Source organism: Fimbriimonadaceae bacterium (assembly GCA_019638795.1).
In the GTDB taxonomy this organism is placed as follows: Bacteria; Armatimonadota; Fimbriimonadia; order Fimbriimonadales; family Fimbriimonadaceae; genus JAHBTB01.
Genome location: JAHBTB010000005.1, coordinates 1 through 115,343 on the forward strand (window position 1 = coordinate 1; position 115,343 = coordinate 115,343).

98 protein-coding genes, 1 tRNA gene and 1 other RNA gene (1 of these 100 running past the window's edge) are annotated in these 115,343 nt (G+C 65.3%); 27 read left to right on the plus strand and 73 right to left on the minus strand.

Features of this window, described 5'->3' with window-relative positions; all coding sequences use genetic code 11:
• Positions 1-312 (plus strand): hypothetical protein (locus tag KF857_07325; GenBank protein ID MBX3111805.1); only part of this gene is annotated, 312 nt, incomplete at its 5' end.
• Here KF857_07325 and KF857_07330 read toward each other — a convergent pair.
• The 4 genes from KF857_07330 to KF857_07345 form a co-directional block, all read right to left on the minus strand.
• Positions 309-1,388, minus strand: a complete 1,080-nt coding sequence (locus tag KF857_07330; protein MBX3111806.1) for a lactonase family protein — start codon at positions 1,386-1,388, stop codon at positions 309-311. The genes KF857_07325 and KF857_07330 overlap by 4 nt on opposite strands.
• Positions 1,389-1,409: 21 nt before the next feature.
• Positions 1,410-4,031 (minus strand): hypothetical protein, encoded by a 2,622-nt coding sequence (locus KF857_07335; protein ID MBX3111807.1) that lies wholly within the window; start codon positions 4,029-4,031, stop codon positions 1,410-1,412.
• 5 nt (positions 4,032-4,036) lie between these two features.
• Positions 4,037-4,891, minus strand: a complete 855-nt coding sequence (locus tag KF857_07340; GenBank protein MBX3111808.1) for a glucose 1-dehydrogenase — start codon at positions 4,889-4,891, stop codon at positions 4,037-4,039.
• Between the two features lie 129 nt (positions 4,892-5,020).
• Positions 5,021-5,096 (minus strand) — tRNA-Ala (locus tag KF857_07345).
• Positions 5,097-5,432: 336 nt separating this feature from the next.
• Between KF857_07345 and KF857_07350 the strand changes: the two genes are divergently transcribed.
• Positions 5,433-6,494 carry a hypothetical protein gene (locus KF857_07350; protein MBX3111809.1) on the plus strand — a complete coding sequence of 354 codons (1,062 nt, stop codon included), beginning with the start codon at positions 5,433-5,435 and terminating at the stop codon, positions 6,492-6,494.
• On the opposite strand, the gene KF857_07355 is transcribed toward KF857_07350, so the two are convergent.
• Positions 6,481-7,218: a DUF72 domain-containing protein gene (locus tag KF857_07355; GenBank protein ID MBX3111810.1), complete on the minus strand. Its 738-nt coding sequence runs from the start codon at positions 7,216-7,218 to the stop codon at positions 6,481-6,483. The genes KF857_07350 and KF857_07355 overlap by 14 nt on opposite strands.
• 6 nt (positions 7,219-7,224) lie before the next feature.
• Positions 7,225-9,666: a glycoside hydrolase family 3 C-terminal domain-containing protein gene (locus tag KF857_07360; protein MBX3111811.1), complete on the minus strand. Its 2,442-nt coding sequence runs from the start codon at positions 9,664-9,666 to the stop codon at positions 7,225-7,227.
• A 221-nt stretch (positions 9,667-9,887) separates the two neighbouring features.
• Between KF857_07360 and KF857_07365 the strand changes: the two genes are divergently transcribed.
• The 9 genes from KF857_07365 (at position 9,888) to KF857_07405 (ending at position 16,968) form a co-directional block, all read left to right on the plus strand.
• A complete protein-coding gene (locus KF857_07365) occupies positions 9,888-10,430 on the plus strand; it encodes a PEP-CTERM sorting domain-containing protein (GenBank protein MBX3111812.1) in 543 nt (180 codons plus the stop codon).
• 192 nt (positions 10,431-10,622) lie between these two features.
• Positions 10,623-11,165: a PEP-CTERM sorting domain-containing protein gene (locus KF857_07370; protein MBX3111813.1), complete on the plus strand. Its 543-nt coding sequence runs from the start codon at positions 10,623-10,625 to the stop codon at positions 11,163-11,165.
• A 196-nt stretch (positions 11,166-11,361) separates the two neighbouring features.
• Positions 11,362-11,916: a PEP-CTERM sorting domain-containing protein gene (locus KF857_07375; GenBank protein MBX3111814.1), complete on the plus strand. Its 555-nt coding sequence runs from the start codon at positions 11,362-11,364 to the stop codon at positions 11,914-11,916.
• 96 nt (positions 11,917-12,012) lie between these two features.
• Positions 12,013-12,762, plus strand: coding sequence for a hypothetical protein (locus KF857_07380; protein ID MBX3111815.1), 750 nt, complete (start codon positions 12,013-12,015; stop codon positions 12,760-12,762).
• Positions 12,759-13,175, plus strand: coding sequence for a Holliday junction resolvase RuvX (gene ruvX / locus KF857_07385; GenBank protein MBX3111816.1), 417 nt, complete (start codon positions 12,759-12,761; stop codon positions 13,173-13,175). The genes KF857_07380 and ruvX overlap by 4 nt, the downstream gene beginning before the upstream one ends.
• A gap of 49 nt (positions 13,176-13,224) precedes the next feature.
• Positions 13,225-14,190 (plus strand): endolytic transglycosylase MltG, encoded by a 966-nt coding sequence (gene mltG, locus KF857_07390; GenBank protein ID MBX3111817.1) that lies wholly within the window; start codon positions 13,225-13,227, stop codon positions 14,188-14,190.
• Between the two features lie 35 nt (positions 14,191-14,225).
• A complete protein-coding gene (locus KF857_07395) occupies positions 14,226-15,266 on the plus strand; it encodes a YqeG family HAD IIIA-type phosphatase (protein ID MBX3111818.1) in 1,041 nt (346 codons plus the stop codon).
• The gene (locus KF857_07400; protein MBX3111819.1) at positions 15,263-16,048 is read left to right on the plus strand and encodes a shikimate dehydrogenase; all 786 of its coding nucleotides are present in this window, start codon (positions 15,263-15,265) and stop codon (positions 16,046-16,048) included. The genes KF857_07395 and KF857_07400 overlap by 4 nt, the downstream gene beginning before the upstream one ends.
• Positions 16,045-16,968 carry a threonylcarbamoyl-AMP synthase gene (locus KF857_07405; protein MBX3111820.1) on the plus strand — a complete coding sequence of 308 codons (924 nt, stop codon included), beginning with the start codon at positions 16,045-16,047 and terminating at the stop codon, positions 16,966-16,968. The genes KF857_07400 and KF857_07405 overlap by 4 nt, the downstream gene beginning before the upstream one ends.
• A 25-nt stretch (positions 16,969-16,993) precedes the next feature.
• Here KF857_07405 and KF857_07410 read toward each other — a convergent pair whose 3' ends face one another.
• From KF857_07410 to ssrA, 3 genes are all read right to left on the minus strand, one after another.
• Positions 16,994-17,614: a hypothetical protein gene (locus KF857_07410; protein MBX3111821.1), complete on the minus strand. Its 621-nt coding sequence runs from the start codon at positions 17,612-17,614 to the stop codon at positions 16,994-16,996.
• 89 nt (positions 17,615-17,703) lie between these two features.
• The gene (locus tag KF857_07415) at positions 17,704-18,348 is read right to left on the minus strand and encodes a type II secretion system protein (protein ID MBX3111822.1); all 645 of its coding nucleotides are present in this window, start codon (positions 18,346-18,348) and stop codon (positions 17,704-17,706) included.
• A 220-nt stretch (positions 18,349-18,568) separates the two neighbouring features.
• Positions 18,569-18,920: a transfer-messenger RNA gene (gene ssrA, locus KF857_07420) on the minus strand.
• A 121-nt stretch (positions 18,921-19,041) separates the two neighbouring features.
• On the opposite strand from ssrA, the gene KF857_07425 reads away from it, so the two are divergent.
• Entirely contained in the window at positions 19,042-19,557 is a 516-nt protein-coding gene (locus KF857_07425) for an SRPBCC family protein (GenBank protein MBX3111823.1), read from the plus strand.
• Here the strand turns inward: KF857_07425 and dapB are convergent.
• From dapB to KF857_07445, 4 genes are read right to left on the minus strand one after another with little or no spacing between them, the layout of a single operon-like run.
• Positions 19,550-20,359: a 4-hydroxy-tetrahydrodipicolinate reductase gene (gene dapB, locus KF857_07430; GenBank protein MBX3111824.1), complete on the minus strand. Its 810-nt coding sequence runs from the start codon at positions 20,357-20,359 to the stop codon at positions 19,550-19,552. The genes KF857_07425 and dapB overlap by 8 nt on opposite strands.
• A 20-nt stretch (positions 20,360-20,379) precedes the next feature.
• Positions 20,380-20,994, minus strand: a complete 615-nt coding sequence (locus tag KF857_07435) for a hypothetical protein (GenBank protein ID MBX3111825.1) — start codon at positions 20,992-20,994, stop codon at positions 20,380-20,382.
• A complete protein-coding gene (locus KF857_07440) occupies positions 20,991-21,971 on the minus strand; it encodes an FAD-dependent oxidoreductase (GenBank protein ID MBX3111826.1) in 981 nt (326 codons plus the stop codon). Before KF857_07440 ends, KF857_07435 begins: the two co-directional genes overlap by 4 nt.
• Positions 21,968-23,185: an FAD-dependent oxidoreductase gene (locus tag KF857_07445; GenBank protein ID MBX3111827.1), complete on the minus strand. Its 1,218-nt coding sequence runs from the start codon at positions 23,183-23,185 to the stop codon at positions 21,968-21,970. Before KF857_07445 ends, KF857_07440 begins: the two co-directional genes overlap by 4 nt.
• A gap of 135 nt (positions 23,186-23,320) precedes the next feature.
• Between KF857_07445 and KF857_07450 the strand changes: the two genes are divergently transcribed.
• The gene (locus KF857_07450) at positions 23,321-23,839 is read left to right on the plus strand and encodes a 2TM domain-containing protein (GenBank protein MBX3111828.1); all 519 of its coding nucleotides are present in this window, start codon (positions 23,321-23,323) and stop codon (positions 23,837-23,839) included.
• Here the strand turns inward: KF857_07450 and crcB are convergent.
• The 12 genes from crcB to KF857_07510 form a co-directional block, all read right to left on the minus strand.
• Positions 23,836-24,240 (minus strand): fluoride efflux transporter CrcB, encoded by a 405-nt coding sequence (crcB, locus tag KF857_07455; protein MBX3111829.1) that lies wholly within the window; start codon positions 24,238-24,240, stop codon positions 23,836-23,838. The genes KF857_07450 and crcB overlap by 4 nt on opposite strands.
• A gap of 6 nt (positions 24,241-24,246) precedes the next feature.
• On the minus strand, positions 24,247-24,825 hold the full coding sequence (locus KF857_07460; protein MBX3111830.1) for a hypothetical protein: 579 nt from the start codon (positions 24,823-24,825) through the stop codon (positions 24,247-24,249).
• A gap of 60 nt (positions 24,826-24,885) precedes the next feature.
• Complete coding sequence (coaD, locus tag KF857_07465; protein MBX3111831.1) at positions 24,886-25,365, minus strand: pantetheine-phosphate adenylyltransferase; 480 nt, start codon at positions 25,363-25,365, stop codon at positions 24,886-24,888.
• Between the two features lie 25 nt (positions 25,366-25,390).
• On the minus strand, positions 25,391-25,729 hold the full coding sequence (locus KF857_07470) for a helix-turn-helix transcriptional regulator (protein ID MBX3111832.1): 339 nt from the start codon (positions 25,727-25,729) through the stop codon (positions 25,391-25,393).
• 118 nt (positions 25,730-25,847) lie between these two features.
• Positions 25,848-26,156, minus strand: coding sequence for a hypothetical protein (locus KF857_07475; protein ID MBX3111833.1), 309 nt, complete (start codon positions 26,154-26,156; stop codon positions 25,848-25,850).
• A 234-nt stretch (positions 26,157-26,390) separates the two neighbouring features.
• The gene (locus tag KF857_07480; protein ID MBX3111834.1) at positions 26,391-29,021 is read right to left on the minus strand and encodes a hypothetical protein; all 2,631 of its coding nucleotides are present in this window, start codon (positions 29,019-29,021) and stop codon (positions 26,391-26,393) included.
• Positions 29,022-29,024: 3 nt separating this feature from the next.
• Positions 29,025-29,657, minus strand: a complete 633-nt coding sequence (locus KF857_07485) for a hypothetical protein (protein ID MBX3111835.1) — start codon at positions 29,655-29,657, stop codon at positions 29,025-29,027.
• A complete protein-coding gene (gene pilO, locus KF857_07490) occupies positions 29,657-30,295 on the minus strand; it encodes a type 4a pilus biogenesis protein PilO (GenBank protein MBX3111836.1) in 639 nt (212 codons plus the stop codon). The genes KF857_07485 and pilO overlap by 1 nt, the downstream gene beginning before the upstream one ends.
• Positions 30,292-30,888 (minus strand): PilN domain-containing protein, encoded by a 597-nt coding sequence (locus KF857_07495; GenBank protein MBX3111837.1) that lies wholly within the window; start codon positions 30,886-30,888, stop codon positions 30,292-30,294. The genes pilO and KF857_07495 overlap by 4 nt, the downstream gene beginning before the upstream one ends.
• Before the next feature lie 17 nt (positions 30,889-30,905).
• The gene (gene pilM / locus KF857_07500; GenBank protein ID MBX3111838.1) at positions 30,906-31,994 is read right to left on the minus strand and encodes a type IV pilus assembly protein PilM; all 1,089 of its coding nucleotides are present in this window, start codon (positions 31,992-31,994) and stop codon (positions 30,906-30,908) included.
• Positions 31,984-32,421 carry a helix-turn-helix domain-containing protein gene (locus KF857_07505; GenBank protein MBX3111839.1) on the minus strand — a complete coding sequence of 146 codons (438 nt, stop codon included), beginning with the start codon at positions 32,419-32,421 and terminating at the stop codon, positions 31,984-31,986. Before KF857_07505 ends, pilM (KF857_07500) begins: the two co-directional genes overlap by 11 nt.
• Complete coding sequence (locus KF857_07510) at positions 32,418-33,164, minus strand: AAA family ATPase (protein MBX3111840.1); 747 nt, start codon at positions 33,162-33,164, stop codon at positions 32,418-32,420. The genes KF857_07505 and KF857_07510 overlap by 4 nt, the downstream gene beginning before the upstream one ends.
• Positions 33,165-33,377: 213 nt before the next feature.
• Here KF857_07510 and KF857_07515 point away from each other — a divergent pair, with 213 nt between their 5' ends.
• The gene (locus tag KF857_07515) at positions 33,378-34,661 is read left to right on the plus strand and encodes an MFS transporter (GenBank protein ID MBX3111841.1); all 1,284 of its coding nucleotides are present in this window, start codon (positions 33,378-33,380) and stop codon (positions 34,659-34,661) included.
• Here the strand turns inward: KF857_07515 and KF857_07520 are convergent.
• Complete coding sequence (locus KF857_07520; GenBank protein MBX3111842.1) at positions 34,620-35,141, minus strand: hypothetical protein; 522 nt, start codon at positions 35,139-35,141, stop codon at positions 34,620-34,622. The two genes, KF857_07515 and KF857_07520, sit on opposite strands and share 42 nt — an antisense overlap.
• A gap of 188 nt (positions 35,142-35,329) precedes the next feature.
• Here KF857_07520 and KF857_07525 point away from each other — a divergent pair, with 188 nt between their 5' ends.
• Positions 35,330-36,142, plus strand: a complete 813-nt coding sequence (locus KF857_07525) for a hypothetical protein (protein ID MBX3111843.1) — start codon at positions 35,330-35,332, stop codon at positions 36,140-36,142.
• 11 nt (positions 36,143-36,153) lie between these two features.
• Here the strand turns inward: KF857_07525 and KF857_07530 are convergent, their stop codons facing one another.
• Genes KF857_07530 through KF857_07550 form a run of 5 tightly spaced genes read right to left on the minus strand, consistent with a single transcriptional unit; the run spans position 36,154 to position 44,588 of the window.
• A complete protein-coding gene (locus KF857_07530) occupies positions 36,154-38,103 on the minus strand; it encodes a cation-translocating P-type ATPase (protein ID MBX3111844.1) in 1,950 nt (649 codons plus the stop codon).
• Positions 38,104-38,133: 30 nt separating this feature from the next.
• A complete protein-coding gene (locus KF857_07535) occupies positions 38,134-41,538 on the minus strand; it encodes an efflux RND transporter permease subunit (protein MBX3111845.1) in 3,405 nt (1,134 codons plus the stop codon).
• Between the two features lie 4 nt (positions 41,539-41,542).
• Entirely contained in the window at positions 41,543-42,994 is a 1,452-nt protein-coding gene (locus KF857_07540; protein ID MBX3111846.1) for an efflux RND transporter periplasmic adaptor subunit, read from the minus strand.
• Positions 42,991-44,295, minus strand: a complete 1,305-nt coding sequence (locus KF857_07545; GenBank protein ID MBX3111847.1) for a TolC family protein — start codon at positions 44,293-44,295, stop codon at positions 42,991-42,993. The genes KF857_07540 and KF857_07545 overlap by 4 nt, the downstream gene beginning before the upstream one ends.
• Positions 44,296-44,300: 5 nt before the next feature.
• Entirely contained in the window at positions 44,301-44,588 is a 288-nt protein-coding gene (locus tag KF857_07550) for an AbrB/MazE/SpoVT family DNA-binding domain-containing protein (GenBank protein ID MBX3111848.1), read from the minus strand.
• 125 nt (positions 44,589-44,713) lie between these two features.
• Between KF857_07550 and KF857_07555 the strand changes: the two genes are divergently transcribed.
• Positions 44,714-45,634 carry a DUF3187 family protein gene (locus tag KF857_07555; GenBank protein MBX3111849.1) on the plus strand — a complete coding sequence of 307 codons (921 nt, stop codon included), beginning with the start codon at positions 44,714-44,716 and terminating at the stop codon, positions 45,632-45,634.
• A gap of 51 nt (positions 45,635-45,685) precedes the next feature.
• Here the strand turns inward: KF857_07555 and rpsR are convergent, their stop codons facing one another.
• Positions 45,686-45,964, minus strand: coding sequence for a 30S ribosomal protein S18 (rpsR, locus tag KF857_07560; protein ID MBX3111850.1), 279 nt, complete (start codon positions 45,962-45,964; stop codon positions 45,686-45,688).
• Positions 45,965-46,367: 403 nt separating this feature from the next.
• Positions 46,368-48,188, minus strand: a complete 1,821-nt coding sequence (locus KF857_07565) for a hypothetical protein (GenBank protein ID MBX3111851.1) — start codon at positions 48,186-48,188, stop codon at positions 46,368-46,370.
• Between the two features lie 97 nt (positions 48,189-48,285).
• Here KF857_07565 and KF857_07570 point away from each other — a divergent pair, with 97 nt between their 5' ends.
• The 4 genes from KF857_07570 to KF857_07585 all read left to right on the plus strand — a co-directional run bounded on the left by KF857_07570 (position 48,286) and on the right by KF857_07585 (position 50,960).
• Positions 48,286-49,656, plus strand: a complete 1,371-nt coding sequence (locus KF857_07570) for a sensor domain-containing diguanylate cyclase (GenBank protein ID MBX3111852.1) — start codon at positions 48,286-48,288, stop codon at positions 49,654-49,656.
• 158 nt (positions 49,657-49,814) lie between these two features.
• On the plus strand, positions 49,815-50,132 hold the full coding sequence (gene rplU / locus KF857_07575) for a 50S ribosomal protein L21 (GenBank protein ID MBX3111853.1): 318 nt from the start codon (positions 49,815-49,817) through the stop codon (positions 50,130-50,132).
• Positions 50,133-50,136: 4 nt separating this feature from the next.
• Positions 50,137-50,394 carry a 50S ribosomal protein L27 gene (gene rpmA, locus KF857_07580; GenBank protein ID MBX3111854.1) on the plus strand — a complete coding sequence of 86 codons (258 nt, stop codon included), beginning with the start codon at positions 50,137-50,139 and terminating at the stop codon, positions 50,392-50,394.
• A gap of 110 nt (positions 50,395-50,504) precedes the next feature.
• Complete coding sequence (locus KF857_07585; GenBank protein ID MBX3111855.1) at positions 50,505-50,960, plus strand: hypothetical protein; 456 nt, start codon at positions 50,505-50,507, stop codon at positions 50,958-50,960.
• A 6-nt stretch (positions 50,961-50,966) separates the two neighbouring features.
• Here KF857_07585 and KF857_07590 read toward each other — a convergent pair whose 3' ends face one another.
• Positions 50,967-51,935, minus strand: coding sequence for a KpsF/GutQ family sugar-phosphate isomerase (locus tag KF857_07590; protein MBX3111856.1), 969 nt, complete (start codon positions 51,933-51,935; stop codon positions 50,967-50,969).
• Entirely contained in the window at positions 51,932-52,912 is a 981-nt protein-coding gene (locus tag KF857_07595) for an arginase (protein ID MBX3111857.1), read from the minus strand. The genes KF857_07590 and KF857_07595 overlap by 4 nt, the downstream gene beginning before the upstream one ends.
• 69 nt (positions 52,913-52,981) lie before the next feature.
• On the opposite strand from KF857_07595, the gene pdxT reads away from it, so the two are divergent.
• Positions 52,982-53,551 (plus strand): pyridoxal 5'-phosphate synthase glutaminase subunit PdxT, encoded by a 570-nt coding sequence (gene pdxT, locus KF857_07600; protein ID MBX3111858.1) that lies wholly within the window; start codon positions 52,982-52,984, stop codon positions 53,549-53,551.
• 135 nt (positions 53,552-53,686) lie between these two features.
• Here the strand turns inward: pdxT and ribD are convergent, their stop codons facing one another.
• The 23 genes from ribD to tadA all read right to left on the minus strand — a co-directional run bounded on the left by ribD (position 53,687) and on the right by tadA (position 91,715).
• Positions 53,687-54,718, minus strand: coding sequence for a bifunctional diaminohydroxyphosphoribosylaminopyrimidine deaminase/5-amino-6-(5-phosphoribosylamino)uracil reductase RibD (gene ribD, locus KF857_07605; GenBank protein MBX3111859.1), 1,032 nt, complete (start codon positions 54,716-54,718; stop codon positions 53,687-53,689).
• Complete coding sequence (locus tag KF857_07610; GenBank protein ID MBX3111860.1) at positions 54,715-55,005, minus strand: hypothetical protein; 291 nt, start codon at positions 55,003-55,005, stop codon at positions 54,715-54,717. Before KF857_07610 ends, ribD begins: the two co-directional genes overlap by 4 nt.
• Positions 54,996-55,634, minus strand: a complete 639-nt coding sequence (gene rpe, locus KF857_07615) for a ribulose-phosphate 3-epimerase (GenBank protein MBX3111861.1) — start codon at positions 55,632-55,634, stop codon at positions 54,996-54,998. Before rpe ends, KF857_07610 begins: the two co-directional genes overlap by 10 nt.
• A 4-nt stretch (positions 55,635-55,638) precedes the next feature.
• On the minus strand, positions 55,639-57,414 hold the full coding sequence (locus KF857_07620) for a protein kinase (GenBank protein ID MBX3111862.1): 1,776 nt from the start codon (positions 57,412-57,414) through the stop codon (positions 55,639-55,641).
• On the minus strand, positions 57,411-57,632 hold the full coding sequence (locus KF857_07625) for a hypothetical protein (protein MBX3111863.1): 222 nt from the start codon (positions 57,630-57,632) through the stop codon (positions 57,411-57,413). The genes KF857_07620 and KF857_07625 overlap by 4 nt, the downstream gene beginning before the upstream one ends.
• Entirely contained in the window at positions 57,629-58,657 is a 1,029-nt protein-coding gene (gene aroB / locus KF857_07630; protein ID MBX3111864.1) for a 3-dehydroquinate synthase, read from the minus strand. Before aroB ends, KF857_07625 begins: the two co-directional genes overlap by 4 nt.
• On the minus strand, positions 58,654-59,157 hold the full coding sequence (locus tag KF857_07635) for a shikimate kinase (protein ID MBX3111865.1): 504 nt from the start codon (positions 59,155-59,157) through the stop codon (positions 58,654-58,656). Before KF857_07635 ends, aroB begins: the two co-directional genes overlap by 4 nt.
• Before the next feature lie 91 nt (positions 59,158-59,248).
• Positions 59,249-59,779: a type II and III secretion system protein gene (locus KF857_07640; protein MBX3111866.1), complete on the minus strand. Its 531-nt coding sequence runs from the start codon at positions 59,777-59,779 to the stop codon at positions 59,249-59,251.
• A 1,158-nt stretch (positions 59,780-60,937) separates the two neighbouring features.
• Complete coding sequence (locus tag KF857_07645; protein MBX3111867.1) at positions 60,938-61,624, minus strand: hypothetical protein; 687 nt, start codon at positions 61,622-61,624, stop codon at positions 60,938-60,940.
• 76 nt (positions 61,625-61,700) lie between these two features.
• Positions 61,701-62,429 (minus strand): hypothetical protein, encoded by a 729-nt coding sequence (locus KF857_07650; protein ID MBX3111868.1) that lies wholly within the window; start codon positions 62,427-62,429, stop codon positions 61,701-61,703.
• Positions 62,430-62,452: 23 nt separating this feature from the next.
• Positions 62,453-63,250: a hypothetical protein gene (locus KF857_07655; GenBank protein MBX3111869.1), complete on the minus strand. Its 798-nt coding sequence runs from the start codon at positions 63,248-63,250 to the stop codon at positions 62,453-62,455.
• A 19-nt stretch (positions 63,251-63,269) separates the two neighbouring features.
• Positions 63,270-64,208, minus strand: coding sequence for a hypothetical protein (locus KF857_07660; GenBank protein ID MBX3111870.1), 939 nt, complete (start codon positions 64,206-64,208; stop codon positions 63,270-63,272).
• Positions 64,209-64,221: 13 nt separating this feature from the next.
• The gene (gene pilM / locus KF857_07665) at positions 64,222-65,430 is read right to left on the minus strand and encodes a type IV pilus assembly protein PilM (protein ID MBX3111871.1); all 1,209 of its coding nucleotides are present in this window, start codon (positions 65,428-65,430) and stop codon (positions 64,222-64,224) included.
• 228 nt (positions 65,431-65,658) lie between these two features.
• Entirely contained in the window at positions 65,659-72,792 is a 7,134-nt protein-coding gene (locus KF857_07670) for a PQQ-binding-like beta-propeller repeat protein (GenBank protein MBX3111872.1), read from the minus strand.
• A 7-nt stretch (positions 72,793-72,799) separates the two neighbouring features.
• Positions 72,800-77,548, minus strand: a complete 4,749-nt coding sequence (locus tag KF857_07675) for a hypothetical protein (GenBank protein MBX3111873.1) — start codon at positions 77,546-77,548, stop codon at positions 72,800-72,802.
• Positions 77,545-80,883 (minus strand): hypothetical protein, encoded by a 3,339-nt coding sequence (locus KF857_07680; GenBank protein MBX3111874.1) that lies wholly within the window; start codon positions 80,881-80,883, stop codon positions 77,545-77,547. Before KF857_07680 ends, KF857_07675 begins: the two co-directional genes overlap by 4 nt.
• Before the next feature lie 15 nt (positions 80,884-80,898).
• Positions 80,899-83,079 (minus strand): prepilin-type N-terminal cleavage/methylation domain-containing protein, encoded by a 2,181-nt coding sequence (locus KF857_07685; GenBank protein ID MBX3111875.1) that lies wholly within the window; start codon positions 83,077-83,079, stop codon positions 80,899-80,901.
• 5 nt (positions 83,080-83,084) lie between these two features.
• The gene (locus KF857_07690; GenBank protein ID MBX3111876.1) at positions 83,085-85,193 is read right to left on the minus strand and encodes a prepilin-type N-terminal cleavage/methylation domain-containing protein; all 2,109 of its coding nucleotides are present in this window, start codon (positions 85,191-85,193) and stop codon (positions 83,085-83,087) included.
• A gap of 49 nt (positions 85,194-85,242) precedes the next feature.
• Positions 85,243-86,136, minus strand: a complete 894-nt coding sequence (locus tag KF857_07695) for a prepilin-type N-terminal cleavage/methylation domain-containing protein (GenBank protein MBX3111877.1) — start codon at positions 86,134-86,136, stop codon at positions 85,243-85,245.
• A gap of 58 nt (positions 86,137-86,194) precedes the next feature.
• Entirely contained in the window at positions 86,195-87,262 is a 1,068-nt protein-coding gene (locus KF857_07700; protein ID MBX3111878.1) for a prepilin peptidase, read from the minus strand.
• Between the two features lie 119 nt (positions 87,263-87,381).
• The gene (locus tag KF857_07705; protein ID MBX3111879.1) at positions 87,382-88,614 is read right to left on the minus strand and encodes a type II secretion system F family protein; all 1,233 of its coding nucleotides are present in this window, start codon (positions 88,612-88,614) and stop codon (positions 87,382-87,384) included.
• An 8-nt stretch (positions 88,615-88,622) separates the two neighbouring features.
• Positions 88,623-89,807: a type IV pilus twitching motility protein PilT gene (locus KF857_07710; GenBank protein MBX3111880.1), complete on the minus strand. Its 1,185-nt coding sequence runs from the start codon at positions 89,805-89,807 to the stop codon at positions 88,623-88,625.
• A gap of 126 nt (positions 89,808-89,933) precedes the next feature.
• Positions 89,934-91,715 carry a Flp pilus assembly complex ATPase component TadA gene (tadA, locus tag KF857_07715; protein MBX3111881.1) on the minus strand — a complete coding sequence of 594 codons (1,782 nt, stop codon included), beginning with the start codon at positions 91,713-91,715 and terminating at the stop codon, positions 89,934-89,936.
• A gap of 204 nt (positions 91,716-91,919) precedes the next feature.
• Between tadA and KF857_07720 the strand changes: the two genes are divergently transcribed.
• A complete protein-coding gene (locus tag KF857_07720; GenBank protein ID MBX3111882.1) occupies positions 91,920-93,947 on the plus strand; it encodes an arginine--tRNA ligase in 2,028 nt (675 codons plus the stop codon).
• Here the strand turns inward: KF857_07720 and KF857_07725 are convergent, their stop codons facing one another.
• Positions 93,948-94,934: an NAD(P)/FAD-dependent oxidoreductase gene (locus KF857_07725; GenBank protein ID MBX3111883.1), complete on the minus strand. Its 987-nt coding sequence runs from the start codon at positions 94,932-94,934 to the stop codon at positions 93,948-93,950.
• A gap of 65 nt (positions 94,935-94,999) precedes the next feature.
• On the opposite strand from KF857_07725, the gene mnmG reads away from it, so the two are divergent.
• Complete coding sequence (gene mnmG / locus KF857_07730; protein MBX3111884.1) at positions 95,000-96,946, plus strand: tRNA uridine-5-carboxymethylaminomethyl(34) synthesis enzyme MnmG; 1,947 nt, start codon at positions 95,000-95,002, stop codon at positions 96,944-96,946.
• Here the strand turns inward: mnmG and KF857_07735 are convergent.
• The 6 genes from KF857_07735 to KF857_07760 are packed head-to-tail and all read right to left on the minus strand — an operon-like array spanning position 96,870 to position 101,738.
• The gene (locus tag KF857_07735) at positions 96,870-98,090 is read right to left on the minus strand and encodes a phytase (GenBank protein MBX3111885.1); all 1,221 of its coding nucleotides are present in this window, start codon (positions 98,088-98,090) and stop codon (positions 96,870-96,872) included. The two genes, mnmG and KF857_07735, sit on opposite strands and share 77 nt — an antisense overlap.
• A 53-nt stretch (positions 98,091-98,143) precedes the next feature.
• The gene (locus KF857_07740) at positions 98,144-98,968 is read right to left on the minus strand and encodes an ATP-binding cassette domain-containing protein (protein MBX3111886.1); all 825 of its coding nucleotides are present in this window, start codon (positions 98,966-98,968) and stop codon (positions 98,144-98,146) included.
• Positions 98,969-98,972: 4 nt separating this feature from the next.
• Entirely contained in the window at positions 98,973-100,037 is a 1,065-nt protein-coding gene (locus tag KF857_07745) for an aminopeptidase P family protein (protein MBX3111887.1), read from the minus strand.
• A complete protein-coding gene (aroQ, locus tag KF857_07750; GenBank protein MBX3111888.1) occupies positions 100,034-100,486 on the minus strand; it encodes a type II 3-dehydroquinate dehydratase in 453 nt (150 codons plus the stop codon). Before aroQ ends, KF857_07745 begins: the two co-directional genes overlap by 4 nt.
• Entirely contained in the window at positions 100,486-100,665 is a 180-nt protein-coding gene (locus tag KF857_07755) for a Trm112 family protein (protein MBX3111889.1), read from the minus strand. Before KF857_07755 ends, aroQ begins: the two co-directional genes overlap by 1 nt.
• Positions 100,662-101,738, minus strand: coding sequence for a glycosyltransferase family 4 protein (locus KF857_07760; protein MBX3111890.1), 1,077 nt, complete (start codon positions 101,736-101,738; stop codon positions 100,662-100,664). Before KF857_07760 ends, KF857_07755 begins: the two co-directional genes overlap by 4 nt.
• Positions 101,739-101,827: 89 nt before the next feature.
• Here KF857_07760 and KF857_07765 point away from each other — a divergent pair, with 89 nt between their 5' ends.
• The gene (locus KF857_07765; protein ID MBX3111891.1) at positions 101,828-102,214 is read left to right on the plus strand and encodes a hypothetical protein; all 387 of its coding nucleotides are present in this window, start codon (positions 101,828-101,830) and stop codon (positions 102,212-102,214) included.
• Between the two features lies 1 nt (position 102,215).
• Here KF857_07765 and KF857_07770 read toward each other — a convergent pair whose 3' ends face one another.
• From KF857_07770 to asnS, 3 genes are read right to left on the minus strand one after another with little or no spacing between them, the layout of a single operon-like run.
• Entirely contained in the window at positions 102,216-102,986 is a 771-nt protein-coding gene (locus KF857_07770) for an ABC transporter ATP-binding protein (GenBank protein ID MBX3111892.1), read from the minus strand.
• A complete protein-coding gene (locus tag KF857_07775) occupies positions 102,979-104,736 on the minus strand; it encodes an ABC transporter ATP-binding protein (protein MBX3111893.1) in 1,758 nt (585 codons plus the stop codon). Before KF857_07775 ends, KF857_07770 begins: the two co-directional genes overlap by 8 nt.
• A complete protein-coding gene (gene asnS, locus KF857_07780) occupies positions 104,736-106,124 on the minus strand; it encodes an asparagine--tRNA ligase (protein ID MBX3111894.1) in 1,389 nt (462 codons plus the stop codon). Before asnS ends, KF857_07775 begins: the two co-directional genes overlap by 1 nt.
• Before the next feature lie 80 nt (positions 106,125-106,204).
• Here asnS and KF857_07785 point away from each other — a divergent pair, with 80 nt between their 5' ends.
• Complete coding sequence (locus KF857_07785) at positions 106,205-106,897, plus strand: hypothetical protein (protein MBX3111895.1); 693 nt, start codon at positions 106,205-106,207, stop codon at positions 106,895-106,897.
• Here KF857_07785 and KF857_07790 read toward each other — a convergent pair.
• Positions 106,874-107,653, minus strand: coding sequence for a SelB C-terminal domain-containing protein (locus KF857_07790; GenBank protein MBX3111896.1), 780 nt, complete (start codon positions 107,651-107,653; stop codon positions 106,874-106,876). The two genes, KF857_07785 and KF857_07790, sit on opposite strands and share 24 nt — an antisense overlap.
• A complete protein-coding gene (locus tag KF857_07795; protein ID MBX3111897.1) occupies positions 107,650-108,549 on the minus strand; it encodes an isoaspartyl peptidase/L-asparaginase in 900 nt (299 codons plus the stop codon). Before KF857_07795 ends, KF857_07790 begins: the two co-directional genes overlap by 4 nt.
• A 306-nt stretch (positions 108,550-108,855) precedes the next feature.
• Here KF857_07795 and KF857_07800 point away from each other — a divergent pair, with 306 nt between their 5' ends.
• Complete coding sequence (locus tag KF857_07800; protein MBX3111898.1) at positions 108,856-110,244, plus strand: hypothetical protein; 1,389 nt, start codon at positions 108,856-108,858, stop codon at positions 110,242-110,244.
• 60 nt (positions 110,245-110,304) lie between these two features.
• Here the strand turns inward: KF857_07800 and KF857_07805 are convergent, their stop codons facing one another.
• Positions 110,305-112,485, minus strand: a complete 2,181-nt coding sequence (locus tag KF857_07805; GenBank protein ID MBX3111899.1) for a tetratricopeptide repeat protein — start codon at positions 112,483-112,485, stop codon at positions 110,305-110,307.
• A gap of 46 nt (positions 112,486-112,531) precedes the next feature.
• Positions 112,532-114,256, minus strand: a complete 1,725-nt coding sequence (locus tag KF857_07810; GenBank protein ID MBX3111900.1) for a hypothetical protein — start codon at positions 114,254-114,256, stop codon at positions 112,532-112,534.
• Between the two features lie 67 nt (positions 114,257-114,323).
• Here KF857_07810 and KF857_07815 point away from each other — a divergent pair, with 67 nt between their 5' ends.
• Positions 114,324-115,085 carry a DUF1698 domain-containing protein gene (locus KF857_07815; protein ID MBX3111901.1) on the plus strand — a complete coding sequence of 254 codons (762 nt, stop codon included), beginning with the start codon at positions 114,324-114,326 and terminating at the stop codon, positions 115,083-115,085.
• On the opposite strand, the gene KF857_07820 is transcribed toward KF857_07815, so the two are convergent.
• On the minus strand, positions 115,063-115,343 hold the 3' portion of the coding sequence (locus tag KF857_07820; protein ID MBX3111902.1) for a hypothetical protein. Its footprint extends 316 nt past the window's final position; only the last 281 of its 597 coding nucleotides appear in the window; its start codon lies beyond the right edge, outside the window — the gene reads right to left on this strand; it ends in the stop codon at positions 115,063-115,065. The two genes, KF857_07815 and KF857_07820, sit on opposite strands and share 23 nt — an antisense overlap.

Consider the following 115,343-nt stretch of genomic DNA (forward strand, 5'->3'; position numbering starts at 1 on the left):
TCGCCGGAGGAGCAGAGCAAGAGGTTCCTCGCCCGGCTCGACGACCCTGCCAAGAACTGGAAGTTCAGTAGCGCCGACCTGGCGGAAAGGGCGGTCTGGGACGACTACCAGGCCGCTTATGGGGACTGCTTGTCGGCCACTTCGACGAAGGAGGCGCCATGGTACGTCGTCCCTGCCGACGACAAAAGGAACACGCGGCTGATCGTCTCCCAGATCATCGTCGACGCTTTGGAAGACCTTGAGATGTCGTATCCCGCGCCGACCTGCACTCCGCAGGAAATCGCGGAGATCCGCCGGCAACTCGGCGGTTAGCGGCGGAACGTGATGCAGACGGCCCGGCTGGCCGGCATCCGGCCCTTGGGTGCGCCCAGGCCATGGCTCACCGGGTCACACGGCAGGCTGACGATGTCCCCGCTGTTCTGGCCCGCCACGACCATCCAGCGCCCGGTCGGGTCAATGTCCATGCCCCGCGGCTCCTTCACGCCGGCCGGATAGATCCCCAGCAGGCTCACCTTGTCGCCGGCGTCGAGGGTGAACGCGGCGACCGATTCGTGGCCCCGGTTGCTCACGTACACCGTCCGACCGTCTGGGTGCATGACGATCTCCGAAGTCTTGGTGTACTCGGCGAAGTCCTTGGGGATGGTCGACAGACTCAGCACTTCGCGCATGGCACCTGTCGCGGGGTCGCGCCTGAACACCATCAGGGTGTTGTCCAACTCGCCGTTGACGTAGACGCGGTCCCCAGCCTTGTTGAACACCAAGTGGCGTGGACCGGCCCCGGCGTGCGTCTTCGTCCGGACGGGGTCGCCCAGCTTGCCACCTTGGACCGGAAAGCTAAGCACCTCGTCGGTACCGAGGTCGCACGCCAAGACGAACTTGTCGTCGGGCGAGAACGCGGCGAAGTGCATGTGCGGCCCTTCTTGGCGGTCGGCGACAGGCCCCGAGCCACTGTTCCTGAAGCTGGCAAGGGCAGGGGTCAGCCTGCCGTCGGGTTCAAGGCCGAAGAACCCCAGGGTGCCGTCACCATATCCCGCCCCAGCGACAAACCGTCCGTCATGACTCAATGCCAAATGGCATGGACCGTTGCCATCCCACTTTGACGACCCTAGGTCGGCCCAAGTCTTTCCATCGGTCAGCTTGAAACCCCGCACGTGGGCTCCTTGGGCTTCCTCGATCACATAGACCGTCTTGCCGTCCTTCCCCCAGACGGCAAAGCTCGGGTTTGACGACCGGCCCACGAGCCGGGCCGGGCCAAACTCTCCCGTCTCCGGGTCGAGGGTGCACGTGTAGGCGCCCTCGCTGCCCCCGGCCGAGGTGTAGGCCCCGATCAGAAACGACTCTAGGCGAGGCGGCTGGGTCATGGCGGTGTCGATGGTGAAGAAGAACATCAGCCCATGCCAGTTTAGCTTTTACGCCCAAAGGGCGGTCTGGTCGATCAGTTTGGCGACCAGAGCGGTCCATCCCGTCTGGTGGCTCGCCCCAATACCACGCCCGGTGTCACCGTGGAAGTATTCGTAGAAGAGCACCAAGTCCTTCCATTTGGGGTCGGTCGCATACAAAGGGTTTTCGTGGACCGGACGCCGACCCGACTCGTCAGGCAGGAACAAAGAGGTTAAGCGCGCGCCGAGCTCCAGAGACACTTGCCACAAGTTCAGTTGCCTTCCTGATCCGGTGGGAAACTCGACTTTCCAATCGTCGCCCAAATACCAGTGGTGGCGTTGCAGGGCCTCGATCAGCAGGTAGTTGATCGGGAACCAGACCGGCCCGCGCCAGTTGGAGTTTCCCCCGAACAGGCCGGTCGTCGACTCGCCAGGCTCGTAGTCGATCCAGTGCCTCTGACCCCCGACGTCAACCCCGTAGGGGTGGGTCGCATACACCTTGGACAGCGACCTCAACCCATAAGGGGACAGGAACTCACCCTCGTCGAGCATCCGGGCCAATATCCGCCGCAGTCGTTGGGGGTGGACCAAGGAAAGGACATGGCGCTCCCCCGACCCCGTCTCCTCGACAGACGCCAGGTTGGCCAGCAGGTCGGGCCGGTGGCGGCCGAACCATTCAAGACGGGTGCGGAAGCCGCTCAACCGCACAAGATCGTCCGCGTCGATGGTCGTGACGGCGAGCAAGGGGATCAGCCCGACCGCCGAACGCGCCTTGATGGGGAGTTGGTTCCCGTCGGGACCACGCACGACATCGTAGAAGAACCCGTCGGCATCGTCCCACAGCCCCAAGTCGTGGGCCGCCTTCGCGATGTAGACAAAGTGCTCGAAGAACTTGGACGCGACGTCGTCGTAGGCCGGATCGACTTTGGCGAGTTCAAGGGCGATGGAAAGCATGTTCAGGCAATACATCGCCATCCAACTCGTGGTGTCGGACTGCTCGAGAATGAACCCCTCGCCGACCGGCCGGTTTCGGTCGAAGACACCGATGTTGTCCAGGCCCATGAACCCACCCTCGAAGAGGTTGTTCCCTTCGACGTCCTTGCGGTTCACCCACCACGTGAAGTTGAGCAAGAGCTTGTGGAAGCAACGCTTGAGGAAGTCCACGTCCCCCGGGCCACCCCGTAGGCGCCGGTCGATCGTGAAGACCCGGTGGGCCGCCCAGGCGTGGACCGGCGGGTTGACGTCGCCAAACGCCCATTCGTAGGCGGGCACCTGGCCGTTCGGGTGCATGTACCATTCCCGCAGAAGGGTGATCAACTGCTCCTTCGCGAACTTGGCGTCGACCAAGGTCATGGGCACGGTGTGGAACGCCAGGTCCCAGGCGGCGAACCAGGGGTATTCCCACTTGTCAGGCATCGACAGCACCTCGGCGGTGTCCATATGCCCCCAACCCCGGTTTCGCACGTCGTGGCCTGGTGGCGGCGGGGGCTGGTGGGGGTCGCCCTCCAGCCAACGTCGGACGTCGTAGCGATAAAACTGCTTGCTCCAGAGGAGACCGGCGAACGCGGCCCTCTGGAGGCTCCGCTTGGCCGGGTCACGGGTGACGGTCACCGCGTCATAGAAGGCGTCGGCGTCCGCTTTGCGCTGGCTGACCACCTCGGTGAAGCCGTCGCCAAACGGTACGTCGATCTGCACCGGGGACAACCGGGCCCGGACAGCGCGGATTTCGCCAGGGGCAAGATCCAGGCGGAAGACCCCGCAAGCCTTGGTGCCCGACTTGGCCGGGTTCACCCGTTCGGTGTCACCACCGACGATGTACTCGTGGAACGCGTCCTTGATAAACGGCTGTGGGTTCGGCTCGCCATAGAGCTTCTGCCGGTTGGTCTCGTTCTCGGTGAAAAGGACCTCGTCTGGCCGCTCGATTTCGAACCACAGTGTCCCGTGCCGGCTGCTGACGCACTTGACGGTCTGGGGGTGGACAAGAGAGAAGTGGTCGGCGAACACCTCCCCGCCCCACGACCACCGGTTGCGCGACCACACGTGGGGCAGCACCCACAGGCTGGCGGGGTCGGGGCCCTGGTTGGTCACCGTCCACTGGAACAAGATGTCGTCCGGAGCCGCCTTGGCGACTTCGATTTCGACATCGAAGTACCGGTCGCCGTCAAGGACGCCGGTGTCCAGCAATTCGAACTCCGGCTGCGTCATGTCGGCCTTACGGGCCCGGTTCTCGTCCACCAAGCGGCGGTAGGGGAACTCAGCCTGCGGGTACCGGTAGAGCATCCGCTGGTACGAGTGGGTCGGGGTCGCGTCTAGGTGGAAGTACAGTTCCTTGACGTCTTCGCCGTGGTTGCCTTCTCCGTTGGTGAGGCCAAACAGTCGCTCCTTCAGGATCGGGTCATGGCCGTTCCAGAGCGCCACCGCGACATTGACGGTGCCTTGCCGGTCGCAGAACCCACCGATGCCGTCCTCGCCCCATCGATACGCCCGCGACCGGGCATGGTCATGGGGGAAGTAGTCCCAGGCGTCGCCGTCGGCGGAATAGTCTTCGCGAACCGTGCCCCATTGGCGGTCGCTGACATAGGGCCCCCATTCGTGCCACGGGGCCTCGGGGGCGTCGTTTTCGCGCAGGCGGGCGTGTTCTGGCGTCGGCATGGTGTTCAGCCTCCCGTCGCGAATCCCTCCATCAGGCACATGCCGCCGTCAACCGTCAGGGTGGTGCCGACGACATAGTCGCTGGCGTCGGAGGCCAGCCAGACGCAGGCCTGGCCGATGTCGTCGGGGACGCCGACGCGGTCGTAGGGGATCAGTCCAAGCAGCTTTGCCTCGGCTTCGGTGGTCTCCCAAGCGGGGCGGTTGATCGGGGTCGCGATCGCCCCCGGGGCGATCGAATTGACCCTGATGCGCCGGCCACTGACCTCCTGCGCGACGGACTGCATCATCAGCTTGATCCCACCTTTTGAGGCCGCGTAGTTGACGTGTCCGGCCCACGGGATGAACTCGTGGACGCTGCTCATGCAGACGATCTTGCCCAGGGCCTTTGACACCGGTCGCATCCCCCGCCGGTCGAACTCCTTCACCGCCTCGCGGACGCACAGGAACTGGCCCTTGAAGTTGACGTCCATGACCTTGTCCCACTGGGCGACCGTCATCTCGGTGAGCTTTGCGTCACGCTGAAGCCCGGCGTTCGCGACCAGGATGTCCAGAGTCCCGTAGGTGCGGACGACCTCTTGGACCATGGCGACGACCTCGGCCTCCTGGCTGACGTCGGCGGCGACGGACGAGGCGCGTCCGCCGGCACCGACGATGTCGTCCACGACGGCCTGGGCCGCCTCAGGGTTGACGACGTAGTTGACGACCACGTCCGCACCGGCGGCGGCGAGGTGGCGGGCGCACCCTTCACCGATGCCCGAGTTTGCCCCCGTGACCAGGGCGACCTGCCCGGCCAAGGGTCGGTGCGGGTAGCTCGCGACCAGCTCTTTCTGACGGTCCAGGTTGTACGCGGGAAGGAGCATGTCCCTCATTCAACCCGGTTTGTGCGGGCCGACCGGCGGCAGGGCAGGCATCTTTGCCATTCCTTAACGGGACGCATAAGGGCCAAAAAGCTGCGCAGGACTGGGCGCCCGGCCAAAGGGACAGTTCCGTGGTGGAGGCTAGGGGACTCGAACCCCTGACATCCTGCTTGCAAAGCAGGCGCTCTACCAACTGAGCTAAGCCCCCACGTGGCCGGCAGTGAGGATACCTCTCGCCTGACCAGACCAGAGGACGCCCGACACGACCTGCTGTACCTCGCGGAGGCCATGAGACGAGACGGGCACCGCCCACCCGCTGCCCCAGTGGACGATGAACTTCTGCCTGATCGAGGTCGGCGTCAACTCACCGGAGTACCGGCCCCGGGCCCTGGCCATTGGAGAGCGGCTAGGCGTCTACCGCGGCTAACCGACGTCGAAGGGCTGCACGTCGCCTTTCGCCCCGGTCGCCATCGGCGTGCTGGCCAGCCGCAAGAGCTGAGATTTTTGCCCGGAACCGGCCCCGGCGATGACAAGATAAGACACGATGCTCGCCACCCTTGCCCTGTTCGCCGCGACCATCCAGAACCCGCTTGCCCCGGGCGGGCCGTTTCCCGTCGCGGTCTGGTTGCAGAACCCCAACATGGCCAAGCGGTACCGCGCCGCCGGGTTCAACCTCTACGTCGGTCTGTGGCAGGGGCCGACCGAAGCCCAGTTGACCAAGCTCAAAGAAGCCTTCATGCCCGTCATTTGCGAGCAGAACGACGTAGGGCTCCGTCACCTGAACGACCCCGCGGTCGTGGCCTGGATGCACGGCGACGAGCCGGACAACGCCCAACCCGCGCCCGGCGGGGGATACGGGCCCTGCGTGCCGCCCAGCAAGGTCGTCGCCGACTACCACGCGCTCAAGAGGAAGGACCCGCGGCGCCCCGTGCTCCTCAACCTCGGACAGGGTGTGGCCAACGACGCGTGGATCGGGCGGGGTGCGGGGGCCAAGCTGAGCGACTACGAGACCTACGTCCAGGGATGCGACTTCGTCTCGTTCGATGTCTACCCTGTCGCCGGTTTACAAAGGCCTGACCAGCTTGGCCTCGTCGCCAAGGGCGTGGACCGCCTGATGAAATGGACGGGCGGCAAGAAACGGGTCTGGAACTGCCTGGAGTGCACCGACATCGACGGCCGGGGCAAGCCGACCCCGGCGCAGGTCGCCGCCGAGGCTTGGTCGGCGCTGATCCATGGCTCGCGCGGGCTGATCTACTTTGTCCACCAGTTCAAGCCCAGGTTCAACGAGCACGCCTTGCTTGACGACCCGACGATGCTGGCGGCCGTGACCCAGCTCAACGCCCAGGTCCAGCGGTTCGCGCCCCTCCTTGACGATCCCGTCGACCCTGCCGTCTCCGTCGTCGGCTCGGGCATCGAGTCTAAGGTGACGCGCCGTGGCAAGGAAACGACCCTGTACATCGTCGCCCTGGGCAGGGGCTCCAGCGTCACGGTCAAGGCACCGCATGGCGTGACCTCGGCGCGTGATTTGCTCCAAGGTGGCGACGTCGGCCTGTCCTTCACGGCGGCGCCGCTCCGGCCCTACATCCTTCGCGTCACCCATCCCTGACGGCGAGCAGTTCGAGCAGGCGGTCGGCCCAACGCCAAGGCGTCTCGACCTCGGTGTGGCGGACGTAGACGTGGCAGTCCCGGCCTTCCGCCGCTTGCGCCAGGAAGAAGTCGGCCCAATCCTTCAACTGGTCGTCGGAGTACGCCGTCCGTCGCAACCTGACGTACACATGCCCGGCCGTCACGACACGCGGCGCCTCCTCGTCGTCGGTGTCGGTGACGACCCATCCCGCCCCGGCGTCGCGCAACGCCGCCTCGGCCTCGGGACAACGCCATGACCCATGCCGGAACTCGAAGGCCCACCTCAAAGTCGGCCGTCGCGGCATCGCGGCGAGAAAGCCCTCGAGCAGGCCTTCCTTGCGCGCCAGGTTAGGCGGCAACTGGACCAAGACCTGGCCGAGCATGCCGGCCCGTTCAAGCGGGACCATCTGGTCGGCAAATGCCACCAGGGTCTCATGCCCCTCGGGCTTCAGCCGGGACAAGTGGGTCACCTTCTGGTGCATCTTGGGCGACACCTGGAATCCGGGCGGGCATTGGTCGACATATTTGGCGACCGCCGACGGGGTCGGCATGCGTTGCCACATCCCCGGCGCCTCCACCGTCGAGTAGTGGGCGGCATAGTGCTTCAGGTAGTCGGCCTGTTTGAGTCCGACCGGATAGAACAGTCCCTCCCCTTGCCACTCCTTGTACGAGTAGCCCGACAGCCCCACGTGGACTTTCGTCATGTCGGGCTATTTGACCACAAACGTGCCCTTGAGGGGCGTGTCGACCGACGAGGGGCCGACGTAGACATGGAACTCGCCCGGCTCGACCGTCCACTTCATACGGCGGTCCAGGATCGCCAACTCGCGTCCAGGGATCGTGACGGTGACCTCCTTGGACTCGCCGGGACGCAGGTCGACCCGAGTGAATCCGCCTAGGCGGCGCACGTAGGTCGTGACGCTCGCGACCTCCTGGTGGAAGTAGACCTCGGCCACCTCGGTGCCCGCCACGTCACCCTTGTTCGACACGGTGAACCTGACGGTCACGTCTTGGCCTGGCTTGATCGTCGGCGACGCAAGCTTCAGCCCGCTGTAGGCAAACTTGGTGTAGCTGAGCCCAAAGCCGAAGGGGTAGAGCGGCCCGGCCACCGCGGCGGGGTTCTTGATGCCTTCGTCGTTCGACGCCGGTTTGTAGGGGAAGTTCAGGGGGATCTGGCCGACCGACTTGGGGACGGTGACCGGCAGCTTGCCGCTCGGGTTGTTGTGGCCAAAGATGGTCTCCGCCACCGCTTGCCCCGCGTGGGAGCCTGGAGCGAACCCGTACAGCACGGCCTGGGCGTGGTCGTCAAGCCAGTTGATCGACAGGGCCCGACCCGCGACGACGACCGCGACGACCGGCTTTCCGGCAGCGGCCACGGCCTGGCACAACAGGCCTTGCCGGCCCGGAAGGTCGATGCTGGACCGTGTGCGGCTTTCCCCGCTTGTGCGGTTGTCTTCGCCCAAGACAAGGACCACGACGTCGGCCTTGCGGGCGACCGCCACGGCCTCGTCGATGCCTTTTTGCTCGGCCTGGGTCAAGGCGTGGGGGTAGAGCTCGTCGTTGGGGAAGTCCTTGGTCGTGACCGAGCAGCCCTTGGCGTAGAGCACCTTGCCTTCCCCGGCGAGTTCTCGGATCTTGGCGAGTACCGTCGGCACCTCAACATGCATCGGGCCGTACGTCTTGTGTGCCCAATCCACGTTCTCGGCGTTCGGGCCGATCACCGCGATGGTCTTCTCACCTGCTTTCAGCGGCAGGATGCCCCCCTGGTTCTTGAGCAAGACCAGCGACTCGCGCGACGCCCGGAGGGCGACTTCCTGGTGGGCGGGACTGGCGACCAGACGGTCGGCGGCCTTGAGGTCCGACCGGTACGGGCGGTCGAAGAGCCCCAACCAAAACTTCACGCGCAAGACGGAGCGCACCCTCTCGTCAAGGACATGGGTGGGCACCAGCCCTTTTCGCACGTTCTCCCGGGCCGGCAGGATGTAGTCCTGGGGAGGCGTGAAGGTGGTGCGGACGTCGAGCCCCGCGAGCATCACCTGGCGCACCGCGTCGGCATAGTCCTTCGCGACATGGTGCTTGCTGTGGACGTATTCGACGGCGTCACTGTCGCTGACGACATACCCGCGGAACCCCCACTGGGTTCGGAGGCGGTCGGTCAGAAACTCTTTGCTCGCCGCGACGGGGACCCCGTCGTAGTCGTTGTAGCTGGCCATGACCCCGAGAAGGTCGGCTTCTTCGACCACCTCTTTGAAGGGCTTGAGGGCGATCTCCTCCATCATGCGGGGCGCGACATGGGGGTCGGTGCGAGAGTAACCCTCGCGGGCACCCTTGTTGAAGCTGTAGACAGCAAAGTGCTTGGCCGTAGATGCCGAACCGTTCGCTTGGATCCCCTTCGTCAAGGCGACGCCCATCCGGGCCACCATGAAGGGGCTCTCGCCAAACGACTCTTCGGACCGGCCCCAACGTTGGTCGCGCACGACGTCCAGGATCGGTGAATAGACGTTGGTGTGGCCGAGCAGGCGGTTCTCTAGTCCGGTGATCTCGCCGATCCGGTGGACAAGGTCGAGGTCCCACGTCGCGCCGATCCCCGTGGGCACGGGGAACAGAGTCCCCGCGTAGGACGACGCCCCCTGGATGCCTTCATTGGTGAAGTCGACGGGAATGCCGAGCCGGGTCTGTTCGACAAAGAACCGCTGGATCTCGTTCAGGGCGGCGGCGTGCATGCTCGGTGGCCAAAGGTAGGGCGCGCCGGTCCGATTGTCGAATTTGCTGTTCAACTGCTCGTCGATGTTGGCGATACCGTCCTTCCAGACCTCGGTCTTCCACGCCAAGGTCGGCAGGCGGTCTTTCAGCACGGCTCCGTGACCGTACAGGGTCGCCAGTTGGCATGTCTTCTCGTCCAGGGTCATCTGGCGGAGCAGGTCGTCGACCCGCTTGTCGACGGGGTTGGCCGGGTCTTCGTAGACGTCCTTCTTGCCGTTCTTGTTGAGGTCGATCCAGTCGCCGTGATAGATCGACGGCATCGGCGCGAACACGGAGGGCACGTCGCTGGCCGGTGGTGACACCGAAAGGGAGACCGTCGCCGGAACCTGCACAGGACCGGGACGTTGGGTCGCCACCACCCACACCATTCCAAAGAGCATGGGGCTCACGGTACCTCACCCTCACGGGCGGCATGTCCCTACTCGACCAGCCCCCCGGGCGCACGGGCGAGGTCGAGACTAGGCCCAGGTCGTCTTGTCGTGAATCTCTCGCATTTACACGAGACTGGACCCATCGCAGAGGATATGGCCATGAAATTGACAGAGGCGGCGCGAGTCACGGGAGGATCCACCTCCCATGTGACTTACCCAATTGTCGGAGCACACAACATATGAGAACCAAGTTCTTGGACCGCACCTCGTCTCTTGCACTCGCCTTGATGGCTGTCGCCGCCCCGTCTGTCGCCCACGCCGGGCTGATGGGCTCGACGATGGGCGACCAGTACTACGCCTACGGAGGCGCGTATAACAGCCAGACCAACTTTGTCGTCGGCGCGGGTGCCGAAGACAGTTTTCTGGGCCACTACAACCTTGATGTCGACGACAATTCGATCACATTCGACTACTTTTCTGCCGGGACATATTCGACCTCAGTCCTGTCTTTGGCTCCGACCATCCACAACGGGACGGCGGTGCGTATGGTCAGCGGGCCGTCGTTCACCAACGTGACCATCGACGGTTCGACCAACATGGCCGGCTTTGATGCCAGCCGCATGAGCTGGACCGGCAACGAGATCCAGATCGACTGGGCCGGCCTGACCTACGACGAAAACACCGTGATCAAGCTCAACGTCGAGACAGTCCCCGAACCGGCGTCGATGTCGGTCCTCCTTGGTGGGGCGGTGCTCGCCCTGCGCCGCCGCTTCAAGAAGTAAGAGGCCTCAAAGGAACACAGGGGGCCAGGGCAAAATGCCCTGGCCCTCTTTATGTTGCCAAGCTATGCAAAAGCACAAATACTAGGAATCACCTCGACATCAAGATTTGGTCAGATCTATGTTGTACATTCAACGCAATAATTTCGTGATTTGGAATCGCGAAATGCCTGCAATATTGCAGAGAGAAATCCAATGCGATACAACCTCAGCTTCCGCACTTCTAGCCTCGTCAGTGCCATGATGGCCCTCGCCATCCCGTCCGTCGCCCACGCCGGGATGATGGGCTCGACCATGGGCGACCAGTACTACGCCTACGGAGGCGCGTATAACAGCCAGACCAACTTTGTCGTCGGTGCTGGCGTCGAAGACAACTTTGCCGGCTATTACGACCTCGACATTGACGACAATTCGATCACATTCGACTACCTGACCGCCAGCACCTGGTCGAGTTCGTCCCTGTCCCTTGCCCCGACGATCTACAACGGCACCGCAATCCGCATGGTCAGCGGGCCGTCGTTCACGAACGTGACGATCGACGGTGCGACCAACCTGGCCGGGTTTAACGCCAGCCGCATGAGCTGGACCGGTAACGAGATCCAGATCGACTGGGTCGACCTCACCTTTGACAAGAACACGATCGTCAAGCTCAACGTCGAGACGGTCCCCGAACCGGCGTCGATGTCGGTCCTCCTCGGTGGGGCGGTGCTCGCCCTGCGCCGCCGCTTCAAGAAGTAAACGTCGTCGATAGGACACAAGAGGGCCAGGGCAAAATGCCTTGGCCCTCTTCAGTTTTTTTCCGAATTCATGCGAAGCACAATTGCTAGGAATCTCCGCAAGATCAAGAATTGTTTATTTATGTGTTGTACATTCACTGCAACTCTTTTCGTGACATTGAATTGAGAACGACTGCAATATTGCAGGGAGGAATACAATGCGTTACAACATCAGCTTCCGCGATTCTGGCCTCGTCTGTGCCATCATGGCCCTCGCCATCCCGTCCGTCGCCCATGCCGGGATGATGGGCTCGACCATGGGCGACCAGTACTACGCCTACGGAGGCGCGTATGACAGCCAGACCAACTTTGTCGTCGGCGCTGGCGTCGAAGACACCTTCGAGGCCCTCAGCATCCAGTATTACAACATCGACATTGACGATAATTCGATCACATTCGACTACTTGAGCGCCGGCACTTGGTCGAGTTCGTCCCTGTCCCTTGCCCCGACGATCTACAACGGCACTGCAATCCGCATGGTCAGCGGGCCGTCGTTCACGAACGTGACGATCGACGGTGCGACCAACCTGGCCGGCTTTGACGCCAGCCGCATGAGCTGGACCGGTAACGAGATCCAGATCGACTGGGTCGACCTCAACTACGATGAGAACACGATCGTCAAGCTCAACGTCGAGACGGTCCCCGAACCGGCGTCGATGTCGGTCCTCCTTGGTGGAGCGGTGCTTGCCCTGCGCCGCCGCTTCAAGAAGTAAGCGGCCACGATACGGCCAGGGCGACACGTCCCTGGCCGTTTTCGTCAGCCGTCCCCGCGCCCGGCGCCCATATCGGCCAAACTGGAGCGTCGCGCCATGGACCCGCGCCTCTCCTTTTGCATCCAAGCTGCCTTCGAGGCTGGACGAAGTACCCTGGCCCACTACCAGACTGGCGTCGCCGTCGACGTCAAGGCCGACGCGTCCCCGGTCACCCAGGCCGACCGTGACGCCGAGGCCGTCGTCCGGCGGCTCGTCGCCCAGACTTGGCCGGGTGAACCTGTCTTGGGCGAAGAAGAAGGTGCCAGCGGAGCCGGGCTCGACCGTTGGGTCGTCGACCCGATCGACGGCACCAAATCCTTCATCGCCGGCGTGCCCCTTTTTGCGACGCTCATCAGCTACGAACGGGACGGGGAGCCGGTGGCGGCCGCCGTCTACTTCCCAGCTCTCGACGACATGTACTACGCCAGCAAAGGCGGCGGTGCCTTCTGGAACGGTCGGCCAGTGCGCGTACGCCCGACGACCGATCTTGCCGAAGCGACCTTGCTCAACGGTAGTTTCAAGTCCCTCCGCGACCACGGGCGGCTCGACGGTTACCACCGATTGGCCGCGGAGGCGAAGGTCACAAGGGGGTGGTCTGACGCCTACGGACACGCTTTGGTCGCCAGCGGGCGCGCCGACATCATGTTGGACCCGGTCATCGCCCGGTGGGACATTAGCGCCCCGGCCCTCCTCGTCCGCGAAGCAGGCGGGGTGTTCATGGACTTCAATGGGGCCGACGTCCTTGGCGCCGACGCGGTCAGCTTGACGCCGGGCCTGAGGGAAACGGTGCTTGAGGCGTTCCGATGAGGGTGATGGCGGTGGACTTCGGCGGTGCCAAGATCGGCCTTGCCGTCGGCGACACCGAGACACGGGTGGCCTCTCCGCGGCCCAACCTGTCGGCCAGCGGCACCCTTGCCACGGACGCCGCCGCCCTCGTCGCCCGGGCAAGGGCCGAAGAGGCTGAGGCCATGGTCGTCGGGATCCCCCTGGACGCCGGTGGCGAGACCAAGATGAGCCGCGTCTGCCGGCGACTGGGAGACCTGGTCGCGGCCCACGGTCTGCCCGTGGCCTTTGTAGACGAGAGCCTGACCAGCCACGCTGCCGAGACCGACATGCTCGCCGCCGGGCTCAAGGGGTCGCAACGGCGCAAGCTTGTCGACGGCGAGGCCGCCTGCCGCATCATGGAACGCTTCCTGGAGTCGCATGGCAGGACGCTCTAAGCCGCGCCGCAGGCCAAGGGGGCGTCGGAGATGGGCTTTTCTGGCGACCTTGGTCGTCCTGGTCGGCGGCCCGCTGGCGTGGGGGATGTATCAACTGTCCCCGACCACGGCGGGTAAGCCCTTCTATGTCCGCTACAACTCCGGCCTTTCGGCTGGCAAAGCCCTGGAAGACTTGCAGGCCAACGGTGTCGTCCGCAACAGCCAGTGCATGGCCTTGGTCGCCAAGGTGTACGACCTGCAGTCCGTCGACCCCGGTACTTACCGGTTTGCCCCCGGGATGTCGTGGCGCGAGGTCGTCCGGGCCCTGCGCAAGCCGATCCGACAAGACGTCGTCATCCCCCCCGGCTGGTGGATCGCGCGGGTCGGCAAGCGGTTGGAGGCCAAGGGCGTCTGTACGGCCAAGGAATACATCGACGCCGCCAACCACCCGGAGCGGTTCCAAGGCGTCGTCGGCTTTCCGCTGCCCGAAAAGAGCTTGGAGGGCTACCTCTTTCCCGACACCTACGACCTACCCCCGTTGCTCGGTGCCGACGAGGTCGTCCGACGCCAGTTGCGGGCGTTCGACGAAAAGGTTGCGGCCCCTTTGGGGACGAACGGGCTCGCCCGCGCCCTCACCATCGCGTCTATGGTGGAGCTCGAGGCGGCCAAAGACGAGGAACGCCCGGTCATCGCCGGGGTGATCGAAAACCGCCTGGCCAAGGGCCAAAGGCTGGAGATGGACGCCACCGTCCTATACGCCCTTCAGGAGTGGAAGGTGCTCGGCCCCGGGGTGGTCCACACAGTCAAGTCTCCATACAACACCTACGAACACGCCGGTCTGCCCCCCGGACCGATCGGTTCGCCCGGGAAGGCCAGCATCGAGGCCGCGCTGCACCCAGCGCGGCACGGGTACTTTTTCTATGTGGCAAAGCCCGACCGGACCCACATCTTCTCGGCGACTTACGCGCAGCACCTTGCCGCGATCAAAGTCGCCCGCAAGGCCTGGGCTGACGCCAAGGCCAAGGCTAAGCCATGAGGCACTTCCGTCCCGGAACCTTCTCAAGGGACGCGATGCCGCGTGTTCTCCGGCACTTTTCGCCGTCCGAGTCCCTCGACGGACTGGAGAAGGTCGACCTGGCCGCCCTCCATGCCGCCGGCAAGCGCCTGGTGCTCCTCGACGTCGACAACACCCTCCTTCCATGGAAAAGCGAAGACATCCCCGACGCGACCAAGCGATGGATCGAGGCGGGAAAGGCGCTCGGCCTCCGGTTCACCGTCCTCAGCAACACCCATAACCCGGCCCGGCTGGAGCGGCTTTGCCAGGCGGTCGGGGTCGGTTTCATCCGTGACCGGGCCAAACCCAGCCGACGCATGTTTCTGATGGCCGTCGACCAGGCGGGCGTGGCCAAAGACCAGGCCGTCATGGTCGGTGACCAGTTGCTCACGGACGTGTGGGGGGCCAACCGGAGCGGGATCGACGCCATTTGGGTCAAGCCGATCCATCATCGCGAGTTCATCGGCACGACGCTCGTCAGCCGACGGGTGGAGTGGCTGCTCGGTCATTTCCTCTACCGATACTTCCAGGGTGACGGGGCCGACGAGGAGCACCGCCCGGGTTTCTTCCGCCGCCAAGTCGTCCAGCAGTTCGTCAAGTTCTTTGTCGTCGGCGGGGTGGCCACGGTCGTCGACTTGGGTCTGCACTACTACCTGATGTTCGCCGCCCGAGCGGGCGACCAGAGCCTCATGGAGGTGGCGGGCCGTTGGGCCGTCGCCACCCTGCCTTGGGAAGCCCACGAGACAAACCTCAAGGACGCCGCCTATGCCCCCCTCAAGGTCGTGCCGGTCGTCCTCGCGATCATGGTTTCCTACCTCCTGAACCGCGCCTGGACGTTCCAGGCCACCCACCAGCGCGCCACGTTCGCCCAGGTCGCCAAGTTCTACGTCATCGCCCTGGTCGGCATGCTCATCAGCGTCACGGTCGGCAGCGTCGTCCAGCGCGTCGTGCCTGCCGGTGACAAGGTCGCTTGGGCCGTCGCCGCCGCGGCGGGGACCGCGGCCGGTTTCCTGTGGAACTTCAACGGCCAACGCCTCTGGACGTTCAAACACAAATGAGTTGGTCGGAATGGCGTGACGCCCCCCCGGGGGACTTCGCCGTCCTCGGCGACCCGGTGAAGCACTCCCGCTCGCCGCGCATGCACACCGCCGCGTACAAAGCTCTGGGGCGGTCGTGGCGATACAACGCCGTCCGGGTCCCCCTGTCCGAGTTCGACGAGGCCGTCGTCCACCTGGCCCGGTTGGGTTACCGAGGCGTCAACTGCACGGTCCCCCTGAAGGAGGCGGCGTTCCGCTGGGCGGACGAAGTCGATGCGACGACACGCCGGATCGGGGCGGCGAACACCCTGAGGCTGGCTGACCGCCACGCCACCAACACCGACGCCCCTGCGTTCGTCAACACGTTCGCGGGCAAGGGGCCCGTCTTGGTGCTTGGTGCCGGCGGGACGGCCCGGGCCGTCCTCGTCGCCCTTGACGAGGCGGGCGTCCGAACCTTCCTTTGGAACCGCACGCGTGCAAAGGCGGAGGCCCTTGTCGAAAGCTTGCGCGTCGCGGCCGACGTCATTGAAGGACCGCATCTGGCCGGCATGCGGTCCGTCGTCAACACGACGTCCGCCTCGCTCCAGGGTGAGGCCCTCCCGATTGACTGGTCGATGGCAGGCGCAGGGACGTTGGTCTATGAGGCCGCCTACGGGCCTTCGCCGTTCCTCGACGCGGCACAGGCACATGGGTTGGAAGCGGTGGACGGCCTGCCCCTCCTCGTCGAGCAAGGCGCCCTGGCGATCACCTGGTGGACAGGAGTAGAGCCGGACCGGTCTGTCATGATGGAGGCGGTGCGATGAGCGTGTTCCCGCCGACCCCCGCCAACATCGCCGCCGCCGCCCGGGTGATCCAGGACGGTGGTGCCGTGGTCATGCCCACCGAAACCGTCTACGGCCTGGCCTGTGACGCCCTCGACGAGGCCGCCGTCGCCCGGGTGTACGAGATCAAGGGCCGGCCCGCCGAGAACCCGCTCATCGTCCACCTCGCCTCACATGACGATCTCGAAAGGGTCGCTGTCGTGGACAATCCTCTTGTCAAACGCCTCGCCGACGCCTATTGGCCGGGCCCTCTGACGATGGTGCTCAAGAAATCTCCACGAGTCCCCCGGATCACCACTGCTGGGCTCGACACGGTCGCTGTCCGTGTCCCCAGCCACCCAGTGGCCCGAGAGCTCATCCGCGCGGCGAAACGCCCGCTTGCCGCTCCCAGCGCGAACGTCTTCATGGGCCTGTCGCCGACCCGTGTCGAAGACCTTGACCCAGAAATCCGGGTGGAGGTCGAGATCATTCTCGACGGAGGCCCGTGTGAATACGGATTGGAGAGCACGGTGGTCGATGTCACGGGGCCGAACCCGGTCATCTTGCGCCCCGGAGCGGTCACACGAGGGAATATTCAAGCCCTTCTCGGACGACCATTGGGCGAGATTCCACCCGCGGGCCCCCGACGTTCTCCCGGGCTCTACCCCCGACACTACGCCCCCCGTGCCCTGTTGAAGCTGGTTGACGCCCTCGGCGAAGAAGACTCCGGCTTGACCTTCGGCGAGTCGCGTCACGTCCATCAAGTCAAGATGCCGCGAGACGCCCAAGCCTATGCGGCGAACATGTACTCGGCCCTCAAAAAGCTTGATACCGAGGGCGTCGAAGTGATCCTGGTGGAACGACCACCCGCCGACGCGGACTGGGAGGCCGTCAACGACCGCCTCAAACGCGCATGCGATTGACACGAGTTAGGCAGAGGCTGACTGACTAGAGTCCCCAGATAAACCTCACCCACCTTGGTTGACTCTCGTTCTCGCGGACAAAAGATAGCGCCGCGTTCACGTCTCTAAAGAGCATAAAGTGTCCAAACTCTGTCCTGACTATATAGGACGGAGTCCCTGGTATTCCTAGCGCCAAGGCACTGTCGTCAGCTGCTTGCAACAATCCCTTTACATTTGGACTCGGCACGGACTCAGACCAAACTTGTCTCGGTATTCCAATGCTCTCTGCATAGCCGGCAGTGGCACTCGGGGAGAGATCTCTCGAAGTGATCAACTGACTAAACATTTCACCTCCAAGCGAATATGGAATCTGCAGTTTGTTCCCGAGTTCCTCTGCTCTGAAGACATTCAGGGCAGATGCTAGGGAATCAGGTTGCTTCATATCAGGAATGAGGATGACTCTCTCCTTAAGATTCTTGACCTTTTCAATGGCATGCCGGTCGGCCAGCCATCTTTGCCTGCATGCCGGGCAAGTGATGTTTGACACTATGTACAAGCCCATGCCAGGAGTTTCTCGAATGGACACAGAAACGTCTTGAAGGTCGCTCATACGCCTCGAATCAAGCCTGACAAATGACTCAGGTTGCCGCAACAGGACGGCAAGCAATATTCCCGCAATGATACCACTGAGAATATAGAAAGCAAGCCTTCGCGAGAATACGCGTCGCAGTATCCTTTTCATGAGATCACGGGACTTCAAAGAGGACAATCCACATTTTGACCTGGCCACTCGCATAGAGGCTGGTTTACAGTTTCACTTTTCACATGCCCATCAAAGTACAACGTGTTTCGCCAAGTACCGTGGATCGAACCACTGATAGTTTCCTTCCCCGAGCCGCTCACGTACCAGGTGTCGTCGTAGAAAAACTTTGTCCGCGCGGGAGCGGCAATCGATTGCTGAGACAATCGGATGCCATCCGAAGACTTGACGGTGTAGAACCCAAAATACGATACCGCAGCCCCTTGATTATAGCTTGAGAATCTGTGGTCAATATCTTCAGTGCCTACCATTCCGGTTCGTCCCGCCACTGTATCCAGGGGGCAATACAATTCAGATTTGTCAACCTTGTAGGACTCGATTGATTGCGCAAGAAGCTCAGCCTGGTCCTTGCCATCGATCCCGAGTGGACGGTCTGCATAGGGAGGGTAGAACCCCTCGTGGTCGCTTGCGTACAAATCCATCGCCACGCCAATAGAATGCAGGTGGGCAGAGCAAACGGACTCTTGCGCACGGTGCATACCCCAGACTACAGCACTGGTAATCAGCCCAGCAAGAATAGCGATGATCGCTATAACAGTTATCAGCTCGATCAGAGTCAGGCCAGAACGAAGACGGTTCATTTCGCACGATTGTCCTTGTTTCCGCTGGTCTGTCCGACTGTCCACGGAACAATTCTTCCCCCGCCCAAGCGAATCGTCAATGATCTCGAATCAAGATAATGTCAAGCCTATACCAAGCCGCAGTGACAGGCGAGGCTGGGAAGCCTTCAGCGGGACGCATAGAGCGGACCGCTCCGCCGACGGTCCTATCTGCGGGGCCGGCCGCGGCCCCGCGAAAATCTGGTGGAGGCGCCGGGAATTGAACCCGGTTCCAAAACTGTCGTTACCGAAGCGTCCACGAGCGTCTTCTTCCCTTTAGATCTCGACGCCTTGCTGCCAGGAAGACAGGCTACTCGGCGTCCAGCCCGGTTGGTTTAGCCGCTTCAGCCCCGGACAGAGGCCTGACGGCGATCCAGCATTTGCGATGCCTGGTTCAGACGAGGCTGGCGCCCTGCTGAGAGGCCCGCTGCACATTAGGCAGCGTAAGCGAATGTGTTGTTCGCAGTTGCTTTTTTGCCGTTTGTTTACGAGGCCAACGGCACCTCGGCTCGCAACCTCGGCGCGATCCAGCTCTGTCGAAGCCTGACGCCCCCAAGGGTCACTATTATAGACGGCTCGTCCGGTCCCCATGTTCAGATGGGAAAAGTTCTGGGCCTAGCCACCTTGCCATCCGGCCCGGTTCCCGATACCATGGACAGTGATGGAGGAGGCGATATGGTCACAAAAGTGTACGAAACCCTCGTCGATGCTCCGGTCCAGAAGGTGTGGGAGTTCCACAGCGACGTCCGGTCGATGCGCCTGATCACCCCGCCGGAGGACCACCTTGAATTGGTCAGCCGGGACATGTCCGTCCACGACGGAGCCCTGCATGAGTTTCGCATCAAGAAGTTCGGCCGCCACTTCACGTGGCGGGCCAGGATATCGGCGGTCGACCCGCCCCACACGTTCACCGACACCGCCGAGCGCTCACCGTTCCGCTACTGGAAGCATGTCCATGAGTTCATCGAAGACCCCATGGGCACGATCATCAAGGACACAGTGACGTACCGACCTCCCGGCTGGCTCTTGTCCGGGATGGTGAACAGCTTGGTCGTCGAAGAGGCCCTAGACAAGTTCTTCAAGTACCGCCATCGGGCCACCCACGAGTTTCTCGAGGACAGCCAGAAGGCGGTGATCAACGAGGACATCGTGGGTAAGGCGTCCGACCACTACGAGCCGCACGTCACCTGAACATGAACTTGTCCAAGCCGACCACCAGCCCCTCGAACGAGCGGATGTGGCGGACGGCCAGAAGGACGCCGGGCATGAACGAACGGCGGTCGATGGAGTCGTGCCGCACCGTGAGCAGCTCGCCGTCACCCCCGAACACGACCTCCTGCGAAGCGACATAACCGGGCAAGCGCACCGAGTGGACGGTGACGTCCTTGTGCTTGCCGCCCCGGGCCCCGGCAGCCTTTTCCGTTGTGCCCTGGGTGGCCCGGGGCACCTCGCGGCGGGCCTCGGCGATCCGTTCGGCTGTGTGCATCGCGGTCCCGCTGGGGGCGTCAAGTTTGGCCTTGTGATGGCGTTCGACAATCTCGACGTCGGGCAGCCAAGCGGCGGCCATCTCGCAGAACTTCACCATGAGCACCGCCCCGATGGCAAAGTTGGGCACCAGGGCGGCCGGAGTGGCGTTCTCACGGCACTCCTCCCGGATGGCGGAAAGGTCGGTCTGGCTGATCCCGCTGGTGCCGATCACGACAGGCACCTTGCGCTTCAGGCAGCTCATCGCGTGCTCGGGGGCCGCCAACATGTGGGTGAAGTCCACCGCCACGTCCGGCTGGACGGTGTCCAGGACGTGTCCCAGCCGGCCCTCGACCTGAAGGTCGGGCAGGTCTTGCCCCGCCAACGCGCGGACCGAGACGCCGCCGTCCGTCTTGTCCACCGCCCCGACCAGTTCCATGTCGCTGGCGGCCGACACCGCCCGCATGACTTCCTGGCCCATCTTGCCGGCCGCGCCGATCACGACCACCCGCATGACTCCATCACTCATGCCCCATTGTGGCCGGTCGGTCAGGTCCGTTCCATCACCAGTCGGCCCGACTCGAGCCGGACCGGGTCGCCTTTGTCGTCCAAATACGACTTGACCCCACCCATCAGGACGCAGTGGGCGTCATATTCCTTGCCTCCGGCCCGCACCTTGCGCCGTCCGACGTAGACGCATTTGGTCTCGACCCATTTCTGGCTAGCCAAGTCGAACCGCCAGTAGGTCGTCTCACCGCCCGGCTCCACTTTGTCGCGGACAAACCAGAACTCCGGGGTCGCCCGCCAGGGCTTCGACGGTGCCGGCACGGTGGTCTCGTTGCGGTGCCCCGCCTCTTCGACGACGACGGTCGCCTTCGTCTCCGAAAAACGGACCGTGAGCGTCTGCAGGGCGTTGCCGCCGGGGATCGACGTCTTCTGGGTCATGCTCACCGGGCGCGCTTGCTTGTCGTAGTCCGACTCCTGGACGACGACCCTCACCTTGCCGTCCTTGTCCCGCAGGGTCATTTCCAGGCGCAGGCTCTTGTGCCCTTTGTCGGTGATGCTCTGCCGGACGACGGCGCGCCCGTGGACGCCTGGGGCGGCGATCGTCATTTCAACATTGCCGAAGGCGACGGCGGCGGCGGCAAGAAAGACGGCGGTCATGGGTTGTCTCCGATCAGCCGCTCGGCGGCGGCCAAGCCTGATTCGTAGGCGTGCTCGATCCGACCCTGGGCGACCCCGTCGCCCGCGATCAACAGCGTCGCCCCTGGACGGTTGACACTGTCGAAGGCGACGGTCGTCTCGGGTTGGCTGTACCTCCACCGGTGGACGTCCACCACCTCGGGAGACTTGAACGCGGGGCCGAGCAACCGCTCGACGTCGACCAGAGTGTCGTTGACGACCTTGTCATCGGGCCGGTCAAGGTTCCACTTGCTGTACGCGGCGCTCATCTGGGCGACCACCGCCGTGCAGCCCTCGGGGGCCCGGTCTCCAGGGCATTTGGCCGACTCGATGCTGAGCCAGGCCAAGGGCGTGGACTGTTCGGCGTCAAGGGAGGCAAAGAACGGCGGGTCAAGCGGTGCCCGGTAACCCAGCATCACCGAGATGCACGAGCGGTAGAACACTTTGTCGAACTGCCTGGACTCGCCCAAGGAGTCAAGAAGCACGGTCGTCTGGGGCAGGGGCGGCGTCAAGACGACGGCGTCGAATTCCTCGCCTTCAACCCGGTACCCGGAGCCCTGGCGTTCGAGTCCTTCCACCTTCACACTCTTTCTGACGTCCAAGCCGCCGGCGAGGAGCTTGCCGAGGGTGTTCAAGCCCTTGCGATAACAAAACCTCCGCAGCTGCCCCCGGCTGTCACCCGGGCCCAGGCGGCCGGAACTGTGCGTCCACGTGGGCTTGGCGACCTCGACCAAGTCAGTGGTTGCCAACTGGTTGAGAAGTACGTCCTCGATCGCCGTGCCTCGCGGGGCGACCGACGTGGCGCCGTGGTCAAAGGTGTAGTCGCCCACGCGCCGGGTCGCACACCGTCCACCCAGACCTCGGCTCCGCTCAAAGACGACGACGCTTTTGCCCGCCTGGGTGAGCCGCCTGGCCGCCGCTAGGCCGGCAATCCCCGCCCCGACGACCGCCACTCTCACGCAGGCGCTTGCTCCCAAACCTGGTCGAGGACGGCGACCGCGGCTTGCTGGCCGCTCCGCGCCGCCCCGTCGGCACCGGCATACTCGGTGACCTCACCGGCCAGGTAAAGGCCCGCCACCGGCGTCTTGACCGACGGCCGTCTGTCGCGGCAACCCACCGCCATGACGGGCTGGGCGTGGGCGACCTTTCTCACCGCCAGGGGCCGCCATCCACCGACGTTGCAGTGGGGGAACCACCGTTCCAAGGCGTAGCGGACCGATTTGGCAAAGTACAGGTCGGCGTCGGCCGACAACCCACCTTTGGTCGCGGCGACGAGATACTGGCCACGGGGGGCAAGCTCCGGTGCCGTCAAGCTCGGGCAGACGACGAAATCGACCGTGCCGCGACCGGGCCCGTCCACGACCACGGTCGCGTCGTCGGTGGGCTTGGTGTCGGCGGCAAAGTAGACGGTCGTGTTCGACCTCCACTGCGTCGCCGGGACGGCGAGGCCGAGAGCGGCCGCGGCCCCCGGGTCTGTGGCGACCACGACGGCTTCAGCGTCGATCGTGCCGCCGTCCGCCAGCTTCACACCGACGGCCCGACCACCCTCGTTGACAATCCCGACGACCTGGGTGCGCAGGACAAACTTGTCTTCCGGGATGTCTCCCGCGATCTGGGCGGGGACCGACCCGATGCCGGCCGCCGGGACCGCCAAGTGGCCCTCGCTCAGCAACTTCCAATAAAACTGGAACTGCAGCGCCGAACTCGACAGGCTCCGGTCGAGCAAGACACCGCCGTAGAATGGGCGGACAAACCTCTCGACAAACGACGGGCTGAACTTGCGCGACGTCAGGTAGTCGGCGACCGACGAGTCCTCCCCGGCCCAGAGTTCGGCAAAGCTGACCGACTTCAAGTCTTCATTCAGCGCACTGACACGGGTCATGTCCGCGAGGGGAACGATCCCGTCGAACATGGTCTGCAAGATGTTCTCCCGGTGCACTTCGCGGAGCTTCTTGCCGTCGAAGACCAAGGCGCCCGGTTCAAGGGGCCGCAGCCCGATTCGGTTCAGGTCCAGCTCAAGCCTCAGGTGAGGGTAGCGGTCAAAGACGAACTGGAAGCCCTGGTCAAGGTGAAATCCTTCGACGACGTCCGTCCGCATTTTGCCGCCTACCGCGTCGGCGGAGTCGACGACCAAGACTGGAACCCCAGCCTGATGGAGGCGACGGGCGCACACGAGCCCGGTAAGCCCTGCACCAACAACAACGACTGGCTTCCCCATGTCCTGAGTCCCGTTTTACCTGGCCAGCCCCGACGACCGCCCGTTCGACTGGAACCTGAGGCGTCCCCCGGCGGTACATTCACCGTGGCCATGGCCGAAGAGCAGGAGCACCTGCAGTCGGAAGAGGACCTCGAGGAGATCCTCCGCCTTGCCGTGCGCCGCTCGCCCTTCGACGGCGACCTGCGGGCCCGTCTCCGCCAGAACGCCGAGGAACTCGGGATCACCGCGGAGCAGCTTGCCGCCGCCGAGGCTGAGTACGCCCTGCGCAAGCAAGAGGACGAACGCCTGAGACGCGAGCGCGAAGCCTATGAGGCCGACTTGGCCGCGTTCCGCAAGTCGCGGTGGTCAGGCTTTTACCGTAGCCTCGCCAGCTACCTGGCGATCAACGGCTTCATCCACGCGATCAATTGGGCGACCAGCGGCGGAGACATGAGGCCCTACTGGGCGGTCTGGCCGCTCCTCGGCATGGGCATCGGCATTGTCAGTCATCTGGCCCGGCTGGTCTTTTCGTCACGAGAAGAGGACGAGCGGAAGTTCCGGAAGTGGCGGATCAAGAACGGCGTCCTCGCCCGGGTCGAGGGCTTCGTCAACCCCAAGGGCCGCGACTAACCGACCGGGGCGAGAAGGCGGCTGACACCGTAGTATCCCGCCGCGCAAAAGGCCAAGCCGAGGAGCAGAGACCCGAACGCATAGCCGAGGGCCGGCAAGAACTGGCCCTTCTCTAACTGATAGAAGATGTCGAGGGAAAACGACGAGAAGGTCGTGAAGCCGCCGAGCACACCGACCACGACGAAGAGTTGCCATCCAAGGAGCACGGGTCGGTGGGCCATGAGAGCGGCGACGACGCCGATGGCCAAGCTACCGACCACGTTGATGGCGAGGGTCGACCATGGGAACGAAGTCTGGCCCATCGCCTTGAACCAGACACCGGTCCAATAGCGCGCGTTCGCCCCGAGGGCGGCCCCTACCGCCACCGCCAGACTGTCGCGTACGGCGTGGACGACGGCCACCGCAGGTCAAACCTTGCTGCGCTCGCGGGCCTCGGCCGAGACGACGGCCTTTTCGGAAACCGCCTCGATCTCGGTGCGCCCCTTCTCGACGGTGGCCAGGACACGGCCGACGACGCCTTCCAGGCTGCTCAAGACGTCGTACACGTACTTGTCCGCCCCCCGGCGCATGTCGCGGGCCTCGCGCTCCACGGCGTTGCGGATTTCATCGGCCTGGGCCTTGGCGATCTTGAGCACCTCGCTCTCGCTGACCAGTTGGGCCTGCTGGATACGGGCTTGCTCCAGAATGCGGTCGGCCTCCTTTTGAGCGGCGTCAAGAATCGACTGGCCCTCGCGCTCGGCCTGGCTGAGCAGGCTGTCCGACTCCTCTTTGGCGGTCTCGACCAACCGCTCGCTTTCTCGGGCGAGCGACGCGGCGTCCCGCAGGTCGCGCGGCAATGACGCCCGGATCTTGTCCACCTGCATCGCCATGTCGTCTTGGTTGAAACCAAAGGCGATACCGAGGAACGTCTTGGGACGCCGGATCTCCTGCTTGAGGTTGTCCAGCAGGCGCATGACGTCGATCGAGTAGTCGTTGCGGACAGACATGGGTGCTCTAGCTCAGTCTAACAGGTCCCCCGCCCTTGGCACCGCCAGGTACCCCCGTACTTATGCCAGGGCTTTCTTGATCTTTTCCACGACGGCGGGCGGGACGAACCCCTCGTAACGGCCACCAAGCCGCGCGACTTCGCGAACGACCGAACTGGCCAGGAAGCTGTGTTCTTCCTTGGTGATGAGGAAGACCGTCTCGATCTCCGGGGCCATTGCCCGGTTCGCCAACGTCACCCGGAACTCGTAGTCGTAGTCGCTGATCGCGCGCAGACCCCGGACGATGCACTGGCAATCCTGCTCCCGGGCATAGTCGACTAGCAACCCCCGAAACGAGTCGACGCGCACGTTGGCGATGTGGGCGGTGCATTCCTGCAAGGCCTCGACGCGGTCCTCGACCGACAGGAACGGGGTCTTGTCGCTGTTGTGGCCGACCGCGACGACCAGTTGGTCGAAGAGGTCCGCGGCGCGGGCGACGACGTCCAGATGCCCGATGGTCGGCGGATCAAACGAGCCGGGATAGATCGCCAGTCGCGTCATCGCGGGAAGTCTAGCCAATCAAGGGCTACAAGTGGGCGTGTTGCGGCTTCATCACCGGGTCGAGCCGGGCCGCCTCAAGGATCACCGCCAGCAGGCCGGGAAACCGGGCGTCCAGATCTTCGGTGCGGACACTGTTCAGCATCGCGACGCCCTCGGGCCGCATCCGGATCACCCCGGCCTCGCGCAAGACCCGCAGGTGATGGGAGACGGTGGACTTCGGGGCGTTGGCCGTGCACCGGCCGCAGGTGACCTCGCCTTGGTCGACAAGGCACAGGACGATCTGCATGCGGGCAGGGTCACTCAGGGCGTGCAACACGTTTTCCAGCCGGATCATTTCCGTCACTGGGTGGTGGAGCTCCCGCATGGCCGTTCAATTATGTCTTACGCCGAGCTTCAAACTGAGTTCCCCGCCCGGGCACAAAGAAAGGGCGGGGCCTGTCGGCCCCGCCCAGTCATGGGGCGCTTACGCGCCCGAATTCAGATTAGTGACCCTCAGTCTTCGGGGCTTCGCCAGCGGGGGCGGCACCGTCGGTCTTGGGGGCTTCGCCAGCCGGGGCGGCGCCGTCAGTCTTGGGAGCTTCGCCAGCGGGGGCGGCAGCGTCGGTCTTCGGGGCCTCGCCAGCCGGGGCGGCAGCGTCGGTCTTCGGCGCGTCCGTCTTCGGGGCTTCGGTCTTCGCAGCGTCGGTCTTGGCCGCTTCGCCGCCGGCGGCCGGCTGCTCGCCGCAACCAACCAGCGCAAAGGAACCGAGGATCGCGGCCACGAGGGCCATGAGCATGATCTTGTTCTTCATGTGTGTCTCCTGTGTCTCAGTGTCGCCGGCAGGTCCCGTCAAGACCGTTAGCGGCGTCACCTCGGCGCCCCTTTCAAAGGGACGACCGAGAATAACATACACCGTGTCAATAATGGGCGATCCGGACAGGGGCTAGAAGGCCCATAGGTATTTTTACTGGTCGCCCAGGTTCAAATGTACCCGGCCCCGCCGCATAGATTTGTGGCGGGGCCGGGGCTCACTGAACCCTAAGGGTTACTTTCCGCCCTTCTTGTCCTTGTCCGATCCGAAGTACTCCTTCATCGGGTCGGGGTTGTTCGTCAAGCCGGTCCGCGGCGAGGCGGCGTGGGCCCGGTTACCCGAGTCAACGACGTTCGCGGTCAGGAAGAACACGATCTCCGTGCGTGTCCGGCTGTTGGTCGTCCGGCTGAACAGGTAGCCGATCAGCGGGAGGTCTTTCAGGAACGGGATGCCGCTGACTGACTTGCGGTCCTGGTCTTGGATGAGGCCGCCGATCGCGATCGTCTCCCCGCTGTTCATGTTCACGAACTGGTTCGTCGTGCGGTCGCTGGTCTGCGGAAGGCTTCCGCCGCCCGGGACCGTCGTGAAGCCGGTCAGGAGGCTGAAGTTCTGGTTCAGGTCAAGAGCGATGGCGCCGTTGCTGCCGATGCGGGCGTTGATGTCGAACCGCACGCCGACCTTGAGCTCGTCGGTGACGACGGTCGGGCCGTTTTGGCTGTTCGTGATCGACTTGATGTACCGGACGGTGTCACCGACGAACAGGTTCGTCGAGCGGCCGTCGGAGATCAAGGCGTTCGGGCGGGCGATCATCTTGTTGGTGCCGGCCAGTTGGTCCAGGGTGCCAAGCACCGAGTGGGTGTAGCCGTCCTTGAAGCCAAACTCACCGCTGACGGTGCCGGACGCGCTGGCGCTGCCGCCACCCTGGCCCAGGCGGAACACGGTGGCACGGCCCGGATCAAGGATGCTCCAGTCGAGACCGAGCTTCAGGGCGTCCTCTTTGGTGAGCTCCATGACGCGGAGTTCAAGGGCGACCTGCTTCGGCGCGACGTCGATCAGCGACACGAACTTGCGGACTTCGTCGATCGAGGTCTTGGACCCGCGGACGACGAGCTTCATCGGCTCAAGGCCCGTGATGTTCTGGCTCGTCGAGCTGGTCGTACCGCCGCCCGACGCCGGAGGAGTCGCGGTACCACCCGACGACGCTCCGCCCGAGCTCTGCTGGCTGGACACCGAACCGCCTGCGCCAGGCGTCACCGGCTGGGCAAAGGTCCAGACCGAGATGTTCGGGAACCGCTGGCGGACCTGGGCCAAGGCGAGGGCCGGCTCGATGTATTCCAGGTCGATGATCTCGTCTTCCTTCTGGAACTGGCCCTGTTCGGAGACGTAGGTCTTGCCCGACGCCTCGCAGAGGTCCTTGTCCAGGTTGCTGGCGACCTTGGTCAAGGTGGCGAGCTGGCTCTTGGGGCCGACGAGCATGATCACCTTCGTCCCCGGGACGCCGGGGATGTTGTCGTCGACGACGGCCTCGCTCAGCGAGAACTCGCTGGACCGCGGGTCGGCGGCGATCAACATTTGCATCGTCGTCTTGATCTTGTCCGTGCTGCCGGACTGGATATGGATGACCGACGTGCCCAAGTCTTCCGACTTGTTGAGGGTGCTCGAGCTGGCGATCTGCTTGTCGAGCTCGTGGATGTAGCCCTCGACCTCTTCGACACGGGCCGGGTCTCCCACGACCATCAGATAGAACGCCTTCGTCGGAGCCGCCGCCTTGGGAGCGGTCTGCTGGGCCGGTTTAGCCTCGCCCTTCTCACCCTCGGCGGGCTGCGGGACAGTCATCGGCATGATCGGGAGGTCACCCGTGCCAGGGACGATGATCTCGTAGTAGCCGTTCTTGCCCTCGGCCGGGATGGCTTTCAGTGCCGCGTCGCGGATCTGCGGGGCCGCCCCGCTGACCAAGTTGACGACCCGGGTCTCGAACTTGTTGTTCGTCCGGTCGACGACCATCCGCATAGCCTGGCTGAAGCTCTGGCTCGGCGTGACGATGTACGTGGACCCGACGCGGGCGTAGCGAAGGCCCGACATCGCGGTGACGAAGCTGAGGGCCTCGTCAAGGGTGACCTTGTTCAGCGAGACGGTCAGCTTGACCGGCTTTTCCGCCGGGCTGACGTCGGGTGACACGACGATGTTCTCGCTGGTCTGGATCGCCAGGGCCTTGAGGATCTGGACGACGTCCGTGCTGACGAAGTCGAGCGAGACGGTCGGAGCCAGCCGCACGGTGTCGCGGACGACGGTCGTCTGGGTGTCGGACGGGGTGTTACGGCTGTCGTTCAGCGTCAGGCGCATCGCCTCCTCCAGCGACCAGGGCTTGGCCTGGGCTGTCGTGGCACCCGTCAATTTGGCCTCCATACCGAGGTCCTTCGGCGGCGTCGGCGCCTTGATCACCTGGGGAGCCGCTTTCACCGGCGTGACCGTCGGGCTCGTGGCACCCTTGCTCGGAACCGTCACGACCCAGTTGTTGCCGATGAACTCAAGCTTGGGCTCGACGTCGCCGTCGGTCTTGAACGCGACACGGACACGGGGCGGGCGGCTGGTGTACCAGACGCACTGCACGTTCTTGATGCCGTCCGCATCGACGTCGATCGTCGACTTCCGGCCGTCCAGCCGGGCAAAGAACTCCAGGATATAGGAGGTGTGGCGGTTGGCCCAAAGAACTTTCGGCTTCGAGACGTCCGTTCCCTGGATCCAGAATTGGCGCGCGCCGTCGGCTGTCTTGACCTCGACGCCCTCGATGCTCGCCTTTTGGGCGTATGCAGGGGCGACGAAGCTCACCAAGGCCGCCGCCGCGACGATGCGTGTGTTCTTCATGGTTTAGCTTCCTTCCTCAATCGGCAGCGTCTTGCTCTTGCCGTTCTCGTTGACAGTGATCTGTCCCTTCTCGATGTTCGTGACACGGGTCGTGGGGTCCAGCTGGCCACCCTGCGGGACGAGCCGCTGGTTGCCGTTGGAGTCCTCGATGACGACGACTGATTTCTTGCCGACCAGCACACCCTTCACCCGATAGCGCGGCACGATCTGCGCCGGCAGCTGGTTCCCGTTCGGGAGTTGGCCGCCGTTCGGCATCGGGAGTTGCCAAGGGGCGGTGCCGCCTTCCATCCGGGGAGGACGGGAAGACCGGCCGCTCTTGGCTGGCGCAGAGGGCTTCTGCACCGGCGGGGCAGGAGGCGGCTCAACCGCGCTCTTGGCTTCGGCAGGGACGGCGAACGGGTCACGTGACTCCATCGAACCGTAGGCGCCCATCGAGGCGATCAACTTGTTGATCTTCTCCTGGGCCGGGTCGACCGTCGTCTCCGGTTCCGCGGCTTTTTCGCTTCCCTTTGTCGTCGCCTGGGGCTTGGCAGCCGCAGACGAGCCGCCGCCACCGCCCATCAGGGTGAACGCGCCGACGGCGCATAGCACCATGACGAGCGCACCGACGACCAGTAGTTTCTTCTTGTCTTGCATTATTGGCCACCGCCTGGGGTGTTGTTGGCCTGGAGGTCGCCCTTGGGCTGCTCGTCGGCCTGCTTGAAGATGTAGGCTTTGAGGCGGATCGTCGCCTCGACGGTCGCGGCGTTCGGCGCTCCTTGGTCACGCTTGGGCATGACGTTCACCGATTGGACCGAGACGATCTTGGGGAAGATCTGGAGGTCGGTGAGCATCTTCTCGATCGAGGTGTACGAACCTCGGCCGGAGACGTCGAACTCGACCTCGTCGTAAGCCTTTTCCTTAAGGGACTTGGCGTCGCCGGTCGAGGCCGGGGTCTGGACCGCCGACGGGTTCGACTGCTTGAAAACAGTCACCCGCATGTTGTTCTTGTTGCCCACCGCCTCCAACTCTTGGAGAAGAGTCGGGACGTACGCCAGGGTGGGGACACCTCCCTCCAGGTGGGTCAGCTCGGTCGAGGCCTTATAGAGCTCGGCCTGGGCCGCCTGAAGGTCTTGCTGGAGCTTCGACTCGTCCGGGGTGGCGGCGCGGATCTTGGCGAGGTTCGCTTCGGCGTCGCCATGGACAGTGTACTGCCAGTAGACGAGGCCTCCACCCACGGCGACGACCGCCACCGCGGCGAGGACGATTGACTTGGCCGGGTTTGCTGGCTTCATGCTGATTTGGCCTCCTTAGACTTGGCTTCTTCACCGGAGCCCTTCAGCTCGGCGGTGACTTCGAACTCGTAGACCTTGGTGTTGCCCTGGGCCGTCTTTTCTGTGGTCGACTTCAACGTCGGGTTCTGGAGTTCGTTGCAGTACGTCAGGCGCAAGGTGAACTCCGAGGCCGACTCATGGCTCGACGCCATCCCCGTGAAGGTCACGAGGACAGGCTTCGTCTTGTCGGTCTGCGTCGTCTTGATGCCCGTCAGCCAGGAGCCCTTCGGCGTGTTCCCGGACAGGTGGTTCAGGACGATGTTCCACTTCTGCGTCGCGTCTTTGGCCTTCTTCAGGGTCTCGATCCGCGGGGTCAGGCGGTCGATCTCCTTTTCGGCGTCGTCAAGCTGCTTCAGGATCGGGGCGAGTTTCTTTTGCTTGGCCTCGAGGTTGGAAGCCTCCAGGTTCAGCCTCGTCGTGTCGAGCAGCAGGGCTCCGGCCCCGATCAGGGCCAGGCCACCGGCGCCGAGGGTCCCCAAAAGGGCCGTCTTGGCCTTTTGCTCGCGCTGGCGTGCGGCCAGGCGCTGTTCACGGATCAGGTTGATCAATGGCATGGTGCTTCTCTCTCGGCTCAGGCCGCCTTGGCAAAGGCCCTCATCGCCAGTCCGGACGCCACGACTAGGTCGAGGCCCCGTTCTCCGTCGTCAAGCAGGCCGTTGGCGACCCGCGGGTTGTCGAAGACGCCGCTGGCCATGACCTGCATGCCCAGCTTGTTGCCCATGTATTCGGCCAGCCCGACGAACTTGGCCCCGCCGCCGGCGACGACCAGGTGGGTCACCGGGTTAGGCGTGCCGTTCTCGGTCTGCTGGGACTGGTAGTAGTTCAGCGACCGGCGGATTTCACGGATCAGGTCGTCAAGATGCGGCTGGACGACACGAAGCGGTGGGTTCTCCACCACTTGGCCCTCGGTAAGCAGCGTCGTCAGGTCAAGGGCGGCCTTGCCTGACTCGGCCTCGGTGTCGCTGAGCTTGAAGTACGTCTTCAGGGCGTCGGTCAACACCTGCCCGGCCTGCGGGATGGTGCGGCACATCGCGAACTGCCCCTTCGAGACGACGCTCACCGACGTGGTGGCGGCCCCGATGTCGACGACGGCGACGCTCAGTTCCTTGAGGACGTTGTTGTCTTCCACCTCGACGACCGCCCGGTAGTGGGCGAAGGCCTCGATGTCGACGATCTCGACCTCAAGTCCGGCCGCCTTGCAGGCGGCGACACGGCTGTTGACCATGTCCTTGGGCGACGCGACGATCAGGACGTCCATTTGGCCGTCCGGCGTCTCGCCGGAGATCTCAAACTCGATGAAGCTGTCCTCGATGCTGGACGGCACGTATCGCCCCGCCTCATAGCGGATCGACTTCCGTAGGGTCGTCTCGTTCATCTTGGGGATCGCGACGTTACGCACGATCACCGAGCCGCCCGAGACGCCGACCACGGCGCAGTCGGCGTGGATTCCGGCCTGGCGCATGCCGGCCTTGATCGCCGCACCCACGGGGTCCGGGTCGATGACGATGCCCTCTTTGACGGCGTCGTCAGGCGTGTGGACGTTGAAGGCCTTGGTGACCTTCCACCCCGCACTCGTCTTCTCGACCTGGGCGCCTTTGATGGCGTGGTGGCCGATGTCGACGCCGAGGAACGACTTCTTCTTAAAGAGACTAAGCGACATCTTCGACTTCCTCCGTGGAAATTGTCTGGGCGAGCAACCAATCGTCCAGGCTGGCCTTCGGGAAGCGCCAGCGTCCGTCGATCTGCACCGCGGGGACTTCGCCGTCTTCCGCCAGCTTCTCAAGGGCACCCGTGGTGATGCGGAGATAGCTCGCCGCCTCACGCATGGTCAAGACCGTGTGCTGGCCGGCCATGATCGCCCGGAACATGCCGCCCAGCTGCTCGGCCGAAAGGAAGAGCTCCAAGCGCACGACACTGCCGCTCACGTTCGGGTTCGGCGGGGCCGGTTGCTCGTCCGGGGTCAGAGGGACCGGGGTCGGAAAGGTGGGCGTGTTGGGCGCCTCCTCTTGTTTGGGTGCCGCGGCAAAGCTTGTCGGCGCGGCGTTTTGGCCCTCTTGGGCGCGTCGGATGGCGTCTGCTAAGTTCATGCTGCGGCTCCGTGGAAATCTTCGGCGAGCTCATGGACCAGGTAGCCGTCGACCATCTTCTCTTTGCGAGCCATGGCCATGAGCAGGGAGTTGTCGGCAAGTTGGATGATCACGCGGGGGGCACCGCCCGACACCTTGTGGATCTGGTGGATCGCTTCCGGAGTGAACGGGCTCTGCTCGCCCACGTAGCCGGCCACGCGCATCCGGTGCAGGATCAGCTCGCCGGTGTCGTGGACGCTGAGCGGTTTGATCGTGTGGCGGACGGCCAGGCGCTGCTCCAGGGCGGGCACCTTCGCCAGCTTCGGCAGCAATTCGGTCTGGCCGAGCAAGAGCAGGCTGATGAGGAACTGGTCGTTCATCTGGCAGTTGAGCAACAGCCGCAGTTCCTCCAAGGTCTGGCTCGACTTGATCAGGTGGGCTTCGTCGATCAGGACCACCACGCGGCGGCCCTTGTCGTAGTGCTCAAGGAGGGCCAGGTGCAAGCGTTGCACCAGGACTTGCCGGTCGCGGCTCTGGATCTCGACGTCGAGTTGGGAGAGGATCTCCTGCATCATCTGCGTCGGCGTCAAGATCGGGTTGAAAATGAGGACGATCTTGTACTGGACAGGATCGAGCATCTCCAGAAGCTTTCGGCTGATGGTCGTTTTGCCCAACCCGATCTCGCCGCAGAGCGTCGCCGCCCCCTTGTTGCGCGTGATCGCGTAGTGCAACATCATGAGCGCGTCCTCGTGAGAACGGCTCATATAAAGGAACCGCGGGTCAGGTGTCAGGGTGAACGGTGGTTCACTGAGTCCCCAATACTGCTCGTACATGAATTCGACTCCGGTGCAAAGGCCCGGTATTTCTATTGGTCGGCCCGGTGCGGAACCTCAGCGTCCACTGCAAGTTCGCGGCTTCTTGACTCATCAACGCGGCTTGTCCCGGAGGCAGAAAGTCCGAGTCGGTAGCATCCGGGCTTGCTGCCGGGTGCCAGTTCATTAGCCCACAAGGGCTTCCGCGACCTTTGGGTCGCCCAGGCGGTGTCGTTGGTGGGCGACAGCGTCTACGGCCTGATCTTCCTATTCATGGCCCACAAGATCAGTGGCGACGACGCCGTGACGGGGATGGCCGCGGTGGCGAACGCCCTGCCGTTCCTCCTCTTTGGGCCGATGGCGGGCGTGGTCGCCGACCGGGTCGACCGGCGAAAGGTCATGCTGGCCGCCGACATCGGCTGCGCGGTGTTCCTCCTCGGGTTCGCCTTGTGGGCCTACTTACAACCCAAGATGCCGGTGCCGGTGGTGGTCGGGGCCGGCTTTGTGTTGTCGTCGATCACGGTCTTCTTCCTCCCCGCGCGGTCGGCGGCCGTCCCCACCTTGGTCCCCAAGGAGGAACTTCAGGGCGCCAACTCGTTCCTTGTGAACACCCAGCAGTTCACCATGATGCTGGGCATCGCGCTCTCCGCTGGCGGCTTGGGTGCCCTAGAGGCCCTGGCCCCGCGGGCGTTCTTTCCCCTGGCCGCCGCCATCAACGGCCTCACCTTCCTCGTGTCGGCCGTCTTCGTCGTACGGCTCCCGTCCCTGGTCCCCGAGCGGCAAGACATCGGCTCCCACTCGTACAGGCAGTTTCTCGTCGACATGAAGGAGGGCATCAGAACCAGTGCGGCCGACCCGCTCTTGCGGGTCGCCCTCCCCCTGACCGCCGTCTGCCACTGCGCGATCGCCGGGTTCATGATCGCCTACATCGCGGCCAACGACCGGCTGTTCGGAGGAAAGTTTGCCACCCTCGGCCTGATCGAGTTCTCGTTCATGGTGGTCATGCTCGTCTTCGGTGTCGTGGCCGGGCGGACCAAGCTCCGTAAGCCGGGGCGGATCATGGCGCTGGCGTGGCTGTCCGTCGGCGTGTTTTGCGGCCTCATGGCGTGGGCGACCACCTACGGGCCGTTCCTTTTGCTCAACGCCTTGTGCGGCGTGTTCATCCCGTTCAGTTGGCTTGGCCTTGTCGTCTACACCCAGACCGCGTTCCCCGACGCGGCGCGCGGACGGGTGAACAGTCTGTGGTCTCTTGTCCAGCAGGGCGCCCAGCCGGTCGGCGTCGCCGTGGCCGGCCCGTTCATCGCGCGCTTCGGGCTTGGCCCGGCGTTCCTGGCGATGGGGGTCGTCATGACGGCCGGATGCCTGATCGCCCTCGCCGTCCCCAGCTTCCGGAACGTCGAAATGCCTTCACTGGACGCAGAACCCGAGCGAGCGGCCGACTTGGCCTAGCACAAACGAGCAACCCTTGAACTCCTCGCTCAACTTGCGGAATGTCGGCGACTCGTCGGTGTAGGGCGGGTGGTCAAAGGTGCTGACCACATAGTAACTTTCCTGCCCCTGGCGGGTGTAGTCGCAGGCAATGTCCCCGGCGGCGGCCTTGTGGCGGGCCAAGAAATCGGGCGCGACACCGCTCCAGAAGAGGATGAAGTCCCCGATGTGCTTGTGGACCTCGCGCTCTCGTTCAAAACTGGTCGCGTTCAGGCGGACGTCGGCCTCGGCGACCATCTCGATCACCGTGTTGACGGGGCGGCCCTCGTTGTCCCGGACTGAAAACACACTGTCCATCCTCGCGAACGCCACGAGGAGGCGAGCGAGATAGTCGTCAACGTCGGCGAAGCCGCAAGACCCCAAATGGCGGGCGGTCTGTTCGGCGACTCTTTCGCGGAACATGTCCATCAGTTGGCTCTGCGGGCTGGGTCCCTGTTCCATCTGCTTGCTTCTTCGACGGCTGAGGACACCGTCTGGTTTGATGGTCGTAGTTCATCTTCGGGCCCGTTGCCACCGCACTTATCGTCCTCGCCTCAAAAACCCGCACGGTTTACAGGCTCAGAGCCACGTCCAGGGTCGAATCGGGACCCTCATCGCGGTTTGGTCGTCATACACTTAAGGAGAGTGTGATGCAAGTCCCGACCGACCCGTACGGCGCCCAGGCGTCAAAAAGCAAGCTTTGGCTGGTCGGCGGGATCATCGTGCTCGTCGCCATGGTCGGCTTTGGCCTTGGCGCCGGCATTTTCCGCCTCGGCGGCCGAGGCAACGCGACCCTTGGGGCCGACGCCCGGCAGGGGCCGCCGATCCTCGCCGCCACGGGGGCCCCGCCACCCCAGGTCCTCCCCGCCGAAGGCAACACGACTCCAGTCCTCCCCGCCGACAACTTGATGCCGAAGGACGTGCTCGACTGGCTCAAGCACCTGGAAGAGACCGAGCGCCGCCGCAAGGCCTTGGCGACAAGCCAGATCGGGCCCTTGATGGCCGACATCATGCGCCAGAGCGTGGGTGGGGGAAGCAACCCGATGAAGTCCCTCTTCGGCGAAGACGGCCCTGACGTCGAGTCTCCGCCGACCCAGGGACTGACCGAAAGCGTCGAGAAGATCCATTCCGACTGGCAAGACCTGGACAACTTCTTCCAAAGCGTGCCCCCACCTGCGGAGTGCGCCCCGACCCAGGCCCAGTACTCGCGGTCCTTGGGTGAGACCCAGGCGATGATGACCGAACTCGCCGAAGCGATCGGCAAGGCCAGCGAGTCCCCCGACGCCGCCCTGTCTGCCCTGAAAGGCATGCAGGGGAAGAGCAAGGACCGCATCGACGCCGCCGACCAGGCCTGCGACCGACTGGTCCAGCAGATCTGTGACAAGTACAAGACGCGGAAGTGGTTCTCGATCGCCTCGGACATCGCCGGCGGTCTGACCACGTTGCCGGGCCTGGCGAACTAGCCCACCGGCCCCTAGGGCCCCTTCAAAAGCCGGATGCCGTTGAGGATGACGAGGACGGTGGTGCCCTCGTGGCCGACGACCGCCCATGGCAATATCGCGTTGCGCGCCTGCGGGAACGCCGCCTCGACCAGGAGCGAGCCGAACGTGAGCACCACGACCATGCCACCGGCGACCGTCAAGTTGGCCCTGATCACCCGGTTGGCCTTGCGGCCCAACCGGACGAGTTCCGCCAGCCGGTCCAAGCGGTCTTGCATGATCACGACGTCGGCCGCGTTCAGGGCGATGTCGCTGCCGAGGCCCCCCATCGCGACACCCAGGCGGGCGGCAGCCAGGCTTGGCGCGTCGTTCACCCCGTCGCCGACAAAGAGGACTTGGCGGCCTTCCTTGGCGAGCCCGGCCAAGACCTGCTCTTTGTCCTGAGGAAGCAAGCCGGCGTGGACTTCGTCGATTTGCAGCTCTCCGGCGACGGCCCTCGCCGTCTCGGGGGTGTCGCCGGTCAGCAGGTAGACCTTCTCCAAGCCTAACGCGCGCAATTGGCCCAGGGCGTCGTGGGCTTCGGGCCGGAGAGAATCTCCCAGCCCCAGGGCGGCAAAGTGCCCGGCGTACTTGAGCACGGCGACGGTCATGCCCTTGTGTTGCAACTCGGCAGCATGGGCGGCGAACCCTGGCGGCAACCCACCCTCAGCGTCAAAGAACGCCCGTTGGCCGATGACGATCTCCTGCCCCTCGACGACCGCCCGGACGCCGTAGCCGGGGACCACCTCCTGGTCCGTCGCCTCAGGCACGTCGACACCTTGCTCTCGGGCCGCGGCGACGATCGCCTCGGCGATCGGGTGGGTCGCGTACTGCTCGGCGGCGGCGGCCGCCCTCAGGATCGCCACGGCCTCAGACGACATCGCCTTCACACCGCGGGCCCAACAAGCCTCTTCGGAGTGGCAGGCGGTGCCGCCCGCGGCGACCAAGGCAGGGGCGTCCTCGCAGACGCAGATCTCGTTCAGGGTGAAGCGGCCGACGGTCAGGGTTCCCGTCTTGTCGACGCACAGGGTGTCCACCTGGCCCGCCGCCTCGACCGCCTCGCCGCCGCGCACGAGCAAGCCGCGCCTCGCCGCCCACGCCAGCGCGCTCAACGTCGTCGCCGGTGACGAGATCACCAGGGCGCAAGGCGACAAGGCGACCAGCAAGGTGAACGAGGCATATAAGGCGTCGTTCGCGGGCTGTCTGAACGCGAGGCGCAGGGCCAGGGACAGGAGGAAGGCCCCGACGACAAACAGCGTGTAACGCTTGCCGAACCATTGGCTGATGCGTTCACCGCTCGCCTTGTTTTCTTGGGCGTCGCGGACAAGGTCGACGATCTTTTCGAGGGTGGTGTCCCCGGCCGCCTTGGTGACCTTGACGACGACCATGCCCTCCATGTTTTGGGTGCCGGCCAGCACCATGTCGCCGGCCGCCTTGGCGACGGGCACCGATTCGCCGGTCATCGCGACCTGGTCGATGTTGGTCCTCCCGCTGAAGATCTCGCCGTCGACGGGGACGTGCTCAAAAGGCAGGACACGCACCATGTCGCCGACCTTCAGGTCTTTCACCAACACCGACTTGTCGCCGTCGTCGGCGACAAGCAGGGTCGACTCGGGCCGAAGTTTGACCAGACCCTCGATCGCGGACTTGGTGCGGCCGAGGGCGAAGGCCTCAAGCGTGCTGGAGAGGCTGAACAGGAAGAGCAGGACGGCCGCCTCGCCGGGGTGGCCGATCGCCACCGAGCCGACCGCCGCGGCGATCATGAGGACGTTGACGTCGATCTCGCGGTCCTGGACCGCCCGCCATCCGGCGCGGGCGGCGAAATATGATCCGGCGAGCACGGCCCAGTACGGTAGGGCCGGGTGGGGGACGACCCACGAGACCACCGTCAGGAGGCCGCATATCGCGGTCAGAACGATCTGTACAGCCCGTTCGATAACGTCCATTATCTCACGGGCTCTCAGAATCGGAAGGCCTCAGCCCCGACGGAACCTCGCCCGCGCCCACGCGACCGCCTTGCCGAACCCGATGTAGGCGTCGTCGAAGATGGAGTAGGAGCACGGGATGACGAGAAGGGAAAGGACCGTCGAGAGCAACGTGCCGCCGATGATCGTGATGCCGATCGTCTCACGGAACTCCGACCCGCGGCCGATGGCCAAGGCGACCGGCAACATGCCGAAGACAAGGGCCAGGGTCGTCATCATGATCGGCCTCAACCGTGTGCCGCCCGACTCGACCAGCGCCTCGTACTTCTCCATCCCCCGTTCGCGCAGGGTGTTCGTGTAATCGACGATCAGGATCGCGTTCTTGCCGACCAGGCCGATGAGCGCGATGATGCCGATCATGCCGACGATGTTGAGGGTCTTGTCGGTGAGGATCAGGGCAAGGAGCGCCCCGACCATCGCCTGCGGTTGGGCAAGCTGGATGATCGCGGGGTACAGCAGGTTGTCGAAGAGCGACGCAAGCACCATGTAGACCAGCACCAAACCGATGCCCATGGCACCGAGAAGGTATGGCGTTTCGCGGGCCTGGGCGTCGGCCTGGCCCAGTGCCTTGCTGGTGACACCCTCGGGAACCAGGTGTTTGTCCGTCAGCCACTGGTTGATCTTGGCTTGTACCGAGCCCGAAGCGTAGCCGGGCAACAAGTCGGCAGTGACCATGATCACCTCCTGACGGTCGCGGCGGTCGATCTTGTCGATCGCATGGCCTTGTTCCAAGTCGGCAAGCTCGCTCAAGAAGACGGGCGTCCCCTGTTTGAACACGATCGGCATGTCGGCCACGATCGCCGGGTTGTCACGGTCTTGGAGGTCCATCATCACCCGGATGTCGTACTCCTCGCCATTGACCCGGAACTTCGTGTTCGTGTCACCTTCGTACATCGTCCGCATCGCCGCACCCAGGTCGGCGGCGCTGACGTTGGCGTCGGCCATCCTTCCCCGGTGGGGGATGGCTTGCAACTCCGGCTTGCCGCCCTTGGAACTGATGTTGGGCCCCACGACCCCCTCGATCGCCCCGCTCGCCAGTTCGTCACGGATCTTTGTCGCGGTGGCGAGCAATTTGGCCCGGTCGTCTGACCGCAGGGCCATCTGGATCGCCGAACCGAACGAGAAGCTCTGGCCCGCGGCGATGTTGATCTTTGCCCCGGGGATCCGACCCACCTCCTGGGTGATCTGGGCGGCCACGTCGGTGTCCTTCACGGTGCGGAGCTTCTCCTCGTGCTTCTTCCAGAACATCAGGCGGTCCATCGCCGACTCTTTGTCGTAGAGGGTCACGATGACCTGGGCGTACTGGGTGCCCGAACTGGAAGCAGAGAAGCCGCCGCCCTGCGTCCCGACGTTGGCCACGACGAACTTGGCCTCCGGGTTCTTCAGCACGGCCTCTTCCACCCGGTGTACGACCGCGGATGTCGCCGCCAGGCTCGATCCGGGCGGAAGCTCGATGTTGATCTGGACGCTTCCTGAATCGCTCGGTGGGGCAAAGGTGAACTTGAAGACGTCCTCCTTCTTCCATTCGTGATACATCTTGCCTAGGACAGGCCCGGCCACGAAGACAGCCGAGAAGCCCAGGAACCCGAGGAAGACACCCGGTAGGAACTTACGACGGATGACCAGGTTGCCCAAGAAGATCGCCGCCGCAATGATCCCCGAGATGACGACCATGCCTATTGCGCTCTGGGCCGCAGACTGGACGTCCGGGGCGAACGAGCCGCCGATGAACATGAACAGGGCGACCAAAACGACGAACCCGCCGCCAAACATGTACCAGCGGTGCTTCAGCGACGACCTGAGTACCCGGCGGTAGCCGTTGGCAAAGGCGTGGAACATGTTCTCGAAGGCGCGCGCGAACCGGCCTTTCGGGTGCTCCCAGTCCTCGCCCTTCTTGTACCAACGCGAGGCAAGCATCGGGGTGACCGTGAACGACACGAACAGGGAGAGCATGACCGTGACGGCGTAGCCAAGGCCAAGAGGGCGGAAGAACTGGCCCACAATGCCGCCCATCGTGCCGATGGGCACGAAGACGACGACGTCGGCCATGGTGATCGCGATGGCGGCAAGGCCGATCTCCGACCGCCCGTTAATGGCCGCGTCGACAGGGTCTTCTCCCAAGGTCAAGTGACGGTAGATGTTCTCAAGGACGACGATGGCGTCGTCGACCAAGACACCGACGGCCAACGAGAGCGCCAGCATCGACAGGTTGTTGACCGTGAACCCGGCCGCCCACATCGCCACCAGGGCGGCGAACATACACACCGGGATCGCGACGGCCACGATGATCGTGCCGCGCAGGTTGTGAAGGAACGTCCAGACGACGGTACCGACCAAGAAGATGCCGAAGAGGATGGCGAACAGGAGGTCGTCCAGTGAGTCGCGGATGTTCGTCGACGTGTCCTGGGTGACGGTGAACTTGATGCCGAACTGCTCTTGCAGCTGTTCCAGCAACGGCGGGGCGCCGAACTGGGATTTCAAAATCGCGTCCGAAATCTCGATGGCGTTGCCGTCACGGGTCTTCTGAATGACGATCGAAATCGAGTCCCGTCCGTCGAGTCGGCTGAGCGACCTCCGCTCCGCGTTGGCGTCGACGACGGTGGCAATGTCGCCCAAGCGGACCTTGACCGAGTCGCCGCCCTGGTTCGAGTTCGACACCGTCAGGAAGAAGTCCTCGATGTCCTTCACCGTCTTGAACTCGCCCATCATGCGGACGGTGGTCTCCCGGCTGCCGCTGACAATGCGGCCGCTGGGCAGGTTCAGGGTGCCGTTCGCGATGGCCCGTTGGACGTCGGTGATCCCCAGCTTATAGCGGAGGAGGGCGTCCTTTTTGATCTGGATCTGGATCTCGCGGATGTCACCGCCGTTGACGCCGACCTGGGCGACGCCCTTTATGCGGGCGAACTTGTCCTTGAGGACGTTGTCGACAAGGTCGCGCAGGGCACGGCTGCTCATCTTGTCGCTACTGACCGCCAAGGTCACGACGGGGCTGGACGCCACGTCGATCTTGGAGATGACCGGCTTTTCCGCGTCTCGGGGAATCTGCCCCAGAATCTGGTCGACCTTGGTGCGGACGTCGGCCGTGGCCACGTCCATGTTGGTGCCGACTTCGAAGGTCAGGACGACACTGGACACACCTTCCTGGCTTGTCGCCACGACCTCGCGCAGGTTTGAAATGCCGCTGACGGCCTCCTCCATGCGTCGTGAGATGAGGGTGTTGACCTCCTCCGGGCCGGCACCGGGATAGACGGTCGTGATGGAGACGACACCGAAGCTGACGTCGGGGTTCAGCTCCTTGCGCATGCTGTTGTAGCCGATCGCGCCCATCAAGATGGCCGCGCACATCAGCATCAGGATGAACACCGGACGCTGGATGGCCAGTTTGGTCAAGCCCATCGCGTCAGTTCCCCTTCGCGGCGGGAGCCTCGGTGCCCACCTTGACCGGTGCGCCGTCGACAAGGGTCGACTGGCCTCGGACAATCACCTGGTCGCCAGCTTTGAGTCCCGTGACGACGCTACGGGCTTCGATGTTGCGGACCAGCTTGACGTCCACTCGCTTGGCCTTGTCCCCGTCAAGCACGAAGACGTGGGCGTCGGGGCCGTCGGTCAGGACCGCCGCCGTCGGCACCGTCACCGCGCCGGCGTCGATCCCCAAAAGGAGGCGCCCACTGGCGTACATACCCGGTTTGAGGCTGTTGGCCGGGTCAGCAAGCTCGATCCGGGCGCTGAAGACCCGTCCCACCGACGAAGCCAACGGGTCCAACGAGCGTACTGTCCCGGCAAAGACCGCTGACCCTGCCGCCGTGACGGTGACGTCGACTTGCTGGCCCGGCTTGATCTTGGACACGTCCACCTCGGGCACCTGGGCGTCAAAGTAGGCTCCTCCGGAGCCGACGACGTGGGCGACCGCGGTGCCCGGCCCGGCGTAGGTCCCCGGCTGAAGCGGACGGCCCGAAATGCGGCCGCTCACCGGCGCGTGCAGGGTCATGTCGGCCAAGGCCTGTCGCGCCAAGGTCAGGGCGTCGAGGGCTGACTGATAGTTCGCCTGGGCGGCTTGGACACGCTGTTCATAGACCGGGTCGGACTGCTTGGTCGCCTGGTCGCTCTTGAGTTGCTCCTCGGCTTGGCGCAGCGACTCGCGGGCCGCGGCCACATCTTCGGGGCGCGAGGCGTCTCGGGCGAGGCGAAGTTGCTCAAGGGCCGACTTATAGGCGGCCATGGCGTTGGCCTGCTTGTTCTCGGCCGTCTCCACGTCGGTCAGCGCCACCGCACCCTCCTTGTAAAGGTTCCTCTGGCGGGCCAGGTTCTTGTCGGCGAGCTCTAGGTCGCTCTTGGCCCGGTCGACGGCGATCTCAGCCGTCCGGCGGTCCTCCTCACGAGCGCCGTTCAGGAGCTTGGCCAGCTGTTGTCGGGCCTGGGCGACCCGCGACTGGCTGGCCCTCACCGCGGCGGAAGTGCGGGTGGGGGCGGTGGCCCGGTCGATCTTCGCCTGCTCCAGGTTGGCGCGGGCCGAGTTGACGCCCGCCTGCGCTTGGCTGAGCCGCGCCCGGGCGTCGGCGGTCTCCTGCACCGCGATCGCCTGTCCGGCCGACACTTGGTCACCGTCCTTCACGTAGACAGCCACGATCCGCCCGGCGTTCTTCGCTCCGACGGTGACGTCTTCCGACGTGGTGATCTGGCCCGTCAGGGACAGGTATTCGGGGACGTCTTCCTGCTTGGCCGGTTCGACGCTGACAAACGTCGTCGGGTCCGTGACGATTTTGGCGGTCTCTTTAGCTTGCTTTTGTGCGGCGCGGTCGACGCAGCCACCCAAGGCGATGAGGGCGCAAAGAACGGGCAAGGCAAATTTCACTTCAGGTTCTCCTGGACGGGCGGGTTGGGTTCAAGGTTGTCATTGCCGACGGCCTTTTGGAGCGCGGCGTAGGCCTGTAGGTACTTGTAGTTGGCGACGACCAAGCTGGCCCTTGCCGCCGTCAGGTCGGTCTGGGCCGTCGTGACATCGAGCAAGATGCCGACCTGTTGGTCGTAGCGGAGCTGGGCGAGCCGGAGAGCCTCCTCAGAAAGGGTGACGTTGGCCTTGGCGACGGCGATGGCGTCCAGGGCGGTCCTGGCGTTGGTGTAGGCCGTCTGTGCCTCCAGGGACACGCCAAGCTTGATCTGCTCCAGGCTGATCTCGGCGAAGTCGACGTCGCGCTGGGCGGCCTCGACGTTCAGCCGGGTCTGGCCCGAGTCGTAGACGGGCACGGTGAGGTTCAACGAGGCGATCGTCTGGCCCTTGGTGGAGCCGACCGCCGGCTGGATGTAGTGCGTCTGGCTGACCGACAGGTTCAGCGACGGCCGCATCGAGCGCCATGTCAGCTTCTTGGTCGCGTCCAATGCCACGACGTTCTCGGTGGCTTGCTTGATCTCCGGCCTGTTCAGAAGGGCTTGGCGGACGATCGTCTGCACTTCGGGGATGTCGTTGGGGATACCCGTCACGGGGACCGGTTCGAAGTCCTCTTCGACGGGACGGCCGAGCGTGTTGTTCAAGTCTTGCTTGGCCAGTTTCAGGTTGGCCCGCGCCTCGATCAGCGCTTGCTCGGACTTTTTGACCTCGGTTTCCAGCCGAAGCACCTCGAACTTGGAGACCGCCCCCTCACGAAACTTGACCTGTCCTTTCTCAAGGCGTTCCTGGTTCGCTTTGAGCGTGGCGCTCTGGACGTCGATCAGTTCGGAGGCCTGCAGGACGTTAAGGAACTTCGCCTTGACGACACTGCGGATGTTGTTCTCCTCCACGGACAAGGCGTGGGTGGCGACTTTGCGCTGCTCGGCGAGGACGGTCGCGGCCAAGTGGATGAGGCCGGAGATGTCGATCGGCTGGGTCAGGGTCGCCGAAACCGACTTGTTGGTGCCGTCGAATCCAAACGCACCCGGGCTCGATCCCGTGTTTGATGACTCGAACTCGAGCTTTTGATAGGTGTAGTTTCCCCCCAAGCTGATCGACGGGCCCAGTGCCTTGTAGCTGGCCTTTTCGCTATAGGTGGCCTTGTCCAACCGGTTTTGGGCTTGCCGGACGCTGAAGGCGTTTGTTGAACCGATCTTCACCGCCTCGTCCAGCGTCAGCTTGGCGGGCGGCTGTTGTGCCGTCACGGCCACGAGTGCGAGCAAAGGCATTAGAGTCATGGTGTGTCCTCAGTCTCTTCCGTTGTGATCATCGCGATGCGACGCATGAACTCCTCCATGAACCCCTGGAGGGAGTCCAGTTTGAACATCATCACGCCTTCCAACTCGGGATGGCGCATGATCAGCAGCTTGTCGCCGGGGGCGATTCCCAGCTTGTGCCGCGCCTCCGCGGGAATGACCACCTGGCCACGTTCCCCGACCGTCGCCGCACCATAGAAGCAGTCACCAAAGCAGCAGGACTTTGGCGAAGTCGCTTGGTGGTCGGGTTTGGGGTCTTGGGCCATCGAGGTCGGTTCCGCGTCGACACTCTATCATACATTTCACACAAATTCGTGATGTGACCTTTAGCACACGGAGCCCGCGACCACGTTTCGGGTATCTACGGCAGGTGCGCCCGTACAGTTGCGTGTTGCTGCTTCCCTGTGTCGCTTGGGCCCAAGAGCCGGCCGCGTTGCCCCTGCGGGTAAACCGCACCGCATCCCTCCAATTCCTCCGGCCCCTTCCGTTGGGACCGGTCTTGGCCCCTGGCCAGGGCGAGACGACCTGGAATTGGACCGTCGCCAACGAGATGCGCGGGGCCCCCGGCCTCTTGGAAGACGCGGAAACGTGGCGCGTGGCCTACCTCCGCCGATGGGGGGCCAAAGACGGCGAATGGACTCTGGAAGTCCCTTTCCTCAGCCGTGGTGGCGGCATCCTAGACCCGATCATCGCCGGCTACCACCGGATGGTCGCCTTCGGCGTCCCCTTGCGCGAACAGACTCCCTTCGGCAACAGCGAAGTGACGCTCCCCGGGTCGCCTCGGTTTGGGTCGGCGTCAGGCCTCGGTGACGTGACCGTCGGTTTCGGCAGACCGATCGGGCCGGCGACAGCGGCCCGGGCCTGGTTGAAGCTACCGACCGGCGACGCCTCCCAAGCCCTCGGCAGCGGCAACGTCGACGCAGGGTTGACGCTTGACCACACCTTCAAACTCGGGAAGTCGCTCGACCTCCAGGTGGCGGGAGGACTTGTCGTCCAAGGCCGACCCCGTGTCCTCGCCAACACCAAGGGGCTCGTCGAGACCGGGACAGTCGCCCTGGCTTGGCGACGCAACAGTCGGGACACGTTTGGTCTCCAATGGACGGCCGAGGGCGCGCCCCAAAACCTTGGCGTCCCCGACGTCGATATGGAGCACCGGGTCGTCAGCTTCAGCTACACCCGCCGGACCGGTGTCGACTCGTGGGTCTCGGCGTACTTCAGCGAAGACAAGGACTTCAGTTGGGTCCACTTCCCGCAGGGCGCCGAGGTCGGCCCCGACTTCACATTTGGCATCGTCTGGCGGTGCCGGAAATAGCGAGAGCCGCCCGGTCTGGGCGGCTCTCGTGAAACCTTGATGGCAGCAGGCTTACCGCGGCTTGCGGTCTTCGCCGGGTTCGCTGAGCACGAACGGCAACAGCGCCATTTCCCGGGCCCGCTTGATCGCCTGGGCGATCATCCGCTGCTGCTTGGCGGTGTTACCGGTCTGACGGCTGGCGAGGATCTTCCCCCGGTCGGCCGACAGGTAACGCCGCAGGACGTTGACGTCCTTGTAGTCCACGTAGTCGATCTTGTTGAGCGTCAGGAAGCTGACCTTGCGCCGTCGGCCTTTACGTCCGCGGCCCTCGCCGCCCCGGCCTTCGGCCATATCGACGGCGGCCTTCTCACTGGCTCCGTCCATCATCGCGTTCTTGTCGTCGCTCATGCGCTGTGCTGATCCTCGCAAACAGGGTCGAGGCGGCTTGTGCCGCTCTCGGGAGGCAGAGTATAGCACGGAGCGTCGCCCTTGGGCCCGCCGACCTGCGGGACCTGCGGGCAATGCCAGCAATGCTCCGTTGGTACCTTTCGCGGATTTCGGCCTCGCACCGCCCAGACTGGCAATATCAGCGTCGTCCCGGGTGGCCGGAGGCGGAACGACCTCCTCACAAGACGACTTTTCTCGACACATGACCCTGACAAGGGGAGGACGCCTCAAAGCGAGGCAACCTCTCGCAAAACCATAAACCCTCCAGCCCATGGGGCCGGTCTCGCCCGCCGGCCCCCCTTTTCCTTTACGGGGCCACCTGCAAGAACTCGTCCCAGTGACTGTCCCGCGCAAACTTCATCAGACCGTAGTCGGCCGCCACCGCCGTGAACACGCTGCCCGACGAAAAGTCGACGCTAAGGCCGTGGCTGCCCGGCGAGTTGCTGTTATGTCCTTCCCACACCAGGCTGTCGGCCAGGGCCGCCCTGACGTTGGCGCAACTCGTCTTGACTCCTGCCGGGACGGTGTCGTCAGCCTCGAACCGCAGGCACAGGTCGCCAATGTCCCGATAGACACGGACCGAGGTCGGACTATACGACTGGGCGTTGTTCCGGACGGTCTGGATGACCCCGGCCAGCGTCGCCTTGTTCGTGTTGAGCCCGTCGGCCATGGCCGAGAGCGCCGTCACCAAGGCGGGAAGCTTGCTGGTGTCCACCACGCTTTGGGTGATTTTCCGCGAAACGTATGCCGGGTTGTTGACCATACCGTCGACAAAGCCCTTGCTCAAGTTCGCGGTGGTGTCGTCCGGGTTGTCACGGAAGCCGGCAAAGACGGTGTGATACGGGTAACCCTCCGCCGGCGGGCTCTCTTCGCTGCCGGCGACATAGTCGCAGTTGTCCTTCAGTTCGTAAGCGACCTCGACCATCTGCATCAGGCTGCAGTCCCAGGCGACGATGGCGAAGTGCTCGTTGCCCAGCGCCTGGTTGATCTGCCACGTGTTGATCGACGTGCCCGCCTCGTCGTCGTAGCTGAAGCCCCGTGTCCCGTAGTCCTTGGCCGAGCGTCGCCACCCGTTGCCGTGGTTCCAGACCACGAGGACGTACCGGTCGGCGGGGAAGTTGGTCTTGCCCCAGGTGATGAAATCACGCAGGGTCTGCGGGTTGCCCATGTCCAATGGGTTCCCCCCACCGTCTTTCAAATCGGTCTGGAGCAGTTGGCTGGCGACAACGTCCGACGAGTCGGGTTTGACCAGGTAGCGCCTGACGCCGTCAAACGAGCTTGCCGGAAACGCCGAGCGGCTTTGCTTCCACTGCACGACAAACCGGACGTCGGGGTTGCCCGCGACCTGCTCCATCTGGTTCATGTTCAAGGTCGAGGCGGAGTACAGGTCATTTGCCGCGTTCATGTAGACCAGCACCGTCCACTTGGTGCGGGTGACCTGGAACGGGTTGACCGTTACCGACGACGAGGCCCGGACCCCCGTCCCCGTCAGCGACGCACTGACCTGCCCCGTCCCGGCGACGTCGGCGTTCAAGACACCGGACTGGTTGACCGTGCCGATCGCGCCGTCCGCCGTCCATACCAACTTCGCCGGAGGGAAGAACGCCGCCGAGCCGCTGGCCCCCGCCACCGCGGCGACGAACTTTTGCACCTGACCTTCCACCAGGGTGACCGACCCCGGGTAGACGGTCATCGTCCGGGGTGCTTCGGCGTTCGTGGTCACTACCGGCGCGGACTTGCCGACGGTCGCCGAATTGCTGCACAAGTCGACCACGGTCGAGGCCGTCCCCAACACCGTTCCGGTCGCGTTGGGCCCGCTGTAGAGCGTCGCCACGAACTGGTACACGCCGGCGGTGATCTGGTTCAGCGTCAATGTGGTGCCCGAAGACGCGTTCAGGCTGTCCGACCGGACCGGCTTGCCGTCTTGGTCAAAGATTTGCAAGAGTTGCGAGGCCGACGCCGACGCCGGGCCCCAGTTGGTCGAATACTCGACCTTCGCGTCCGCCGAGGTGACCGGGCAAGCGCCCAGCACGAGGTTCCCACCCCCTGAGGACGTCCCGCCGCCGCCGCCGCCGCACCCGATCAACACCCCGGCGGCCAGCGCCACGATTCCCCAGGCAAGTCTCATCTCCGTAAGAGTGTGACGGAACCGAAGGCCCTAAGTATTGGTCAGGAGTTCCCAAAAGGGGACTCCAGTCTGCCGAAGATACGGAAGAGAGCCCTTATTGGCACATACGCGTCCATCCCGCAAGAAGCCGGTTGTCCCCACTCCGTCCCCCGACGCGGTGACGTGCGACGTCGCCTTCCCGGAGGGGGTCGCCAGTTTCGACCCTCAACGCGTCGGATACGCCGTCCTCGACGGTGAAGGGCGGGTCCTTGCCGCGTTTGGCCTCGCCCGGGCCAAGGCGGCCGACGACCCCGTGTGGGCCGCCTTGGCCCACAGTGTCCGAGGTTGCGGACAAGCCGAAGTCCTTGAGGGTGTCCACCGGATGTGGGTTGCCCAGGTAGGGCCGGGCCGGATCGACATCTTGGTCACGGACGCCAGCTCGGAGGTGGACTGCATGGAACGTCTTGACCACTTCCAACGCCACGCCCAGGCCTTGGAACGTCTTGGCAAAGCCTTGACACGCAACCAAAGCACCCAGGCCCTGGCGATGGGGATCCTCCACGCTCTCTACTCAGCCCTCGACCTGTTGGCGGCGTTGTTGTGGGTCGTGAACGAAGACGGGACTCTCGAGATTGCCGACACCGTCGGCATCGACCGTGGAGCGATCGCCGGTTTGGCGCGCCCCGTCCTTGGTGAAGGCGCCAAGACCGCGGCAGGACTCGTCGCCACGAGCTTGAAACCGCTCTTGGTGCCAAGGGTCTGCGCCAACCCCCTGACGGCGGAACATGAGGCCCTCCTCGTCGCCGACGACACCTCGGCGATCATCCTCCCCTTGGTCAGCGCCGGCCAACTCATGGGCGTGCTCGAACTTGTCGCCCGGATCGAGGACCAAAGGTTCCTCCGCCGTCACGGCATGTGGGTGTCGCTGGCCGAACACGTCGCCATGGGCATCCATAGCGCGATCATGTTTGAGAAGACCGAGCGCATGGCCTCCCTCGACCCACTGACGGGCATCGCCAACCACCGGTCCATGCAGGAGTACCTCGCCCTCCGGATCGTCGAGGCCCAGCGCGAGCGCAAGCCCGTCGGGGTCGTCATGCTTGATGTGGACCACTTCCGGCGGTTCAACGAAGAGCAGGGCCATGACGTGGGCGACACCGTGCTGAAGGCCGTGGCCAGTTGCCTGTCTTCGCACCTCCGTGGGTACGACATGGCCGCCCGCTACGGGGGTGAAGAGTTCACTCTGGTGCTGCCGGGCAGCGACCTGGCTACCACGGAGAAGGCGGCTGAACGCGTCCGCAAGGCGATCGAAGGGCTCGACACCGGTCACGCCCCGATCACGGCCAGCCTCGGCTGCGCGGCCTTTCCTGAAAGCGGGAACGACGCGCCCACCCTTCTCAAGGCCGCCGACAACGCTCTGTACGAGGCCAAGCACTCGGGCCGCAACCGCGTGGCAGTCGCCGGCGAAGGCAGGCGGCGGGCCTGCTAGTCCTGGGGGCCCACCGGTCCTCCACCCTTAGTTGCGCGGTCGCGACAACCGATGCCATACTATGCGCCTGCGAGTAGCAGGGACGGGCGAACCATGCCCAGAGGCCGCGCAAGACGGCCCGCGTCCCGCAAAGGCCCCTAGGGCCGGAGGCCTTTAAGATGTATGCGATAGTCAAGACCGGTGGCAAACAGTACCGAGCCGAAAAGAACGAGCTCCTCATCGTCGAAAAGTTGGACGGTGAGCCGGGCACCTCGGTGGAGCTGGGCGAAGTCGTCATGCTCGTCGGCGACGGCAACGTCACCCTCGGCAGCCCCTTTGTGAAGGGCGCGAAGGTCAAGGCCAAGATCGTCCGCCAGGGCAAGGCCAAGAAGATCAACGCGTTCAACTACAAACCGAAGAAGAACGAGCGGAAGCGGTGGGGCCACCGCCAACCGCAGACCCACCTCCTGGTGACCGACGTCGTCGGAGGCAAGTGAGCTTATGGCACATAAAAAAGGACAGGGTTCCACCCGTAACGGCCGCGATTCCAACTCCCAGCGGCTCGGCGTCAAGCGGTTCGGCGGCCAGGTCGTCAAGCCCGGCATGATCTTGGTCCGCCAGCGTGGCACCAAGTTCTATCCTGGCCCTGGCGTCGGCATTGGCAACGACCACACCCTCTTCGCCCTGATCGACGGGCACGTGAAGTTTGAGGGCCCGAAGGACCGCCGCCGCATCGCCGTCTACGCCGACCAAGCCTAAGACCGCTGAGGAACTAAGCCGGCTAGGCCTGAGCCCTTCGTCTCACCAAGTGGACGCCCCGGACCTGAAAGTCCGGGGCGTCTCTGTTGCGGCCCGCCATCATCGCCGTCATGGACCTCGGGACGGTCAAAGACGTCAGCATCGTCGTCGCGGGAGTCGTGGCGTTTGTCGGCTTTGTGGGCGGCATCGCCGAATATTGGCGGCGGAACCGGGAAATCCGGGCCGAGCACTTCATTGCGATGCGGCGACGGTTTCTCGAAACCCCTGCCTACAAGGAGATCCTCGACCAAATCGTCTCCGGCGACCCTGCCCTGGGCCAACGGTCGATCCAGGAACGACGCAACTTCATCGGGTTTCTAGAGGAGATCGGGCTGATGATCGACTCACGCTTGATCCAGGCCCAAGTCGCCTACTACATGTTTGGCCACTACGTGCGCCTCGCCGACGGCTCGGAACACCTCTGGACCGACCTCGACAAGGGTGGCGAATACTGGGCGGTGTTCCGGCGCCTGGCCGCACAAGTCAAGGCACACAGCAGCAACCGACCGGACCGGTTCCGGTTCTAGGCCCAACTAGACCAGGCCGGCGCGAAGCAGGTCTTTGAGCATCAACAGGCCGACGACGCGACCCGAGCGGTCGACGACCGGCATCTCGCCGATCTTCTTGGGATGGTTCTCGAAGGCTTCAAGGGCCTCAAACGCAAGGATGTCCGGCTCGCACGTCGCCACGCCGCGCGTGCAGGCCTCACCTGCGGTCCCGTCCAGTTTCCCGTCGTGGGTCGTCAGCCATCGCCGCAGGTCACCGTCCGACATGTAGCCGACCAGTCCACCGGAGTCGTCCACGACCACGACACCGCCCGCCCCGGCCCGTCCAATGGCTTGGAGACAGTCCATCAGCGACGTCGCGGGCGGGACGGCCGGAAGTTCGGCCCCCGTCCGCATGACGTCGGCCACCGTCAGGGTCAACCTCCTCCCTAGGGCGCCGGCGGGGTGGAACCGGGCGAAGTCGGTCGCCCCGAAGCCGCGGGCCTCCATCACCGCCACTGCCAAGGCGTCGCTGACCGCCAGCATCACCGTCGTGGAGGTCGTCGGGGCCAGGTTGTTAGGGCAGGCTTCCTTAGTGACCGACAGGTCCAAGGTCAAGTCGGCGAGGCGCGCCGTGGTGCTCGCGGGCCGGCCCGTCATCGCGACGGTCCGGGCACCGATCGCCTTGAACGACGGAAAGAGCCGCACGACCTCGTCGGTCTCTCCACTGTAGGTGTACACCAGAACGACGTCCTCGTCCCTGACCATGCCGAGGTCACCATGTACCGCCTCGGCAGCGTGAAGGAAGAACGACGGCGTGCCCGTCGAGGCGAACGTCGCCGCCGCCTTCTCGGCGATGTGACCGCTCTTCCCCACGCCACAGGTCACCACCCTGCCCCGGCACCCCAACAGGAGACCCACCGCGTCCTCAAAGGCACCGTCCAAGCGTTGGGACAGGGCCTGGATGGCTTCCGCCTCCTCCCTCATGACCCGCCGGACTGCCTCAAGGACGCTCATAGGGTCTTCTTGTGCATGATCGACTTGCCGAACAGGCTGCTCGCCCATTCGATGGCGACCCGCGCCGTCTCGCCCCGGTTGTCGTGGAGGGGGTTGACCTCGACAAGGTCGACACCCACGATCTGGAACGGCCCGCCCTCCGTGAAGCCGATTTCGTGGAGGGTCTCGGCCAAAAGGTGCCCTTCCCGGTACGTGAGGCCGCCACGCACGGCCGTCCCCGTCCCCGGCGCGAACACCGGGTCCAGGGCGTCGACGTCAAAGCTGATCCACAGCTTTTTCGCCCCCGTGCTGGCCGTCCAATCGGCCAAAGCCTTGATCGCCCCCGGTGCGGTGAGCCGGTCGACGTCTTGCATGGTCAGGACCAGGGATCCCGGCATGCCCTGCTGGTTGCGCACCTCGCCCTCGTCCACGTCGCGCAGACCGATCCACGCCACATTGCTCCGTCGGAGCCCCGGACGGGGCACGACGTCGGAGAGAATCTCGCTCCAGGCTTCGGTCAGCGCGTTCGACCACTTCTCCGTCCGACCGTAATGCATGCCGGGGGCGAGCATGGTCAACGCCGCCAAGGGCATGCCGTGCATGTTGCCCGAGGGTGTCGTGTCGGGGGTGTTCAAATCCATGTGGGCGTCGATCCAGACCACGGCCAGATCGTCTCCATAGACGTCCAAGGCTCCGGAGACCGTCCCGATGGCAAGACTATGGTCACCTCCCATGACGACGGGGAGATGGCCCTTCTTAAGGCTGCCTGCCACCGTCTTCCGAAGGGCCTTGTACGCGCTGATACCCTCGGCGTACCGTTTGGACAGGCGTTGGGGCACCTCTTGCGAAATCGGGAAGGCGTCACCCAAGTCGTTGACAGACGCCCCCAAGTCTTTCAGGGCTTGGGAGAACCCCAAAAGGCGCATGGCCCACGGGCCGATCCGACTGCCCAGCATCGGACCCGACAGGTCGTAGGGTGCGCCGATGAGGTCGATCATCTGGTCATTGTACTAGCCACGGCCCCGTGGTCCCTTGAGTTCACCGCCACCGCCGTAGAATCCCCTGTCATGGACCTGGTCGGCGTTGTGGGAGTTCAGGGCGACTTTGACAAGCACCTCGACGCGTTCCGCCGCGCCGGCGTCCCGCCGGAGGCCCTCCGGCTGGTCAAAACCCCCGCGCACCTCGAAGGTGTCCGTCGTGTCGTCGTTCCCGGTGGGGAGAGCACGACGGTCGGCATGCTCATGGACCGGTTCGGTCTCGGCTCTGCACTGATCGACTTCGCCCGCCAAGGACGGCCCGTCTGGGGCACATGCATGGGCATGATCCTCATGGCCGACCGAGTCGAGGGTCGCCAGCAGTACAGTTTGGGCCTCCTCGACGTCACCGTCCGCCGCAACGCCTTCGGTGCGCAAGTGCACAGCTTCGAAGACGAAGTCCACCTGGAACCTCTCGGGAGGACCGTCACCGGCGTCTTCATCCGCGCTCCGATCGTCGTCGAGCACGGTCCCAGCGTCGATGTCGTCGGCCTGTACGACGGCAAGGTCGTCGCGGTCAAGCAAGGCAACCTCGTCGGGACGTCCTTCCACCCAGAGCTGACCGACGACACTGGCCTCCACGAATGGTTCTTGGGCCTTTGAAAAAAAGGGGCCCCGCTCAGAGGGCGATGAGACGGGGCTTTGGTTTTGGGGGAGGAAGAAAACCTTTTCTCTTGGCTGTCCGGTTTGACGAAAGGGCGCCCCGGCTTGTTCCCTGACTTGTAAGAAGTCCCTCGGTCACGTTGCGAGGGCTCGATATGACAGGTGGACGTCTGGACCGACCTGGGCCACCGCGTCGAGCACCAAGCGTTCTGTCCAACCCTCCATGGGGCCATAAGGCGGCAACCACGGGATGCCGGCACCGAACAGTTTGGGAGCCACAAAGAGTTCGAGTCGGTCGACAAGCCCGGCCTCGATGAATGTCCGGATCGTACGCCCGCCCCCCTCCACGAGGAGTCCCGTCAGCCCCCGCTCCGCCATGAGTTCCATCAGTGAGCCTAGGCCGTAGGGGTCAAGCACGGTCTGCCCTGGCTGGGTGGCCTCGGCAACGCACCACCATGTCTCTCCTGGCTGGGAAAAGACATGCTCCCGGCCGGTCAGCCGCGAGTTCGGGTCAAGGACGATCCGGAGCGGTTGGTTGACGACGCCCGGGATGCGGGCGGTCAAGGACGGGTTGTCGGTGTGGACGGTCCGCCAGCCCACCAGGACTGCCCCGCACTCGGCCCTCAGTCGATGCCCGACCAACCGCGCCGCGTCGCTGGTGATCCAACGGCTCCGGCCGTCAGGCCAAGCCGTACAGCCGTCAAGGGTCACCGCGGCCTTGATGACAATGTACGGCCTTCCTCGACGCATCGCGGTCAAAAAGGGCTCGTTGACCTTTTCCGCCTCGGCCGCGCCCACCCCGAACTCGACTTCGATCCCGGCCTGGCGAAGGGTCGCGTTGCCGCCGGCCGCCAAGGGGTTGGGGTCGGCGACTGCGACGACCACCCGGCGGATCCCGGCCCGGACAAGGGCTTCAGAGCACGGCGGCGTGCGTCCGTGGTGGTTGCACGGCTCCAGCGTGACGTATGCTGTCGCGCCGTCTGCCTTGTCACCGGCCGCCTGGAGGGCGACGACCTCGGCATGCGGACCTCCCGCGTGGTCATGGAACCCCTCACCGACCACGGCACCGTCTTTGACGACGACGCAGCCGACCCTGGGGTTCGGCGCGGGCCAGCCTAGACCGGCCAACGCGACAGCCCGGGTCATAAAGGTCTCGTCAGCGGTCATTCTTCCTTCTTTCGATGGTCAGCCGACGTCGCCTCAAGCAAAGTCCGAAGGTTGTCGGCCCGTTCCTTCGTCATGTCTCGGCGGACCTGGCGTATTGTGAAGATCGCGCTGAGGGCCACCGCGACCCAGATACAGACCGACAGCATGACATAGGTGCCGAACCGGACGACGTACTGCTTCATCTCGGGCGATCCGGCCGGAGGACGGTGCCCCGCAACCAATGGCCATGCCAAGAGGAACAATATCCCGGTGACCAAGAGGACCGTGGTCGTGACTCTTAGGCGCATGCTTCTCGAAGGGCGCGCATGTTGGCGGCGATGTCGCCGTGCTTGGTGACAAAGCTCCCGGCGACAAAGTCGGTGGCACCTGCGTCGTGGAGCCGTCGGGCGGTGCCGGGATCGACGCCGCCGTCCACCTGGATGCGGACATCGGGCCGCATCCGCCGTACCGTCCGGACCTTCTCGACACACGACTCGACCAAAGCCTGGCCGCCCCAGCCCGGGTTGACCGTCATGACGAGCACCAAGTCGACGTCGTGGACCAAGGCTTCGAGCACGGAGGCCGAGGTGCCCGGGTTGACGGCGACGCCCGCCTCCACGCCGGCGTGGCGCAGGCTCTGGGCCAAACGGTGGGCGTGGGCGGTGGCTTCGGCATGGAAGGTGATCCGGCGGCAACCGGCGGCGACGAAGGCATCGAAATGCCGTTCGGGGGTCTCGGTCATCAAATGGGCTTCGAGCGGTGTCGGGCCCAGCTTGGCCAGCGACGAGGCGAGGTCGGCGCCGAACGTGATCGGCGGGACGAACTGTCCGTCCATGACGTCAAGGTGGATGTAGTCCGCCCCCGCCTCCATCATCTGACGGACGGGAGTGGCGAAGTCAGAGGGGTCGCAACTCAGGATAGAGGGACATAACACCATTGGCTTACTCTCCCTCGGGGATTGGGTCGCCGTCATTGTCCGCCGGTGGGGCGTCCTCGTCGTTCCGCTTTGACTCATGGCCGGGTTTGGGGGGACGGACGGTCTTGACGAGCACGTTGTCGTAGAACACCTTGAACTCCACATTCTCGCCGTAGGCCCGCTGAGAGACTTTGAACGAGTCGTTGGGTTGGTGGGTGTCCTCATGGACCGTCCGGTTGCCCTTAGCGTCGCTCAAGTCGACGCGGACCACCACGGGGTCCGGAGTGTTCTTGACGACTACGGTGAGCGTATACCGTTCCGACACCTCCGGCCGGTCGTCACGGTCGCCGTTGGCGACACGGAGCTTGACCCGACTGTAGCGCGGCACCTTCTCCTCGGCTTCTGGCGTCTGCCCGACGACAAAGTCCCGCTTAAAGTCGTTGCTGGCGACGTACTCGATCTGGTCGGAGACGTCCAGGTTGATCGCCTTGAGCAAGTCCTTGCACTCGGCCACCGTCTTACCCTTCAGCGAGGGCACGGTGACGAACTTACTGCCCGAACTGACGACGGCCTCGACATAGCTGTGCTCCAGGACGTCCTCACCGGCCGTGGGCGACTGCCCCACGATCACCCCCTCGCCATACTTTTCGCTCATTTCCTTGCGCGAAACCCGCAATTTGAGGCCCATCTTCTGGAGGTCTTGCATCGCCTCAAGCTGCGACTTGCCCACCAGGTTCGGGGTCGGGAAGGCCTTGGGCTTTTGGACGTTGAAGTAGAACCAAGCCGCCAAGACCATGACGGCGGCGCCCACCGCCACGTAAGCGATACCCTGGAGCCAGCCGGGGACTCCGTCGGAACGGTTTCTCTTCTTGGGCACGTCGTTGTCTTTCCTTGGGTTGGCCACGTTCAGTTCGGGGACGACCGTGTCCGTCCGGTGGGCTTCGGCAGGCTGCAGGGGCCACGTCAGGGGCTTGCCGAAGCGCAGGGCCTCCGCCAGTAGGCGGAGGTCACGGAGCATCTCTTCCACCGTGCGGTAGCGGCCCGACGGCTCCTTGGCCATCGCCTTTTCGACAATCTTGTCGAGGGGCATCGGCACCGAGTTGGTGACCTGCCTGAGACTCTGGTACGGGGCGGTTGCATGCTTCACTGCCACGACGCTAGGCGTCTCCCCGGTGTAGGGTAGCCGGCCGGTCAAGAGTTGCCAGAGCAGGACGCCGATGGCGTAAATGTCGCTTTGGAAGGTCGGCATCGCCCCTGCCGTCACCTCGGGAGCCAGGTACGGTGCCATCGCCCGCAGCGCCGCCACCGCGGCCCGCGAACTGTTGCCATAGGCTCGCCATAGGCCTGGCACCGTGACCTTGATGCTGTCGGCGGAAGTCGCCAAGACGGTCTTGGCCGAGATGTCACCATGGACGATGCCTGCCGCATGCAAGGCCGACACGGCTTCGGCCACTTCGACGACGGTGTTGACCGACACCGCGACGCTAAACCCGGACAGCCGCTTGATCCGGTCTTCCAGGCTTGTGCCCGAAGTGTGTTCGGAGAGGATGAAGCTACGGCCTTGATCGCTCAGCACGCCGAGCATCTGCTCCAGGTTGGGGTGGTTCACCCGGCCGACTTCTTCGACCACTGCACGGATCTCGGGCAAAAAGCCGGGCTCAAGAGCGACCTCGGGGCGTAAAACACGCAGGGTGAGATCCTTAGAGGTCAGTTTCTCCTTGGCCTTGAACGACTCATAGATCGGACCACTGTCCGTCTCTTCGACCAACTCGTACCGACCGGAGAAGACCTGGCCGATCACCGAGGCTCCTCCTCCCCAGGTTCGCCGGGGACAAAGGCGAGGACGACCGCCGCGGCGAGCAGGGCGAGGGCGAGCCAGGGCACCGACGACCCGTCAAGGGCACGGACGTACTTGCCCGGGTCTCCCTCGGGATCCAGGGCGAGCTTGACGCTGAAAAAGTACCCCCCAGCCATCAAGGCCGCGCCGGCCCAACCGACCACCGCCCGCACCGTTTTCATTGCCTAGACTCTAAGACGGTCAGCACGGTCCGTTCGTCGACACCGTGCGTCAACTGACAGGCCCCAAGGCCGGTGAGCAGGCTCATGCTCAGGCCTTCGCCGCGAGCCTTCTTATCGAGCTTCATCGCCTGGACCACCGCCTGTGGTTCCACGCTGAAGGGCATGTGGGTCGGGAGTCCCTGGCTGTCCAGACCCAGACGGACCTCTTCGGCGACGCCGGGGGGTGTGATCCCGACCGCTTCGCCGACGAGACACTCCAGGTACATACCGACTGCGACCGCCTCGCCATGGAGCATGCCTTCATAGCCAAGTTCCCGCTCTAGGGCATGGCCAATGGTGTGGCCAAAGTTGAGGGTCGCCCGCAAACCGTTGGTCTCGAACTCGTCGGCTTGGACAATGTCCGCCTTGACCTGGAGGCTGCTCTGGATAATGTCGGCCATTCGCGCGTCGCCTGGCTCGATGGGTCGGTGACGGAGGGTGCCCATGAGCAGTTGGTCGGCGATGAAGGCGTGTTTCCAGATTTCCGCCGTGCCATTGGTGAGCTGCCGTTCGGGAAGAGTGTCCAAGAACTCGACGGCAATCCGCACTTGGTTCGGCGCGTAGAACGCTCCGGCGAGGTTCTTGCCTTCCGGAAGGTCGATGCCGACCTTGCCGCCGATCGAACTGTCGACCATGGCAAGGAGGGTGGTCGGCACCTGCAGGAACCCGACGCCGCGCATGTACGTCGCGGCGACGAAGCCGGCGAGGTCCCCGACTACGCCGCCACCCAAAGCAACGATACGGCCGTTTCGTCGGAGGCCGGACTTGGCGACGCTACTCAGAAGGTCGGTGTAGATGGCGGGTGACTTGCTCGATTCGCCCGACGGGACGACCGCCACGCGGTGGTCGTCCAGGGGGAACGGCCCGTAGTGGGCCGCCACCATCGTGTCGGTGATGAGGAAGTCGTCCGGGCCAAGGTCAATCAGGCTCTCGACAATGCCACCGAAGACGATGTCATAGGAACCGCTGGAGTGACGGATGGTCACAGGCCGACGACCTCGCGGATTCGGTGCGACACGGCTTCGAACTCGTCGTCCCCCGCGACGACGTGAAAATCAGCTTTCAGGTAATGCTCGCGGCGGGCTGTCCAAATGTCCATGAAGGTGCTCTCCCAATTGTCGGTCTCGAGCAACGGCCGCTTGCGACGGGAGGAGGTCAGGCGTTGCATGATGGTATGAGGATCGACGTCCAGAAAGACAGTCTGGCCTAATCGGCGCATCTCGACCCAGTTCTCCTCGCGCATCACGACGCCGCCACCGGTGGAGAGGACACCGTCGCCCGCCTCTAGCTTACGGAGAAACGCGGTCTCGTGCTGCCGGAACCCCTCCTCGCCGAAGAGCTTGAACAGGCGGGGGATCGTCAGGCCAAGCCGGTGCTGGAGGGCCCAGTCGGCGTCGACAAACTCCCGGCCCAGTTCGTCGGCCAGCAGTCGGCCGACGGTGCTCTTACCGGAGCCCATCATGCCGACCAGGATCACGTACGCCATCTTGACCCCTTTTGAGCATAGCAGTCCGGGTGAAACATGGCAAAGGCAGGGGTCGAGTGACCCCTGCCTTGCGTCGGACGACGGTCGGTCGTCAGGGTGCCGCGCCGAGGCCGTAGTCGTCGTCGCCCACGATTGACGGAGTCACGAAGACGATCAACTCGCTGGTGCCCTGGTTCTGCGTGCGTCCCCGGAAGAGCTGGCCGATGATCGGCAAGTCGCTGAGGAGCGGGATGCGCGACTCGGAGTACGTGTCGGTCTTGGCGGTGATACCGGCCAAGGCGATCGTCTCGCGGTCCTTCACGCGGGCCACGACCTGGACCGACTGGCTGAGGACGTCCGGAATCTCCTGTCCGTCCGGGCCGCGCTTGACTTGGCCGATGCTGGAGATCGTCGGCGTCAGCGTCATCGTGATCGTGTTGTCACCGTTGATACGGGGCTTGATCACCAAGAAGGTCGGGATGTTCAACTGGACCGGCGTGGCCGTGACGATGTTTCCACCGGCACTGGCGGTGACCTGGTTCAAGAAGATCGTGGTCTGCGTGTTCTGCGTGACGACGGCCAGCTGGTTGTTCAGCGTCCGCAGAAGCGGGGCGGTGACGACGCGGCCCCAACCGTCGGTCATGACGGTGCGGAGCCGGGTGCTGATGTTGCCGGTCGCGTAGTTGATGAAGACGGGGTCACTCGTGCGGGTGAAGGTTCCCGGCCGGTTGCCAAAGAACGTGCCGCCCCGCTCATAGAGCCAGTCGATACCCAGCGAGCGATCAGCCGACCGGCTCGTGGTGATGAATTCGACCTTGACGACGACCTGCTTTGGCGCGACGTCGAAGATTTGGAGCAAGTCCAGCAACTTCTTGTAAGCGTCGTCGGTGCCCTGGAAGATGATGCTGTTGTCAGCCGGGTCGTAGCTGAGCCGGTCGATGCCGGCCGGCAGGAACCCTTGGCCCGACTGCAGGCCCGAGAAAGAGCCGCCGCCCTGGCCGCCACCGAGTTGTCCGCCGCCGCCACCAAGTTGACCGCCTCCACCGAAGCCGCCACCACCAGGCTGGCCGCCGCCGAAGCCGCCTGCCTGGCCGCCGCCGCCGAAGCCGCCACGCTGGTTGGCACCGTCGTCGGGAAGGGTCAGGGCCGGAGCAGTCTTGTTGGGCTCGTTGTACTGCATGCCGCCGCCGTACGTCCGCGGCTCACCGCCGGTGACGACTGTCAGCATGGAACCGGCACCGTAGTTGGAGATGGGCTGGGTCAACTGCTGCTGGTACTTACGAAGCTCCTGCATCGCATCAGACGTCAACTCGGGGTTTTCGCCCTTGATGAGACTGATGACCGTGCGGGGGTCCGCCTTCATAAGCGGGCACTTCTTGGTAAAGATCGGTTCCGCCGTCTTGGGCGTCTCGACCTTTGCCGTCGGCTTCTTGTTCATCGGCCTGATGATGAAGACACCGTTCTCGTCGCGCTCGGCGTAGGCGCCGGCCGCTTGGCAGACGTACTTGATGGCGTTCTCCGCCGTCTCGTCGGTCAACGAGAGGAAGATTTTCTGCAGTGTCAGCGCTTCGCTGCCGTCGACGACGAACTTGATGCCCGTCTGCCGCGTCAGCGCTTGGAGTGCGACATGCAGGTCGGCGTCTCTGAGGGTCAGGTTGATCCTCGTCGCCAACGCGCTACCGTCTTGCGCCGCGCCAAGCGCGGCCATGGCCGTCATCGCCGTGAAGCTGATCGCGGCCACGGTCGCCTTGAATGTGCTCTTCATGTTGTCCCAGTTTCCTCCAATTCCTGTCCGGCGGGCTTAGCGTCCGCCACCGAAGCCGCCGCCGAAGCCGCCGCCACCGAAGCCGCCACCACCGCCGAAGCCACCGCCGCCGAAGCCGCCGCCGCCGAAGCCGCCGCCACCGAAGCCACCACCGCCGAAGCCACCGCCGCCGAAGCCGCCGCCGCCAAAGCCGCCGCCGCCGAAGCCGCCGCCGCCGAAGCCGCCGCCGACATTCGTCGAGATTTCAGGCGAGCTCTGCATGGAGTCTTGGCCCGAGAGAAGCTGGACGAGGTGATACGGGTCGACGCTGCGAAGCGGGATCTTGATGACCGCATTGTTTTGCGCCGGAGGAGCCGTCGTGTCCGGATTCTCCGTGTTGCCGTTCGGGTTCGGCTTCAGAATGATGTTGTAGACACCGGTGTCGACGCGCCACGTCGCGTTGACCTGGTTCAGGATGTTCCGAAGCGCAGTCTCGAACGGGACGTCCTTGAGGTTCACGGTGACGAGCCCCTGCACGGTCGGGTCGACCGTGTATTGCACGTTCGCCGCCCGGAACAAGATTTTCAGGGCGTCGCGGACGTCGGCCTGGTCGAGCTCGATCGACGGGATGATGGTGTTCCGCGGGTCTTGCCCACCACCGTCCTGGGCGACCAACAGCAACGGCGCGGCGAGAATGGTGGCCGCGGCAGCCATGGTCAAAATCGACTTGATCGTGGTTTTCATAGTTCGAACATTCCTTGCTTCGTGTTTCTGACGTCTAATTCCTAGTTTCGTGTCTGATTGTACTGGATGGCCGCGGTCAATTGCCTGCTGACGCCGCCCCACCCTTGCCGCCACGGCCGGGAGGGCCGCCAAAGCCAGGGGGCGGGCCAAAGCTACCGGACGGTCGTCCGCCTGCTCCCGGAGCGCCAGCGCCGCCCGTGGCGGGTTGGCTGGTCCCGCCGAGCGGGCCCGAGAGTTCAATGTCAATGTCGCGGGGCAGTTGTCCGTCGTCGCGGCGCAGGACGGCTCGTTCCGAGTCCATTGAGACGACGCGGTACGGCGAGTTGGGAATGGACATGCCCGGCCGGATCTGGATGACTTCCGTCCCTTGGTCGAGCAGACCGATCACACCGCCCTCGCTGATGATGATGCCGGACAGGCGCCACGCTGGCTTGGGCTGGATCCGAGGCTGCTCGACGTCGGTCTCTTTCTCCGTGTCGTCGTACTCCTGCCCGAAGCCGCCGAATTCAGAGTTCAGCCGCTCGGCGGCTTGGGACTGGTCAAAGCGGTACTCCTCCGCCGTCAACGCGAAGGGGTTGCTCCGGGTGGAGAACGCCATCGTCTTGGCCTGGGTGACCGAATCGGGCAACCCGGCGGAAGGTGTCGCCCCCAGTTCCACTCCAGCGTCGGCCGGACGGGTGGTGGCGAGGGTGTCCTGGAACTTATTGACCCCGGTCACCGCGGCGTCCTGGTCAGGCACGCCGGCTTGGCAACCCGTCAGCGTGACGGCGGCCGCGACCAAGAACCACAGAGAATGTCGTTTCATCTTCGTTTCCATCCTGTCAAGCCTCAGGCGCCACCCCGGCCACCAGAAACCGGCGAGAACCCGACCGGGAGTTTCTTTCCGCCGCGGGCCGCGCCCGCCGACCCGGCCCCGGTCGAATTGGCGGCCGGAACCTCGGCCGCACCGGCGACACCGACCGGCGGCGCGACCTTGTCACCACGGACAAAGGCGACCAACGTGACGTTGTACGTCGCCGTCAGGGTCGGCGCCGTCCCATTGACGGCCAAGCCGTCGGCGACGGCCAGGTAGTTCGGCATCGACGACCACGCTTGGACGTTGTCCTTGATCTGGTCCCAAGTGCCGGTCACGGTGACCGTGCCCAGGTCGAAGACGCATGCCGGGAATTTGAACCCCGGATAGTTGTAGTAGGACTCGATGATCTGGTCCGGCTCGGTGGGGGGCTGGGGGATCGTCGGCCCCTGGATAACCTTGACCCCACCGGTCTTGACCTGCCGGTTCACCGCCGCCTGAATGCTGTCGCGGAAACGTTGCGAGTCGATGGTGAGGTGATAACGGTCGACGGCGAGGTCGATGCCGCCCATGTTGACGTCGGCAGGCGGGGTGTGCTCGGCGACGATGGCCTGCCATTCCGCACCGATCCGGCGGACCTCGGCTTCGGCGTCAGCACAGCGCTTCTTGGCCGCGGGCAACTTGTTGCCTTCGGCCTTATAGGCATCGGCAGTCTCGCGGACCATCTGCGCTTCTTGCCGGTTCGGCAGGAAGTGCCAGAAGAACCCATAGCTGAGCGCGACAAGGGCGACGGCCAGACCGACGACCAACCAGACGATAGGACTCAGTTTCATGTTTCTAAATCACGCTCCCCTAGTCGGCTTCCTCGCCACGTCGGCCACCGGCGGCAGGCGCTCCGCCACCGCTCGGCGCAGGGACGCCAGGAGGCCTGGAGCCACTCGGCGGGCCAAACGAACCGGCCCCGGGAGGCCCGAACGGGCCACCGGGACGCCCGACACCCGGGATCCCGCCACCGGTGCCGCCACCACCGGCACCACCCAACGACGCGCGGGGATCCGGCGTCCGGATGTCCTTTTGCATGGTCAAGACCATGGTCACCGTCGACCAACCCGGCATGGACTCTTTGGTCACGCCTTCCTGCCCGAAGCCGCCGACGCCCAGATAGCCCTGCTGTTCGGCCGACGCCCGCGCGATCAGCGCGTCGAGTTTGTCGATCGGGTCGGACGGCAAGGGCTGCTCACCCGGCTTGACAACGCTGCCGACCTGGTCAGTCTCCGTGATCGGTTGACGGACGGGGTCGTCCAGTTGATAGCCCGCCCGTTGGACGTTCGTCACGCCGGGCACCCGCCAAAACGCAAACGCCACGTCGGCGTACTGGCGGAAGGTCTTCAGGTGGCCGACCAACGTGACCGTGGCCGCATTCTCACCGGCAGGCTGGGCGGTCATCGAAGTCACCCGATAGAAGTCGGGGATGTACTGCATGACCTGCTCGTAGAGGTCGACGTAGGTCGAATTGTGCTTTGACATCGCCTTGGCGAGCATCAGGTTGGAGTTGATGACCTCGCCCTTCTTCGCGATCTCGTCGGCGTGGTTGGCCGTGGCCAAGGCGTCGGCGGCGGCTTGCTTGCTGGAAGCCAAGTCTTCTTTGGCCGCACGCAGGTCGGCTTCGGACGCGACTTTGAGGAACACGGCGCCGGCGATCGCGGCGACGGCGGCGACGGCACCGATCCCGGCGAAGACCGGGGCCTTGCTCTGCGTCGCGACATGGGTCGGGAGAAGGTTGAGTTTCATGGCGCGTCCTCAGTTAGAAGGCAATGTGGAGCCCGTTGCCGATCGCAACGGCGAAGTCCTGTTTCTCTTGCTGGAGATCATCGGCGTGTTTCGCCGTCACTGGAAGGCCCCTCGTCGGGTCGAAGAGGGCCGTCGGCACTCCGATGACGGACTGGACGAACTCCGCCACGCCTTTGAGACGGGCTCCGCCACCGCAAAGCATGACGGAATCGACGTCGCCTCCTTTGCTCCGGAAGTAGTCGATCGACCGCCGGACCTCGCTCACGAACTCGTCCGCAACCGCGGCCATCGCGTTCCAGAGCTTCGTCTCTTCGGGGTCAAGGCCGCTTGCAACGGGTGCCGCGGGTGCTTGCGGGGCTTCCTCGGCAGCCGGTGCGGCCGGAGCAGCCTCGTCCGCGTCGGCGAAGGGGTTGTAGGGCTGGAACTGCTGGGTCGCGAACCCAGAGTCGCCGAAGGGGTTGAACGTCGGCGCCTGGCCAGCCGTCTCGGGAATGCGGCCCTTCGCATGCTTCATCGCCTCTGCTTCCGCGAAGGGGACGGCGAGACCGTCGGCGATGGCGCGCGTGAACATCTCGCCGCCGATCGGCACCTGGCGGGGCATCACGAGTTTGCCGTCGTTGAAAATACTGATCGAACTCGATTTGTGGCCGATGTCGACGATGCAGACCCGCTTGTTGGCCAACTCCACCTCATAACCGGTGCGCAGGACGCGGGCCAGACCGAGGGGCTGGACGTCGAGGGCGGCCGGCTTCTTGCCGGCACGCTTCAGGATGTCGCGGATCGTGTTGACGGTGGACTGCGTGGCGATCGCCATCACCACGTCCATGTTTTGGGCCCCGTTGGCCGGGAAGGAAGCGAAGTCGCTGACCACGTCGCTCTCGGCGAACGGGATGTTGCGGGTGATCTCCCACTCCATGTGCTGCTTCAGCTCGGCGTCCGACATCACCGGGACTTCGAGGGTGCGGACCACGACGGAACCTTGGCCCGACAGAGAGACGACGGCGTCGCCGACACTGACGCCGGCCTGGGCGCAAACCTGCTTGAGGACGTCGCCGACCACCACCGAATCATGCACGCCGACATGGTCGACCGCCCCTTCTGGCGTCATCGCCATACCCAGGGCCGTGATCGTGGGTTGCTTGCCGGCCAATTTGACCTCCGCGACTTTAATGGTCTGACTTCCAATGTCGACCCCGACGATGCTCGTGTACTTCTTGGCCATTGAGGACTACCTGACCCCTCGACAGGGCGACGACCGCTCTCCTTGCTTGGCTTCGCAGGCGTATCCGATGATAGCATCGGGGCACTCTGGCTGTCAACTTCAAGGCGAGCGTGGCGCGATAGTATTGACGCGACCACGCCCCGGTTGGTCACAGGCTGGGCAGCCCGAAAAAGCACCGGGGCCCGGCGCGGTCTGCGCCAGGCCCCAGAGGCTTCCATACGGTCGACGTCAAGGAGACGGGGGCTGGGGAGCCCACTTCGGCGCGATGGTCTGGAAGTACACGTCCGGCACACCTGCCCTGGCGCTCGACCAGAACATCCACACGAGCGGGGGCCGGCGGCGCGTCGGGTCAAGCGGGTTGAACGCGATGTTGTACGGGTCCAGGGCCAGCGACATGTCCGATTCGTTGGCGGCCTGCTCGATCGTGACGGCCTCCTCGGCCCGCTCCGTGATCAGTCCGACCCGCGGGATGTTGGTCGCCGACGTGCCGACCACGATGTTCGGGACGAGGTTGCCGTTGCCGTCGACGCCGGTGTAGACGACACGCACGGGCCGGTCTTCCATCACCGAGGTGAAGTACACCCGTCCGTTGACGGGGTCGACCTGATAGAACGGTGCCTCCGGCGTCGCGCCGATGAACATGACCTGGAACTGCACCAGGGCCCCGTTGGCCCCGACGGCGACCGGAGTCGGCAGGTTGATGCCGTACCGGAGCGTGGTCAGGAACGGACGGGTCGCCTGGGATCCGTCGGCCGAGGTCTTCGTCAACGAGAGCACGTAGCGGTCGTAGCGGACCGGGTCGTTGTTCGCGGGCCGGGCGTTGACACTGTTGCCCCAGAAGTTCAGGTCTCCGATCAGGTTCTCGTCGGCCCGGTTCACGTCGTTCGTGGCGTAGATGCCGACAAACCGTTCGTCAAAGACTCCCGAGACGCTCCGATAGTTGCCGCCTCGGGCCGCGTTGACGCGGACGAAGGTCGGGCTATAGGTGATGAAGAGCTGCATGTTCCGCGGGACGACCGCTCCCGACAGCTTGACCGTGCCGGCGTTCGCGTCCATGTAGACCTTGCCGCCCAGTCTGCTGTCGTAGACCAGTTCCCCGTCGGTCCGGCTCACCACACGTTCGGGCGAGATCGGGTCGATGACGTCGGTCAGTGTCGCGTTGCCCGAACCGTCCACGCTGAGGTACTTCAGCCTGATGCCGGCAAGACCGGCCTCGGACATCGACCACTGCACGCCGGGGGCGAAGTAGGTGCCCGTCGCCGGGTCGACCTCGAGTTTGTCGGTGCGGTTGCTGAAGGGCAGAGTGCGGACAGACCCACCGGGCCCACCGGTCGGGGCACCGGAGACCGGGCTGGCCGCCAACCGGCCGAGGAACGTGTCGGCGAACTGGCGCCCACGGAGCTTGGCCGTGAACATCAGGTCGATGCGCGCCGCGTCGTTACGGCCCTGGTAGCGCCGCAAGATGGCGTTGGGAGCGCCGACGTTCTCGAACTGGTCACCCAGGGAGACAGACCTCACGCCCGTCCAGTTGGAACCGTCGAACGTCGAAGTGTAGATCTGGCCGAGGCCGTTGCTCGTCCCCGTGTAGAACACGGTCGCGGACGAGCCGGCTTGGACCACGCTCGGCTTACTCTTGGTCGACGTCGTGTCGAACGGCATCGCGCTGAGACCGTTCAGGACGACCCCGCCGCCGCCGAACCCGAGGTTGGCCAGCATGACCTGTTCGACCGTCGACCGGTCACCGCCCGGGCCGACCTTCGTCCCGCGGCCGACAAAGGCCAGATACTGCTGGTTCACGTCGGCACGGGAGAGTGTCGGAGACTGGAGCGGGTTGTAGGCGCCGCCGGTCGGGAAGGACGGAGACCCGAACTGGAACCCGGCCGGTCCGCGGCTCATGTCCATCGACTCGCCGGCACCGAGGGTGAACAACGTGTTGAAGTTCACGACGCCCTCCAGCGGGAAGAGCAAGGACGGGCCGAACCATCGGCTGTCCGGGGTGCCCAGGCCAGAGGAGACCGGCAAGGCGTTGTCCAGGTCGTTCATCGGGCTGTGGTCGGCCGACGGGTTCGTGCGGTCCCACACCGGAGTCGTGCCGCCGTTGGCCGAGACGAAGATCCGCCATGTGTCGCCACTGGCGAGCGAACCCGCGGTGCGGCCCGGCGTCAGCCAGTCAGGCAGGCCGGTCGCGTTGGAGCGGCGGTTCGACGCCCAGGCGACGGCCAACTGGCCACTGCCATGGCGGACGGCGGTCGGCTGGGTGTTCGACCACGTGAACGCCTCGTTCCCCGCCAGGAGATTGTCGACGTTCGGCGCCGCCTTCCGCGTCGGGGTGTTGGTCAACCGGGCCTCGCGGACGTTGAACTTCAGGGTGATCGCCGGGTCGGCGTACGGCTCGCTGACCGCCGGGTCGCTGGCCGAGGGGCCGAGCGACGGATGGTCGGCGTCCCCGTCGTTGCCGTCGTTGTCAAAGGCATACACCTTGCGCTGATAGGTGCCACTGGGGGTGCCGACCGGGACAGCCACGCCGACCTTCGGGTCGCCGGACTCGAAGCCCGCCGTCGTCGGCACGAGGGTGCCGCCCGAGACCCGCAGGTTGGCGTTGGCCCGGAACACCGGGTTGCGGCTCATCCGCGTGGGAGCGGCGTCGCCCGGACGCGGCTTCTGCAAGACCATGCGGTTGTCGACACCGGCCCTGAACGGCACGCTGTACAGCGGGTCAAGGTCGGAGATCATGTTCCGCTTCGCGTCGATCCACGCAAGTTCCTGCATCTGCGGGCCGTACAGTTCGACGGTCCGATAGACGCGGGTGAAGCCGTTGATCTTGTCGAACTCCTGGGCCAGACGGACGTTCAGCAGGTTCACGTTGCCCTGGTTGAGGACGGTGAACGGCTGGAACATCGCCGTGTTGCCGGTCGTGTAGGCCGGGTTGTACGGACGGAACGCGGAGTTCGGGTCGCTGGGTGCGATGGCGCCGTTGTCCGGCCCGCCGCTGACATGACCGTTGTAGCCGCCGCCGCTAGGCAACGAGCCAAGGTCGACGGTCGGGCTGTTCGTCGACAGCCGCCGGTCCTCGCCGACACGCGCACCGAGGGCAAAGCTGCGGTAGGCGTCTTCGGTGCCGAAGCTGTTGTTTGAACCGCCCACGTAGACGATCTGGCGTCCCCGGTAGTCCGAGGCGTTCGCCGGTTGGTACCGCGGCACGTCGACACGGATGTCGAACGGCGTGTCCACCAGCGTCCGCTGCATCTGGTTCTCGTAGCCGGCCTTCGTGTTGTAGGTCGTCCGGTCGGCTTCGGTCCAGGCCGGGCCCTCAAGGGTGACCCGGGTCAGGAGCGGGTTCGAAACGCTGCCGGAGCCGCCGACCGCGACCGACATGGACCCACGCCCGAGGTCGGGGTAGTCCAAGCTGCGGTTCGGCAAAGCCCACGGATAGTCTTCGAACTGCCCGTACTTCCAATTCGCCTTGTTCGAACCCGAGTTCAGCGGGCGGTCGACGCCGAGCTGGGTCGCCGGGTCATAGACCGGCTGGCCAGGGGCGGCGGCATCCGGCGGCAAGGTGCGGGTGTCGACCAATGGCATCCAAGCGAGGTCGTTGCTCGACATTTGGACGTTGGCGAGCCCCGTGCCCGGGCCCGTCAGCAGGGAGACCAGCGACCGGTCGCGGACGTTCATCCGCGCGACGGCGGTAGAGCCGTGGCTGACGTACTCGCCGGTGGTCGACGGGGTCGTCCCGAGGAACCCGCCCGGCTCGATGCTGTCTGTACCGCCGAACACCGGCTTCAGGAACTGGTTGGTCGGGCCGCCCACGGTGGCGAGGCCGACTCCGGTGTCGAGGCCGTTGCTGCCGTTGACGACCGCGTTCGGCTGGGTCGCGTCGATCGTGTTGCCCACGCTGTTCGGCAGGAAGCCGTTGACGGCGTCACGGGTCGGGAAGACCACGGCCAGCGGGTTCGCGACGACCACGTCGCCCACCGTCGGGCTCGGCGACTTCGGCGTGGTGCGGAGACCCGCCTCGGCCCCGCGGACGGTGCCTTGCACGGTCAGCGTGGCCCGCACGCGGACGAAGTTTCCGCCCGGCTGGGTGCCGGCCTGGCCGGTCGGCATGAACGTGACCTTATGGAGGCCGATGCCACCCTGGTTGGCGGGCGCGCCAGTCACGTTGCGGACGATGTCGGGGAACCGGGCCTGGACGCGCTGGTTCGAGTACGTGTTGAACTCAAGCTGGTATCCGGCCGTCGGCGAGTCGGTCGTCGACGGGATGTTCCAGACCATGACGTAGAGGGTCTCGCCCACCTCGAAGTTGCGGCGTTGGATGCCTCCACCGGTCGCCGCGGTTTGCACGGCGGCGTAGGTCAAGGAGCCTTGGTTGGCCTTGGAGAACAAGGACTGGTACTCGTCCGGCGACACGAGGACGACGTTGGTCGACGAGATGAAGCTCAGGTCTTGCGCGGTCACCCCGTTGTTGGGCCCGTCGGTGATCGGCGATTGGCCGGGCGTGATCGGAGCCGTCGAGTTGTCGTCGTCCACCGACGAGAAGGCGTAGAGGAACCCCTTGGAGTCGCCGATGTAGAGGTGGCTTCGGTTCGCCGGGAATCCCGGCTGGTTCGGCCATCCACCGGACGCAAAGGACGCGACCGGGTTGCTGCCCTGCATGGTCAGCACCCAGTTCCGGTGCGAACCGTCGGAATAAGTCCGGCCGTCGGCGAGGAATCCCAGGCACTCGCCGCGCCGGTTGGCGACGACGATGGTCGGCTGGGCGTCCTCAAGCAAGATCGGCGTCGCCGGGTTCGGTTGGCGCATGTGGGTGAAGACCAACGACGAGTCGCAACGGGTGCTGACCTCACTGGTCTGCCAGCGGACATTGCCGTTCACCGGGTCGAGCGAAAGCAAGACCCCCCGTCCGTCGACGAAGAACACCGAGTCCCAGTTGCCCGGGTCGGCCGGGTTGACCAACGAACCGCTGACCGCCGCCGGGCTGCACGAGCCCATGTAGCCAAGGGCCGTCGCCGTGTTGTCGACGGTGCGCCGCCAACTCAGGACACCCGTGTCGAGGTCAAGGGCGTTGATCTCCCCGAGGGTCGGGTCGGCCATGGTGGCCGCGCCGAAGAACACCTTTCCGAACGCGATGGCCGGAGTCGCTTCGACCTGGCCGAAGTTCGAGATCGCGGCCGGATATTGCCAGATGACGTTCGTCGTCTTGCTTACCGGGTTGCCAGCGGCGTTCAGGGCGAGGATTTTGCCCGCGACCGCGACGATGACGGCGTCTTGGCCCGCCACGACGGCTCCGGCGACCGAAGCCTTGACCGGCGGCAGGGCCGCGGCAAACGGGGTCGTCGGGGCGTCAGGCCGGAAGTCGTCGGGGTAAGTCCAGCGGCGTCGGGTCGTGCCGTCGCCGCGGCCCGCCATCTCGATGCAATAGACGCGGCCGTTGTCCGCCCCGATGTAGAGCAGGTCGACTGCGCCGACTTTCATGACCAGCGCCGAACTCAGGTTGAACTTGGTCGGCATCGTCGCGACCCGCCCGTCTTCGCTCAGCGAGGCGTTCGGGTCGGTGGCCGAGACTTCACTCGGGTACGTCCAGAAGACCTTGGGTTGCGAGCCGGTGGTCGGGTCGCCGTGGGCGTCCATGCACCGGATATGCCCCGTCTCGTCGGCGGTGACGACCACGTCGCGGGTCGCCAAGGTGGCACCGTCGCGGACATCGGCCGAGACCATCGCCGGGGTCGAGCTCATGGACAGGTCGGACTGGGTGACGAAGCGCACCGCGTCGGCCACGACCCGTCGGCCCTCGATCACGTCCTGCGCGACCGAGCTATGGTCGGTGACGACGACGGAAAGGGGCATCGCCGCGGAATGCTCGGCGCCTTGCGTGCCGACGCCAGGCAGACGGATCCAACCGCGCTGGGTGGACTCGTTGATCGTCACCGAGTCGATTTGGACACCACCGCGGAACACCTGGACCTCGACGTTGGTGGCCAGGTCGACGGCCGGGGCTCCCGGCGGGACATAGACGTCGATGTAGTAAGTGCCGTCGGCAAACTCGTCGGCCTTGAACCGGACGCCACCGGTGACCGAAGCGCTCACCGGGCTGGTCTGATAGGTCGATCCCAACGGACTGTACGAGAGGTCGATTCCCTGGATGAAGTTGCCCGATGCCGACGTGAGGGGGTTCAGGTCGTCGACCACGCGGCGGACTTGGGCCCGCGTGTCGGCCGTGCTCGGGCCGACGATCCAGTCGGCCAGTTCCGTGGCGAACCGCTCCTTCTCAGCGGTCGAGACGTCGTTGGGCCGTCGCCCAGGCCACGACCACACCATGTTGCGGCGCAGGGGCGCGAAGGCGTCGACGACCTCGCCGTTGTGGGTGAACGAGGTGACTTCGCCGACGGTGAACGTCTGGCCCAGGGACCCGACCGTGACCGGCTCGTTCCGAGCCGAGACGACGCGCTGCGGGAACACGGTGGGGCCACCGATGTACGGGGCGTTCAGGAGTTCACCGACCACGGGCGAGGCGACATAGCCCCCCGTGAGCGAACCCGAAGCTTCGGCGCGGACCGCGTCGGCATAGACCAACTGGTTGACCGGGTTTGCACCTGGGTCCAGGAACTGGCCGTCGGTGCCCCGAGGCACGGTGTTGTAGAGCCTGACCGCGATCTGGCCCAAGGCGTCGGCGGTGTAGAGCTTGGTCTCCGCCTCGCCAAACCGGACGAACGAGCCGCCGACGGTGGAGTCCACGATGCGGACGTCCGTCCCGTTGGCGTCGACAATGTCAAAAACGTAGTACCGCTGGCCGTAGTGCAGCGGGTTTGCGCCCGAGACCGGCGTGGTCGGCACGGTGTTCGTCCCGCCGACGGGGACGCTGGCGGAGACGGCGTACTCCGCCCCGGGGATCAGGCCGGTGATCGTCCACCGGTAGGTGGTCGTCGCGCCGGTGCGGGCGTCCGTCGAATTGAGCGGCTGCGCCACCGTGGTCGCCCAGCGGTAGGGCGCGTGGAGCACGTCGGTCTGGTAGTAGCCCGTGGCCAGGTCGATGAAGTCGTTGCCTGCCGCGATCGGCGCGGGGTTCACCCACGAGAGCGGGGGCGACTCCACCGTGTTCGGGGCGTCGTTGTCGACGACGCCGCCCAAGGAGAAGATCGGGTCCCACCACCGCAAAAACCCTCGGCCCGCGTTGTTCCACACGGTCTCCGCCACCACGGTGCCGGTCTGGACCGTCGCCTTGCCGGTGCGCTGGGCGCCTCCCCGGTGCGTGCGGAAGTCCTGCGCCCCGGCGAAGATCGCCAGCAGGGCGGTGGCAGCCACCAGAAGCGGGCCAAGCTTGGCCTTGCCTTTGGTGGTCGTCGATGATTGGCGGCGAGGTTCCATATGCTGCTTATTGCCGTTCGGCAAAGACGGGGGACACCAGTCCACGGGTGCCGGACACTGGCGGGAGCTCGAATTTCACGCTGGTCGCGGTGAACCCAAGGTTTGGTCGGTTGAACCCGAACCCGGGGTCAAGGGGCCCCGTGGCCCCCGACGCGAAGCTGCCGTCGACCAGCACGACCTCGCCGTTGAACTCCGCGTTCGAACCGAACTTAGTGCCGAAGTAGTTGTTGACGATCAGGACGTCGCCCGACTCCAACCGGCGGGCATAGGTGGGCCGGAACTGGGCGGGGTTACCGGAGAGGTCGGCCGCCGAGTACGGGCCCGCCGTCCGAGGGCGGCGCATCCCGACGTAGGCTTCCTTGGGCAACATCCACCGGGCGCGCCACACCGGTGCGCCGGGGTTCGACGTGTCCTTCACGATCTCGTACACGCCGGAGCTGACCGTCACCATGATGGCGATCGTCGGTGTCCCGCCCATGTCCACGTAGCGGACCGTGGTCGACCTCAGTCCCGCGAATTGATCCACGTGCTCGTCCTGGTTGGTGGACGGCAAGTTGAACGAGTAGGTTCCCGATCCAGGCGGGTTTTCACCTAAGAACTGGCCGGCCACCGCGCCGGCGACGGTGAACTGCTTGATCACCTCGGTGTTGCCACCGTCGTAGAGGACGATGCCGCCGAAGCCGTTGTGGCGGTCGACGTCCTGGCCGGTGCCGTCGAGGCCGACGGTCACCTTGCCCGGCTGGATGTTGCCGAAGCCGAACGCGAACACGGTGTGGCGGCCGGCGCCCGAGCCGACGTCGACTCGACCGATGCTGTTGTAGCTGTAGAGCTTGCCGGAGAACTCCTCGGGCGTGTGCCAGACGATGACGCTCTGCGCCGTCGTGTAGCCGTCTCCCTCGTCATCGGGGACCCCGCCCGCGACCTTGTAGCGGACCGGACCGAGGACGCGGCCGAAGCTGTCCAAGCGGTAGCGATCGACGACTTCGATCACCCGGTTGTTGCCGGAGTCGGCGACCAAGACGTGGTCCCAACGCTCGGGCGTGGGGGCCTGGCGCAGGACCTCGCCCGGGAACAGCGCGGCGACCTCGGCGATCGACTTGGTGTCGGTGAAGGTCGCGATGTCGCGCGGGTTCCTCAGGCTGAGCGACTCGTTGTCGACCATCCCAGCCGGGACACGCTGCGGGTGCAGGCGGAGCCGGTTGATCGTGCGGAGCTCGCGGCCCGCGGCGTCGATCTTGATCACCTGGTCCGATCCGGCGTCGACCACCCAGTATCCGTTGGAGTCGGCGGGATAGACACGCACGGGGTCGGAGAGCGGACGCAGGTTGTTGGCGTTGGTCACGGGCTGGCGTGGTCCGGCCGACAGGGTCGTGTCCGTCGTCCACAGCGGGTTGCCGTTGGCGTCCCACCGCCCGATGCGGCCAGCGTCGGCGACCAAGAACTCACTGCGGCTGAAGGCATGCAGCGTGCTCTGGCCCAGGACGCTCAGCACGTCGCCGCCAGCCCCCATGGTCAAGGCGACCGGGTCGGGCAGGGTGGCCTGCAAGATACGGGTGCGGAAGTCGCTGACGTCCTCCATGCCGTTGGTCTGAGGCCAGCGGAACGCCGGGTCGATGCTCACCCCGACGAAGCTGTTCGGAGCAACGACACCCTTGACCGCGTAGAGCTGGTTCTCCCACGGCTTGAGGGAGTTGCCAAAGAGGTAGGGGTCGTTGCCCGCGATCTGAGAGTCGATGCCGTAGATCAGGCCGTTCGTCGGCAAGGGGAACGACGGGACGCCGGACACGAGCAACCCGGGCAGGATGCTCGCCCCGCCGATGAACATCGTCTGGCCGGTGACGAGCGGCCCGGTGGACGCCGCGTAGCCGTTGAGCACGGTGTACCACTGCAGGTGGCTGAACTTCCCTGCCGCGTAGCCAGGCGTGAAGTTCGCGCCACCGTACGTCCACGTCGCCGACGCTTCCGGTTGGACAAGCTGGTCGGTGGACGTCGTCCCCCGCTTGATGACCAAAGGCAAGTTCGTCGAGATGCACGAGGACATCGTGCCGTTGGACGACGCGGTCAGGCTGTCCAGTGTGACGCGGACGCGGCTTGACCCAGGCGACCGGTTGAGGCTGACCTTGCTACCGCCGGTCACGACCGCACTGAACGCGGTCGGATTGGCCTGGTTCAGGCTACGGGCGAGGTCGGGCTGTTGGATGGTCAGGAGCGGCTCAGGCTGGCCCGCGGCCGGGGCCGGGCTCTCGACCTCGAACTGCACCGGATCGGGGTTCGCTTTGAACGCGAACACCACCGAAGTCGGGACGCCTTGGCCGAACACCGTCTTGACGCCACTGGCGACGCAATACATGGTGTCGCCGATGACCGCCGGGGCGGACGCGAACCGCAACCTGGTGATCGGGGTGTCCAGGATGAACGAGCCGCCGAGGAAGAGGAGCTTCTTGACGAGGTCGTCCTCGTCGGTGACGCACGGCGGATACGTGACGTTGCCTTGGCCCAGCACGTTGAACCCGGTGCTGATCGAACTGTACAGGTCGTAGCGGGTCTTGACGTCGAAGACGCCGCGACCGCTCTCGACAAGGTTGTAGAAGGTGCCGCCGGGCACGCCCGCGTTGGTCGTTGTCGAGACCGTGACGCCGATGTGGCCGTCTGTGCCGAGGGCTGGGCTACCGATGACCTTTCGCGAATACAACGAGTTGTCGACGAAGTTGAGGTTGCCACGGACATAGCTCCGCGGATCGACCGTCGAACTCTGGCTCCAGTCGATGGTGTAGTCGATCCGGAACCCGATGTCGTCGGCCGGGTTGGTCGTCGCCTTGCCGTCCCAGTCAAGACCCGAGGCGACGCCCGCCGCCGACAGGGAAAGTTCGACCGTGCCCGGACTCGGTTGGATCACCGTGTTGGTGAAATACGTCTCCATCTCGGCCTGGGTCAGCGGCGCGCCGTTGGCGCGGAGGGCGGTGACGTGGAGGCCGAACGGGCTGCTTCCGAGCAAGACGGGCAGGTTGGTGTACTTCGCCCGGAGGTTGATGGTCACCTGGGAGCCGGTCCGGGAGACTTGGCCCGCGCCAGGGGACTCACCGCGGGTGCTCAGCCAGGTGCTGCTGATGCCGCACGGCCGGTTGTTGGCCGGGTCGGAGTCCATCGCGGTGTAGACGACGCGGTCGGCGCCGTTCGAGTTGTCGCGGATGGGGATGTAGCCGACGGTCGGTGTCGCCGTGGGCGTGAAGAGGCTGCCCACGCCCTTGACCAGCCAGGGGTTCGACGTGCTGCCGGGGTTCTCCCCGTCGATGACGCTCACGGCCCAGAGGCGGCCGGAACTGTCGCTCGACGACTTGTCGGCGACCACGACAAAGTTCTCGTGGACGGCCGGCGCGAAGGGTGTGCCGAAGGGCACGGTGCCCCCTGCGGGTGCGCTGATGGACTTCAGGAGCGTCCCGGTCTTGAGCGAGAAGACACGCAGGGTGTCGTCCGAGCCGAGCACCCAGATCTGTTCGGTGTCACCGAGGGTGGTGTTCGGCACGTCGACGATCACCGGTGACGAGAGGGTCGCCCCCGCGTCAACCGTCGGCCACAGCTGGACATATGGGTCGGTGGCGTTGGCCGGGGTGCCCTCGGACGGGTTCGCGAGGAACGCCGCGATGCGGGAGCCGCTCGTGACGACGACTTTGCCCTTGGCGACCGCCGGGGTGTTCAGGCTGGTGTAAGACCCGCCGACCTTGAACCGTTCGATGAGCGGGGCAGGGACGGTTCGCCGCACACTGTTCGAACGGCGGGCGCCGCCCGCCTGGCTGTTGAAGTCACTCGACAGGTTGACGAGGTTAAACGCGAACTTAGCCGCCGCAGAAAACCAGTTGTCGTTGGGCGGCAGAAGTGAAGTGAAACCGGTGTTCGCCGACCAGCCGGAACCGGGCGAGTTGGGGTCGAAGCCACGGTTCAAGTTGGCGGTGACGCCACGGGTGGTGATGACGACGCTTCCGGAGCCGATGCGGGCCAGACCGACCACGCCGCCGGCCGAGGTCGCGACGACATTGCCCATGCGGGGCAACCCTTCGGTGAAGTCGGCCATGACCTGGTTCACCGAGGTCGTCGGCAGGGCGAGGACCAGGGTCTGGGCGACACTCGGGTCGCGCAGGTAGTTGATGTCGGTCGTGTTCAGCGCGTTCGGATAGCGCAACAACTGGTTGCCGAGGTCAGCGAAGAGGTTGCCGTTGTCCGAAGCCGTGGTGAAGAGGACGGGGCCCGAGTTGGCCGGGTCGATGCCGAAGGCTCCGCTGGGCCACAAGTCGATCCAGAGGATGCCGCCCTGGTCCACGAACCGGCGGAGCTTCTCACGCTCGCTAGGGGTCAGGGAGAGGCCGTTGCGGACGGTCAGGGAGAGGACGTCGAACTGGGCGAGGGTCGACTCGCTGACGTCGCCGAGGACGACCTCCCAGTAGGGGGCGTCACGCTTGGTCAAATGCCGAAAGCTGTTCGCGGGCATGCCCCAGCGTTGCGCGGCCGCGGCGGTGAGGGTCGTCTGGCCGATGGGGTTGTCGAACGAGAGTCCCGCCGGTTTGACCCGGGTGTCCCGGTCAAGCTGGCCCCAGACGTGCGGCGTCGGGTTGTAGAGTTGGCCCCCGTTGACCTGGCTCGCGACGAGGAGGACACCGGCCTGCACCGACTTCGTCTTGGTCGCATAGGTGACCGGTTGGGCGAGGCCAAGGCACGCGGACGCGGCCAGGGCCAGGCTCAGGACATAGCGTGCTACGTTCACGGGTTCACGTCTCCAAAGAAGGCCAGGGTCGGTGAGACCGGCAGCCGCGGCATCGGGGGCAACAGCCTCCCCGCCGCGTCGGTCCTCACCGGGACGAGGGCCGGCGACACCGCGTCGGCCGGGACGCCCGCCGTCGCGAGCATCGGGTCATAGATCAACTTCAGGTTGGGCGCCACGGACGCGGCGACGTTGGGGTCGACCGTGCCGAGGTGCATCTGCGGCGAGTAGGTGCCCGTCGCGGCGAACCGGCGCGGGATCCAGCCCCACTTCTTCAGCCACTCGGCCTGTTGGCTCACCGGCGCAGGCATGTTCTGGCTGATCGCGCCGACGATGGTGATCCGCACGTCGAGCGGCTCCCCGTAGAACGGCACCTCGGGCGAGTTGCCGTACTGCTGGTAGCGTTCAAGCTGGGCTTGGGCGAGGGCGTTGCCGCCGCCGTAGTTGACGGTCGTCGTGTTACCGCCGAGGGCGACCACCCGGCTCTCGAACCGGGGCCTCGTGTCCAGCGGGTTCGTGTTGAACCAGTTGCCCGGGATCACGAAGAACGAGCCTTCCTGGGCGTAGAGGCACGCCTCGACCCTGACGTCGAACGGGGCCACCGCGGTCCGGCTGACGAGCCAGTTCTTCGTCGCACCGCCGCCGACCGGGTTCAACCGCAGGTCGAAGAAGGTCGGGTCCTGCATCGACAGCGCGTACAGGCCCTCGGGGTTGCTGCCCGTCGAGACCAGTTTCCGCGTCAGCGGGCTGTAGGCGTTGAAGTACGAGCCGTTGAGCGGGCTGTAGAGGGGCGTCGCCACGGTCATGAACTTCGGATAGGCGTTCACACCGGCGTCGCCGAGCCCGAGCACCGGGACGTTCCACGGCGCGGGCGGGGCGGGTGGCGGCGGCGGGGTGAAGAACGACCCGGCGTCGTTGAAGTACTCCGTGGCATAGACTCCCGACGAGCCCATGAAGTTGTACCGGGCGGGCCACAGGTAGGTGCCCGTCGACGGGGAGCTGTCGGCAAAGGTGCCGGTCGAGATGTCCAGCGAGGCAAAGGACGGGCCACCGTCGTCGGCCGCGACCGAGAACAGCAACCGCGAGACCATGGGACGACCCGCCGCGGCACCGCCTTCGGCGTAGTACCGCATGTACGGCAACCAGTTCGACGGGTTGGCGCTGACCGGGTTGAGCAGGAACTGCGCCATGAGGCGGAGGTTTGAGCGGGTGCCGTCGAGTTCGACCGGGTTCGGCGTGTCGGCCACTCCCTCGCCGCTCTTGGCCTGCGGGCTCTCGCCCGGCGCCGGCGCAAAGAACTGCGTCGGGTTCAGGGTCACGTAGTCCTTCGCGAGGATGGCGAGGGCCGAGTGGCTCGGACGGCCCAACGTGGAGGCGTTGCCGGTGGCGGCGTCACGACCCACGACCCCTCGGACAAGGCTGCCTTCGATGTAGGCGGTGCCCATCGTCACAAGGGTGACTTGCACGTCGGTGGGGATGACGCCCCGGGTGCGGACGTCGCCCGCGGCCAGGATGACACCGTTGAACTCCTGGGCCACGGCGCGGCCGTTGACCGTCCAAGACTTGAACGCGTTGTCAGAGATGTTGGGGTTGAAGTTGGGGGCCTCGACGTCGTTGACGATATACGTCTTGTTGTCCGCCGCGACATAACGCGTCCAGTAGTGGACCGAACTGACGTTGCCCCGGGGCTGGCCGTTGACGGGGTCGGTCCACGTCGTGCCGCCGGTCTCCGGATAGCGCCAGAACTTGTTCCGGGAGCGCGAGTCGCGGGTGATGACGAACCCGTCCGGTGTGAAGAGCACGTAGCTCGCCACGGGGATGTAGTACGGGCCCTGCCACCCACGGCTGTTCGCGTTGTTGGGGTTCAGCCAGTCGTTGGGGAGCGCCTTCGACGGGTCGAGGTTCTCTCGGTCTTCCTCCGTCTGACGGTTGCCCCGCTCCGGCGAGTCGATGTAAACACCTCGGCCGTAGCCCCAGGAACCGACGTTGAAACCGTCGGCGTTCAGGCGGCCGTTCGAGCGGGTGAGGTTCTCGTAGCGGTTGCGGTTGTCCGCCGGGTCCAGGCGGTCGATCAGCGGGGGGTCTTTGTAGGGGACGCTCCGGATGTAGCCGTCGGCGTCAGTCCCTTTGTTGCTGTCGACCAGGGCCCCTTTGGCCGTGGTGAACTGCGGGTTGTCCGACGACATCGCGTTGCCGACCAGGGTCATCGAACCGGCGGCGTCGAGCTGGAACTGGTCCGCCGCTTTGTTATAGAGGAAGCTCTTGATGGAGAGGCTCGCCGCGTCGTTGCCGGGGGTGACCTTGCCGGCGACAAGCAGCTTCTCGTCGAGGGCACGGTTCAGGACAAAGCTCGTCGAGCCGTAGAACTTGACGTCGGCGTTGCTGTAGAGCGAACTCAGACCGGGGACCTGGGCCCAGTCAGCGGTGCTGCCCGGCATAGACGTGGCGCCGAAGTCTTCGCCCAGAGCGTTGGGGATACGGACGTCGGTGCCTTCGTAGGTCACGCCGACGTTGGTGTTGTTGTTCCAGAACGGCGACCCAGGAAGGGTGGACGGCGCCCCGATCTCGGCGGCGCGGGTCTGCTTGTCTTTGTTCGTGATGAACATCGCCGACTCCACGATGCCGATGGACGCGAGGGCGGTCAGCTTCTTGCTGTCGGTCACCTGGGCGTCGGCCGCCTTCAGTTTGCCGACGGCGGCGGCGAGGGCGGCCGCGTCGGGCAGGCCGAGGATCTGGACAGAGTCACCGAGCAACAGGCTCGGGTCGACCCGACCGTCGGTCGTCGTCTGGCCGCTGCGGCCCACCGACTCGATGATCGTGTAGGCGCGTGCGGCGCCAGGCTGGCGCAGGCTGCCGGTCGGAGCGGCGAACGCGTCATAGTCGGACGGTGCGTAGCGCACCCGGACCAAGGCCCGGCCACGGCTGAAACTCAGCTTGGAGTAGGGCCCCAAGTAGTCGGGCCCGCCCAGATCGGTGATCTGGATCGTCGGCCGCGCGGGGTCGGGCGTCACCTGCATGTAGGTGCCGGGCCTCGTGTAGTAGGCGTCCGGGTCGCGGGTGAAGTTGCCGCTCATCGCCGGCGGGGTCGGGTCGGGCCTCCAGTCAGCGCCCAGCGCCGAGTTCAGCATCTGGCTGTGGGCGTACTCGGCCCCGGCATGGGCCAAGTCTTCGGTCACGGTGCGCTTGGCCGAACGGCTCGCGCCGCTGATGTTGCCGCTGACCACGCCCGCAAAGGCCAGGCCAAGGATCAGCAAGACCGCCAAGATGATGATCGCGATGACCAGGGTCTGGCCGGCGTGCCGCCGATGCTGAATCGGTCTCCGTCGCTGGATGTCCATGTTCCTCAAAGCGCCTTATCTCACCGCGTTGCGGACCGCCACTGTGCCACGGACCGTCACGATCTGCGGATAGGGGACTGTCGTCTGCGGATAGTTGTGGATGGTCAAGACGACCTCCATGAGTTCCGACGAGTCGTAGCTGACGGCCACGGCGTCGTTGGGCTCAGTGAATTGGAAGCGGTAGGCCACGAAAATGTTCCCCGCCGGGATCGGCTCGCCGAAGCGGCTGTTGAGCTCGATGTAGCCCGCCCGGTAGCGCTCTTGGAGCACGCCCGAGAGGAAACTTGTGAAGTTCATGACCTTGGGGTCGTAGTTCACGCCGCCGAACCCGAAGAGTCCGGCCCAGTCCGGCTCTTTGCGGTCGACGTAGTTGATCTTGTACTGGTTCGGCCCGACGGGGATCGACTCGACGTTCGGGACGCGGGTGTAGCGCACCAGCCGGCCGTAGTTGGGGCCCGGAGTCTGGTCGGGGCCGTAGACCTCGTCGCTGCCCGGCGTGACCGAGGCCCGGTGGAACCCGAAGCCGGGAGAAAGCGGTCCCATCGTGTTGCCACTGCCCCACTGCGGATACTCACCGAGATAGATCGAGCGCTTGACGCCGAACGGGCCTTCTTTGGCCGGTGCCTGCGCCGGGTTGGGCCACAGGCCTTCCCACTGGTTCCACAGACGGGCATACCGCTCGTTGATGCCGGTGAAGGTGTACCAGTCGGGGCCGGACTTGTAGAAGGCGTCGGCCGGGGTCACGGCCGGGCCGGTGTCGAGGCCAGGGTCGGCGCCCGAGCTCGGCACCCGGTTCGCCCACGCCACTGACTCGTCGGTGCCCCACTCCTGGATCGGGAAGCTCGCCAAGACCTTGCCCGAGCGCGGGTCAGGGACGACGGGCAGGAAGAGGTCGGGCGTGGTCGAGGCACCGGCCATGACCGCCTTGGTGAACGGGTATGCCGCGCCGGCCGACTTCATGCGCATGTAGGCGCCCGCGTCGAAGAAGTCACCGGTGAAGCCGCCTACCCCGCTGAGGACGAGCGACCCCGTCACGCCAGGTCGGAGGACCAGGCTGCCGACGGACGGGTCGGCGGCCGGGCGCACCGCACCGGCCGAGGCGTCGCCCGCACCCCACGTCGTCGGGACACGGCTCGGCCACAGTTGGACGGTCGCGTTGGCCCAAGAGGCGTGCTCGGTCGAGTACACGTCCGGCCCGATCTTCTGGGCGTTGTCGTTCTCTTCGCCGCTGCGCACCGCCAGCATGCCCTTGCTCGGCTCGCTGGAGACCCGGGTCGGCTGGAACCGCGCCGTGCTGGAGACCACCGGGTTGCCCGAGGCGTCGAACAGCACGCTGCCGTTGCTCTTGTTGACCTCAGGCAAGACCATGTCGTAGCGGCTGATCTCGGTGACGATCCGGGCCGCCCGAAGCCAGTTGTTGACCATCGCGCCCTTATTGGCCGGGTCATAGGGCATCGCCGTCGCGTAAGCCGGGTACGCGACCGACGGGTCCATGAAGTCGGGGTCGTCGTATCCCGGGCCGGAGGTGTTGGGGTCCGCGTCCCGGTCAAGGTCATAGAAGTAGTCGGAATTGACGACCCTCGTCGGAGTCCCGCCGATGTTCACCCACTTGTAGACGGGGACTTCGGCGCGGTAGAGGACATAGAGGTTGTCCTGGCCGCTCGTGCCCGCCAGCCATGTGCCGCCGCCCGGGTTCTTGTAGGTCACCCACGGGTTGTTGTACGGCGAGAACGGGTCGCGCAGGGCGACGAAATACCGGACCATCGTGTCGCCAGCCCCGACCGGCAGGACGGCCTGGCCTTTGGGGGCCTTCAGGGTCGGGTCGACCTTGCCGGTGTCCGGGTCGATGAACGCGGTGCCGACCCGCGCCCCGGGGTCGCCTTGGGCGGGCGGGAAGATGTCGAGCTTGCTGAACGGCAACAGCAACCGGCGGTCGGTGCGGTCCAGACCAGGCAGGTGGACGGCGCACATCCCCGCGAGATTGGTGTTGTCACGCACCGCGGCGGCGTTGTTGACCTCGCGTTGGACCCGCGCGATGAGCGTCCTCGCCTTGGACTGGGCGTCGGCAAAGCCTTGGCCCGCCCGGGTGAGGTTGAAGCTCTGGACGACGGGGACAACGATGATGGTCAGCAGGATGGCGGTGACCGCCATGACCGTGATGAGTTCGATGAGCGTGAAGGCGCGTCGTGCACGCATGTCGTTCAGTCCTTGGCCCCCGCCGCGAAGCTCTCGGTCGTGACCTTGCGCCAAGACTGCGCCCAGGTCATGAAGTTCTGGTAGTTCTGCACCTGGTCCGTGCCCAACTGGAAGGAGCTGGGGTTCCACAGGACACGGGCTTTGATCGAGGCGCCGCGCACCCGGCGGACGGAGTAGCCGTTGGTCGCGAAGTCAAATGTCAGGCCGACGGGGAGCTGGTAGTAGGCCAGCGGCACGCCGCCGATGGTCTCCCGCCCGCCGACGAGGAGGTCCTTGTCCAACAGGGGCTGGGTCGTCGAGCCGTCGGTGGCCCAGATCTCGCCGACGGTGACCTTCTGTCCGTAGTCGGCAAGCGAGAAGTACAACCGGTTGGGGGAGCCCCACCCGTTGCTGCCCCCGACGGTGCATTCGCCGGCCTTCAGGCCGCTGGGCGCGCCGGGGAACGTGACGCGGTAAGAACTCGCCGCCTTCATGACCTGGACGGCATACTCTCCCCGGGCCATGTAGAGGGCGCGGACGCTGTGCCCGGCGATGTCGACAGGGTTGTTCAGGTCGGCCGCCCACGGGTTGTCGGGGTCACCCGTCGGATAGGCGACGTAGGCCATCAGCACACCACCCCCGGCGACACTGCGGAAGTTGACCACGCCGTTGGACTTGTCGACCCAATAGCAGCTATGGGTGTCGGTCTGGCTGTTGCCGAGGATCACGCCACCGGACTCGACGTCCTGAAGGATGAAGTCCTGGCTCCCGTTGACGCCGGCAGCGTCGGGGGTCCAGAGCGACTTGTCGCCCGGGATGTCGGAGCCCAGGCCCGGGTTCGGTTTGCCGTCGGGGCCCGTGCCTGAGCGTGGCTTGATCGAGTTGACGACCAGCTTGACCGAGCCGGTCGCGGGGACCCGGAACTCGTCGCGGATGATGCGCCAGTCGAAGACGGTGTAGTCGGCCTGGGCGACGAGGGGGACGGTCGCACCGCCCGCCACGCGCACCTTGGTCAAGGACGCGTTCGGGTTGACGAGGACCGCGCCGAGGTTGGAACTCAGCACTTTGTACTGGTACGGGTTGCCGGCGTCCCAAGCGGCCGTCGTGGTGACTTCGTCATAGACGCGTTGGACGCGGACGGAGGCGAGGTCGGCGTGGACAAACCTGGCCGGATCGAACCCGCCGCCCCCGTACAGCCCTGACTTGGCGATCAGGCGCTTGAGGGAGATGACGGTGTAGGGGCCGTCGTAGACCCCGCCAGAAATCGTGTCCGGGGCGACGTAGGCGGCGTCGCCCGGCTGGGCCAAGACGATCACGTCGAACTGCCTGATCCCCGAACCGGTGTCGTAATTGAAGCTGAACGCGACGCGGTAGGTCTGGCTCAGGTAGTTACCGGTCGTGGCGCTTCGGATCGAGCTCACCCAGACTTGGTCTTCGCCGTTGAACGGCGAGGCGTCTGACTCGGTGGCGTTCTCCGCCGCGACGGTGAAGAACTGATAGTCGCGGAACCGGGTGCCCCGAGGGTTGGGGATACCGAAGTCGCGGTCGCCGTCACGGCCGACCATGTCGTTGCCGTAGACCTGGAGCAGGCCGACCCGGCCGATCCCCGTGCCCGGGTCGACGCTGTAGTAGACCGGGGCGAAAAGCAACTGCATCAGGCTACCGAACTGGGTGCCGACGACGCGGGGGGCGGGGACGGGCCGCCCTTCGCCGATGACGCGGGAGAAAAGGTTCGCGCCGCTCAGCTTCGGCCACTTGCCGGCGGCGATGCCGCCGATGATGACGTTGCCGTCGGAGTCGATCCGGCCGATGTTGTTGGCCACGTCGTCCAGCGGGGCTTTGAGGTCGTTGAAGTCCGCCCCGTTGTCAATGGAGATGAACGCGCCGCTTCCGATGAAGTTGACGGGCATGATCATTTCCGGGATCTGCTGGGACTGACCTTGGATCCGGTCGGTCTCCGACTTCGCCAGGGAGTTCGCCAGGGTGTTGCCGGCCGTGGTCTTGAGCGTGGCCAAGCCCGTCGGGAAGATCTGGACGACCGCCAAGATCCCGACCAAAAAGACCACGATCACGACCAGGAGTTCGATCAGGGTGGTACCTGAACGCTTCTTCCGGCGCATCACGACACTTGCCATACAAAAACCGTCCAATCTGCAGACCGCACCGGCTGCTTTCGTGTTCCCGTCACCGGGCCCGTCGCAGCCGCCAAGAGTTGTTGGCGAGGGCGAGCGTGTCCCAAGGACGCGCGCTCCCGCTCACGAAGAGGATGATGTCGCGGCGACCCGCGTTGGGGACGCCCGCCGACGCATAGTCGCGGAAGTAGCTGTCCCACGTGACGACGGTGTCTTCCGGAGGGTCGGAATAGCCGAGCTGGCGCGGGTCGTCGTCGGGCGCACCGACGCCGCCGCCCACCCCGATCGCGTAGTTCGTCCAAAAGCGCGTGTAGCGCAACTCGGTGCGCGAGCCCGAGCCGGGCAACGGCACCTGGGCGGCGTCGTACCCGCTCAGCGCGTAGAAGTCCAGAGGGCTGGAGTCGACCCCGCCGCACCGGGCCCCCGCCGCCACGGCGAGGACGGTGCTGTTCCAGCACACGTCACCGTCACCGGGGCCGAACGCTTGGCGCGCCCCGGCCACGTCGTCGGCGTTCGAGACGATGCCGTCACCGTTCAGGTCGAGGATCGGGGCCGAGCCGACCGCTGACTGGTCGGCCTGGGGAAAGACCGCTTTGGTCGTGACCGTCGTGCCCGAGCGGTTGTACGCCGGGGTGAACGTCTTCAGCGAGTCGACTCGCTTGGGATAGAGGTAGCCCTTCAGCCGGTCGGCCGGGATGACGTTGCCCGCCTCTGGCCCCGTCGTGTACAGGGTGACATAGCCCAGCAAGGCCGGTGGATAGCCCCCTTGGTCGGCGCGGTAAAGCTGCAATGCCGACCGGAGGTTGTTCAACGAGGCCATGTCGGAGTTTCGGTTCGCCGAGTCCTTGGCCCTCGCGTACACGGGGAAGATGATCCCGGCAAGGATCGCGATGATGGCGATCACCACCAAGAGCTCGATCAAACTGAACGCCCGCTTGCCTTTCATAGTGTCCTCTGATTCTTTGCCGCAGACTCTGACGACATCTACAGCCGATATGTTCCGCCTACTTTCCCGTGACATATTTGACATAGGCTTCCATGGCCTGCTGCAACGTGCCAGCAAAAACCATGGCGACCAACGCCCCCGCGGCCAGGTAGGGCCCGAACGGGATCATCGTCGGTTCTACCTCAGGCTGGTCCACGATCTCTTCGGTGGACCGTGGGTTTTCCTTGAACCACCACTCGTAGAGCCGGGGAAAGAACAGGCCGACGACGTCCACGCACAGCACATAGCCCAGGCCGCAAAAGAGCAACGATCCCAGCGACTCGGGTTCGTACGGCCCGTCGTCGTCTTCGTCTTCGGTCGTGGTCTCGCCGTTGGCGGCCCGCTCGGCGGCCCGCTTGGCCTCGACCTGCCGGCGGACCAAGATCATGACCACGCCGAGCACCGCACCAAGCACCACCGCGATGGCGAAACTGGCGACGGCGTTCTGCCACAGGAGCACGGCCCCGATTCCGCGGGCCATCTTTATGTCGCCATGCCCCATGGCGTCCTTTCGGAAGAGCAGCAGGCCCAAAAAGGCGATACCCCACAGCACGACGGTCCCGACCAGGGCGCCGACGACGCTTGAGGGCCATCCACCCGTCCACGCGACCGGGTCTTTCAGGGCGGCGAAGGCGACGTTCATGCCCAGGCCGACGACCAGCATCGCCGCGTTGACCTCGTCGGGGATGATGTAGTACTGCAGGTCGGTGCAGATCGCGCAGAGCAGCGCGCTGGCGAAAAGCATGTAGCCGACCGCCCAGACGACTTCGGAAGGCGAATTGTATCGCCCCATGACCAGGTGCTGGTGCCAAAGCACGGCCCAGAAAAGGCCGTTGAGCATCTCGACGACCAGATACCGGGAGCTGATCGGCGCGCCGCACTGCTTGCACTTGCCGCGCTGGATCAGCCAACTGAGGATGGGCACCATCTCGCCCCAGGACAGCTGGTTCTTGCACGAAGGGCAAAAACTGTGGGTCGGCTCGCCGATGGAGAGGCCGCGGGGCAACCGGTAAATGACGACGTTGAGGAAGCTGCCGATGGCAGCCCCGATCCAGAAGCCCAACAGGCTCGTCCATTCGGGAAACATTTGTCAACGCCCTCCGTGGCGCCCCCGCCCGCGCGAAGGATACCCGCCCTCGTAAAAATCGGAGCCCTCTGCCTGGATTCCCAGGGCAGAGGGCTCGAAGACTCCGGGCGGGCCGGGCTTTATTCGTCGCCGCCGCCGGCGGAGAGCTTCTCGATGACCTTGATGAGCGGCATGAACATCGCGATGACGATGAAGCCGACGACAAAGCCAAGGAAGACGATCAGCAACGGCTCGAGGGCCGCCGTCAACGACGACAAGGTCGCCTCGACCTCCGACTCGTAGAAGTCGGCGATCTTCTGCAGCATGTAGTCGAGCGAACCCGACTCCTCCCCGACACCGATCATGTGGACGACCATCGGCGGGAACATCTTGCTGGCTTCGAGGGGGTCGCCGATCCGGTCACCTTCCCGGATACGCGCGCGGGCGTCAAGGACCGCGTCGGCCATGATCGAGTTGCCCACCGTGCCGGCGACCGTCTCCATCGCCTGCAAGATAGGGACGCCCGACGTGAGCAGGGTGCCCATCGTGCGCGAGAACCGCGTCATGCAGACCTTGTGGTGGAGGGGGCCGAAGACCGGGACATGCAACTTGATGCGGTCCATCGTCCTCCGCCCGAACCGGGTGCTGACAAAGAGTCTATAGCCAAAGATCACCGCGATCACGACGAGGACGATCATCGGGCCGTTTCTCGTCAGGTTGTAACTCAAGTCGAGCAGGAACTTGGTCATCGCCGGGAAGTCCTCATCCTTCAGGCCGATGTCCCTAAAGAGGTTGGCGAACTGGGGCACGACCCACGTGACAAGGAAGATGACGATCGCGACGGCGGCGACCATGACCAAGATCGGGTAGGTCAGGGCCGAAGTCACCTTGCGGCGAAGGGCGACGTCCTTCTCCAAGAACTCAGAGAGTCGCTGAAGTGACTCTTCCAAGACACCGCCGATCTCGCCGGCGCGGATCAAACCGATGAACAGGTTGTTGAACGTCCGTGGATGCCGTTGCATCGACCGGCTGAGCGACTCACCGCCCTCGACCTTCTCGCCGATGTCCAACAGGATCCGTTTCAATTTGGGGTCGTCCGTCTGGCGGGAGAGCACGTCGAGGCACCGCACCAACGACACGCCGGCGTCGACCATCGTGGAGAACTGGCGGCAGAAGACGGCGAGCTTTTTGAGTTTGACCTTGCCGAAGCCGCGCGCCTTCTGCGTCGACCCCTTCTTGATCATCTGGAGCTCGACGATCTCGAGCCCCTGCTCGGTGAAGCGCTGACGTAGCCGCTCTTCCGACTCAGCTTCGGCGGTGCCCTTTTGCAGGCCACCGGTCGCATCCTTGAACGTGTAGCTATAGACGGGCATGGGTCATCTCACCTTTTCGGCTGGGCCCCTGGGGCGGCTCCCGGAGTGGGGCCTCCCAGGTTGATCATCTTCTTCAATTCTTCGACGTTCATGCAACGGGTCAGAGCCTCTTCCAGGGTGATCAACCCCTTCATGTACAGGTCGCGCAGACACTGGTCCATCGTGACGTTGCCGGCGGCGGCGCTGGTCTGGATGATCGACGGGATCTGGTGGGTCTTGTTCTCGCGGATCAGGTTCCTGACGGCGGGAGTGGCCACCATGATCTCGTTGGCGGGTATCCGACCCGGGCCAGACGCCCTCGGGAGCAGTTGCTGGGAAATGATCGCAATGATATTGTTGGACAACTGCACCCGGATCTGCTCCTGCTGTCCGGGGGGGAAGACGTCGATGATACGGTCGATGGACTCGGCCGCGTTGTTGGTGTGCAGGGTCGCGAAGACCAAGTGGCCGGTTTCCGCGGCGGTGATGGCCAAGGCGATCGTCTCCATGTCCCGCATCTCACCGACCAGCAGGATGTCGGGGTCTTCGCGAAGGCTCGCGCGCAGTGCGTTCGTAAAGCTGAGCGTGTCGCCGCCTAGTTCGCGCTGGTTGATGACGCACTGCTTGTGCTGGTGGAGGTACTCGATCGGGTCTTCGATCGTGATGATGTGGTGGGAAAAGTTCGTGTTGATATGGTTGATCATCGCGGCGAGCGACGTCGATTTGCCCGAGCCGGTCGGGCCGGTGACCAAGATCAATCCACGGGGCTTCTCGGAAAGTTGTTTGAGGATGGGAGGAAGGTTCAGCTCCTCGACGGTCGGGATGCGGCTGGAGATCAGACGGAACGCCGCGGCGCAGGCGCCGCGGTCACGGTACATGTTGACGCGGAAACGGGCCCGGCGCGGCAACTGGTAGCTGAAGTCCAGTTCCTTCGTCTGCTCGAACCGCGTCACCTGGTCGTCGCTGATGATCTCGTACATCATCCGCTGGACCTGTTGGGGGGTGAACCTCTCGTAGTTGAGGCGTTTGAGCTTGCCGTCCTCGCGGATGACCGGCTCGCTTTGGGCGCACACGTGCAAGTCGCTGCAGTTCCGGTCGACGACCACGTGGAGAAGCTCGTCGATGTGCAGGTCTTCGAGCGACTTAGGCTGCCCTGCCCGGGTCGGCTCCTCGGTCGGGGGGGTTGCCGTCGGTTGCACCGGCGGCGCGGACATGTTCGGATTCTGCATGGGCGTGTGGTCTCTACTTGAATGCAAGCTCAACGCTGAAGGCGATGCCTCATTCTACCAAAGCACCGCCGGAAGTGGGCACATCCACGTCCGACGGCGCGTCAACTACGGTTAGAAGCCTGCGGTGAAGACGACGCGCATGACTTCGTCGGGCGTCGTGACCCCGGCAAGGACCTTCTCAAGGCCGTCCTCGCGGAGTTCCTTCATGCCGTTGGCTTTGGCGGCAGACTTGATGTCGTTCAGGGCGGCGCGGCGGACGACCAACTCGGCGATCTCCGCGTTCATGACCATCAGTTCGTGGAAGCCGGTGCGGCCTCGGAAACCGGTCTGACGGTTGTCCTCGTGCGGGACGCCTCGGTACAGGGTGATCTGCTCGTCCGGGTCCGTGACGGGGAAGCCGAAGCGACGCAACTCGATGGCGCGCACGGTGAACGGTTCCTTGTGGTCCTTGTCGATCTGACGTCCCAAGCGTTGGGCGAGGATGCCGATGACGGTGGCCGCGATCAGGTAGGGCTCGACGCCCATGTCGATCATACGGATCGTGGCGGACGGCGCGTCGTTGGTGTGCAGCGTGGACAAGACCAAGTGGCCCGTCAGGGACGCCTCGATGGCGATCTCGGCCGTCTCAAGGTCGCGCATCTCGCCGACCATGATGATGTCGGGGTCTTGCCGGAGAAAGGCGCGGAGGGCGGTGCCGAAGGTCAGGCCGGCCTTCTTGTTCACGCCGACCTGGGCGATACCGCCGAGTTGGTACTCGATGGGGTCTTCAACCGTGATGATGTTCCGCTCGATCGAGTTGAGCATGTGCAAGACCGAGTACTGCGTCGTGGTCTTGCCCGAACCCGTCGGGCCGGTGCACAGGAACATGCCGTTAGGCTGGCTGATCAGTTCCTCGATCTTGGCCTGGTTCTCGGCGGTGAAGCCGAGCTTGGTCAGACCGATCATCGCGTTCCCCTTGTCGAGGATACGCATGACGATCTTTTCGCCGAACGGCGTGGGGATCGAACTGACGCGGAGGTCGAACTCCTTGCCCTGGTGGCGCACCTCGATACGGCCGTCCTGAGGAACCCGCCGCTCGGCGATGTTCATCTCCGCCATGATCTTGAGGCGGCTGATGAGTGGCGCCTGCAGGTTCTTGGGGATCGTCATCGCCTCCATCAAGACACCGTCGATGCGGTACCGGACGCGGACACCGCGCTGCTGGGGCTCGACGTGGATGTCCGAGGCGCGGTCGAGGATCGCCTGCTGGATGACGGCGTTGGCCAGCTTGATGATCGGGGCTTGGTCGGCCAAGTCCTCGTCGCTCTTGTCGTCGGCGACGACGGAGGTGTCGGCGTCGCGGATGACCTGGGCGGCGGCGATCGCGCCGCGGATGTCGGCCGTCATGACCGTCCGTTCGGCCGCATTGTTGCCGCCGCCCGCTGCGGTCGCGGCAACCGGGGCGCCGGTCGCGCCACCTTCGGGGTAGTACTTGCGGATCGCGTCGTCCAACGCGCCCGGCACAGCCAAGACGGGCCGGACCAAGCAGCCGCTGGCAAAGCGGACCGCGTCCATCGCCTCCAGGTTGGCCGTGTTGGCCATGGCGAGCCACAGGGTCGTGCCGTCCTTTTTGACCGGAAGCACCTTGTGCTGACGCACGATCCGGTCGGGCACCACGTTGATCGCGCTGCTCTCGACCGAGACGTTGTCCAGATCGACGAACGCCTCGCCGGTCTCCTGCGCCCGGGCTTTGAAAATCTCGCGCTCACCGACCATCCCCAGGTCCATCAGCACGCGCCCCAAGTCGGGGTTGTTAGTTTGTTTTTGTACCTGCTGGGCCTCCGCCAGTTGCTCGGGCTTCAAAAAGCCGTTCTGCACCAGGAACTGCTCCATCGGTACGCGTTTCAATGCCATACGTTCAAACCTCGACCAAGCCCCGGGATGACCGGGGGCGCCATGCGCCAGTCAGGCCTATTGTAGTCCTTTCGTCCATAAAAGGGGAAGGGGCAAGACATTTCTTGACGGTCCAGACACGCGCGGGTTTCGCTCCGCTTCGCCCGGTGCGGCACCCGCGTTCCCGGGCCTCGCGCGGGCGGTCCGGGTATCTCTAGCCTCACTTTGCCGACCCTTCCCCTCGTCCGCGACTCTCTGGCCACCATCCTCTCCGAGGCCCGTCGCCGTCTGGTGGAAAAAGGCGCCCTCCCCGCCGCCGTGCTTGACCAAGCGGTTGATATCGACGTTCCCAAGCAGGCGGGGTACGGCGACTTTATGACGAACTTTGCCCTTGTGGCGGCCAAGTCGGCCGGCATGGGCCCGCGTGCCGTCGCCGAGGCCCTGGCCGGAGAACTGGGGGGAGACGCCGCCTTCGAGTCCGTCGAAGTCGCCGGGCCTGGGTTCGTGAACCTCACCCTCGCCCCCGGATGGGCCGCGGGCCACCTCTCCGCCGTCCAGTCGAAAGACTTCGCGCGGTCGACGGCGGCCGCGCCAAAGAAGATCAACGTCGAGTTCGTCTCGGTGAACCCCAACGGGCCGATCACGGTCGGTTCGGGCCGGGGCGCCGCCTACGGGTCGACACTCTGCAACGTCCTCGCCGCCGCCGGGCACACCGTCCACCGCGAGTACTACGTGAACGACGGTGTCAACAGCGAGCAGATGCGGCTCTTCGCCGAGTCCGTGCGCAGCTTTGTGGAGGGGACGCCCTTCCCAGAGAAGGGATACAAGGGCGACTACGTCCAAGAAGTCGCCGACCGCATTGCCGCCGGTGGGCGTCCGGAGGTGTTTCGACCGAGAAGCCAGGGCTACTTGGGCCACGGTTCCGGGGAAGGCGTCAGCCTGGGCGACGGCGAAGACTGGATGCGCCGACACTGTGAGGACTTGATGGTCGACGCCCAGATGCAGGCGTTGACCACGTTCGGGGTCACCTTTGACGTCTGGTTCAGCGAGCAGTCCCTCCATGACGCCGGCGTCGTCCAGACCGAGCTCGACACCCTCCGCGACGGCGGCGCGGCCGATGACCAGCCGTACCGGCTCAAGCTGAAGTTCGCCAAGGGCGGCAAGGTCGTCGACGTCGAGAAGGAAGACCAAGAGACGATCCTGGTCGAGACCGAGGACGAGGAGTTCGCCACCACCGGCGACAGCCCGACGGTCTGGCTCCGCAGCACCAAGTTCGGCGACGACATGGACCGTGTCCTCCGCCGCAAGGACGGCCGGCTCACCTACATCGCCAGCGACGTCGCCTACCACAAGGACAAGTTCAACCGTCCGGAGCACGCCGACAAGTTGGTCACCGTCCTCGGGCCCGACCACCACGGCTACATCGGCCGCCTGACCGCCGTCGTCGCCGCCATGCTCCTGGCCGACGGCCAGGTCAAGGTCGAGCCAAGCGGCGAGCCCCTCAGCGACATCGACGCCCAAATCTTCGCCTCGGCCGAAGAACGCGACCGGTGCCGGGCCGCCACGGCTCTGGCACGTGAAAAGCTGGACGTCCAGATCTTCCAGATCGTCCGCTTTGTCAAGGACGGCAAGCCTGCGCCGATGCGCAAACGCGACGGCAACATCTACGCCCTCATCGACCTGGTCAACGAGATCGGTGAGAAAGCCCGCCCGAGCGGGACGCGGGAGGAGAAGCAGGCCGCCGGAAGCGACGTCGCCCGGTTCTTCTATCTGATGCGGCACCACGACACGGCGATGGACTTCGACCTCGACCTGGCTGAGAAGCAGAGCGACGAGAACCCCGTCTTTTACGCCCAGTACGCCCACGCCCGCATCTGCAGTGTCCTGGACAAGGCCGCCAAAGCCGGCTTTGCCGCTGAAGTCCCCTTCGGACATGACGACCCGCTCTGGGCGTTGCTCACCGAGCACAAGGAGAAGGCCCTTGCCCTCAAGGCCCTCGACTTGCGCTACGAGGTCGCCCGGTGTGCCGAGGACTATGCGGTGAACCGGCTGACCACCTACGCGGTCGAGCTCGCCCGCACCTACCACGCCTTCTACGACGCTTGCCGCGTCGTCCAGCCCGACCAGCCTGAACTGTCGCGGGCCCGGGTGGCCCTCTGCGCCGCGACCCGGTCGGCGCTCCAAGCCGTGTTCGGTCTGCTGGGTATCGGCTCGCCGGAGCGGATGGAACGCGACCCTGGGGCCACGGAATAGCTACAGGGCCATGTCGGACGAGTGTCCGGGGAACAATTTGGCGGTGGGGTCGACCATCATCTTGGCCAGGCAGACCGCCGTGGCCGCCTCGCCGACACCGGTCGCGATCAGCTTGATCTTGCCCTCATAAGTGCAGACGTCGCCGACGGCGAAGACTCCGGGCAAGCCGGTCTGGTAGCAATGGTCGACGACGATCTGGTTCTTTTCGATCGTGAAGCCCCAGTCCTTGAGCGGGCCGAGGGACGACTTGAACCCGATGTTGACCACGACGGCGTCAGCCTCGTGATGGACTTCCTCCTTGGTCTGGGTGTCGACGAGGGTCACGCCGGACAGCGCACCGTCACCATGGAGCAAGTGCACGGCCTTCCACAAGTGGAACGGGACCCCGAGCTGCGACACCTGGCCGACCGTCTCCTCGTGCGCTTTGAAGACATCCCGGCGATGGACCAGGCCGACCGACGACGCCACGGGGTGGAGTTCCTTGGCCCAGTCGAATGCCGAGTCGCCGCCCCCGACGATAAGCACCTTTTTGCCTGCGAACCACGACTTGTCCCTGACGCCGTACCACAGCCCCCGGCCGTGGAACTCGTCCTCTCGGTCGACCCCCAACCGCGTCGGGGTGAACGCCCCCGCCCCGGCGGCGACGACCAATGTCTTGGTCGGGTAGCGGTCACCGTCCTTACCCACGACAGCCCAGCCCTCGCCGTCCCGTTCGAGACCGCTGGCGGTCTCCCCGGTCACGACTTCGGCGCCAAACCTTAACCCTTGCTCGACCATCGCCGACGCCAGGTCTTTGGCCAAGACTTGGGGGAATCCGGGCATGTCATAGACGCTCTTCTCCGGATACAGGGCGGTGAGTTGGCCACCCAGTTCGGGCAAGGAGTCGATGATCCTCACCGACATGCCACGCATACCGGCGTAGAACGCGGCGAAGAGTCCGACCGGCCCTCCGCCGATGACCGTCAAATCGACCTGGGTGAATGCCATGGCGCGGCCTGATTGTGGGGCTTCGCGGGGTGAGTCCCCGGGCCGGACAGTACACTGGGTCCCACGTGCAAGAGTTCGACGTCGTGGTCGTGGGAGCCGGACACGCCGGAATCGAGGCGTGCCTCGCCTCGGCGCGCCTCGGCCTCCGCACCGCCTGCGTCACCCTCCGGCTGGACCGGGCCGGCCACCTGCCGTGCAACTGCAGCGTGGGCGGCCCGGCCAAAGGGCACATCGCCCGCGAGGTCGACGCCCTCGGTGGGCAGATGGCCGTCACCACCGACCACACCCTGACCCACATCCGCCGGGTCGGCACGGGCAAGGGCCCGGCGGTCCAGACTGTCCGCGCCCAGGTCTGCAAACGCGACTACCCGCTGTTCATGCAAGACGTCTTGCGACGCCAGCCGGGCCTGACCCTCGTCGAGGCGGAATGCCAGACCGTCGTGGCCGAAGGCGGCCGGGTCACCGGGATCGTCGTGGGAGGTGGGCACGTGCGGGCCAAAGCTGTCGTCCTGACGACGGGCACGTTCCTTAACGGGCTCTGCCACCAGGGTCACGAGAAAACCGTCGCCGCCCGCCACGGCGACCAAGCCGTCCAGGGTCTCTCGCGGTTCCTCACCGAACACGGTGTGCGCCTCCGCCGTTTCAAGACCGGGACGACACCTCGGGTCAAACTGTCTTCCCTGCGGTTGGACGCCACCCAGGTCATGCCCAGCGAACCCGAGGCGGGCCCGCTGAGCTTCCTGCACGACCGTCCCTTCCCTCGGCGCGCCCTGCTCCCCACCTGGCAGACCCATACAAACGAGGCGACCCACGCGGTCCTTCGTGACAACCTCGGACGCAGCGCGATGTTCGGCGGCCAGATCGAAGGCGTCGGCCCGCGCTATTGCCCGAGCGTCGAAGACAAGGTCGTCCGGTTCGCCGACAAGGACTCTCACCCGGTGTTCTTGGAGCAAGAGGAGTGGGACGACGAGTCGGTCTATGTCCAAGGGTTCTCGACGTCGATGCCGGCGGACGTGCAGTTGGCTGCCCTCCACACTATTCCCGGCCTAGAGTCCGTGGAGATGATCCGGCCGGGATACGCCGTCGAGTACGACATGGCCGACCCCACCCAACTCTTCCCCACTCTGATGTCGAAGCAGCTGGAAGGTCTCTTCTTAGCCGGCCAGCTTAACGGCACGAGCGGCTATGAGGAGGCCGCTGGCCAAGGAATCGTGGCCGGGGTGAACGCAGCCCGCTATGCCACCGGGCAGGAGCCGGTCGTCCTCACGCGCGAGCAGAGCTTCATCGGGGTCATGCTCGACGACCTGGTGACCAAGGGGGTCGAAGACCCCTACCGGATGCTCACCGCCCGGGCCGAGCACCGCCTCTTGCTCCGGCATGACAACGCCGACCAACGGCTCACCCCCCTTGCCGCTGAGATCGGACTCGCGACCGACGACCGCAAGAGGCGCCTGGAGGCGAAGATGGCGCTGGTGGAGCGGGGCATGGCCGCCTTGGAAGGATGCGTGTTCCTCCCTGCCCACCGGGACGCGATGGAAAGGCTGGAGATCGCCCCGACCGCCAACCGGGCCAGCGCCTATGACCTGCTCAAGCGGCCTGGGGTCACCCTCGACCTCGTCACCGAGGCCGCCCACCTGGCCGGGCTTACTCTCGATGACCTCCCCCCCTCAGACCCCGAGAACCCAGGGGCACCGCACCACGCGGCCCGCGAGCAGATCGCGATCATGGCGGTCTACGACGGGTACCTGCGGCGTCAGGACGAGGAGGTCGCCGCGGCGAAGCGGCTCGAAGGGCTGGCGGTGCCCGCTGACTTCGACTTCCACGCCCTGGCCGGGCTCAGCTATGAGTCGCGCGAAAAGCTCAGCCGGGTACGGCCGCTGACCGTCGGTCAGGCAAGCCGGGTCCCGGGAGTGCGGCCGGCGGACATCGCGCTCCTTATCGGCCACCTGCAAGCCCGTTCAAAGACCGGTCGGGCCGTGCCGGGCGTACGGTCCCCGTCTGGCCCGGAATAGCCGTCCCCCCTCCACCTCGCGAGAACCCACCAGAGCCCGTCACGTTGCGCCAGTCGTAGTACTGCACGTTGTGGCCCGTCGTGTTGACGACGACGAGGAGCCCGAACGGGTACTTCGTGCCAAGCTGGGCGGAGGTCACCGCGACGCCGCTTGCCGTGTCGGCCATCGTCTTGACGACAGAGAGGACTTCGCCTTGCTTGCCGGTCCGGCGGTGAAGGTGCAGTTCCGACCCACCCGGCAGACTGTCCACGGCGACGATGAAACCGTCCGACTTGGGTTGGGCATACACCGCCAGTGCCGACCGTGCCCCTTTGAACCCGTCCGCGCCGAACACGGCTTGTTGGTCGCCGGCCTTCTTGGCGTCGGGGTCGGCCGGATAACGGCGGAGGTTCTTGCGCTCGTCGGCGTAGTAGACGGCGCCTTCGGCGTCGTCGACCGAGACCGCGGTGACCTCGCCGTCCTTCGTCGGAGTCCTGCCGCTGAACTGCCCGAAGGTGCGGACAAACTTGGCGTCCACCTTCCCCTCGTTGGCGACGAGCCGATACTGGCCGAGATAGCCCTCGGCCGGGCCAGCCCGGCGGCTGACAATCGCGTAGAGGGCACCGTCGGCAGGCCGACGGTAAATGTCAACGCTCGTCGGCTCGGCCTGCAGCCCCTTGGCGTCACCAAAGACGGTCGTCGAACCGGTCACATCGACGAGCTTGCCGCTCTCTGCGTCGCGGCGATAGACGAGGAGGCGGCTCTTCTTGCTCTCCGCGACGACGACAAGGTCGGTTTCCCCACTGCCCAGCTTCACCCCTTGCTCGACGGCGACCCCGACCGGGCCGGCCAAGCCCTTGCTCCGCTGGACCAACTTGCCCTCCAGGTCGTAGGCGTTGAGAGACCCGTCCTTCTCGTCGCGGTCGGTGACAAGGACAAGCGACTTCTCGACGTCTTTAATGTCACCGAGGATAGCGACGGCGGCGACTTGGTGGGCGACGCCTTCTGTCGACACGAGAGGCTGGACGAGCGTTCCCGATGCGACCGGCGCACTGTAACCGGTGGACGAAGCTGGGGCATAGGCCGGTTGCAACGGGTTCTGCCCCTCGCCGGCGCAACCGCCGACGGCCACGCTCGTCGCCGCGACCACGATCCACCACCTCATGTTTGTCATTGTGCCTGCTTGTTGGACGCACTGGATGGGGAAAAGGATCGCCGCTACATCAACTCCAGCAACACGTCCGCGAACGTCGGCTCTTTGACGACCACCGCCCTCACCGAGCCGTACCCTTCGGTCAACAGGCGGGCGGCCAGCGCCTGGCCGTCGTGAGCGGCCAGGTGAAGACCGTCCGGTGTCTTGTGGACCGTGAGCATGAACGGGTCGGCCATGCTCAGGGCGGTGCTGGGGTCGGAGGTCGTCACCGTCACCTCGCTCGGACGCCCCCGGCGCACCAAGTCGGCGACGGGGCCCGCATAGACGGCCTCGCTGTCGCGCAGGACCACCACCGAACCGAGCCGTTCGGCAAGCCAGAGGTCGTTCGTCACGATGACAAAGCACCGTCCCTGGCGGGACAACTCGGCAAAGGCCAGCAGGGCATGGTCGGCGGCCCAGGGGTCGAGGAGGTCGAGAAGTCCGTCGATGACGACGACCGCCGCCGGAGTCAGCAGGCAGGGGAGAAGGTCGCAGGCGACCGCCATCCCGACCGGAAGCTTTGCGACCAGGGCGTCTCGGTCGTCCCAGAGGCCGAGGGAGGTCAGGGCCTCGGCGCATTGGCCTTCGTCGCGGCCGACGGCCTTTTGGGCCAGAGTCAAGGGCGTCGCCCGGCGGTTGTGCCCTCCGTGCCAAGAGTCGACCACCGGGCCTGCCCGAAGCACGCTGCCCCCGTGAGGTTTGGCCCGGCCCAAAAGGCACTCGACAAAGTGGGTTTTGCCCGAGCCGGACGGCCCGACCACCGCAAGTTGCTCGCCCGACCCGAGTTCCATCGAAAGGCTCCGCCGACCTTCGGCGAGCACCAGGGACTCGAGCGCCAGGACGACCGCCACCGGCTCAGACCACCGTCAGTTCACGCGGGTACCGGGTCAGGACCACGGGGCCGCCCGCCGTGACATGGACGTCGTCCTCGATCCGCACCCCGCCGAAGCCGTCGATGTACACCCCCGGTTCCACCGTGTAGACGTTGCCCTCGCCGACCGTGAACGTCGACGCTTGGCTCAGGGACCCGGGATCGTGGACGGCACGGCCCAGCCCATGGCCCAAGCCGTGGGTGAAGTACTCACCCAACCCGCGAGACGTCAGCAGGTCGCGGGCGACCGAGTCGACCGCCTTACCGGTGTTGCCGGGAACAAGGGCTTTGGTGGCCTCCAAGAGCGAGTCCAAAACGGCTTGATAGACCTCCTTGTGGCGGTCAGTGGCCTCGCCGATGACAAACGTCCGGGTGATGTCGCTGCTGTACCCGTCCAACCAGCACCCCCAGTCAATCGTGACGAAATCGCCCATTTGCAGGACACGGTCGCTGACCTTGGCGTGGGGCTTGGCACTGTTCGGGCCGCTGGCGACGATCGGGCCGAAGCTGGCCATGGTGCCCTGACGCTCGAAGTAGAACCGGATGTCCATCGCGATCTCGCGTTCGGAGACGCCGGGCTGGAGAAGCCGGGCAGAATGCTCCAGGCAGGCTTCGGAAAGTCGGCAAGCTTCGACGATCTTGGCGACCTCCCAGTCCTCCTTCACCATGCGCAAGGGGTGGACGGCGTCCTTCGTCTCCACGAACTCGACGGAGGGGTGGGCGTCACGGAGCCTCCTTGCCGAGGCGCAGGTCGTCGAGTCCTCGAAGCCGATCGTTTTGACGCCGACGTCCGCAAAGACCTTGGCCAAGCACCCGTCCAGCGTCATCGGCGGCTTGTAAATGACGATCTCGAACCCCTTGACCTCTTCATGGGCTTGGGTGTCGTACCGGCCGTCGGTGACAAAGACCGCGCGACCCGGGGTCAAGACAACGAACCCCGACGACCCGGTGAAACCGGTCAGCCACTGGACGTTGGTGATGTCGGAGACGAACAGGGCGGGCAGTCCGAGGGTGCCCAACCGGTCGGTGAGTCTGGACAAGGAGCTCATGGGTTCACACTTTCTGCCGCGCGCAGGGCCCGTAGGGCGAGGACGTAGCCCTGGTCACCAAGGCCGACGATCTGGCCGACGGTGATCGGGGCGATGACGCTGTGGCGACGGAACTCTTCTCGGGCGTGGACGTTGGAGAGGTGCACCTCGATGACGGGCAACCTCACGCTGACCAGGGCGTCACGCAAGGCGTAGGAGTAGTGGGTCAACGCGCCCGGGTTGATGATGATGGCGTTGGCCCACTTCCGGTGCTCCTGGATCGTGTCGATCAGCACGCCCTCATGGTTTGACTGGAGGATCCTGACGTCGATGGACAGTTCGCCTGCGACACGCTGGATGTCCGCGTCGATATCGGCGATCGGTTTCTTGCCGTAGAGCTCGGGCTCCCGGAACCCGGTCATGTTAAGGTTGGGGCCGTGCAGCACGAGCACGTTCAGGGTCGTCGTCATCAGGGGTTTCCTTCTTCGGGCAAGCTGGCCTCTTCGACGAGCAGGTGGGGGATGCCGTCGACGACCGGGTAGCGTCGGCCGCACGTGGTGCACACCAGGGCGTCGCCCGCATCTGTCAGCTTGGGTCGGTCCGGGCAGGCCGGGCACGCCAGGAGGTCCAAGAACGACGCCTCGATCATCGGCCGACCTCGTTGTAGACGTCCAAGGTGAGGCGGGCGGTCTTGCCCCAGTCATAGTGGGCCAAGCGCTCCTGGCCTCGCGCGCGCATGGCGGCGAGATTACTCGAATCGGCCAAGAGACTCGTGACCGCGCCAGCCCACTCGGCCGGGTCGTAGCCAGACGTCACATGGGCGGCCCCGCCCGCCACCTCGCTGGCCGCACCCGCAGGCCCACAGACGACCGGGCAACCGCATGCGAACGCCTCAAGGATCGGGATGCCGAACCCTTCGTGAAGGCTCGTCAAGAGGAAGAGTTCTGCGCCGGAATAGAGGCGTGACAGGTCTTGGTCGCTGACATAGCCCGTGTAGACGACCCCCGGACACTGCTCCTCGTCACCCCAGCCCGGTTGCCCGGCGACGACCAAGCTCAGGCCATAGTCCGACGGGAGGCGCCTGAACGCCTCGACCGCCAAGCGGAGGTTCTTTCTGGGCCAACGGGTCCCCAGGGCCAAGAGGTACCGTCCGACGCCCACGTTCTCCTTGGCCCATGCCCGCGCGGACCCGGGCGGCACGGGGGTGATGTTGTCGCCGAGCGCGTTTGGCGTGACGACGATTTTTTGCCGGGTGCCTGGGATAAGCCGGGCGATTTCTTCCTTCGACGTCTCCGAGACGGTCAAGACCTTACGGGCACGGCGGCACGAGGCGGGCACCTGCCACTGCAGCAAGATCCTGTCCTTGGGCTTGAACCAGTCCGGCTCGATCAGGAACGACACGTCATGGACGGTCGTCACGCCCCGTTTGTAGGCAAGGGGGCTCAAGGTGTACTGGGTGTGGACCACCTGCGCCCCGGCCCGCCGCGCGGCAAGGGGAAACTTCACCAGGCTCCACCACCGCGACGGCCCTTCCAGGTGGACCCACCGGAACTTGCCGCCCTCGGGAATCCATTCGGGCCTCGGTGCGTTGGAGTAGAGCAGGAACGTGGCGTCCGACTCGATCGTGGCCAGGCCGCGCAAGAGACCCCGCCAATAACTGGTGTCACCCGTGTTACGGGTCGTGGCCAGGCGGGCGTCAATGGCGACGGTCAAGGCTGACATCGGGGACCGGCGTCCGGCCCGGGGCCGTCGCCGAGGCTACAATACCAGGCGGCCCGGCCTGAGCGATGGACCGACCAACCGGAGAACTTATGCGAAAGAAACAGTCCCCCGTGATGCTGATCGTGCTGGGCGCCGTCATCCTGGTAGGCATCGGATTGACGAACAGCACGGACATCTGGGCCAAGATCTTCACCCCGCCGCCACCTCAAAAAGACGAGAAGGCCTCAGACGCCCAGAAGGTGGACACGAAGAGCATGGTCATGAAGGACGTGGGCAAGTCAAAGGACAAGTCCAAGATCGACCCCGAGAACCCGCCGGTCGTCTCGGGCATCCCCGAAGAGCCCTCGATCTTCCAGCCCAAGTTCAAGCGGTTCGAACCCTCTCCCAACGAGTCGTCGACGACCTCGCAATGGTACGACAGCCAGAGCCAGGAGCAGGTCCGCAAGGCGGAGCTCGACAAGAAGCGCGGCTACTGAACTAGGGCGCGACGACGGGCCTCGGCCCGTACGGGGTGTCGGTCGTCATGACCGGCACCCCGTACGCTTGCTCAAGCACAGGCGCCGCCAAGGCCGTCGACGCGGGTCCGTAGGCCAAGACCGCACCTTGACCAAGCACCAGAGCGTCGTCGGCGTAGTCGAGGGCCCATCCGACGTCGTGGACGGCGGCGACGACGGCGATCCCCTGGCTGACCGCCGCCCGGGCGAGCCGCCCCACCGCGCGTTGGTGACGCCAGTCCAGATGGGTCGTGGGTTCGTCGAGCAAGAGGACACGCGGTTCCTGGGCCAGGGCCCGGGCCACGGCGACCCGCTGGGCCTCGCCTCCACTGACTTGGTCGAGCCTCTTCTCGGCGAGATGCAGGCAGTCCGTCTGCTCCATCGCCCGCCGGGCGACCTCGTGGTCTTGTTCCGTCTCAATGACGCCGGGGCTGTGGGCGAACCGCCCGGCCAAGACCGCCTCGCGGACGGTGAAACCGAAGGAGGGCGGGCTGACCTGAGGCACGAGGGCGACCACCCTGGCCAAAGCACGGCGGTCATATGCGGCGATGTCCCGACCGTCGACCACGACCGTGCCGGCGAGCGGGGGCAGTTGGCGCGCGAGGGTGAACAGCAGGGTGCTCTTCCCCGAGCCGTTCTCCCCGACGACGGCGAGGAACCGGCCCTTGGCCAGGGCGAACGAGACGCCGGAGACACAGGCCCTTCCGTTCCGGCCCACCGCGAGCCCCGACACCTCGACGGCGTAGTCAGGCAAGGTCTTCTCCGACCAGCCCGCTGGTGAACGCGCGGAACATGCCGGCGTAGGCCCCGTCGGCCTGCATGAGTCGGTCGTGGGTACCCGTCTCCAAGACTTGGCCCCGCCGGAGCACGACGATCTGGTCGGCCCGCGCCGCGGTCGTCAGCCGGTGGGCGATGAACAGGGTCGTCCGGCTCCGCATCGCCTCGTCCAGGGCGCTTGTCACCGCCTGCTCGCTGTGGGCGTCGAGGTTGCTCGTCGCCTCGTCGAGGAGCAGAATCTGGGGGTCGCGCACCAGCGCGCGGGCGATGGCGAGTCGTTGTCCTTCGCCGCCGCTGACCCCGACCCCCCGCTCCCCGAGGTTGCTGTCCAAGCCTCCAGCGTCGAGGTCGACGAACGACTCGGCATGGGCGGCCTGGACGGCCTTGGCCAGTGCGCCGTCGCTCGCATCGGGCGCACCCAAGCGCAAGTTCTCCGCCACCGTCCCGGCAAAGAGGAACGTCTGTTGCGGCACGACCCCGATAAGCGCCCGGTACCAAGCCCCCTTGAGGGTGCGGATGTCCCTGCCGTCGAGGAGGATCTGACCCTCGGTCGGGTCATAGAACCTGAGCAACAAGTCTGCGACGGTGCTCTTGCCCGCTCCGCTCGGCCCCACCAACGCCAGCGAGGTGCCCGCCTCGATCGTGAAGCTCACCCGGTCTAGTGCCTTGGTGCCGTCGGGGTACGTGAAGCTCACGTCACGGAACTCGATCTTGCCCGTGACCGAAGCCGGGGTGACCGCCTCGGCATGGTCGTTGGTCGTCTCCTCGATGTCGAGGACCTCGTCGTAGATGCGGTCGGTCGCCGCCGAAAGCTGGGCAAAGGTCTGCTTGAGGTTTCCGACGCTTTTGAAGCCTTGGTTGATGACGTCCAGCATCACGATGAAGCCGGCGAGGTCTTCGATCTGGAGGGCGTCCCGCGAGACGAGCAACCCACAGACGAGGACGACCGCGGCGATGGCCACGGCCCCAAGGAACTCGACCAGGGGCCGCAGGGTGGCGGTCACCCGCGCCGAGTGGTTCTGACTGGCGACACTTGTCTCGACGAGGCGGGCGAACCGGCCGTCGACCCGACCTTCGGCCCCGAACGCCTTGATGACCCGGACTCCGGCCAGGGTCTCCTGCATCGTCGCCGTCATCGTGGCCAAGTCGGCCTGGACCTGGGCGTGGACCACCTTCATCTTCCGGCTGTTCCGCTGGATCGCCCAGGCCATGACCGGCATCACTGCCATGGCGGCAAGGGCCAGGTACGGCTGGAGGATGAAGACGGCGACGACGCCGGTGAGGATCTTGACCGGGCCGTCGATGCTCTCGCGCACCGCTCCGATCGCGCCCGCGTACACGTTGATGTCGTTGGTCAGGACGCTCTGGACCGCGCCAGCCTTCTTGTCGTTGAAGTAGCTGATCGGAAGGCGCAGCAGTTTGGTAAAGACCCGCTTCCGGAGTTCGGCGGTCGTCCGGTTGCTCGCGACCCCAAGCAGATACAACTGGGCACGCGCCAAAAAGTACCGGACGCCAAACAGGCCGACGACCGCCGCGCTGGTCCACAGCAGCCGGGGGACGTCGTGGTCGGTCACCGCACGGACGACACTCTTGATGATCGCCGCGTACGCTCCGAGCATCGCGGCGGCCAGGCCAGAGCAGACGAGGCCGGCCAGGACCAGGCGGCGTTGGCCAAGGATCTCCTGCCAGACACGCTTGTCGACAAACCGGCCCAGCCAGCGGAGCATCAGAACTCCGCGTGGCCCGGCGTCCGGGCAAAGGGGATGACGTCGCGGATGTTCTTCATCCCAGTGAGATACATCACCAGCCGCTCAAACCCCAGTCCAAACCCACTGTGGGGGGCCGAACCGTAGCGACGGAGGTCGAGATACCACCAATAAGCCTCGACGGGGAGGCCAAGTTCCTTGATCCTCGCCTCCAGCACGTCGAGCCTCTCTTCACGCTGCGAGCCGCCGATCAACTCGCCGATGCGCGGCACGAGGACGTCCATGGCCCGGACGGTCTTGCCGTCCTCGTTCTGCCGCATGTAAAAGGCCTTGATCTCCTTGGGGTAGTCGGTCAGGATGACCGGCCGGCCGACCTTGGTTTCGGTCAGCCATCGCTCGTGCTCACTCTGCAGGTCACTGCCCCAAGAGGTCGGATACTCAAAATTCTCGCCGCTGTTCTCCAAGAGCTTGACCGCCTCGGTGTAAGTCATCCGCTCGAACTGTGACTCGACGACATGGCGCAAGGTGTCCAGCAGGGTCGGTTCGACGCGCTGGTTGAAAAACTCAAGGTCCGAAGTGCAGTGCTCCAAGGAGTCCGCGATGACCTCGCGGACAAACTCCTCGGCCAAGTTCATGTCGCCTTCGATGTCGCAAAACGCCATCTCGGGTTCGATCATCCAGAACTCGGCGAGGTGCCGCGCGCTGTTGCTGTTCTCGGCGCGGAAAGTCGGCCCGAACGTGTAAACATTGGTCAACCCCATGCATTGGGTCTCCACGCTGAGCTGGCCGCTGACGGTGAGGAACGCCGGCTTGCCGAAGAAGTCTTTGGCGGGGTCCGCGCTCTTGAGCACGTACTTGCCGTCATGGGCCTCCAGATTGGAGGAAACGGCGAACATCGCCCCGGCCCCCTCGCAGTCGCTCGCGGTGATGATCGGTGTATGGATCCACTTGAACCCACGGGCCTGGAAGAACTCGTGGACCTTCCACGCCGCCCGGTCGCGCACGCGCATGACCGCGCCAAAGGTGTTTCCCCGGACCCGGAGATGGGCGATCTCACGCAGGAACTCCAGGGTCGCCCCCTTCTTTTGCAGCGGGTAAGTCGCGTCGGACGGACCGAAAACCGTGCAAGAGGAGGCGAGTAGCTCGACGCTTTGGCCCTCACCGGGAGACTGGACCAGCTCTCCGCTGAACCCGACGCAAGCCCCCGTCGTGATCTGCTTCAGGGTGTCCTCGTCCAACACACCCTCGTTCACGACGACCTGAAGGTCTTTGAAGCAAGAACCGTCGCTGAGTTGGACGAAGCTGACGACCTTGCTGTCGCGCCGGGTCTTCACCCATCCAAAGGCTTCGACCTGCTCGCCGGGCCGCGACGCCAGTAAGTCGCGGACATAGCGCCGTCGGTAATCCATGGGCGAGGATTGTACATGGGCCCCAACCCTGAGGCCGGGGCGTGCTCATTTGTCGGTCCCGGCGTAGAATCGTCCAGAACATGATGACGCCCTACGACTGGCAGGAAGGCATCGGCCACCGCGCCCAGTACATCGAGTCCCGCCTGCAGAGCGGCGTGCCGGTCGCGGCCGTCAGCATCCCCGAAGGCGTCTTAGTGGCGACCTACCGGGGCCATGCCCGCAAAGTCTTCGAAGTGTACGACCGCCTCGTCTATTCGGCGGTCGGGCTCCAGAGCGACGTCGAGGCCCTGCGGGTGGCCGCCGTCGACTTCTGCCACCAGGAGGGCTACGCCCGAAGCGAGGCCGACGTCTCGGTCCAGCGGGTGGCGACGGCACTCTCCGCCCCGGTCAAGCGCGCCTTCGCCGACTTCTCCATGGCCCCCCTCATCCTCCGGTGCCTTTTCGCCGAGGTCGACGACTCCCCCGACAAGGACCGCTACTACAAGCTCGACTACGACGGCGACTATTCCGTCCGGCGTTATGGGGCGGTCGTCGCCGGTAGCGCCGACGCTTACGACACCCTCCACCAGAAGCTCAAGGACGACGACTTCACCGAGATGAAACTGGACGACGCCCTGGCCAACTTGCGCGAGGCGGTCCTTGTCGCCATGGACCCTGACGGGAGCAAGGCCCGCGACGGCGAACTCCCCGAGCTCACGTTTGAGGCCGCCCTACTGGAGCGCGGGGCCGACAAGGCCCGCCGGTTCCGCCTACTGGCCGGGGCGGTTGACTGACCCGCCCCCAGGTCGACGCACCAACCGGCGCGTGTCGCCCTCCATCACCGTCCAGCCCCACCGGTCGAACTCCTCCAACCACGCCACGGCGACGCGCCGGGAGACGCCGGTCGCGTCACGCCACTCGCCCAGGCTGAATTCCCCGGCGCCGAACAACTCGCCGGTCCGTCTCGCGACCGACTCCGCGGTGTCCCGGGGCACGGCGACCATACCGACTTGGACAAGGTCGCCCGACGCCACCCCGACCCTCAAAATGTCCTCGACGGCAGGCCGCGGCAAACCCATGTCTGCGGCCAGAGACTTGGCGTCGGGTGCGTCAAGCCCGTAACCGACCAGGGCGTCCTTGACCTTGGCAAGCAGCTTCTCTTGACGGTCTGACAAGCGGGGGCGAAACGAGGCCAAGGCCGCCATGCCGTCCGTGACGCGGACACGGCCCTCGCTTTGTAACCGTTCGCAACCGCGGAGGGACGGCTTCGACCCCCAGGCAAGGCCGGCGGTCTCAGCGACGGCTTGGGGTGGCCAACCGAACTGGCGGTCGTCCCGGGCGTGCAAAGAGTCGATGGCGGCGAGCAGGCGTGCGGAACAGCTTTGCCACGCAAAGGGAGTCAACCAAAGGCCGGCCAAGCTGACCAACTGGCCCGAGGCTTTGGCGCGTTCGAGGTCGGCGGCCACGTCGCGACCGGCAGCGGCGGCCAGGCTGGCGGTCATCACCCCTTCGGGGTGTCGGGCGGCCTCCGCGACGACGTCAAACCTCATGCCTCGTCGGCGACCTGCTCGAAGTGGTGGCAAGAGAGGGCTCCGTCTTGCCACACCCACAAGTCGAACTCTCCGGTCGTCACCCCCGCGCCAAAGCCGCCGCTTCGGTCCAGGGCGATCACGACGCAGATCGTCTCCCGGCTGGCCGGTTGGCGACGGCGCATGTGGCGGGCGACCTCTTCGCAAGCCTCCTGGGCGGTCATCCCCGCCGCCATGTTCCGGACGGCGCGGTACGACGCGCAGGCTTTCCACAGCTCCTCTCCTAATCCGGTCGCCCCGGCGGCACCCGCCTCGTCGTCGGCGTAAATCCCCGCCCCGACGATCGGTGAGTCACCGACCCGTCCCGGCACCTTGAACGGCATCCCGCTTGTCGAGCTCGCCGCGACAAACTTACCGTCCTGCAGCCCCAACATGGTCACGGTGTCGTGGGGCGGCTCTGGACGCCCGTCCGCGGCCGTGTGGACGTAGGCTTTGGCCCGTTCCGGCGAGACCAGGTACTCGCGGTAGCGCCGACAAACTTCCTCGGTCACCAAGTTCTCCGGCACGTGACCGTGCTGGATGGCGAACCGGCGGGCCTGGTCCCCCGCCAACATGACGTGCGGCGTGGTTTCCATCACCTTGCGGGCGACCGAGATGACGGGCACGATCCCCCGGACGGCGCACACCGCCCCCGCCGACAGGTCGTCACCCCGCATCACTGAGGCGTCGAGCTCCAACTCTCCGTCCATGTTGGGGACTGACCCTCGCCCGATCGCGATCAGTTCGGCGTCGTCTTCCGCCGCAGCAAGGCCGGTCTCGATGGCGTCAAGAAGGTTGCCGGACTCGGCCAACTTGGCCCCGGCCGCGCCGATGGTGACCTCGCCTGGTCGGTGCCAGGTGGCGAGCATTGTGGTCATTGGCGCGAGCCTACCGCCCGCCGGTCGGCGACGCATAGGTCATGACGGCTCGCCCGGCACGTTGGCCATTTTATCCATCAATGTTTGTTTGTTTAGGCACTAATACCAGGCCAGTAAATATACCGATACGACTTAGCGATTCGCTATGAGTTACCAATGTCCGTGTATTTACCAGGTTAGAACCATACCAGCATCTTTGACAGGAACGGCCTGAAGGCATGGGCCGACCTGAAAGCATGGAAGTGCGTCTGGGACGACGCATCCTCACGGGGCGCACCCTGGGGGTCCAGTTCAGGGAAGAAAAACATGTCATTCAGGATCAACACCAACGTTAACGCCATGACGGCGTATCGCAGCCTGTCGCAGACCGGCAACCAGCTCGCGACTTCCGTCCAGCGTTTGTCGACCGGCCTCCGCATCAACAGCGGTGCCGACGACCCGTCCGGCTTGATCGCTTCTGAGGGTTACAAGGCCCAGATCTCTGGTCTGGACACGGCTATCCGCAACAACCAGAACGCGACCAACTACGCCAAGACCGCCGAGGGCGCTCTCTCCGAGGTCTCGCGTCTTCTGCAAGACGCCCGGTCGCTCGCCATCGCCAACGGTGACGGCTCGCTCGACGCCACGCAGAAGCAGGCGAACCAGACGCAGCTCAGCAACATCGTCGACTCGATCAACCGCATCGCCTCGTCCACCCAGTTCGGTAGCAAGTCTGTTCTGGACGGCAGCGCCGGCGTCGTGAGCTCGGTGTCGAAGGGTGCGAACATCAGCAAAATCAGCTTTGGTGGGACGTTCGGTGGTTCGTCCGTTTCGACGTCGCAAGCCGTCGACATCAACGTGACCACCGCCGCAACCCAAGCGACCGGAACGGGTGCGATCACCCACACCGCCGCCACCGACACGGTCGGTGCGGGCTCGTTCACCTTGAACGGCAAGGTGTTCACCACCACGGCCACGACGACCCAGCAGGACGTCGTCGACATGATCAACGCGGCGACCGGCGACACCGGCGTCAGCGCGGAGATCTCGGCGAACGCCGTCAAGCTGACCAACGTCAACTACGGCAGCGACTATCACGTGACCCTGGCTGACGCGAACAGCATCATCCAGACTGCCGGCACGGCCATCGACAACAAGGGTGTCGACGCCGTCGCCACCGTCACGCTCGCCACCAGCGGCACGACCGCGTCCTTCAACAAGGGTAAGGGCCTGAGCCTGAAGGACTCCAGCGGCAACTCGATCACCCTCACCGCGGGCGGCAACGCCACCGGTTCGGTGACGGGCGTCGGCTACCTGGCCGTCGGCAACGCATCGTTCCAGATCGGCGGCAACGCGGGTCAGACCGCCCAACTCGCCATCGGCAAGTTCGACGCGTCGACTTTGGGTGTCGGCTCGCTGGACATCACGGGATCGAGCATGGACACGGCGATCAACGCGATCGACGCGGCCATCTCGACGGTGAGCAGCGCCCGTGGCGACATCGGCTCGTTCATCAAGAACACCCTGGAGACCCAGGTGCGCAGCCTTGGCGTCGCCAAGGAAAACATGAGCGCGGCCAACTCGACGATCAGCGAGATCGACGTCGCTGAAGAGATGACGCAGTACACGAAGCTGCAGATCCTTCAGCAGTCCGGTCTCTCGGTCCTGGCCCAGGCCAACCAAGGCCCGCAGGCCGTCCTCTCGCTCCTCCGCTAAGCCGGAACTGCGTCGGGACATTCGGATCCCTCTCGGCATGCCGGGAGGGATCCTCATTTGTCACAGTGAGTCAAGACCGTTGACGAAAGCCCGGGCGAACCCGGCGGCGTCGCACAGGGGGGACACCATGAGGGCGGGCCGCAACTCGCCGCGGAGGTCGCGGAGCCTGACCGGGTCTTGGGCAAGGCCCACCGCCTTGGAGACGTAGTCTTCACGGGTCGCCGCGACCAGGTCGGAGTGTCCGACGTGGCGGAGCATCGCCGCCGACATGCGTCCGACAAACCCTGGCTCTTCCAAGGTGACGACGGGCAAGCCCATCCACAGGCCCTCGACGGTCGTCGTTGCCCCTCCGTAGGGGAACGGGTCCAACAGCATGTCAATCTGGTTGTGGACCACAAAGTGGGCGTTCCAGCTCGTCGTCCCCAGGAACACGACCCGCTCCATGCCGATGCCGTGCTCCTCGAACCATCGCAGGTACTGGGCTCGCGCCGACTTGGAACTGTAAGCCCTGGACTTGAGGACGATCCGCGAACCCGGGACTCCGTTCATCACTGCGGCGAAGGCAGCGACAACTTCCTGGTTGACCTTTTTCGAATGGTTCAGGCACCCGAACGTGAACGGGTGGCCCTTCTCGTGCGGGGGCTTCGCGACGGAGAGGTCGACCTCGGCAGGAGCCTTGAAGCAAAGCCAGGGCGCGTCGAGCCGGACGACTTTCTCAGCATAGTACGGGTCGTCGGCGGGCGGCGTGACATACCGGTCGCCCAGCAAAGCGTCGATCTGGGTCATGCCGACCGTGCCCGAGAAGCCAAGCCATGTGACCTGGACCGGTGCGGCACGCTCGGCGAAGATGTCCAGCCGGTTCCCGGCGGTGTGGCCGGAGAGGTCGACGAGCACATCGACCTTGTCTTCTTGGACCAGCTGAGCCGCCGTGGCCGAGTCAAGTCCGATGACCCTGCGCCACTGGGCTGTGTGCGCCTTCAACCGCTCGGTGACGGCGTCCTCCTGGCCGGTGTTCGAATAGACACATGCCTCGACGCCGCACTCGGCGAGATGCTCAAAGAGCGGCTCGACGAACCGTCCGACCGGGTGGCTCCACAGGTCGCTGCTGACAAATCCGATCCGCCGCACCGCCGACTTTCGGCGCCGGCCGACCACCTCACGCCCGGGCAGAAGCCGCGCGAAGCCGCGCGCTTTCTCCAGGACCAACTCTGGGCCGGCGCCCGGCGTGTATTGCGCGGCCATGACGACGTTGCTGGCGATTTCTCGATACGTCGGGTCTAGTTCCAGGGCACGCTGGAAACACCGGGACGCCTGCTCCGGTTGGCCGAGGTCCAGGTGGATGTTCCCCAGGCAGTTGTGGGCCTCGGGCAAGCGGGGGTCGAGTTCCAGGGCCGTCTTGCACGCGCCGACTGCCTCGTCCAGTTGGCCAAGTTCCCGCAGGGCCCGCGCCCGGCCACAATTTGCCCCGGCATGGTCCGGCGCCAGCTTCACCGCGTGGATCGACGCCTCGAGGGCCGCAGCCGGCTTTCCCATGTCCAGGTTGGCCTGGGCCAGATTGCTGAACGCAGGGGCATAGGTCGGGTCGAACCGCACGGCGACCATGAATGCGTCGACCGCCCCGGGGGTGTTTCCCATCGCCGCCAGGGACAGTCCGTAAATGTTGGCGGCCCGGGCGTTGCGAGGTTTGGCTGCCATCGCCTTCTGGGCCGCGCCCATGGCGTCCACGTATTGCTCCAGGTCAAAGAGCACCTTGGCCAGGTTCGTGAGGGCGTCGGCATGGCCCGCGTCGAGCCGCACGACTCGCCGATACGCCTCGGCGGCCTCCTGGGCCCGGTCGGTCGCACCCAAGAGGTTGCCCCGGTTGTAGAGGGCGTCGACCGCGTCAGGGTCGATGACCAGGGCTTGGTCGAAGCAGGCCATCGCCCGCTGCATGTGGCCGGTGTTCTGGAACGCCGTCCCCAAGTTCGTCCATGCCCCCACGTTACGGGGCGAGGCCTTGGTCGCCTCTTCCAGGTAGTTGATCGCCTCAGACGGGCGTTTGAGTTGGATCAGGGCGGCACCGGTGAGCGCAAGGGCGTCGCCGTTCTTCGGGTCGGACAAGAGTGCCTGCAGGTACACCGCCAGGGCCCCGGCGACGTCACCGGCTTGGTGCTTGGCCAATCCCGTGCCCACGAGTCCGTCGGCGGCGCTCGGTTTTGGCTTGCCGCCCGGTCGCACCGCTAGTTTGTGGTGGCTTTTCATGCCTTGCTGACCCCGGTACATTTATCGGGGACTGCCGGGGAGATGATTAGGGTCGGGTCGCCGACCAGGTCGCCGCCACGACATCCCCGAAGGCGTCGGCGAACCGTCGGGCGTCGAAGAGCACTGACCCGGCAAGCTCGTCGCGCAGGGTCGCCCGGGCCGACTCAAGGCCCGCAGGTGAGCGAGCCAAATCGACCGCCTTGGCGACATACTCGTCGGCCGAGCCGGTCACCAGCCCACCCAGTCCCGCGTGGTGGAGCAGGCTCCCCGTCATCCGAGAAGCGTAGCTACGACCCGCCAAGGTCAGCACCGGTGTCCCGGCCCTCAGGGCGTCCATCGTCGTCGTCGCGCCGTTGTAGGGGAACGAGTCGAGACAAAGGTCAAGCCCGGACAGGAAGGCCTCATGCTCGTCCGGGGGGAGTGCGCCGACAAACTCCACCCTTGACATGTCGACGCCGGCGGCGCCCATCACGCCACGGACGCGGGCGCGGAACAGTTCGCTGTCCGACGTGCCGTACTTGAAACAAACCTTGGCGTCACGTGCCGAGACGAGGACGCGTCCGACCGCGTCCAGAAAGCTGTCACTCAGCTTGGCCGGGTTGTTGGTGACGCCGATCCTCAGCCCACTCTGTCCCGCCCGGGCCGGAAGTGCGGCAAGGGGCCCGTCGACGAGGAAGGCGGTGTCCAAGCGCGCCAAAGACTCCGTCGCCAGTCGCTCCAAGCCCTCGGGAAAGACAAAGTGGTCGCCGATGAACCAGTCCATTGCCGGCAGGCCGGTCGTCGAAGAATAGCCGAGCCACGTGGCCTGGACCGGAGCCGGGCGGAGGGCAAAGGCGTCGAGCCGGTTGGAGGCGGTGTGGCCGCTCAGGTCCACCAGGTAGTCGACCCCGTCACGGCGGACTTGGTCGGCGACCTCGGCCGCCCCGAGACCGACGACACTGCGCCACTCCACCGGGAGCGACCGGAACCGCTCCGTCATCGAGTCATCCGATGGGTTGTTGGAATACAGGACGACTCGCCTCTCGCGGCAAAACTCGGTGATGAAGGGCAGGACAAACCGCCCCACCGGATGCCCGCGAAAGTCTCCCGAGACAAAGCCGACCGTTTCTGGTGTCCCCCGCATCGGTGGCCGGGGCGGGGCCGGGAACGTCGAGCCCCAGTGGCGGTGGGCGGCGACAACTTCCTCGGGCGACAGCCCTTCGTCGTAGAGAAGCGCGAAGAGGTAGCTCTGTGAAAGGGCGGTCTCACGCGGCTCCAGCCGGACCGCCTCACGGAAGGCGGCGCCGGCCTCGCCCATGGCTCCGACGCCTTGGAGGGCGACGGCCTGGTTCAAGTGGGCAAGGGCGTAGCCCGGGGCCAGTCTGACCGCTTCGGAGGCATGCCGAAACGCCCCGTCAAGGTGGTGTCGCCCGCGCAACGCCACCGATAGGTTGTTGTGGGCGACGGCACTTTGGGGATCCAGGGCAACGGCCCGCCTGGCCGCCTCTTCACATCCCTTCAAATCCCGCGAGGCCAAGCAGGCGTTGGCCAGGTTCGTCCAGCTTTCGGCGTCGTCTGGATCCAATTCGCAGGCACGTCGCAGGAGTTTGGAACCTCGTCCGAGGGCTCCGGTCTGGCAAAGGGCGACGCCGAGCCCCTTGTGGGCCAAGGCGTCACGCGGGTTTGCGGAAAGCACCTGCCGGTACAGGGCCGTCGCACCGTCAAGGTCGCCCGCCCCATGGCGCGTGAAGGCTTCAGCGAGCAAAGTCCCCAGATCCAGGGCGGCGTCCATCACCCCTTACCATCGGTCGGCTCGGGATTCTTCGCCAGCGACCCGACAATTTCACCAGGACGTACCGATGAGCGCCGCACCCCACCTTGACGACCTGCTGACGCGGGTCGAATCGTTCCCGTTCTGGTACCACAAGATCGAACTCCCCGGGGGAGTCGTGACACCAGGCTGGGCGCCGCTCGTCCCCGAGGCCTACAAGGTTCCCGCCGACCTGACCGGCAAACGCGTCCTCGACATCGGGGCGTGGGACGGCTACTGGACGTTCGAAGCCCTGAAGCGCGGGGCCGCCGAAGTTGTCGCCATTGACGATTTCAGCGACTACTTGGGCCACCTAGACCAACGAGACCGCGCCGCCTGGGAGACATTCGACTTGTGCCGGTCGGCTCTCGGCTACACCGAAGCCCAGTGCAAGCGGATCGAAACCAGCGTCTACAACTTGGACCCTGCCGTGCACGGCCTGTTCGACGTGGTCTTCTTTTTCGGCACGCTCTACCACCTGCGGTACCCCCTCCTCGCCCTCGACCTCGTCAGCACGGTGTGCACCGGTGACCTCTTTGTGGAGACGCACATCCTCGACGACTTCAGCCCCTACAACGGGGGCTTTGGCCACGGCTACCCGGGCCGACAAGTCGTCATGGAGTTCTATCCAGGCGACGAACTGGGCCAGAACCACACGAACTGGTGGGCACCGACCCAGGCCTGCCTGGGGATGATGATGCTGTCAGCGGGCTTCCAGGACATCGACGTGTGGAAGTTGGCCGACGACCCTCGGGAGGCCGCCCACTGCCGCGGGTTTGCCCACGGGGTCAAGTCGCCAGCCATTCCTTGAGGCGTCGGGTCAGTCTCCGGGCAACGAGAATGTTGCCCCAGAGCGTCCTCGCCTCGCGGGGCTCGACGAGTAACCGGAACTCGGCGCTGTCGACCTGGCCCTCGATCGAGACCCAACCGCCCAGGCCCAGCCATGTATGGGGGTTGGCCCGCCTGGCGACCCGAGTGACGGACGCCTTGTCCAGTCCCAGCTTCATGGCGGAGCCAAAGAACTCGACCCTGTCGTCGGAAAGGACGAGCCAGCCGACGTCTTCATGCG

Bases quoted from the DNA above. Each gene is read 5' to 3' on its own strand.
- KF857_07565 (MBX3111851.1), bottom strand. From the start codon at position 48,188: ATGAGACTTGCCTGGGGAATCGTGGCGCTGGCCGCCGGGGTGTTGATC.
- KF857_07340 (MBX3111808.1), bottom strand. From the start codon at position 4,891: ATGCTCCTTCCCGCGTACAACCTGGACCGTCAGAAAGAGCTGGTCGCG.
- KF857_07650 (MBX3111868.1), bottom strand. From the start codon at position 62,429: ATGAAACGACATTCTCTGTGGTTCTTGGTCGCGGCCGCCGTCACGCTG.
- KF857_07635 (MBX3111865.1), bottom strand. From the start codon at position 59,157: ATGGCGTACGTGATCCTGGTCGGCATGATGGGCTCCGGTAAGAGCACC.
- KF857_07610 (MBX3111860.1), bottom strand. From the start codon at position 55,005: ATGCGCCTAAGAGTCACGACCACGGTCCTCTTGGTCACCGGGATATTG.
- pilM (MBX3111871.1), bottom strand. From the start codon at position 65,430: ATGGCCAAGAAGTACACGAGCATCGTCGGGGTCGACATTGGAAGTCAG.
- KF857_07760 (MBX3111890.1), bottom strand. From the start codon at position 101,738: ATGTCAGCCTTGACCGTCGCCATTGACGCCCGCCTGGCCACGACCCGT.
- tadA (MBX3111881.1), bottom strand. From the start codon at position 91,715: ATGGCATTGAAACGCGTACCGATGGAGCAGTTCCTGGTGCAGAACGGC.
- KF857_07645 (MBX3111867.1), bottom strand. From the start codon at position 61,624: ATGAAAACCACGATCAAGTCGATTTTGACCATGGCTGCCGCGGCCACC.
- pilO (MBX3111836.1), bottom strand. From the start codon at position 30,295: ATGAAGCCAGCAAACCCGGCCAAGTCAATCGTCCTCGCCGCGGTGGCG.
- KF857_07475 (MBX3111833.1), bottom strand. From the start codon at position 26,156: ATGAAGAACAAGATCATGCTCATGGCCCTCGTGGCCGCGATCCTCGGT.
- KF857_07695 (MBX3111877.1), bottom strand. From the start codon at position 86,136: ATGAAAGGCAAGCGGGCGTTCAGTTTGATCGAGCTCTTGGTGGTGATC.
- KF857_07485 (MBX3111835.1), bottom strand. From the start codon at position 29,657: ATGCAAGACAAGAAGAAACTACTGGTCGTCGGTGCGCTCGTCATGGTG.
- KF857_07660 (MBX3111870.1), bottom strand. From the start codon at position 64,208: ATGAAACTCAACCTTCTCCCGACCCATGTCGCGACGCAGAGCAAGGCC.
- KF857_07670 (MBX3111872.1), bottom strand. From the start codon at position 72,792: ATGGAACCTCGCCGCCAATCATCGACGACCACCAAAGGCAAGGCCAAG.
- KF857_07775 (MBX3111893.1), bottom strand. From the start codon at position 104,736: ATGCTCCGCTGGCTGGGCCGGTTTGTCGACAAGCGTGTCTGGCAGGAG.
- KF857_07725 (MBX3111883.1), bottom strand. From the start codon at position 94,934: ATGGCATTCACCCAGGTCGATTTGACGGTCATCGGCGGAGGGCCGGTC.
- pdxT (MBX3111858.1), top strand. From the start codon at position 52,982: ATGGACCTGGTCGGCGTTGTGGGAGTTCAGGGCGACTTTGACAAGCAC.
- KF857_07505 (MBX3111839.1), bottom strand. From the start codon at position 32,421: ATGAACTTAGCAGACGCCATCCGACGCGCCCAAGAGGGCCAAAACGCC.
- KF857_07535 (MBX3111845.1), bottom strand. From the start codon at position 41,538: ATGGGCTTGACCAAACTGGCCATCCAGCGTCCGGTGTTCATCCTGATG.
- KF857_07655 (MBX3111869.1), bottom strand. From the start codon at position 63,250: ATGAAACTGAGTCCTATCGTCTGGTTGGTCGTCGGTCTGGCCGTCGCC.
- KF857_07470 (MBX3111832.1), bottom strand. From the start codon at position 25,729: ATGCGGGAGCTCCACCACCCAGTGACGGAAATGATCCGGCTGGAAAAC.
- rpsR (MBX3111850.1), bottom strand. From the start codon at position 45,964: ATGGCCGAAGGCCGGGGCGGCGAGGGCCGCGGACGTAAAGGCCGACGG.
- KF857_07370 (MBX3111813.1), top strand. From the start codon at position 10,623: ATGCGATACAACCTCAGCTTCCGCACTTCTAGCCTCGTCAGTGCCATG.
- KF857_07710 (MBX3111880.1), bottom strand. From the start codon at position 89,807: ATGTCCGCGCCGCCGGTGCAACCGACGGCAACCCCCCCGACCGAGGAG.
- KF857_07690 (MBX3111876.1), bottom strand. From the start codon at position 85,193: ATGGCAAGTGTCGTGATGCGCCGGAAGAAGCGTTCAGGTACCACCCTG.
- coaD (MBX3111831.1), bottom strand. From the start codon at position 25,365: ATGACGCGACTGGCGATCTATCCCGGCTCGTTTGATCCGCCGACCATC.
- asnS (MBX3111894.1), bottom strand. From the start codon at position 106,124: ATGGATTACCGACGGCGCTATGTCCGCGACTTACTGGCGTCGCGGCCC.
- rpe (MBX3111861.1), bottom strand. From the start codon at position 55,634: ATGGTGTTATGTCCCTCTATCCTGAGTTGCGACCCCTCTGACTTCGCC.
- KF857_07480 (MBX3111834.1), bottom strand. From the start codon at position 29,021: ATGAAGAACACACGCATCGTCGCGGCGGCGGCCTTGGTGAGCTTCGTC.
- rplU (MBX3111853.1), top strand. From the start codon at position 49,815: ATGTATGCGATAGTCAAGACCGGTGGCAAACAGTACCGAGCCGAAAAG.
- KF857_07525 (MBX3111843.1), top strand. From the start codon at position 35,330: ATGCAAGTCCCGACCGACCCGTACGGCGCCCAGGCGTCAAAAAGCAAG.
- KF857_07405 (MBX3111820.1), top strand. From the start codon at position 16,045: ATGAGCGTGTTCCCGCCGACCCCCGCCAACATCGCCGCCGCCGCCCGG.
- KF857_07755 (MBX3111889.1), bottom strand. From the start codon at position 100,665: ATGATCGAGGCGTCGTTCTTGGACCTCCTGGCGTGCCCGGCCTGCCCG.
- ruvX (MBX3111816.1), top strand. From the start codon at position 12,759: ATGAGGGTGATGGCGGTGGACTTCGGCGGTGCCAAGATCGGCCTTGCC.
- KF857_07350 (MBX3111809.1), top strand. From the start codon at position 5,433: ATGCTCGCCACCCTTGCCCTGTTCGCCGCGACCATCCAGAACCCGCTT.
- KF857_07435 (MBX3111825.1), bottom strand. From the start codon at position 20,994: ATGACCGCCGTCTTTCTTGCCGCCGCCGCCGTCGCCTTCGGCAATGTT.
- KF857_07530 (MBX3111844.1), bottom strand. From the start codon at position 38,103: ATGGACGTTATCGAACGGGCTGTACAGATCGTTCTGACCGCGATATGC.
- KF857_07625 (MBX3111863.1), bottom strand. From the start codon at position 57,632: ATGAAAACGGTGCGGGCGGTGGTCGGTTGGGCCGGCGCGGCCTTGATG.
- KF857_07640 (MBX3111866.1), bottom strand. From the start codon at position 59,779: ATGACCGACGGTTGGGGCCGCGTCGTCACCGCCCCGCTTCTGCGGACG.
- pilM (MBX3111838.1), bottom strand. From the start codon at position 31,994: ATGTCGCTTAGTCTCTTTAAGAAGAAGTCGTTCCTCGGCGTCGACATC.
- ribD (MBX3111859.1), bottom strand. From the start codon at position 54,718: ATGACCGCTGACGAGACCTTTATGACCCGGGCTGTCGCGTTGGCCGGT.
- KF857_07495 (MBX3111837.1), bottom strand. From the start codon at position 30,888: ATGCCATTGATCAACCTGATCCGTGAACAGCGCCTGGCCGCACGCCAG.
- KF857_07335 (MBX3111807.1), bottom strand. From the start codon at position 4,031: ATGCCGACGCCAGAACACGCCCGCCTGCGCGAAAACGACGCCCCCGAG.
- KF857_07375 (MBX3111814.1), top strand. From the start codon at position 11,362: ATGCGTTACAACATCAGCTTCCGCGATTCTGGCCTCGTCTGTGCCATC.
- KF857_07395 (MBX3111818.1), top strand. From the start codon at position 14,226: ATGCCGCGTGTTCTCCGGCACTTTTCGCCGTCCGAGTCCCTCGACGGA.
- KF857_07805 (MBX3111899.1), bottom strand. From the start codon at position 112,485: ATGAAAAGCCACCACAAACTAGCGGTGCGACCGGGCGGCAAGCCAAAA.
- KF857_07745 (MBX3111887.1), bottom strand. From the start codon at position 100,037: ATGAGCTCCTTGTCCAGACTCACCGACCGGTTGGGCACCCTCGGACTG.
- KF857_07380 (MBX3111815.1), top strand. From the start codon at position 12,013: ATGGACCCGCGCCTCTCCTTTTGCATCCAAGCTGCCTTCGAGGCTGGA.
- KF857_07735 (MBX3111885.1), bottom strand. From the start codon at position 98,090: ATGAGGTGGTGGATCGTGGTCGCGGCGACGAGCGTGGCCGTCGGCGGT.
- aroQ (MBX3111888.1), bottom strand. From the start codon at position 100,486: ATGACGACGACCCTGAACGTGCTCGTGCTGCACGGCCCCAACCTTAAC.
- KF857_07550 (MBX3111848.1), bottom strand. From the start codon at position 44,588: ATGGCCCAAGACCCCAAACCCGACCACCAAGCGACTTCGCCAAAGTCC.
- KF857_07765 (MBX3111891.1), top strand. From the start codon at position 101,828: ATGCGAAAGAAACAGTCCCCCGTGATGCTGATCGTGCTGGGCGCCGTC.
- KF857_07415 (MBX3111822.1), bottom strand. From the start codon at position 18,348: ATGAACCGTCTTCGTTCTGGCCTGACTCTGATCGAGCTGATAACTGTT.
- KF857_07700 (MBX3111878.1), bottom strand. From the start codon at position 87,262: ATGTTTCCCGAATGGACGAGCCTGTTGGGCTTCTGGATCGGGGCTGCC.
- KF857_07590 (MBX3111856.1), bottom strand. From the start codon at position 51,935: ATGAGCGTCCTTGAGGCAGTCCGGCGGGTCATGAGGGAGGAGGCGGAA.
- KF857_07795 (MBX3111897.1), bottom strand. From the start codon at position 108,549: ATGACCACAATGCTCGCCACCTGGCACCGACCAGGCGAGGTCACCATC.
- KF857_07400 (MBX3111819.1), top strand. From the start codon at position 15,263: ATGAGTTGGTCGGAATGGCGTGACGCCCCCCCGGGGGACTTCGCCGTC.
- dapB (MBX3111824.1), bottom strand. From the start codon at position 20,359: ATGAGTGATGGAGTCATGCGGGTGGTCGTGATCGGCGCGGCCGGCAAG.
- KF857_07520 (MBX3111842.1), bottom strand. From the start codon at position 35,141: ATGGAACAGGGACCCAGCCCGCAGAGCCAACTGATGGACATGTTCCGC.
- KF857_07790 (MBX3111896.1), bottom strand. From the start codon at position 107,653: ATGAGGTTTGACGTCGTCGCGGAGGCCGCCCGACACCCCGAAGGGGTG.
- KF857_07705 (MBX3111879.1), bottom strand. From the start codon at position 88,614: ATGCCCGTCTATAGCTACACGTTCAAGGATGCGACCGGTGGCCTGCAA.
- KF857_07585 (MBX3111855.1), top strand. From the start codon at position 50,505: ATGGACCTCGGGACGGTCAAAGACGTCAGCATCGTCGTCGCGGGAGTC.
- KF857_07810 (MBX3111900.1), bottom strand. From the start codon at position 114,256: ATGGACGCCGCCCTGGATCTGGGGACTTTGCTCGCTGAAGCCTTCACG.
- KF857_07510 (MBX3111840.1), bottom strand. From the start codon at position 33,164: ATGAGCCGTTCTCACGAGGACGCGCTCATGATGTTGCACTACGCGATC.
- KF857_07545 (MBX3111847.1), bottom strand. From the start codon at position 44,295: ATGCCTTTGCTCGCACTCGTGGCCGTGACGGCACAACAGCCGCCCGCC.
- KF857_07330 (MBX3111806.1), bottom strand. From the start codon at position 1,388: ATGTTCTTCTTCACCATCGACACCGCCATGACCCAGCCGCCTCGCCTA.
- KF857_07450 (MBX3111828.1), top strand. From the start codon at position 23,321: ATGGCCGAAGAGCAGGAGCACCTGCAGTCGGAAGAGGACCTCGAGGAG.
- KF857_07595 (MBX3111857.1), bottom strand. From the start codon at position 52,912: ATGATCGACCTCATCGGCGCACCCTACGACCTGTCGGGTCCGATGCTG.
- KF857_07685 (MBX3111875.1), bottom strand. From the start codon at position 83,079: ATGCGTGCACGACGCGCCTTCACGCTCATCGAACTCATCACGGTCATG.
- rpmA (MBX3111854.1), top strand. From the start codon at position 50,137: ATGGCACATAAAAAAGGACAGGGTTCCACCCGTAACGGCCGCGATTCC.
- KF857_07365 (MBX3111812.1), top strand. From the start codon at position 9,888: ATGAGAACCAAGTTCTTGGACCGCACCTCGTCTCTTGCACTCGCCTTG.
- KF857_07785 (MBX3111895.1), top strand. From the start codon at position 106,205: ATGATGACGCCCTACGACTGGCAGGAAGGCATCGGCCACCGCGCCCAG.
- KF857_07680 (MBX3111874.1), bottom strand. From the start codon at position 80,883: ATGGACATCCAGCGACGGAGACCGATTCAGCATCGGCGGCACGCCGGC.
- KF857_07815 (MBX3111901.1), top strand. From the start codon at position 114,324: ATGAGCGCCGCACCCCACCTTGACGACCTGCTGACGCGGGTCGAATCG.
- KF857_07460 (MBX3111830.1), bottom strand. From the start codon at position 24,825: ATGTCTGTCCGCAACGACTACTCGATCGACGTCATGCGCCTGCTGGAC.
- KF857_07355 (MBX3111810.1), bottom strand. From the start codon at position 7,218: ATGACGAAAGTCCACGTGGGGCTGTCGGGCTACTCGTACAAGGAGTGG.
- KF857_07800 (MBX3111898.1), top strand. From the start codon at position 108,856: ATGTCATTCAGGATCAACACCAACGTTAACGCCATGACGGCGTATCGC.
- KF857_07425 (MBX3111823.1), top strand. From the start codon at position 19,042: ATGGTCACAAAAGTGTACGAAACCCTCGTCGATGCTCCGGTCCAGAAG.